A 115,343-nucleotide genomic window follows, 5' to 3' on the forward strand; every position below is an offset into this window, starting at 1 on the left:
GCAAAACTGCATGCCTTTGCATCTCAAGCAGATGCGTTACCATTCTTAATTAATTTAGTCCAAACACATCAACCCCAGTCCATGAGTTTCCTGTTTAAAGGGTCTCGTTATACCCATATGGAAACGTTGATGGCTGACTTGATGGAGAAAATTTAAATGTTGTTATGGTTATTTGAGCAATTGGCGGACTATAACAGTTCGTTTCAGGTTGTTCGTTATTTAACGTTGCGCTCTTTGTTGAGCTTGCTGACTGCTCTGACGATCGGACTGGTTTTAGGTCCAGTCATGATTCGTAAATTACAGGCATTAAAATATGGTCAGGCTGTGAGCTCTTTTGCGCCAGAAAACCATGCCAAAAAAATGGGCACCCCAACGATGGGCGGGATTCTCATTTTGCTCTCTATCGGGATCAGCACGCTATTGTGGGCTGATTTATCCAATCCATATGTCTGGATTGTACTTGGTGTGATGGTGGTGTTTGGTGCGGTAGGCTGGGCCGATGACTGGATTAAAGTTCGTTATAAAGATAATGCCGGCTTACCCGCACGTAAGAAGTTTTTTTGGACTTCGGTGGCATCTCTGGGAGCGGGTATTACCTTATATGTGATTGCAAAACAGCAAGATAGTGCCGTACATACGGCGAATATGCTGGATTTGCTGATTCCTTTCTTTAAGAATTTGTCGATTCCTCTATCTGTTGTGCCGCTGGGTTTAGCATTTATTGTTTTTACTTATCTTGTGATTAATGGTGCATCAAATGCGGTTAACCTGACGGATGGTCTAGATGGTTTGGCGATTATGCCAATCGTTATGGTTGCAGCAGGCTTGGGCGTTTTTGCTTATTTATCTGGTGATATTCGTTTTGCGAATTATTTACATATTCCATATGTTAAATACACCTCTGAGCTTGTAGTGATTTGCTCTGCAATGATCGGAGCGGGTCTTGCTTTCCTTTGGTACAATGCGCATCCTGCCCAAGTCTTTATGGGTGATGTCGGAGCTTTAGCGCTTGGCGCGATGCTTGGTACGATTGCAGTGATGGTTCGTCAAGAAATTGTCTTTGCAATTATGGGCGGTGTATTTGTGATGGAAGCTGTTTCTGTATTCTTGCAAATCGGTTCATTACGTATGCGAAATAAACGTGTATTCTTAATGGCGCCGTTACATCATCATTATGAAAAGCAAGGTTGGAAAGAAACACAAGTCGTAATCCGCTTTTGGATTATTACCATTTTCCTCGTTGTGTTAGGGTTGATGACGTTAAAATTACGTTAAGCCAAGATTCGAGAAAAGAGCTGGTGATAACCAGCTTTTTTTATGTCTGGAGAAAATAGATGAGTTTGTTGATGTGTCCTGTTTGTCGCCAATCGTTGAATTTGGCGGAGAATACATGGCGATGTGAACAAGGGCATAGCTATGATGTGGCCAAACAAGGTTATGTAAATCTTCATGTGGTTCAACACAAACATAGTAAAACACCGGGTGATACTGCTGAATCTGTATTAGCGCGCCGTGAATTTTTACAAGCAGGTTATTACCAGCCATTACAGCAAGCGGTTGTTGAGATACTTCAGCAGCTTAAACCAAAAGCAATTTTAGATATTGGCTGCGGTGAGGGTTATTATACCGATGCGATGCAAACGGTTACTAACGATTGTATTGGTGTTGATATTGCTAAAACAGCGGTACAACGTGCAGCAAAACTAAATTCCAAAGTAACATGGATTGTTGGAACAGGTGCAACATTGCCCGTTCAAAATCATTGTGTTGATGTTTGTACGAGTTTATTTAGTCCAATTCCTCAAGCAGAAATTGCTCGAGTTTTAAATCATGGTGGACATTTAATTGTTGTAACGCCTGCACCTAAGCATTTATATGATTTAAGAGCTGCTTTATTTGAACAGGTAAATTTACATGAACCTCATAAGTTTGTTGAGCAACTTGAAGCTGAGTTTGAGTTAATACAAGAGCAAGTGATTGAAGCGCCGTTAAGTTTGGATCAAATGGCCTTAAAGAACTTAATCGCAATGACGCCTTATGCTTATAAAGCCAATCCCGAACGACGGATGTTGTTGGAGCAGAATCCAGTATTTACGGTAAGTGCCGCTTTTCAGATTTATCTATTTCAAAAAAGAAAAAAGCCATCAATTTGATGGCTTTTTAGCTTATTGGATTTGGTTGATGAGGTTTTCTATATTATCTCTTTCTTTCTTCGGTGTCGGACTTTGAGTCTCCGTACCTAGAGCAGGTGGTTGTTTTTTTGAGGGAACAATAATTTGTTCATCAGCTGAAGGTGCTGTGCCAGGTAAGTCTGAGAAATCATTATCTATCGAACGTGTTGGGATAACTGGTGCTGGGCGATAGAGAGGACGCGCTAACGGTGGAGATGCACGATAAACTTTTTGATCTTCGCTTTGTTGAACTTGTAGTTCATCACGAGAGATTGGTGCACTTGCATCTTTATCAAAACGAACCCATGTAGACGGTGTGCCTGCAAGTGACTTCGCCATAAAGTTCGACCAAATAGGTAGTGCAGCAACACCACCATATTCACGACGACCTAATGTGCGAGGTTGATCAAATCCAACCCAAGCAATCGCGACGAGTTTGCCATTAAAGCCTGCGAACCAAGCATCTTTCGCATCATTGGTTGTTCCTGTTTTACCACCTAAATCATCTCGTCCAATTTTGAGTGCAGCACGACCTGTACCACGCTGAATTACGTCATGTAGGATATTTGCCATATCATAAGCTGAACTGGATTTTAAAATTCGTTGAGCTTGTTTGTAATTGCTATTGGTCTTGAGTGATTGATCAGGATTTGCATCTGTCGCTTGAGCTTCTGATGATGCTAGAGCGCTCTCTAAGCTTTCATTGGTGATCTCTTGTGTTTCATTATCTTGGTCGGTGTCTTGTGCTTGGTTATAAGCATTTGAGTCGCTGATGCATGGAATACATGCATATTCAGGCGTAGCTTCATAAATGATATTGCCATTATTGTCCTCAATTCTTTTGATGAAATGAGGCTGAATACGATAGCCGCCATTTGCAAAGGTTGCATAACCTGTTGCCATTTGCACTGGAAGAACTTGAGGTGTACCGAGCGCAATCGTGTAGTTGCGTGGAATTTGATCATCCTGTAAGCCAAAATCCATAAATAATTGGCGAGCTCTTTCGATTCCTACATTCTGTAATAAGCGCACAGAGACTGTATTTCGAGATAAATACAATGCACGACGTAGCGGAATCATACCGAGATAGCGACCATCAGAGTTTCGAGGAGACCATTTGCCAATCGTAATGGGACTGTCATTCACCATGCTAAATGGTGTCATACCGCGCTCTAATGCTAATGCGTAGACAAATGGTTTAATGGTTGAACCAGGTTGTCTCCAGCCTTGTAAAGCACGATTAAATTTTGTTTGATAGAAATTATATCCACCAACGATTGCTTCAATTGAACCATCATTTGGATTTAATGCAATCAATTGTCCTTGGACTTTTGGAACTTGAACTAAAGACCAAACGGTTTTATCTTCATTTGGTCGTAAGCGAATAATATCTTTAACTTTAACAATTTGAGAAGCGTTGGATGGCGTGCCGCCAACGCTATTGGCATTACGATAAGGACGCACCCATGACATGCCTGACCAATTCACAGTGACTGTTGAACCATCTTGCATCAAAGCATCAAAAGAGTTGCTCTTTACCTTTACAACTTGTGCGGGGTAGGTGTTGGCATATGCCATGAATTGATTAAGTGGTTTATCGTGAGCTTCAGGGCCACGCCAGCCATGACGACGATCATAAGCTTCAAGGCCATCTTGAATTGATTGTTCTGCATAGCGCTGACGTTTGCTATCAATCGTAGTATAAACCTTATAGCCAGAGTCGATTGCTTGAGCGCCAAAATGTTCAACAAGCTCAGCACGAACCATTTCACCTACATAGGGAAATACATTGCTGACTGAACGATCTACCATATTTAAACTAATTGGTTCAGCAACAGCTTTTTGATATTGGGTTTGATTGATATAACCAAGCTGCAACATACGACCTAAAATCCAATTACGACGTTCAAGTGCTCGTTCAGGATTTACAACAGGATTATACTTTGATGGTGCTTTAGGCAATCCAGCGATCATTGCCATTTGTGCTGTTGTTAGTTCATTTATATTTTTGTTGTAGTAGATTCGAGCAGCTGCTGCGATACCGTAAGCATTTTTTCCTAAGAAAATTTTATTGACATAAGCTGTTAGAATTTCTTGTTTTGTTAGGTTTTGTTCAATTTTTCGTGCAAGGAAAACCTCTGTTAGTTTGCGTCTTAATGTACGGTCTGGGCTTAAATAATAGTTCTTCGCAACTTGCATGGTGATCGTTGAGCCACCAGTTTGGACATCGGATCCAGTAATTGATTCAGTAACTGCGCGACCAAGACCTTTGAAGCTAATGCCATTATGTTCAAAAAAAGAAGAGTCTTCCGCTGCTAGAAATGCATGGATAAATGTTGGGGGAATTTGCTCATACTTTACTGGTATTGATAGTTTGCCACCATATTCCGCGATTAACTTATTATCAGCTGTATAGACTTGCAATGGTTTTAGTAATGGCGCTTTTTTTAGAGAACTCATATCTGGCAAAGATGGTGCAAGATAGAGATACATGCCATAAAATCCCATAGGAAGTGAGACTAAGATAATAATAAGCATCAAAAAAAATGGGCGAACAATGCCAGAACTGGATAGCTTTTTCATAATAAGTAAGTTTTAATAAGAGCGAATGGCAAACTAATTGTGGTCAGTATATCCTTTAGACATGCGGATTGTTAGATGAGTTATTGTATCCGTATAAATTAAAGACCAAAACAAATTAGTATGTTGTATTTTTGGGGATAAAAAAATAAATAGGAAAGTACTGTGCTCAGGTTATATCGTAAACCAAATAAGGGGTTAGTAGGGGTCGATATTAGTTCGACAACTGTTAAGTTATTGGAGCTCTCTGTAAAGAACGGTAGATATTGGGTTGAAAGTTATGCGTTGATGCCGCTGCCAGAAAACAGTGTCGTCGAAAAAAGCATTCTTAATCCTGAAGCAGTTGGTGATGCCCTTGAGCGTGTTGTCAATTTAGCGAACCCTCACACTACCAATGTGGCAATCGCAATTCCAACATCAATGGTGATTAATAAGATCATTGAGATGGATGCTGATATGTCAGATGAAGAGCGTGAAGTGCAAATTCGTATGGATGCTGAACAGTACATTCCGTTTCCATTAGATGAGGTGAGCCTTGATTTTGAGGTTCTGCCTGATAAATTGCCAAATCCCAATCGCGTTAACGTCCTATTAGTTGCTACCCGAACAGAAAATGTTGACACGCGTGTCGAAGTTCTTGAACTTGCGAACTTAACAGCAAAAATTGCTGAAGTTGAAAGTTATGCAATGGAACGAGCTTTTAGTGTGTTTTCTGATACGCTTCCAATGGGTGCGAATACTGTCGGCATTCTAGATATTGGTCATACCATGACAACTTTATCTGTGATGCAAAAAGGTAAAATCATTTATACGCGTGAGCAAGTATTTGGTGGTCGCCAGCTTACCCAGGATGTGCAAAACCGCTACGGTTTGTCATTTGAAGAAGCGGGTCGGGCAAAAAAAGAAAGATCGCTCCCAGATGATTATGACACTGAGGTTTTGGAACCTTTCCTTGATGCCGTTGTGCAGCAAGCTGCACGCTCACTGCAATTTTTCTTCTCATCATCACAATTCAATGAAATTGATCATATTTTATTGGCTGGTGGTAATGCCAATATTCCTGGCTTAGCGAAGCTTTTGCAGCAAAAATTAGGTTATCGCGTTACGATTGCTAACCCATTCTTACAAATGGGCTTTTCTCCCCAAATTGACATTAAAAAAATAGAAAATGATGCTTCCTCTTTGATGGTGGCATGTGGTCTAGCATTGAGGAGTTTTGATTAATGGCAAAGATTAACTTACTCCCTTGGCGTGATGAGCTAAGAGAACAAAGAAAGAAACAGTTTGTCGCTTTGTGTGTTGGTGTTGCTGCTTTAGGTGTGGCATCAATATTTTCAGGTTGGGTTTACTTTGATCAAAAACTGGATGATCAAGAGCAAGCGAATCAATTAATTGTAAGTACCAATCAAAATCTAGATACTCAGTTAAAATCATTAGAAGGTTTGCAAGAACGCCGTAATGCAATTATTGAGCGTATGAAGCTCATTCAAGGATTGCAAGGTCAACGTCCTGTAACTGTAAGATTGGTAGACGAACTGGTTCGGGTTACACCACCTACGATGTATTTAACCAAGTTCACAAGAACGGGTGATAAATTCACGATTGAAGGAAAAGCGGAAAGTCCAAATACAGTTGCTGAATTGCTGCGTAATTTGGAAGCATCCCCTTGGTATCGAAATGCATTTATGAATTCGTTCTTAGCGGCCGAAGAGAAAAAAGATAAAGCTGCTAGTTCTTTAGTTCCTCGAGTCGAGGAAAACTATGGAAGCTTTGTTGTAACAGTTGATTTAGGGGAGATTGGGGCGGTGACTGAAGTTGACCCATCAGCGGAAACAGCTGCTTCTGCAACGGCTGGAGGTGCACAATGAGTCAAGAAGAACTAAATGACCTCAATCAAGATGTTGTAGTCAAGAAAAAGAAAATGACAGTAGAGCAGTTCTTCCAACAATTTAACACGTTGGATATGAACAACTACGGCAGTTGGCCTCTGTCAGTTAAAATTACATGCTGGATTTTCGTTTTCTTGGCGGTGGTGGCGCTTGGTTATTTCGTCGTCATTAAATCTCAGCTTGAATCGATTGCAAATGCGCAAGCTAAAGAGCAAAGCTTATTAAACGAGTTTAGAGAGAAGGACTCGAAATTAAGAAACTTGCAGCAATACCAAGCACAATTACAAGAAATGGAAGCGAATTTTAATCAACAGCTTGAACAGCTTCCAAAAGAAACAGAAATCCCAAGTTTGGTTGAAGATATTAACTTAACAGGCGTGAATTCTGGTCTGAAATTTAAAAATATCCGTTTAGAGAGTGAAGTTAAGCAAGAATTCTTTATTGAGCAACCAATAAGCATTGAGGCAACGGGTGATTATCATGCATTTGGCGCGTTCGTTACGGGGATTGCTGCGTTACCTCGAATCGTAACGCTACATGATTTTGTTGTAGAAGCTAAGCCTGATACACAAAAGAAATCAGATATTCCTGTGATTAATTACTCAGTTAAAGCAAAAACATATCGTTATATTGGGGCAGATGATCAAGCTGGTACGGACACGGTTTCTCCAGCAACTCAACCAGCTGCTAATGCTCAAGGAGGGAAGTAATAATGAATAAAACAACATTATTACTCGGCGTATTATCGCTGCTTGGTTTGTCTGGTTGTGATTCTCGTATTGACGCTGTAAATCAACAGATGGCTGCTATTCGTAATGAAGCTCCACTACCGATTGAACCAGCACCTATTTTTACACCAGTACCTTTATTTAATTATTCAGCACACCAATTAAAAAGTCCATTTATGCCAAGTTCTTTGGCTGCGGAATTAAGAATCATGGCGGGTAAACGTGTTTATCCAAACTTTAATCGTCAACCACAACCTTTAGAGAGCTATGCACTAGAGTCTCTGAATATGAAAGGTAGTATGCGTGGGAAAAGTAATGAGACGATTGCTTTGATTCAAACACCAGATGGGCAGGTAGAGCGTGTGCAAGTTGGAAGTTACTTGGGTGTAAATCAAGGACGAATTGTTAAAATCAGCCCGACACAGATTGATTTGGTGGAAATTGTACCTGATGGGCGAGAAGGGTATGTTGAAAGACCTAGAACTCTCGTTTTAATTGGGCTAGCACCGTAAGATTAAGGGAATAAAAATGAAAAAACAGTTTAAAGATTCTTTATTTGGGGAAGCGAAGACCATGAATCGTGCATTCCGACAATTTTCTATGGCTGCTATTACTATAGCGGTAATGCAGGCTGCTTCAGCTCAAGTAGCGATGATGAACATTGTACCGATGAGTTTGGCTGATCAAGGTACTGAAATTCGAATCATGTTTAATGGTTTGCCACCTCAACCACAGGCATATCAACTTGAGCAGCCAGGTCGATTAATTCTAGATTTCGATAAAGCTCAACAAACATTGAAAAGAACATCAATTCCAGTGTCTACGAATGAAGCAAATTCGATTGATGTAGCTTCTGATGATCAGCGTTCTCGTGTAATTGTAAATCTAAAAGATGCTGGTGCATTTACGACGCGTGTTGAAGGTAATACTTTTGTACTGAAAATTAATTCTGTACAACCTCAGACTAGTGCTGTAATGAAATCTTCGGTGAATCAGGTACAGCAAGGTGTGTCAAATATTGGTTTTCAGCGCGGTAAAGATGGTGAAGGTTTAGTTGTTATTGATCTGTTGGGAAGTAATACGCCAGTTGATGTTCAACAACAAGGAAGTAAGATTGTTGTTCGAACAATGGGAAGTAAAATCCCGACTCATTTAGCGCGTCGTTTAAATACCAATGATTTTGCAACACCAGTTGCCAGTATTGACGCATATAATGATAAAGGTAATGGAATTATTAATATCCAGTCTGCGGGTAGCTATGAGTATATGGCATATCAAGCAGAAAATAAGCTGACGATTAGTCTTAAGCGTCCTCAAGAGAACACACCGCAAAAAGCTAAAACTCAGACCTACACGGGTAATAAAATCTCTTTAGATTTCCAAGATATTGAGGTCCGTCGAGTATTACAGCTGTTAGCAGACTTTACTGGAATCAATATGGTTGCTGCGGATACGGTGCAAGGAAACATTACTTTGCGTTTAAAGGATGTTCCTTGGGATCAGGCGCTAGATATTGTACTAAAAACTAAAAATTTAGATAAGCGTCGCAATGGTAATGTAATTTGGATTGCGCCTATTCCTGAATTGATCAAGTCTGAGGAAGATGAGGCGAAAGCGATTGCTCAAAGCATTAAATTGGCGCCTATTCAGTCTGAATATATCAAATTAAGTTATGCAAAAGCTGCTGATATTTTAAAGTTAATTGAAGAGTCTCGCGATAGTAAAGGTGCCGTTTCTAACCGGACTGCTGGTTCAGACTCACTTGCTTTGGAAAGTTTATTGAGTTCTAGAGGAAGTGCAGTAGCTGATACAAGAACGAATACTTTAATTGTCAATGATACGGCAGTTAATATTGATAAAATACGTAAAATGATTGATTTGCTGGATGTTTCTGTTAAGCAAGTTATGATTGAAGCCCGTATCGTCCGAGCAAGCACCGATTTCACAAAAGAGATGGGTGTGAAGTGGGGCATTTTATCACAAGGCATTACGAATAATAATGATTTGTTGGTTGGTGGTAGTGATACAACTTTGTGGGACTTGCGTGAACCTACAAAAGATAGTGATACTGGTGGTTGGAAATATGAAATCGAGCGTCCAGATAATCTAAATGTTGATTTAGGGGCGGTTACCCCTGGAGCAAGCCGTATTGCTTTTGGTTTAATTAGTCTTTCTGACTTTATGTTGGATTTAGAGCTTTCAGCAGTACAGGCTGATGGTTATGGTGAGGTAATTTCTACACCTAAAGTGATGACTGCTGATAAACAAGCGGCAAAAATTGAATCAGGTACAAAAATCCCATATACCTCTTCTTCTGGCGGCGGAGCAAATGCAGTTCCTAAAACTGAATTTATTGACGCAACTTTAAGTTTGGATGTAACTCCTAGCATTACACCTGACGGTAAAGTAATGATGAAGTTGAATATCACTAAGGATGCGCCTAGTACGCCAACACCTACTGGTCAATTAACCATTAGCAAAAACTCCATTGATACCAATGTGTTGGTGGATAATGGAGAAACCGTTGTTTTAGGTGGGATTTTTGAGCAGGAAAATATTAGCTCCCAAACAAAAGTACCTTTCTTAGGGGATATTCCTTACATTGGTCGATTATTCCGTCGTGATCTTAAAACGGATAATAAACGTGAGCTGCTAATTTTTGTGACACCGAGAATTGTTAATGACACTTTGACAAGAAATCATTAATATATTTTCAATAATTGCAATGAATATAGGTGGCGCGTTGCCAAGCAAAGCGTTTGAAACCCTACCAAATATATATTTGGTAGGGCCAATGGGGGCAGGAAAAACAACAGTCGGGCGACATCTAGCAGAATTGTTAGGTCGAGACTTTATTGATAGTGATCATGAAATCGAGCGTAAAACTGGAGCGACGATTCCTTGGATTTTTGAAAAAGAGGGAGAAGTTGGCTTTCGTTTACGTGAGACCAATGTTTTAAATGATTTAACTAATCGATCCTCCCTTGTCTTAGCCACTGGCGGTGGTGCAGTAACACAATTAGCAAATCGAGAATTCTTAAAACAGCGCGGTATTGTGGTTTATCTTTATACTCCTGTAGAGCTTCAATTACAGCGAACCTATCGCGATAAAAATCGCCCTCTATTACAAGTTGAAAACCCAGAACAAAAGCTACGAGATTTGTTAGCAACAAGAGATCCCTTATATCGGGAAATAGCACATCATGTTATTGAGACAAATCAAGGAGCGGCTAGGGATTTAGCACAGCGCATTCTTCAGTTAATATTATCGAAACAAGTTAAGTAATTCATTTTTGGTTTTAATGTTATGCAAACGTTACATGTTGAGTTAGGTGATCGTCGTTACCCAATTTTTATTGGGAGTCTTTTAAATCCAAAAGAGTTACTTAAGCCCTATCTGCATGGTCGGCAAGTCATGGTGGTTTCAAACACCACTGTAGCACCACTATATTTACAACATTATGTTCAAGCTTTAACTGAATTAGATAAACAAGTCGCTCAATGTATATTACCTGATGGCGAGAAATTTAAAGACATACAACATTTGAACTTGATCTTTGATGCACTTTTAGAATCAGGATTTAATCGCGATTGTACGGTTTTAGCTTTAGGTGGTGGTGTAATTGGAGATATGGCTGGGTTTGCATCGGCATGTTTTCAGCGTGGAGTTAATTTCGTACAAATTCCTACAACATTATTGTCGCAAGTTGATTCGAGTGTAGGTGGAAAGACAGGTATTAATCATCCTTTAGGCAAGAATATGTTGGGTGCTTTTCAGCAACCGCAAGTTGTATTGGCTGATATGGCTCAATTAGATACCTTGCCAGATCGAGAGTTATCAGCAGGTTTGGCAGAAGTGATTAAATACGCTTTACTTGGTGATGTCGATTTTTTGGTCTGGTTGGAACAAAACATAGATGCTTTAGTTGCGCGGGATGCTAATTTGCTCGCAGAAGCAGTATATCGTTCATGTGCACATAAAGCGCGTATTGTGGCAAATGATGAGAAAGAGCAGGGCGAGCGAGCATTGTTGAATCTTGGTCATACCTTTGGTCATGCAATTGAATCTTATTTAGGATATGGTGTTTGGTTACACGGTGAGGCGGTTGCAACAGGCATGGTCATGGCTGCTGATTTATCTCATCGTTTAGGGTGGATTTCTGAGGATGATGTGCAGCGTACAAAAAAAATCATTCAACGTGCAAATTTACCGATATCATGTCCAAAAATTCCTTTAGATGAATTTTTAGCTTATATGTCACATGATAAAAAAGTGTTAAATGGTCAACTGCGCTTGGTGTTATTGAAAAAATTAGGTCAGGCTGTAATTACCAAAGACTTTGATATTGAGCTTATGAAGCAATCTATTCTTGCAAATCAATCTGTGTAGTTAATTCTAGGAAAACATGACTGTGTCCCGATCAACTTGGCAAAACATACAACAATATAGTTGGCTTGTTCTCGCATTGGCTTGTTTAATTGCGGCATTGATTTTTTGGGGAATCACAGGTGATAAGCAAGAGGTTGTTGCTGTTGAACATCAAGCAAAAGATGAAGTCCAAGTTCAGATTCAACCGGAAAAAGTCGCAGCCACATCTCATTTAGGGGCATTGTCCGATGAGGTGAGACCATTGGATTTAACGACTCGCGTGGTTGTATCTAATGAACATGCACCTGAATTTAGAGGGACTAAGTACATTAAAGAAAATCAACGTCAATGGGTGATGGAGATTTTCCGTAGTTCAGATGAAACGATTGTTAAAAACTTTTTATTAAATCGACCAGATAGAAAAAACTTCGTTTATTTTCGTTTGAATAGTGATGATCAAGTTGAACAATACGTTTTGGCTTATGGGTTATTTGCAAATGCTGAAGAAGCTAAACAGCAATTTGCGCAACTAAATTTGACTTTACCTCAATCTATTCAGCCTCAACCTCAGCCTATATCAAGCTATGCGGCATATGTAAATGATTTAGGTTCTGATGAACTTAAGTCATCAACGAGTCAGTTGTATGCAATTAATTTAAGGCCAGCTGCACTGCCACGTGTTGATGAAACATTATTAATGAATGGTAGTTCATCACAAAGTGGGATGGGCTCTGATGTTAAAAAGTCTGTGGAGACATCGACGACGGTGAAGACTGTCGTGACTCAACGTGATGCGGATGGGAATGTGGTTAATGTTAAGCAAATTCAATCGGCACCTAAGCAAGCAATAAATACAGAAAAATTAAAGGAAAATTCAGATTCTTCTCGGAAAGAAGTAACTGATCCATTTAATTAAAATGCACCATAATGGTGCTTTTGTGGGCTATTATGTAGCGCTTGGATGTATTTTGGTGCAATTTTAATCGTAAATTATAATTCTCCTATAATTATAACTACACGTTATTTTAACTTTTTTAATGATTTAGTAAATTTATAACTATATGGCATATTTTTTGCTTTCTTGTGGTGCTAATTTATCTGCTCATTGCTCTTTTTAGTGCTAAATGATTCATTATTTTGGTGAAATGGAAAGTTTTTGTGCTTTACAAAGGCTAGTTAAGGTGTAATAACTAAAAACACTTTATATGGTGAAATGCGCTGTTTCTGAAACAAGAAAGGCGTATATTTGCAAATTCGCCAGTAAAAATGTTTTCGCGAAGCATTGAACTTTATATGAGTTGATCGGCAATATCGCAGAAAATAAATTGATTGTTTGTTGCTCGAAAGAGCCATGTTGAAAGAAGGGTACGCTATGCACATGCCATCGCCAAATACTGTAGCTCCCGCTCAAGGTTTATATCAGCCTGATGAGTTTAAGGATAACTGTGGTTTCGGTTTGATTGCCCATATGAAGGGTGAATCAAGTCATCATCTGGTCGAAACAGCGATTCACAGTCTAAGTTGCATGACGCACCGTGGTGGTATTGCCGCAGATGGTAAAACTGGAGATGGATGCGGATTGTTATTGGCTATGCCTAAGCAATTTTTCCGTGATGAAGCTCAAAAACTTGGTGCTAATTTAACTGAAATCTTCGCTGCTGGTACCGTATTTTTAAATACTGATCCTGCTTTAGCGCATAATGCAAAAAATATTCTGAATAAAGAAATTGAAGCTGAAGGTTTGACGGTTGCAGCATGGCGTGTTGTACCAACTAATAATGATGCATTGGGTGAAATTGCACTACAATCTCTACCAGTGTTTGAACAAATTCTTGTGAACTGTCCGATGGGCTTAACTGAAGTTGAGTTTAATCGTAAGTTATTCTTAGCGCGTCGTCGTGCTGAACAATTGTTACACAATGATTCATTGTTTTATGTAACGACATTAGCAACGACTGTGATTAGTTATAAAGGTTTGATGATGCCAGCAGCAATTGCTGACTTCTATACGGACTTAGCTGATGAGCGTTTAAAATCTCACATCGTTGTATTCCATCAGCGTTTTTCTACAAATACTTTACCGCGTTGGCCATTGGCTCAGCCGTTCCGTTATCTTGCACATAATGGTGAAATTAATACCATTACTGCGAACCGCAACTGGGCATTGGCACGTACACCAAAATTTGCAAACCCATTACTACCAGGATTAACTGAGTTAAATCCAATCGTAAACCGTACTGGTTCGGACTCTTCAAGCTTAGATAATATGCTCGAGATTCTTGTGGGTGGTGGTATGGATTTATTCCGTGCCTTGCGTATGCTTGTTCCGCCAGCATGGCAAAACGTTGAAACTCTAGATGCCGACTTACGTGCGTTCTACGAATTTAACTCTAAACATATGGAAGCTTGGGATGGCCCAGCGGGTCTTGTAATTCAAGATGGTCGTCATGCGATTTGTATGCTTGATCGTAATGGCTTGCGTCCAGCGCGTTGGGTAATTACTAAAAATGATTACATCACACTTGCTTCTGAAATTGGGGTGTGGGGTTATGAACCTGAAGACGTTGTGTCTAAAGGCCGTGTTGGTCCAGGTCAAATCTTAGTTGTAGACACTTTGACTGGTAAGGTATTAGATACCAAAGATGTCAGTAACCATCTTAAAAACATGCGTCCATACCGTGAGTGGTTACGTGACCATGCGATCCGTTTAAAAGCAAATCCGCAACTTGAAGAGCAGCTTGTTGATCAAGGTCTCACAGGTGATGCACTTAAATCAGCTCAAAAAATGTTTATGGTGACATTTGAAGAGCGTGATCAGATTCTTCGTCCTATTGCAGAAAGTGGTCAAGAAGCGGTTGGCTCGATGGGTGATGATACGCCAATGGCTGTATTGTCTCGTCAAGTACGTCACATCTCAGATTATTTCCGCCAACAGTTTGCGCAGGTGACAAACCCACCAATTGATCCATTACGTGAATCAATCGTGATGTCACTTGAAACTTGTATCGGACGTGAGCAAAACGTATTTGAGCAAGGCCCAGAACATGCGGATCGTATCATTATTGCCAGCCCTGTATTGTCGAATTCGAAAATGCAGCAGCTTCGTGATGTTGAAAAAGATCGCCAAGGCTATGGCGTAGCTGATATTGAATTGAATTACGCCGAAACAGAAGGTTTACAGGCTGCAATTACACGTATCTGTGAAGAAGCTGCTCAAGCGGTTCGTGATGGAAAAACGTTGATCGTACTCACGGATAAAAACTTCCGTGAAGGCTTCTTACCTGCAAATGCTGTTTTGGCAACAGGTGCTGTACATCACCATTTGATTAAAACGGGTTTACGTACCGATGCAAACATTTTAGTGGAAACGGGCTTTGCACGTGATCCACATCAATTTGCAGTGTTACTTGGTTTCGGTGCAACAGCGATTTATCCATACTTGGCTTATGATGTGATCAATGATTTGGTTGCTAAAGGCGAGTTATTGGGTGATCCAATTCATGCTCAAGCAAACTTCCGCAAAGGGATTGAGAAAGGTCTATTAAAAGTTCTTTCCAAAATGGGTATCTCTACCGTTGCATCATATCGTGGCGGTCAGTTGTTTGAAGCAGTTGGTTTATCTTCTGAGGTCGTTGATCAATGTTTCCTTGGTGTACCGAGTCGTATCCAAGGTGCAACGTTTGCTGATTTGGAAAATGATCAGAAGAAATTGGCAACAACTGCTTGGCAAAATCGTAAGCCGATTGATCAAGGTGGTTTGCTCAAATTCGTATTTGGCAAAGAGTACCATGCGTTCAATCCTGATGTAATCAATGCTTTGCATAAGTCAGTACGCTCTGGTCAATATCAAGACTTTAAAGAGTATGCTGAGCTTGTAAATAATCGTCCAATCGCGACAATCCGTGACTTATTTAAGTTAAAAACAACGGATTCAATTGCCATTGATCAAGTTGAAAGTATTGAAGAGATTCTGCCACGCTTTGACTCTGCGGGTATGTCTCTAGGTGCATTATCGCCAGAAGCACATGAAGCGATTGCAATTGCGATGAACACGATTGGTGGTCGTTCGAACTCAGGTGAGGGTGGCGAAGATCCAGCGCGTTATGGCACGATTCGTAACTCGAAAATCAAGCAAATTGCATCAGGTCGTTTCGGTGTTACGCCAGCATATTTAACTTCTGCTGAAGTATTACAGATTAAAGTAGCACAAGGTGCGAAACCGGGTGAGGGTGGTCAGTTACCAGGTGGTAAAGTGAATGGCTTAATTGCGCGTTTACGTTATTCAGTACCAGGTGTCACACTCATTTCGCCACCACCGCATCACGATATTTATTCGATTGAAGATTTATCGCAGTTGATTTTTGACTTGAAACAAGTCAACCCACAAGCGATGGTTTCAGTAAAATTGGTATCTGAGCCGGGTGTAGGTACGATCGCGGCAGGTGTTGCGAAGGCATATGCTGACTTTATTACGATTTCTGGTTATGACGGTGGTACGGCTGCATCGCCACTTTCTTCAATTCACCACGCGGGTTCTCCATGGGAACTTGGTTTGAGTGAAGCGCATCAAGCATTACGTGTAAATGACTTACGTGGCAAAGTGCGTGTTCAAACAGATGGTGGTTTGAAAACAGGTTTAGATGTGATTAAAGCAGCAATCTTGGGTGCGGAAAGTTTTGGCTTCGGTTCTACACCAATGATCGCGTTAGGTTGTAAATATCTCCGTATTTGCCATTTAAATAACTGTGCAACGGGTGTTGCAACTCAACAAGATCATTTACGTCAAGAACATTATATTGGTGAGCCACAAATGCTCATTAATTTCTTCAAGTTTATTGCTGAAGAAACACGTGAATGGTTAGCAGCACTTGGTGTTGCTTCATTGAAAGATTTGATTGGCCGCGTTGATTTACTTGAAGTTTTACCAGGTGAAACTGAAAAACATGCTCATCTAGATCTTAGTGCTTTATTGACTTCACATCCATCAGCTGAAGGTAAAGCTCAGTATTGCCAAGTTCAAGGTAATGCGCCATTTGATAAAGGTGTATTGGCTGAGAAAATGGTTGCTGAAATGCTACCAGCAATTGAATCAGGTGCAGGCGGTTCATTCAACTTCACAGTAGGTAACTGTGACCGTTCGATTGGTGCTCGTATCTCAGGTGAAATCGCGCGTCGCTATGGTAACTTGGGTATGGAAAGTAGCCCAGTTGTTATGAATCTTGAGGGTACTGCTGGTCAATCGCTTGGTGTTTGGAATGCAGGCGGTTTGCATATCAAACTGGAAGGTGATGCCAACGACTATGTCGGTAAAGGTATGGCGGGTGGTCGCGTATCGATTTTCCCACCAAAAGGTTCACCATTCCAAACACAAAATACCGCAATTATTGGTAACACTTGTTTATATGGTGCAACAGGCGGTAAGGTTTTTGCTGCAGGTACTGCGGGCGAGCGTTTTGCGGTTCGTAACTCAGGCGCATTTGCGGTTATTGAAGGCGCTGGTGATCACTGCTGTGAATACATGACAGGTGGTGTGGTAACCGTATTGGGTAAAGTCGGTCATAATTTCGGTGCGGGTATGACAGGTGGCTTTGCTTATGTACTTGACCTTGATAATGACTTTGTTGATTACTACAACCATGAACTAATTGATCTTAACCGTATCTCAACTGAGTCTATGGAAGATCACAAAGAATACTTACTACGTATTTTAGATGAGCACATCCAAGAGACAGGAAGTGCTTGGGCATACAAAATCCGTAATGAGTTCGACTTCTATAGTCGTAAGTTCTGGCTTGTAAAACCAAAAGCTGCTAATTTGCAAACGCTTTTGAAAACAACTCAAGCTGACCCACAATAATTCCACGACTGCAAAGACATAGGCAGGTGCAAAGATAAGAGACATCCTTGCGCCTACCCACGGAGAGAGACATGGCAGAACGCCTTAATAATGACTTTCAATTTCTGGATGTAGCACGCCAAGATCCAGAGAAAAAAGATATTACTGTCCGCAAGGCAGAGTTTGTGGAAATTTATAAACCTTTTACTGCGGATGTGGCTGCAAACCAGACCCATCGTTGTTTAGGTTGTGGTAACCCTTATTGTGAATGGAAATGTCCAGTACATAACTACATTCCAAACTGGTTAAAGTTGATTGCTGAAGGTCAAATTTTCCAAGCAGCAGAACTTTGTCATCAAACCAATACTTTGCCAGAAGTATGTGGTCGTGTATGTCCGCAAGACCGCTTGTGTGAAGGTGCATGTACACTCAATGATGGCTTTGGTGCTGTAACCATTGGTAATGCTGAGAAATATATCAACGATACGGCCTTTGCTTTAGGTTGGCGTCCAGATATGTCTGGCGTTAAGTGGACCAACAAAAAAGTTGCCATTATTGGTGCTGGCCCAGCAGGTTTAGGCTGTGCAGATATTCTAGCGCGTGGTGGTGTAAAACCAGTTGTATTTGATAAACGTCCTGAAATTGGCGGTCTACTCACATTCGGTATTCCAGAATTTAAGATGGAAAAAGATGTGATGAAACGCCGCCGTGAAATCTTCACAGGCATGGGCATTGAATTCCGTTTAAACACTGAAATTGGTGTTGATGTTACAATTGAGCAATTACTTGCTGAATATGATGCTGTATTTATGGGTATGGGAACTTACACCTACATGAAAGGTGGTTTCCCAGGTGAAGATCTGAATGGTGTTTATGACGCCTTAGATTTCCTCATTGCCAATGTCAATCGTTGCCAAGGTTGGGAAAAAGATCCTAGCGAATACATCAGTGTAGACGGCAAGAAAGTGATTGTTTTAGGTGGTGGCGACACTGCAATGGACTGTAACCGTACTTCATTGCGTCAAGGTGCGCACGAAGTAACTTGTGCTTATCGTCGTGACGAAAGCAACATGCCGGGTTCTGCACGTGAAGTGAAGAATGCGTATGAAGAGGGTGTAAAATTCCTATTCAACCGTCAGCCAATTGAAATCGTGGGTGAGAATGGCAAAGTCACAGGTGTTAAAGTTGTGACAACGCAAATGGGTGAGCCAGATAGTCGTGGTCGTCGTAGCCCTGAGCCAATTCCGGGTTCTGAAGAAGTAATAGCAGCTGATGCCGTGTTGCTAGCTTTTGGTTTCCGTCCAAGCCCTGCTGATTGGTTTTCCAATGCTAAAGTAGGTTTAGATGGTTCAGGTCGAGTGATTGCTGCTGAACAACAAGAATTTAAATTCCAAACCTCGAATCCAAAAATCTTCGCTGGTGGAGATATGGTACGTGGTTCTGATCTTGTAGTGACTGCAATTTGGGAAGGTCGTCAAGCTGCCGAAGGTATTTTAGATTACCTTGGGGTTTAATCTTCCAATGCTGTAAATCACATTGAAATAAAGCCTGCATCATGCAGGCTTTATGATTTTCATCTTGTCAGTTTGGTAGTTTTAGCAAACTTTATAAGCTTTTTTGCCCTGTTTTTGCTTATTTGCTAGCGCAATACTCGAAGACCAGTTGGGAAATTGTAAAGGCAATCAAGATGGCGCTTGCACATACGAATGCAGAAAAAAACTATTTAAATCGCCCTAAAGCACTTGGTATTACCGTACGACGTTTGCAATTTAATCCTGAAAAAATTAAACGGCATTATTTTGCTAATTCCCCATTAATGTCGCATTTACTGACCGCACTCTCCTCAACCTTTCCGATAGGCGAGCAATATTTTGTAAATAGTGTCCGAAACGTCCGAGAAAAAGTGCAAGACCCGCAATTACAAGCCCAGATTGCAGCTTTTATCGGTCAGGAGGCGATGCATTCTAAAGCACATACAGAGTTTAACGATGCTTGGCGTAGCGATGATTATAATCTTGACCGCTTTCAAGCTTGGCTAGCAAAGCGAGATGATGTCCTTCGCAAAATTCATCCTAAATTACAACTTGCATTGACCTGTGCTTTTGAGCATTTTACTGCGATGTTAGGTGGTTATATTTTGAAGCATCCAGAAATTTTAAGCACATTAGACGATGATGCGATGAAACTTTGGGTTTGGCATGCAATTGAGGAAATCGAGCATCGATCGGTCGCTTTTGATGTGTATCAAGAGGTTTATGGTGATGATCGAATTCGTCGTTTATTGATGCGAAGTGTGACTACAGGCTTTGCAAGCCTCACGTTCTATGCAACAACGCGTTTAATTTGGCAAGACAAATGGAAAAGCTTACCCAAAGTCGGTGGTAACGTATTTGGAATGTATTTACTTGGAAAAATGCTAATTCAACTCATTCCAGAATATCTTTCTTATTACCATGCAGACTTCCATCCAGCTAAACATGATTACAGCAAATTGGTTGAGTATTGGAAAGCAAGGATGGTCGATGAATATGGCATGATTAGCTTTCAAGAAGAAACAGCATCAAAAATTTATAGTTAATAATTATTAAAACATTAAATATTTGCTTAGCGTGGCATTACTTTGAGATTTCGAGTAATGCCATTTTTATTTAAACATACATAAATCAACTTTAATAAATGTTACACAGCAAGCAAAAAATCACATTACAATGAATTATCGCAAAAATATAAAGAAAAACCTGAGGATAAATTTTGATGAAAGTAATTAAACAAACCGCAATTGCGACAGTATTGGCGAGTACACTCTTATTTACAGGGTGTGGCTATAACACTTTGCAAGTAAAAGATGAAGCAGTCAATGCATCTTGGTCAGAAGTGCAAAACCAATACCAGCGTCGAGCAGACCTCGTTCCGAATTTAGTCAATGTCGTAAAAGGTTATGCAAAACATGAGGAGCAGGTACTTACGGAGGTGACACAAGCACGCTCAAACGTGGCTGGTTTGAAAGTTGATAAAGAAGTATTAGAAGATCCCGCACTATTCGAAAAATACCAGCAAGCGCAAAGTCAGCTTACAGGAGCATTATCGCGCTTAATTGCCGTCTCTGAAAACTATCCAGATTTAAAAGCCAATGAACAATTCCGCGATCTTCAAGCACAGCTTGAAGGCACAGAAAATAGAATTGCTGTTGCACGTAATCGTTATATTACGACAGTACAAGACTACAATTCTTATGTACGTCAATTCCCACAAGCAATGACTGCAAAAGTGATTGGCATGAAAACTAAGGAAAACTTTAAGGCTGAACAATCTGCTCAGCAAGCTCCAACTGTTTCATTTAACTAATTACTCATTGTTGAGTTAAATGCGGAGGAGAAAGCTGATGTTGAATGTGTTAAAGCAAAAATGGAAATCTATTTTAATTATCATTTTTATGATGCTTTGCTTTCAACATACAGCTTTGGCTGAGGTTGCCACAGCAACTGATCAAAGTGATTTGGTGGTTGCGGGCAAAATTATTCAGGAACAACAGAAAAATAAAGCAGCATCATCAAGTACATCCAATACTGAAACACCTGTATTACCGAAAGTCGCTGATGATATGGCAGACGGTGAATCCATACGTGGATTACCAACATTAAACCAACCTGTCATTGATCAAGCTAAAGTATTAAGTGATGCTGAAATTCAGCAGTTAGATCAGAAAATACTTGACCTATATCAACAAGGCAAAGCGCAGATCGGTGTGATTATTGTCCCAACCACAGGACAAGAAGCCATTTTTGATTTTGCTTTGCGTACAGGCGAAAAATGGCAGTTAGGTTCAGCGAAGCGAGATAATGGCTTATTGATGGCTGTTGCGATCAATGATCGGAAAATTCAAATACTCACTGGCTATGGCTTAGAGGGTGTACTGCCTGATGTGGTTTTAAGTCGTATTATCAGAAATCAAATTACGCCGTATTTCAAACAAGGACAATATGCACAGGGTATTTCAGCTGGCTTAGATGAGATTACTCGCATCGTGAATTTAGACCCTGAGATTGCTCAGCAGGCAGCTCAAGAACTCAAAGAACGTCACGATCAAGCATTACAAGCACAGCAAGCGAAAGATAATACTTTAACGATGGCATTGTTTATCTTAATTGCTGGCGTTGTTGGATCGTTTATTGTGGGTAAGCGGCTGAGTGCTTCTACCGCTGCAGTCGCTGCAACCGTTGCTGGGCTGGTCAATGGTGCAGGCTTAGTCATGAGTTTGCTGCTTGGCGTTGGTATTTTCTTTCTGTTAATTACTTCTATTGCACAATTGATTTTTCAAGCATTTCTATCTGGTGGTGGGCGTGGCGGCAGTGGAGGTGGTTTTGGTGGAGGCAGCGGCGGTGGTTATAGTGGCGGCGGTGGCAGTTTTGGTGGCGGAGGAGCATCAGGCTCATGGTAACAAAGACAGATACAACTCAAATCATTACTCAACCTAAGTTGGATGATCATGTACAACACAGCTTAAAACGCTGGTTTAAGCATTTTCTCTATGTCTCTTCAGCACATCGATATTTCAATAAACAAGACCAAATAGAAATTGCAAATGCTGTACAGCAAGCTGAAAAAGGTCATGTGGGGGAAATTCAGGTGGTGATAGAAGGGCATATTCCTTGCTCGCAAGCGTACTATCAAAATACGCGTCTACGAGCGCAACAGCTATTTGCTGAGCTGGGCGTATGGGACACTGAACTGAATAGTGGTGTTTTACTCTACTTAAATCTGTGCGAGCGTAAGGTTGAAATTGTGATTGATAGAGGCCTCAAAAATGCAACTCAACAAGAGACGTGGTGCGAAATCTGTCAAAGTATTGTGGGCCAGTTGGCTCAAAAACAATACTTGTTTGCAGTTAAAAGTGGTGTAGAAGAAATCGGGCGAGTTCTAGATCAATATTACGTCATTAATGATTCTGCTGATCAAAATGAGTTGCCAAATGCACCTATTATTCTGAATTGAGTGTCAGAGAGCATAGATATAGATTAAATACTTGCTTTAATTGAAAAGAAAACTTAATGTGTAGAAAAGTCTGTATTGTATTTATTTATCTTCCGATGGATGGTAAAAAAAATTAAAAAATATTTTCTGTGATTTATGTCGCTCAAATTTAATACTATTAGAGCATCATCAAGTTCATAGTTATAGGGTTTGAATAATAAACTGTTAAATATGACGTTAATTGTCATATTTTTTCTCAAAATGTCTAAAATGCTCTCATTTTATCCAAGATGAATTTTTTTTAAGTCCCTGTTTTTTTGAGTTAAAATTGGCTAAGCTAAGGACTGGCATAAAACATGCTGAATACAAGTAGCTAATAAAAGCTTATAAAAATTTATACATTGGAGAAATGTTATGAAATCAATGCAAAAGGGTTTTACTCTTATTGAATTAATGATCGTAGTTGCAATCATTGGTATCTTGGCTGCAATCGCGATTCCTGCTTATCAAAGCTATACTATTCGTACTAAAGTTACAGAAGGTTTAACATTAGCTTCTGCCGCTAAAACTGCGGTTGCTGAAACATTTGCGACTCGTAATACAGGTGCTGTGGCTGCATATGCTGGTACAGGTGCATCTGCTGCAGGATCTTATGGTTATGAATATACTGCTGGCCAAAATGTAGCATCAATTGCTATTGCTGCTATTGCTGATGTTACAGCACCAGCAGCAGGAGAGGGCGCAATTACAATTACTTATGCTGGACAATTAGCAACTACTCTTACACAGCCAATCGTATTAACTCCAGGAAGTGGTGCAGTAAGTGATACAACTGGTTTGCCAGCAGCGGCATTAAGCCAAGCTGCTCCAGTTGTTTGGGGTTGTACAATTGGTGTGCCTGCATCATTTAAATATGTGCCTGCAAACTGCCGTTTCTAATGGTTATTTAGTGAAATAAAAAAATCACCCTAATTAGGGTGATTTTTTTATAAAGGTAATAAGTGTAAATAAATAGGAATAATTTGACAAAAAAAGTACAGCCCCTCTTTTTTATCTTTAATAAGTTTTTGATAATTATTAATTTAATTATTTGGCACTAAAATTGTAATAAGTAAAATGAGTAAATTATTTTTTGGGGAGTATCATGAGTGAGATAAAGGGCTTTACTTTAATTGAGTTAATGTTAGTCGTTGCAATTATTGGAATCTTAGCCGCAATTGCTATCCCAGCCTATCAAAATTATACAATACGTACAAAGGTATCCGAAGGACTTGTTCTTGCGAGTGAGGCTAAATTGGCTGTGGTTGAGACTCTTGGTTATTTTATTAGCGGAAATGTTGCAGCATATGGTGGAACAGGTTTAAGTTCTCCTGGATCTTATTCTTTTCAATTTGTATCTACTGAAAATGTAAGCAGTATCAGTATTGCTGGGATTGCTAATTTAGCAACTCCTGTAATGGATGAAGGGCATATTGAGATTCAATATAATGGATTAATCAATAATGCTTTAAATTCTAATATTGTTCTTACTCCTGGTTCTGGAAGTACTGCTGGATCGGCTAGACCAAGTGGTGCAATAATTCCAGGGCAGGCTGTTGTTTGGGGGTGCGGTGTTAGATCTACTGCAGCGTATAAATATATTCCTGGCAATTGTCGTTATATGCTGTGAAAAGAGTAAAATAGTTATTTCAAGGATAAAATATCAAAATTTACTATGCCAGTACGTATTAAAGCATTTTTAATTCATGGACTGATTTCTGTTTGCATTGCCTTATTGGTAATTGGTCTTGTTTTTTTTATTTGGTATCCAGCTCCGTTAGCTAAGGCTGTCGGGGTGACGCATGTTTTTTTAATAATGTTAGCAATAGATGTGATTTTAGGGCCAGTGCTAACTCTTCTTGTTTATAAGCAGGGTAAAAAAACACTAGTTTTTGACTTAACGGTGATTGCTATAATACAAGTCAGTGCTTTAGGGTATGGATTATGGACAATTTCTCAGGGGAGGCCAGCTTGGGTTGTATTTAATGTCGATAGGTTTGATAGTGTAAGGATAAATGAAATAGATAACAGAAATATTAATAAAGCAAAATTAGAATACAGAAGTCCATCCCTGTTGTTTCCACAATGGGTTGCGTCAGTGGCACCTAAAAACATAGAGGCGAATAATACAGTCACATTTGAGGCAATATTTTCTGGTATTGATATAGCTCAGAGACCTAATCTATATGTATCTTTAAAAAGTCAGAATAAGATTCTGAAAAAAAAGACAATTCCACTTGATCAATTGTATAGCTATAATAATCATAATTCAGTTGATATTATTTTAAAAAAATATCCTCAAGCTACAGGGTATCTACCTCTCAAAGCAAATGCTGTTGACATGACGGTACTGATAAACAAAGAAAAAGGTAAAGTCGTAAAGATTGTTGATTTGCGGCCTTGGAACTAACTGAGCGTACCAACAAAAAAACAGTTTAAAAGAGCTTCGATGTATAATGCAGCGAAGCTCTTCTTTGTATCGAAATATGCAAAATTTATGTCTATTACTGGCAGCGCTGCTGTTTAGTTTTGCTTGGCTCTCGCCATTTCACACTTATCCTTGGGTTACGTTCTCGAGTGAGTTAGCGAGTTTTGGCGCTAGTTTGGTACTGCTTGCTATTTTTTTTAATAAAAATATAAAAATTGCTCGCCCTCAAATTCTGATGCTGGTTCTTACTTTTATCCCTTTAGTTCAATGTGGCTTCGGGTTAATTACTGATTTTAGTGTTGGATTCTTAAGCTTTTCATATCTGTTTATGTTTTGGCTGATGATCGTTATTGGATATAACTTATCTTTACAGTCAGAACAGCGTGAAAGAATCATGCTAGGCGCAAGTTATTTATTGTTTAGCATATCTTTTATAAGTTCCATTATGGCGATCTTGCAATGGTTAAACATTGAAAGCCATTTCGATGTAGTAATGGGGTTGAGAGGGAGTCGCCCTTATGCAAATTTTGGACAGCCTAATAATTTAGCTACTTTTTTAATTATCGGATTAATGGGAGCCTTATACATATATGAAAAGAGAAAACTGACACTATGGCTGCTCATCCCAATAAGTAGCATCATTCTTTTTGCAACTGTTCTTACTCAATCTAGAACATCTTGGATCGTATGCATTTTCTTCTTCTTATATTGGATTTATAAACAATATCGAAATTCACCACGATTTAATTTTCCTAAATTATTGCTATGGACAGCTTTTTATTTCGTCTTGGCTGCATATGTGTTGCCTTTATTTACACAGATTTTGACTTCAAGTATTGATACTGGCGTTACGCAGACAGCGTCAATTGCTCAACGCGCTGGTTCTGGGCATGAACGTTTAGGGATGTGGATGCAAATTCTGCACGCGATTGCTGAGAGGCCTTTATTGGGCTATGGTTGGAACCAAACAAGTATAGCAGTAGTCGAAAGTATTCAATTTAATACCGTTCAAGTCTGGTTTAATAGTGCGCACAATGTTTTATTAGATCTGCTGGTATGGAATGGGGTGCCGCTTGGTCTTTTGATCATTACATATGTAGCATTGTGGCTGTTTTGGCTGAGTAAAAATGCAAAAGATATGACGTCTATCATTGCATTACTCATGGTAAGTGCAATCTTAATCCATGCTCTACTGGAATTTCCTCAGCGTTATGCTTATTTCTTATTACCTTTAGGTTTTCTATTAGGTTTGGTGCAAGCTCAAACACCAAATCTAAAAAGTATTGTACTCAATAAAAATGTGATCCGTTGTATTGGGTTGATGGCGCTGGTTGTTTTTCTTTTGATTTGGAGAGACTACAAGCTTTTCCAAGACAACAGTCGACTGGTCTTTAAAGGTAAGCAGCCAACAGAAGAAATTTTGGGTAGTTCAAAAATCTTGATTCTGACACAGTTTCACAAACGATTAGATTGGATTGCTTTGAATCCTAAAACTAAAATGTCGGAACATGACTTGAGTCTACTGGGTGAAATGGTAAAAAATAAAGCGACTCCATACAACCTGAAGAAGTATGCTCAACTCCTTGCATATAATCAGAAAGCTGAAGAGGCTGAGCGATATTTATTGGTCTTACAGCGGTTATATAAGCAGAAAATTAGTTTAGCGGAAATTGTTGAATTAAATAGTCGCTAGAAATAAAAAAGCCCTTTCAAAAAAGGGCTTTTTTATTAAATTTGGCTTTGGATGTAGTTTTCAATACCAACATTCTCAATAAGATCTAATTGTGTGTCTAACCAATCCCAGTATTCTTCTTCTTTCTCTAGAATTTCTTGAACTAAATCGCGAGTTACATAGTCTTGTTGTGTTTCTGATAGTTCAACAGCTTGCTTTAATGCCTCTATATTCTCTTTTACTTTGCGAATATCACAATTTAAAACTTCTTCAGTGTGTTGTCCTATATAGAGCTTACCTAAATGCTGTAGGTTTGGTAGTCCTTCTAAGAAGAGAATACGTTCAATAATTTTATCCGCGTGTTTCATTTGGCGAATAGACTCTTTGTATTCCGCAGAACCTAATTGTTCAATTCCCCAGTCATTAAACATGCGTGAGTGTAAGAAGTATTGGTTAATTGCAGTTAAATGGTGATAAAGCACCTGATTCAGTTGATTAATAACTTCACGATTGCCTTTCATTACACTTACTCCATATCCACCAAATGATGCCTTATTCACTAAGACAATTTATATTATCTTAATCAACAAATTATAATCTTGCGAGTAATTTATAGAACGGCAAATGAAAATCACAATCAGAAAGATGAAGACTGGACAGTAATTGATGGAGTGGTTTTAATGATCATAAAAAAACCGCTTCACTGTAGAACCTAAGATCTATTGAAAGCGGTGGAGTCGTAACAGTGTAGAGAAATATTCGGTTAAGCTGCGATTGATATGCGAGCAGCAATTTCAGCTAATTCATCGCTAATAATTGCGCGTGCTTCTGGAGCACAACGACCACAGCATGTTCCTAAGTCGAGTAAGTCGCGAATTTCACGATAGCTCTCAGCGCCATTTGCAACAGCGTCTTTGATATCTTGATCTGTAATTCCACGGCATAAACACACGTACATGGGAGTGATCTACAAATATAAATGCGATAATTGATATTATTGATAATTGTTATCGTTTGTCAATGAATTTCATTCCAATAGCTGATTTATTCTTATTGAGAATTTGGATAAAAAAATACCTCTTGAGTGGAAATCCGAGTTGTCGTTGGATTTTTGTTCAGGAGGTACTGGTATTTTATAAATGGGTTTTGAGTTTATATATTTGGTTTTAAATGATAAATTATGGAATGATAACGATACCATCCATTTCTACCAAAGCGCCTTTAGGCAAGCTTGCAACACCAAGAGCAGCTCGAGCAGGGTAAGGTTGCGCAAAGTATTCGCCCATAATTTGGTTAACAAGCTGGAAATGAGATAAGTCTGTAAGAAAAATATTGAGCTTAGCAATGTCCGCTAGACTGCCACCTGCGGCAGTACATACAGCTTTGAGGTTATCAAATACACGACGAATCTGTGCTTCAATCCCATCAACAAGTTCCATACTATAAGGATCTAAGCCGATTTGGCCAGAAAGGTAGAGCGTGTTGCCAACTAAAATTGCTTGTGAATAAGTTCCAATAGCAGCAGGGGCGTGTTCAGTATGAATGACTTGACGTGACATTAAGCTCTCCTATGTCCTTTTTATCTCGAAACAAAGAGACTTTAACACAAAAGTGTTATCACGGAACTGTTGAATACTGTTTAGTCGCTCTTGATTTAAGTGAATTTTAAAAATTATACATTTGATATAAAAGTGATAAATCTCTAAACAATAGGCAGTGTTATCAGGCTTTGGCGACATCTGCTTGCACAATTGGCATATTGAGACGTTCGATTCGCGGAAAACCAAAATGCATACGTAAATCACGAATGATTTGAGCGATTTGATTTCGATTGCTCACAACAATATTGACATAGGTTTTTTGATCTTGGGATTCGACCATTTCGACACCAGTCTTTGCTTTACGGCACTGGTAAATTAAATCTGATATTTGTTCATCATTCATTGCCATATGAATGCATAGATATGCACTGAAACGTACATCATCGACTTCTTCTGCTTGCCAGTGCAGTGGCATTATATTTTCAGGATGAAGATGTTGTTCATGCAATAAGTTGCGGCAACGTGAGCGATGTACTATTAATCCACGACGAGAAAGATGTCCTTGGATTGGATCACCTAAGACTGGATTACAACAATGTGCATATTTTACATCTACACCATCTGTACCTAAAATCAAACGCTCAGATGTCTCGTGATGATTTGAATGATAATCTTGTGCAAACAGATGGTTAGCAACGAGTTGAGGTAATAAATCGCCCACTGCAATTTGCTCGAATAAGGTATCTTTACTACTTAAATGACGCCATTCGAGGACATTGATCCAGTCTGCTGGAGAGAGATCATTAATGGAACGATTAAATAATTTTAATGCTCGATTCAATGCTTGTTGGCCGACTAAACGTTGCTCTTCAATATCTTGATCTCGCAGCATATTTTGTAACGCGCGTCGTGCTTTTTGCGTATTGATAAAGCTCAGCCAATCTGGGTTTGGTGTGGCGAGAACATCTGTAATAATCTCAACCACTTGTCCGCTATGTAATGGTGTTGAAAGTGGACGAATCTCACCATCAATTTTTGCACCGACAGCATGATTACCTAGAAATAGGCTTGCTGAATATGCGAAATCGACAACGGTTGCACCTTGGGGTAACTCATGAAGTTGCCCATGTGGTGTATAAACCCAAATCTTCTCTTGGTGTAAATAATCTAATAGATCGCTAAAGGTGGTTTTTGCACAATCACTATCAATTAAGGTGTTTAAATTCTGCATTGAGGCTTGAATCGCTGATCGACAAGCTTGAGGTGCATTTTCACCAAGTACCACGCCAAAACGAGCGGCTTTTCGCATTAGTTCTGTTTGGATAGTGAGAGAAAGTGTGGTTTTCTCACCTTTTAATTTGATCATTAATGATTGATTGCCACCTGGTAGGGGCCGACGAATATAATCTTTATATTGTAATACTTGAAAATTAGCTTTAAGTGCTTCAACTAAACGGTCACAGTCAGCAATGCTTTGCAGAATAATTTCGAAAGCATGGCTATGGCTGAGTTCGTTTAAATCAATTTCATTTTTCACAAAGTGGCGCAGCAATTCAATATTGTTATTTTTCTTTTTAATGCGGCCTTTAATGTCGTAAGTATCGAGTAAGTCTGAGAGTTTCTGCTCCCAAACAGCTTGGTACTCACAGCGTTTAGGTTTAGTTTCTAACAATGCTGACTGAACATCATTAAACATATCTAAATCAAGATTCTGATAGCAAAGATGTTCTAAATTATCGGCCATCTCATTCATACCAACGAGACGAGCCATTGGCACAAAAATATCAAAGGTTTCTTGGGCAATACGCGCACGTTTATCTGGGCGCAATGCATCAAGCGTCGTCATATTGTGATAGCGATCTGCTAATTTAATAATAATGACACGCGGATCTTGTAGGGTTGCTTGCAGAATTTTTCGAAAAGATGCCGCTTTGTTATATTCCTTATCACTTGAATGGCTAAGTTTAGTTACACCATCGACAAGTTCGGCAACAACAATTCCAAATTTTTCACCGATTTCATCTTTGGTAAATTCAGTATCTTCGATCACATCATGTAATAAAGCCGCCATAAGTGTGTCAGCATCGAGACGCATATGGGCCAAGATACAACTGACGGCAATAGGATGTAATACATAGGGTTCACCACTCTTACGGGTAATGCCACTATGTGCCAAATCAGCGAAATCGCAGGCAGCAAGCACTTGTTGAACGTCACTATCTTTTAGATAGGCATCAACAATAACTTTAAGTTGTTGCTTGGCTTGGCTGACCTCTTCGCCTGGCATAAAAACACCTTTTATAACATGAATTCAGTAATGAGTAGCTTAACTTCTAATGAAAAGCATATTGATAAACTTGTCAATTTGTTCGTTATGAAAAATCGTAAATTTTTTCAATGAAGTATATTGTTTTTACCAATATAAGCCCGAATTTTTCAATAAACAAAAAAGCCCAGTGTCTTCACAATGGGCTTCTAAGTAAAGGTTGTTTTACTTAAAAAGTAAAGCCTTCTAAATTTAGAGAGTTTGTAGACAATACCATATCAAGGTTTGAAGTTTGGTAGTCTTGATCGCGTTGTTTCAAAATATCTTTAGTAACATGACCCACTGCGATTTCACGTAATGCAACTACGGTTGGCTTGTCATTATCCCACTCAACAGTTGGTTCCATACCTTGACGTGCTAATTGACGTGCACGTTTACTCGCTACCAGTACTAACTCGAAGCGGTTATCTACATGGTCTAAACAATCTTCAACGGTTACACGTGCCATAAGTTGTCTCGTTTGAACATCACATTTGAAAGACTAAATAGTATAAAAGGCTTTTATCCAAGACTCAAGTTATTCGCGATTGAGGCTAATTAAGTTTTCGATCAGCTGTTGATGACGAGTGCTTTGTTGCAAGGTAACTAGACGGCTTGCAGTGATGATTGCTTCTAGATCATGTACCGCTTTGTTGAAATCATCATTGATGATCACATAATCAAAATTAGAAAAATGACGCATATCTTCCACTGCACAACTAAGGCGATGTTCAATCACATCCACTGAATCTGTGCCACGATTAGATAGACGTTGTCTTAAATCATATTGTGTTGGTGGGAGGATAAAAATTTGTTTTGATTCAGGAAAAAGTCTGCGAACTTGCTCTGCACCTTGCCAATCAATCTCTAATAAAACGTCATGACCTTGTTGAAGCTGTTCTTTTACTTTAGCTTGCGATGTACCGTAGTAATTTCCAAATACTTCTGCGTATTCGATAAAACCACCTTGTTCAACTTGAGCTAAAAATGTTTCTTTGCTGGTAAAATGATAATGAACACCATCGAGTTCACCAGGACGTTGATCGCGTGTTGTATGTGAGACAGAAACGTGTAAATTGCTGACTCGATCGAGTAGGGCTTTAACCAAAGATGTTTTGCCTGTTCCTGAGGCAGCAGAAACGACAAACAATAGACCCGACATGATATTTTTCCTGATATGATAAAATATCTTGGCTATTGTAGTGTAGCGCACCATTAAACGAAATAGTTTGGTGTAAATATTCAGATCATGAGAGAGGATGTTATGGAAATCGTGTTGGCCAATCCACGAGGTTTTTGTGCTGGTGTTGACCGTGCTATAGCGATCGTCAATCGAGCATTGGAATGTTTTAATCCACCGATTTATGTTCGGCATGAGGTGGTTCATAATAAGTTTGTAGTTGATGACTTACGTCAGCGTGGTGCAGTTTTCGTTGATGAATTAGATCAAGTACCAGATGATTCTATTGTGATTTTTAGCGCACATGGCGTTTCTAAAGCAGTACAGCAAGAAGCTGAGCGTCGTGGTTTAAAAGTATTTGATGCAACCTGTCCGTTGGTCACCAAAGTTCATATCGAAGTGACTAAATATGCACGTGAAGGGACTGAAGCGATTTTGATTGGGCATGAAGGCCATCCAGAAGTTGAAGGCACGATGGGGCAGTATGATAAGTCTCAAGGTGGTCAGATTTATTTGGTTGAAGATGAGCAAGATGTTGATGAGTTAGTGATTAGACACCCTGAAAAGGTGGCTTTTGTTACCCAAACAACGCTTTCAATCGATGATACTGCAAAGGTTATTGATGCGTTAAGAGCTAAATTTCCCCAGATTCAAGGGCCACGCAAAGATGATATTTGCTATGCCACTCAGAATCGCCAAGATGCCGTGCGTGATTTGGCTGAACAATGTGATGTAGTGCTTGTCGTTGGCTCTCCAAATTCATCTAATTCAAATCGTTTGCGGGAACTTGCTGAGCGTATGGGAAAATCTGCATATTTAGTAGACAATGCTGATCAGCTTGAAAAAGTGTGGTTTCAGCAGGATAGTAAGATTGGTGTGACTGCTGGAGCATCAGCGCCTGAAATATTAATTAAACAAGTAATTCAGCGTTTACAAGATTGGGGAGCAACTCCTCCAAAAGAGTTACAAGGTACAGAAGAAAATATTACTTTTAGTCTACCAAAAGAGTTGCGTATACAGGTGATACAAGCCTAATTTTTAAAGAAAAATGTGAACTTGAAACGGATGGAGTGCACTCCATCCGTTTTTTTATGTTACTTATCTACTTTGTATTGGTTATGTAAGAGATAAGTTTATTATTAATATAAGTAAAAGTTTTTCTTGGGTGCGGAGCGATGGGGAAAAATCGAGGATTCACCTTAATAGAATTGATGGTGACAATTGCTATATTGGCAATAATTGCGACGTTAGCTGTACCTACTTTTGGTGATTTAGTTGAAAAACAAGATTTAAATAAGAGTACTCAAAATCTAGTAGGAAAATTGAACAGTGCTCGCTCGAGAGCAGTATTAGAGAGAAGGAGTGTCATTGTTGAGCTAAATTCCTCTTTGCCAGATACATCTTCTACACTTTATTGGAATCCTACAGGCGCGGCAGTTTTGAAATCAGGTTCACCAACTTCTGTTGAGTTTCTTTTGAGCGGGGGAGTAAAGGATTTTGATGCAAAAATTAATGGTCAGCCGTTTGTAATCTGTAGCAAAGCAGGTGGGGTACATGCGAAGAGGGTTAGTATTTCACTGATGGGAACTATACAGATAGAAGAAGGGGCATGCTAATGAAGATAATAATAAAGCATCAGCGTGGTATGGGGTTAATGGAAATCCTCGTTGCATTATTGGTTTTAGCTATAGGTGTTTTAGGGTTTATTGCATTGCAATATCGTGCAGTTGAAGCTACATCTGAAAGTTCTTATCGGGTTCAAGCTATTAATGTTGCTAGAGATTTAGCAGAAAGAGTTCGGGTGAATCGTGGAGCCTTAGCAACTTACGAAAGCGAGATTCAAACTCCAGCTAATCAAAGTGGTTTTGCTAAAAATTGCTTTGAAGAAAGTTGTTCTACAACAGAGTTGGCTGATTTTGATGTGGCTCAAGTATTTCAACGCGCTAGAACATTTGGAATGGCTATTAACCTAGTTGAATGCCCTGGAAATGTTGATGGAAGAAATTGTTTTTATATCGCTTGGGGCGATACGGCCCCTTTAGATGGAGCTATAGATGGTGAAGGGAATTGTACAACAAGTACGGCTTACGATCCAGCATCAACTTGTTTGATAATGGAGATGTATTAATATGAAATCTCAAGCAGGTTTGACTTTAGTAGAGTTAATGATCTCCTTAGCATTGGGGTTGGTAATATCTGCTGCAGCAATAATGTTATTCATAACTGGGCAAAAAAGTTATTTATTACAACAAGGTGTGGCTGAAGTCCAAGATAATGCTAATTTTGGTTTAAATTACATTACTAAAGATATTCGATTGTCTAATTTAAATTCGACTAAATCTTCTATCAATGACCAAACATCTTATGGGGGAGTAGTTTTAACTTCATCAATAAATGCAACAACTGATACCACATATACACCAGCCAGACCTTTGAGTAATTTGTTTAGAACAATAATTGGAAATAGTGCGAATGTTAATTTGTTATCTAGAAGCCAAGGTATGACGCCAGGGACGGTCCCAGGTTGGACAGGGGTTTCAAATGCACAAACAAGCGCTGGTGATTCATTGGCAAGTGACCAGCTAACAATTCAATATAAGCCGCAATATTCACGTGATGATAAAGGGACAGCTGTAACTACTGATGATGAGTGGGTTGGTGGATATGATTGTGAAGGTCGGGAGTTGCGATTTAGAGTTGAGGATGCTGGTGGAGGATTACCTTTCGGACAACAAATGGTTGTGCAGCGTTATTTTTTACGTGTAGATGCAAATGCAGCTAAAGATGAACCGAATAGTCCACTTGCCTTGGCTTGTGAAGCTGGTTTTTATGCTGTGGCTGATACTCCAGAGGTAAAAAGAATTGAAGGGGGAGCTCCATCTCAGGCTTTAAATACACGTGTATTTGGAAGTACTGGTGGTGAAGTTATTTTAAAGCGTGTTGATTATTTTAGAATCTTGCTTGGAATACAAAATGCTGATGCATATCAATATGTCTCGATTAATGACTATATGGGAATGGCAAGTCCTCGTCCGCGTATTTTATCTTTACAGTTGGGTGCGTTAGTACGCTCCTCCCAATCAGCAGGTAACGGTATTATAAACGATGATCAAGAGTTTCAGGTGCTAGATCAAGCGGTTAAAATTAAAAAACCTACTCAAAATAGCCCTAAATATGTAAGACAAGTGGTTTCACAAACGATTGCACTGCGAAATACTTTTGGGGAGAGAGGGGTATGAATAATCAATTATCCCAACGTGGGGCGGCACTTATCGTAGTGATGATAATGCTTGTTGTTATAACTATAATTGGAACAATAGCAGTACGACAAAGCATTATTTCTCTGAATATTGCGACAAATGGACAAGCACAGCAATTGTTATTACAAAACTCTGATGCCGCGTTCTTTAATGTGGAGAAAGAGGATAATTTAATTCAAAGCCTAACCGCAAGTGGTATGTTTGGTTATATAAATGGGGCCGCTAATAAAGATAAAGAAATGGTGTTTTGTTTCCGTGGTTCTGAGAGCAGTTTTTTTGATATTGAACGTGCAAGCCTCATATATTGGGAAGCAGCAAAGACTCAACCGACAAAAAATGCTCTTGGATCGGATGGTTATTGTAGTGTTTCTGCTACAAGTAATAACTTTTTCACCTCAGGTCGTAGAGTTGTTATGACTCAGGTTTCTGTGAAATTTTCGAGTCAATCTGAAAATGATCCATTCTATGGAATGCAGTATGGGACTGATGAGAAAGGTGTAAAATTTGAAAAAAATAAACCTGTTAAAGTATTTGCAGTTTCTATTATGCCAACATTTTCAACGGAGTCGGCTTCCAGTATTGATGAATGCCTTAACTCCCATATGAGTGAAGTTAGTATTCCAGCGGGAACAACTGTTCCGTCCAATTCAACTTATAGACAGAGTGTCACTGATTGTTTGGCGAGTAAAAATATACCCTTTACTTCCCAAGTCACTGAATATCTGATTGCACAAGATTTTGTATAATTGGGAGTAAGGAAAATGGAACAAATTAAAAAAATAGAAAAAGAATCTTTTAGTCAAAAATTGCTTGCTACGAGTATTACTGCTATCTGTACTAGTTTAATAATGGTAAGTGTTACACAAGCAAGTGATGTAGAGATATATCAAGAAGCTAAATCTGGTCAGATAACATTAATGTTTATGCTAGATATTTCTGGAAGTATGGATGCTTTTGATGCCCCTAGTAGTGGCACTACTGGTACAGTAACTTCAACGAATGGTTCGGCAATTACAACTTATAGCCGCAGGTACAGTGATGTAACTGAGAATGTAAGACTTTATTATTATATGCGTACGGGTGGGTTCTCTAATAGAAAATGGTGGAGTTGTGGAGTCGGTGGCTCAACCTCTCAAAGTGATTGTGTAATTGCACTAAATTCGCAACCATCAACAAATGGAATGTCTAATAGTAGTAGCAGTGATCCTAGATATTTTTATAAAGATACAACTGGAGAAACTGTTAGATATTTTGACCGCATTACACGTTTAAAAGATGGAATGTTTGATCTTTTATATGGCAATACGACCAAAGGGATCACCCGAATTTCTGATGATAAAGTGATAGGGTTATCTACATTAGGGGCTTATTATAATAATAGTAATTATAATACTGGCGCGGTCTTAGTTCCTGCAAGGAGATTGGATTGTATCTATGGTAAAGTTGGCTGTTCAAATATGCCAAATAATGGGAAAAGCCAACGAACTATTTTACTTGAGACAATTGGTGGTTTTAAAGCTTCAACGAATACTCCAACTGCGCGTTCCTATGCAGAAGTTGCATCCTATTTATTTGGTACGACGACAGGAGGGACGGAGCGAGGTATCATTGGGCGTTCACCTTTATCGTACTCAAATCGTTTTTATCCATGTACCAGTATGACTGCAACGGGAGGTTGTAATAGTTATTCTAGTAGCTATATAACTCTGCCAAGTTATGACAGTTATGGATATGATAATAATTACTATTATTTCTATAAAAATAATATTGCCAATTCAAGTGCAAGTGGTTTCCCATACTCTTCAGATGAAACCAAAAATGCTGCGAAAACATTGTATATACAGCCAGATTCATTAATTCAAAACGATGATATTAAAAAATGTAGTGGACAAGGAGTCTATGTCTTAACAGATGGAGCGCCAAATAGTAATACCGAAACGCAAACATTGATGCAGGCCGCCTTGGGCTCAAAAGGCTCAGCTTTTAGTTGTACAGATTCATCGTCCGGTTGGAATTGTACGCATGAATTTGTAAAAACTTTGCTTGATCAATCTAAAAATCCTGCAGCTTTAAAAATTAAAACAGCGGTGGTTGGTTTTGGATCAGACTTTAATGATTTATCTTCCTTTGATAGAGCAAAAACTCAAGCCGAGAATATTGCTGCTTTAGGTACTATTGATAGCAATGTGAAAAATGCTGCGTATTGGGGAATTATTGGGGAAGGTGGGTGGTATTCTGGAAATAGTTCTCAGGATGTAGTCGATAGTGTTAATGCTTTTTTAGGTGACTTAAATACTGATATACCTTCTGTGACAACAGGTTCCCCAACTATTCCAAAAGACGCATTAAATCCAGCAGTTTTGCAAGATGATGCTTATTATCAACAATTTCAACCGACTCCGGATAAGAACTATCAGCTTTGGACAGGGAATCTTAAAAAATATTTAGTTGCTGCTTCTGGAAAACTAGAAGGGAAAAATGGTGCAAGCGTCACTGATAGCAAAGGGCAACTTATCACTCCTACTTATGATGCAAATGGAAAACTCCTTTCTGCTACCTACGATTTCTGGGCGGCTGCTGTAAGTAGTAATTCTTCTATAGTGGATGCCGATGAGAGTACTGCAGGAAGTAAAAGATTTTCTGCTAAAGGTGGAGCTTGGTCACAGCTAAAATTACGCACTTCAACAGATGGAATGCTACAACGTAAATTATTTACTAACCGCATAGCAAGTGGTACTGGAACATCAACAACCTTTATCGATGGTAATAGTTTACGTCGAGTGACCACAAATGATCTTGCTGATGCCTCATATCAAAATGATTCGAGCCGTGGTTATTTAATTAGCTTATTGGGCTTTTCTGTTGATGCAGCTAATCCTTCATCGATCACTGCAAGCTCTTTAACGAATGCTTCCGAGTTGCGTCAAATGGGGTCGGTAATGCACTCTTTACCTATTCTGGTTACAAATAAAGGAAAAGTAAGTTACAACGCATCTACTAAAAAAATTGTTTCTACCAATCGGGAAGATTATGTGCTGTTTGGTACTACACAAGGTTTGGTTCAAGTTGTTGATGCTAAAACTGGCGAAGAAAAGTTTGCTTTTGTTCCAAATGAAATGGTTGAGAGCCAGAAGGAAGCGTTTATTAAATACACTTCTACTAATGGAGGTATGAACAATCTTTATTATGGTGTGGATGGTCCATGGGTGTTACATACAGAATATGTAATTGATAGTTCAGGAAATTTGACAGTTGGAGCTGGTAAAGGACTTAACCAATACGGTAAGCAGCTTGCTTACGGTGGTTTGCGTATGGGAGGGCGTAGTTATTATTCTTTAGATTTACAAGACATTAATACCCCTAAACTTAATTTCAAAATTAGTCCAGATTTGGTAACCAGTGGTCCTTTAAGTTATATGGGGCAGAGTTGGTCAAAACCATCAATTGGATATGTAAACTGGAATGGCGTACGTAAGCTAGTAATGTTTGTTGGTGGTGGATACGACACTGGCTATGAAAATATTACTTACGATCAAACTAATAAGAAAGGCGCTGGTGTATATATGTTTAGCGCTGAAGGTAGTGATGCAGGAACACTACTATGGTGGGCGAGTGCAAATGCTAGTAATAGCACCTCTACCACTTTACCGATAGGTACTAATAGCCCAAATCTTAAATACAGTGTAGTAAGTGAAATTCGCACCGTAGACAGAAATGGAGATGATTTGATTGATCATTTATATTTTGGTGATCTAGGTGGACAACTATTCCGCATTGATTTGGATAATAGTGCTTCGTCTATAACGGGATTCTCAAAAGCACCAGTGAGACTACTTAACCTAAATACAAGCGGAGGAAAGAGTCCTCGTTTTTATGATATGCCAGGGTTCTCTATATATAGCAATAATGGTGAAACTTTTGCGGTGCTTTCTATTGGAAGCGGGAATCGAAGTAAGCCACTACAAAACTATACTGTAGGAACTTCTAATACTAATTATGATGCTATTTATAATATTTATGATAAAGATGTAGCAAGCAAAAGCCTTTTCACTACAGGGAGTAGTAATAGCCAAAATATAATCAGAACTGGTTTGGGTAAGATCACAGAAGCTAATCGTTATAGTGATACTAATCTTATTGCACCATATGGTTCTAGTAATGGTTGGTATTATGAGTTTGATAATTGCGTAGCTGGAATAGATGGTACTAAAACTGGTTGTAGCGATTATAAGCTTCAAAGTGAGAAGGTTTTTGGTTCTCCGCTCGCAATGAACTATCGTTTATATGTATCAACTTTTGATAGTAGTAAACCTGGTCTTTCTGGTGACTGTGGGGCTGGAGTAAAAGGGGAAAGCTTATTAACTACATTCTGCATGCCGTATGGGCAGTGTAAGTCTTTAGATGATATCGGTGGTGGATCGGGTGGTGGAACTCCACGAGGAGCACCTATTGGTGTTGGGATACATAATGTCACTGTAGGTAATTGTACAGGTGGGGATTGTGATAAGGATAGTGGTGGTGGTGATGAGAATAAAAAAGTAGTCAGTGCGTCTAATTATTGTGCAAGTACAGGTGGTCGTATGACTATTACTGTTACTGGGGGCGTGGGTGAAGGCAATGCAACACAAATGTGTTTAATCCCTCAACGTTGGTATGAAAAAGTTAGTTTGCTTAAATGATGGGGAAATATATGAAACAAACTGTATTTATCCCAAAAGGTTTTACTTTGATTGAGTTAATGGTCGTATTGGTAATTGTCGCGATTTTTGCGGCAATTGCCATCCCTAGTTATCAATCATATGTCCGGCGTGCTAATGCATCTCAAGTTCAGCAGGAAGTTCAGCGGATAGCAGATGAATTATCCCGTTGGAAGTCTCGTAATTTTAATTATTTAGGTTATAACCTCCCATCAAAATCTATTGATAATTATATTATCGAGGTTCGTGATGGGAGTGGATCTAATCCTTCGTTGACAGCTTCTACTGCTGCGGGTCAAGCTTGGGTAATTCGTGCTTTATATAATAATGGTACGGTAGTTAATGAATCCTTTTTATTAACAAGTACAGGAATTCAATGCAAAAATAGAACTAAAGCAAATATAACATTTTCGACTTGCGGCGTTGGTTCGGAGAATTGGTAATGAGAAATCAAGGCTTTAGCTTAATAGAGTTAATGGTGGTTGTGGTTATAATCAGTATTTTAGCCTTAGTAGCTTATCCTTCCTATCAAAGTGTTGTGAGAAAGAGTAATCGTGCTGAAGCTAGAAAAGAAATGCTAGAATTAGCAAATAATTTGCAAAAGTATAAAATAGCGAATTTTAGCTTCATTAAAGCAGATAATTCAGCAGTGACTTTAAGTGATATTGGAGGGAGTAATTATATTCCTGCTTCTGGAGCTCCGCTATATAATGTAGTTTTGTCAGATGTTGGTGCTGGATCTTGGACGCTTACAGCTACACCAATTACAGGTAGTGTGCAAGCTAGCGATGGTTCATTAATACTGAATCAGCGAGGAGAAAAGTGTTGGACTAATAGTACTCAAAATAGTCCAGTGTGCACAACTGTTTCTGCAAATTCATCTTGGGATTAATTTTCTACAGTTTTGATTTTATTCTAAAATAGATAGTTGTTTAGTATTGATATCCTGATCAATTAAATTCAAAACTGTGGATAAATCTAAATTATTCTTCCTTTCAGCATAAAATTAACGTAAAATACCGCCCTCTATTAAAGGGGTTTGAAGTGCTGTCGGTGGTCGACGCAGGGATAATCCGTAAAAACTATAAGGTTGTTCTCATGGTTGTTATTCGTTTAGCGCGCGGTGGTGCAAAAAAACGTCCATTCTATCAAATCGTTGTAACTGATAGCCGTAACGCACGTGACGGTCGTTTCATCGAACGTATTGGTTTCTTTAACCCAACTGCACAAGGTAAAGCTGAAAAAATCCGTTTAGACGCTGACCGTTTTGCACACTGGGTTTCTCAAGGTGCTCAACCTTCAGAACGTGTTGCTTCTTTAGCTGCTCAAGCTAAAAAAGCTGCAGCTACTGCATAATTGTAGTAGATAGCCCATGACACCAGCACAGAATGTTCCCGAAGATCGTATTCAGATTGGACAGTTACGTTCAGCTTATGGATTGAATGGGTGGCTCTGGGTTTACTCAAACACTGAACCTATGAGTAATATGTTTGACTACCTTCCTTGGTACATCGAGACCAAGGCGGGTTGGCAAACAATTGATGTAAAACGTTGGAAACCACATGGCAAAGGCTTGGTTGTTGCATTAAAAGGTGTGAGTGATCGCACTGGTGCAGAAAGTTTAGTCGGTGCAAATATCTGGATTGCTAAATCACAGCTTCCAAAAGCAGATGTAGATGAGTATTACTGGTCTGATCTTAAAGGCCTAACCGTGTTAGGTTTGATTGAAGATGAGCAAGAAGTCAATCTTGGTCAAATCTACGAGCTTTTTGAAACAGGTGCCAATGATGTCATGGTTGTTAAAGCAACTGCAGATAGCATTGATGCCGAAGAGCGAATGATTCCTTGGCATAAAGATGTGGTGCAACGCGTTGATCTTGAAGCTGGTCGTATTTACGTCAATTGGGGCGTAGACTACTAATCCTTAAAATAAGGAATAGTAGCGCAGCAGGAAAATAAAGAAGGAGTCTGCGGTGTTTTTTGCAGTCATCACATTGTTTCCTGAAATGTTTGAAGCGATTACAGCGTACGGGATTAGCGGACGCGCAACAAAAAGGGATATTGTGCAAGTCACTTGCATTAACCCACGAGATTTTGCTGAGGGCAACTACAAACGAGTGGATGAGCGTCCATTTGGTGGTGGTCCTGGTATGGTAATGATGGCTGAGCCGTTAGCAAAAGCAATTACACATGCCAAACAACTAGCAGTGCAAGCAGGATGTGCCAATGTTCCTGTGGTGTATATGTCACCGCAAGGACAGACCTTAAATGAACAGGCAGTACAGCAATTCGTTGATTATGATGGTTTGATTGTATTGTGTGGTCGCTATGAAGGGGTCGATGAGCGTTTAATCCAGCATTATGTTGATCAAGAATGGTCAATTGGGGATTATGTGCTTTCAGGTGGCGAACTGCCTGCAATGGTATTGCTCGATAGTGTTATTCGTCGTTTGCCGAATGTCATGTCAGACGAGCAGTCTGCAATACAAGATTCTTTTGTGGATGGTCTGTTGGACTGCCCACAGTATACCAAGCCTGATCATTTTGAAGGGCTAGATGTGCCTGAGGTACTCAAATCAGGGCATCATGCCAATATTGAGAAATGGCGTTTTTTGCAGCGTTATCAACGAACTTTAGATCGTCGACCAGAATTGGTAGAAAAAGTAGAGTTGACCAAGCAGCAAATTAAATGGTTAAAAAATTCCAAAGATTAAACTGGTATCAGTTTGTCTTTGAACCCAACGAGAAGCATTGCTTCGAGTTATGACTTAAACCTAGTTTAAGTTAAATAATAGGCTCTTTAAGACATTCTGTTTTAAAGGGAAAGTTAAACGAGCGATATGCGCTTTAGCCTCTATCCTCAGCGGTGTAAGAGACCTCTTCTCTCCCGCACATATTGGAGATTCCACAATGAGTGGTAAACATCCTTTAGTTCAAGCTGTTGAAAATGCACAGTTAAAAACTGATATCCCTGCTTTTGCTCCTGGTGACACAGTAATTGTCCAAGTTAAAGTAAAAGAGGGTGACCGTGAGCGTCTTCAAGCATTTGAAGGTGTTGTAATCGCGAAGAAAAACCGTGGTTTAAACTCTGCTTTCACAGTTCGTAAAATCTCTAGCGGTGTTGGTGTTGAGCGTGTTTTCCAAACTCACTCTCCAATCGTTGCTAAAATCGAAGTGAAACGTCGTGGTGACGTTCGTCGTGCTAAACTTTACTACCTACGCGAGTTGTCTGGTAAAGCTGCACGTATTCGTGAAAAGTTACCAGCTCGTAAACAAGGTTAATTTTAACTTTGTTGTAAAGCAAAAAAATGCGCCAATTGGCGCATTTTTTTATGCTAGTGAGATTTTAAAAGCTATCTTTTTATAATCTCAGTCCTGATTTTGATAAAATGCATGTTTATGCTTTGACTTTTTATTATGAAAAAAAGTTCGTATCGCCATTTGAGTGGTGTTTTCTTATTAAATAAACCTTTAGGTTTAAGTTCTAATTCTGCATTACAAAAAGTGCGTCGTCTGTTTAATGCACAGAAAGCAGGGCATACCGGTGCGCTTGATCCATTGGCAACAGGACTATTGCCAATTTGTTTAGGCGAGGCGACAAAATTTTCTCATTATCTATTGGATTCAACTAAGCGTTATCAAACTACAGTCAAGCTTGGGCAAACCACTTCAACAGGCGATGTTGAGGGTGTTGTATTACAAGAGCGTGTTGTGTCTGCCTTAAATCAAGAGAAGATAGAAGCAGTACTCGAGCAATTCCGTGGCGATATTCAGCAAGTTCCACCGATGTATTCAGCTTTAAAGCGTGATGGGCGTCCTTTATATGAGCTGGCGCGTAAAGGGATTGAAATTGAGCGTGAGGCTCGTCCAGTGACGATCTATGAATTGAAGCTAATTGAGTTTAGTGAGGATAGTCTAACCTTAGATGTCACTTGTTCAAAAGGAACTTATATTCGAGTTTTGGGCGAGGATATTGGCGAAGCTCTAGGATGTGGGGGACATTTAACAAAGCTACATCGTACTCAAACAGGTCATTTTGAGATTGATCCAAGCTATACGATTGAATACTTAGAAAGCCTGTCTCAAGAACAACGTGATGCATTATTGCTACCTGTATTTTCTCCTGTCGCACATTTTCCTAGAGTCCAACTTCCTGAAGGGCGTGAGAAATATTTCGGTAATGGTCAAGAAAGTAATATCGATCATGAAGCAGCCGCTGAAGTTTTAGTTTTTGATGGTGAACGTTGCCTTGGTTTAGCTGAGATTACAGATAAAAAGCGCTTAGTGCCAAAACGTTTATTGAATTTATAAGGTTGTTTTTATGGAGTGGGAGCTGATACTGAGTCTCGTGTTCTTTGCCTTTTGTGCAGGAACAATTGATGCTGCTGTCGGTGGTGGTGGACTTATTCAGATCCCTGCGCTGATGAGTGCGTTACCTCAAACTGCACCCGCTACCATTTTTGGAACCAATAAGATCGCATCGATTTGTGGCACAGGCTCAGCTGCATTTTCCTTCGTCCGACGAGTCAAATTAAAGTGGTCACTGCTCGCAGTGATTGCGGTTTTTGCTTTTATTAGCTCGTTTGTCGGTGCAGCTTGTGTATCGATGGTACCAACAGAAGTGTTGCGTCCAGTAGTCTTAATCATGCTGATCGTGATTGCGATTTATACTTTTATGAAGAAGCAATTTGGACAAGTCCATGTTGATCAACAGATCACACCTCGGTTACTGATCTTTGCTGCTCTTGGGAGTCTTGCAATTGGATTCTATGATGGCATCTTTGGACCTGGCACGGGCAGTTTCTTTATTTTCTTTTTTATTCGTTTTCTTCAAGTTGATTTTTTGCATGCGTCGGCGTTATCGAAGATTGGTAATTTCATGACTAATCTTGCTGCGCTTAGTTTCTTTATCCCGACGGGACATGTATTGATAGCATTGGGATTGATGATGGCAGTTGCAAATATTGCAGGTTCATTATTGGGCGTGCGTTTGGCTTTAAAATACGGTAGCGGATTCATCCGTATTTTATTCCTGATTCTAGTCAGTATCTTGATTTGCCGATTGGGCTATCAAATCATTGTTACTATCTGATTCAAAAGATAAAGGTTTACAACAAAAACACACCTAAACGATGCTGTCTAAAAAACAAACACTTTCTAAGATAAGTATTTAGCCACACACCACAGTATGAGTTTTATGGCATCTTGTATTGTGGTTGTTAGCCAACCTTAGAGGTAAAAATGAATATCTTTGAAGCACTTAGAGAAAGTCATGAACAGCAACGCAGTTTAGCCGATCAATTAATTAAAACCAGTGGATCAAGTGATGAGCGCAAAGAGCTTTTTGCTTTGCTCAAAAAAGAATTATATGCACATTCAGTTGCTGAAGATCGTTATTTATATATTCCGTTAATGTTTGATGATGTGGGATTAGATATTACCCGACATGCATTAGCTGAACACCATGAAATGGATGAACTGGTGGAACAGTTAGAAGACACTGAGATGAGTAATCCAAGTTGGTTGGCAATAGCAAAACAATTAAGTGAAAAAGTCCATCATCATTTAAAAGAAGAGGAGCACAAATTTTTCCAACAAGCAGGAAAAATTTTGGCAGATAGTGAAAAAGACAAATTAGGCAAAAAGTATCTTGCTGAATATCAGAAATACAAAAATACCGATGCCTAATTTTTCTATAAGGTGGTCAATGCGGTTTACTGTATTTGTGACTTTTCACCGCGTAAGGTTACACCAATGGACGCAAGCATAATGCAAAGTAATGCGACCCATTGCAGTAAGCTAATTTGTTCATGCAAGATGACTAATCCAGCTAAGGCTGCTAAAGCAGGTGCAAGACTGGTTAAGGTTCCGTAGCTCAATTTACTTAACCGCTTGAGTGCCATTAAATCTAGCGCATAAGGGATTGCTGTGGCCAAGATCGCAATGACTAAAGCTTTGCCCCAGTATTGAGTATCTAGTAAAGCAGGCGCATTACTCCATAGACCAATCGGTAGCATCACAATGGTCGACATGCCAATCGCAAGAGTTAATGCATGTAAACCAATATTTTGTTGGGCAACACGATGTCCAAATAAGATATAGAGTGCCCAGAAGAAACCAGCACCTAGTGCGCAGGCTGCGCCGATATATGAAAAGTTTTGTTGCTGTGCATCATGCCAAGGTACCATGAGTGCAATGCCTAAAATCGCAAATGCCACCCAAATAAAATCGGTGCGCTGCTTGATTGAAAGTAAGGCCAAACCAAGCGGGCCAATGAACTCTAAACCTACAGCAATACCTTGTGGCAGCTTACCAAGCGATGTATAGAATAAAATATTCATACAACCTAAAGATGCACTATAGAGCAGTAAATCACGCCATTTTAAGTATTTCAGCTTAGAGATGATGGTCCATGAGCGGAACATGATCGCAACGATAATGGTTGCGAAACTCAGCCTTAAAATCGTCACGGTGAGTGGATCAAGCGTCGTAATCAACTGTTTGGCAAATGATGCGCTAATTTGATAAGCCACCATGGATAAAACCATGTACAACACTGCAATCAACTGGAGATTTTTCATGGGAGACCGATCAGACGAATAAGTTAAGCTAAGGTGTAGGCGAGATGATCATACTGTGAGATCTGTATTATTTTAAGATATTGAGGCATTTTATTTAGCCTCTTTTTGTTGGCGTGCATGTTGTGTCGTAAAGGTACACCCAATTGATGCAATGATGATAGTGCCTAATGCTAGCCACTGATTCCACAAAAGCATTTCACCTAAAAATACAAAGCCAGAAAGTGCGGCTACCGCTGGTTCTAAACTCATTAACGTACCAAAGCTAAGCGGTGTTAAGTTGCGTAGTGCAATCATTTCTAAGGTGAAGGGTAATGCACTTGCTAAGATCGCAAGTCCTATAAAATAATAGAGGCTTGGTAATTCAAAGACGCGATCTATTGCACCTGAATATACCGCAAAAGGGAGTAGGCAAAGCATGCCAATTGTCATACCAAGACATACGGTGTGATTGCCTGAAATACCAGATGGTTTCTGTCCAGCGATAATATACAGCGCCCAACAAGCACCCGCGCTAACAGCAAAAAATACACCGACGAGATCGATACCTTGTTGTGCTTGTTGCATTGGGAAAAGCAAAATTAGCCCTAAAATCGCAAAACCAACCCAAATAAAATCAAAACGTTGCTTGGCATGATAGAGCGCAACACTTAATGGCCCAATAAACTCAAAAGCAACAGCAATTCCGAGTGGTAAACGTTCTAAAGATAAATAAAACAGACCATTCATCCCTGCAAGTGCAACACCATAACTGAGGATTGCTTTCCAGCGAACGTGTTTGAAGTTAATTTTCCAGATCCGAAAAATGATGGCCAGAATCATTGCACCAAAACAGAGGCGCATCGCCGAAACGGTTAGCACGGGAAAGCTTTGGAATAGAATCTTTGCAAGTGAACCACTGCCTTGTACACATAACATGGCGATCATAAGTAGTAACACAGCATGTAGAGGTGTCTTGAGCATGGGAGAAAGTCTTATTTTTTGAACAATTGGTATATTATTCACATAATAATTCAAACGCCCATAAAAAAGCCACAGCATAAACTGTGGCTTTTTCTATATTGTTCTAAATTTGCTATTAGAACAATACACGCACGCGAATCGTACCTTCAACTTGGCTTAAGGTATCTAGTGCTTCTTGAGATGCAGACGCATCTACATCCATAACGAGATAGCCGATATCACCTTTAGTCATTAAAGACTGACCGGAGATGTTGATGCCTTGTTCAGCAAATAATGTGTTGATCTTCGATAACACACCTGGCACGTTTTTGTGGATGTGAAGTAAGCGATGCTGACCATCAGAAAGTGGTAATGCGATTTCTGGGAAGTTAACCGCAGAAAGGGTCATACCTTTATCTGAGTAAGCAACAAACTTCTCAGCAACTTCTAAACCGATGTTTGCTTGCGCTTCCATGGTAGAACCACCAACGTGCGGTGTTAAGATCACGTTGTCTAAACCACGAAGTGGTGATTGGAATTCTTCACCATTCGCTTTAGGTTCTTTCGGGAATACGTCAACCGCAGCACCAGCGATGTGACCTGCTTTGATAGCATCCGCTAAATCTTCAATCACAACACATGTACCACGTGCTGCATTTAAGAAGATTGAGCCTTTTTTCATTTTCGCGAACTGTTCTTTCTTGAAGAAGTTACGCGTAGAAGGAACATCAGGAACGTGTAATGTTACAACATCAGCAGTTTCTAAAAGTTCATCTAAAGAGCCAACTTGACGTGCATTACCTAATGGTAATTTAGTCACAGCATCAAAATAGATCACTTTCATACCCAAGCTTTCTGCTAAAACAGAAAGTTGCGAACCGATCGAACCGTAACCAACGATACCTAAAGTTTTACCGCGAGTTTCAAATGAACCCACAGCAGATTTATCCCAACCGCCAGCATGAGTTACTTTCGATTTTTCAGGTACGCGACGAAGCAACAGGATTGTTTCAGCAAGAACCAATTCTGCTACCGAACGCGTATTTGAATACGGTGCGTTGAAAACTGGGATACCGCGAGACATCGCTGCTTTTAAATCGACTTGGTTTGTACCAATACAGAAACAACCAACGGCAATCAATTTATTCGCTGCTTCAAAAACTTCTTCAGTCAATTGAGTACGCGAACGAATACCAACAAAGTGAGCATCTTTGATCGCTTCTTTCAAAGCTTCGCCTTCAAGTGCTGTTTTGTGGTAATCGATGTTGGTATAACCCGCTGCATTTAATGTATCGATGGCATTTTGATGTACGCCTTCTAACAATAGGAAACGGATTTTGTCTTTCGGTAGTGATAGATGTTGGCTCATTACGGCTCCGCTACAAAGGCCAAAATTTAGTTGCAGTACTATAGCATAGAGCTTGGTGTTATAGATATTTCGTTTAAAATTACCTCACTAGAATTGTTGATAATTTTTCAGCAATACATGAATTTTATTGGTTATACACATTTTGTTATTACAGTATCCTTATCCTGCGCTTTATCCCTTGCGCGCTTCTATGTAAAATATAAATATCTAATGTTCAAATCTAAATATATCTAGCTTTGAGCTGTTCTGTAGAGCTTCTATATTTTGGATGATGTTATTTTTCTTTATTTAAGATATTGAAAAATATTAACTTGCAATCCAAAAGCCCGATATTTACTTCTTACTAGGCCTGTAAACGATGAATGCTTCAGTCGCTTTAACACCTGAGTTATTGACCCAATTAACGGCAATTGTGGGTGAAAACCGTATTAAAACCGATGCCGATAGTTTGGAAAATTGGGGACGAGATCATACCAAACATTTTGATCCGAACCCATCAGTCATCGTTTTTCCTTCAAGCACTGAACAAGTTCAATCCATTGTTAAACTTGCCAATCAATTTAATGTTGCGATTACACCATCTGGTGGTCGTACAGGTCTTTCAGCGGGTGCTGTGGCAAATAATGGTGAGATCGTCATTAGCTTTGACAAAATGAACCAAATCCTTGAGTTCTTCCCAGCGGATCGTATGGTACGCGTTCAAGCGGGTGTCGTGACTGAGCAATTACAGGATTATGCTGAACAACAAGGTATGTATTATCCAGTTGATTTTGCATCGGCAGGTTCTAGTCAAATCGGTGGAAATATTGGTACTAATGCAGGCGGTATCAAAGTAATTAAATACGGCATGACACGTAACTGGGTGTTAGGTCTAACGGTTGTCACAGGTAAAGGCGATATTCTTCGTTTAAATAAAGGCATGATTAAAAATGCCACAGGTTATGCCTTACAGCATTTATTCATCGGTGGTGAAGGAACTTTGGGTCTAATCACTGAAGCTGAAATCAAGCTTGAGCGTCAACCACAAAACTTGCAAGTGATGGTTTTAGGCACGCCAGATTTTGATGCAGTGATGCCTGTATTACATGCTTTTCAAAAAGAAATCGACTTAACGGCATTTGAATTCTTTGGTGAAGTGGCAATGCAAAAAGTGTTGGATCGTGGTCATGTACAACGTCCATTTGAAACAACTTGCCCATTTTATGTGTTACTTGAATTTGAAGCGCCATATGAGCCAATCATGGACAAAGCCATGCAGATTTTTGAGCATTGCATGGAACAGGGCTGGGTTGTTGATGGCGTAATGAGTCAAAGCTTGGATCAAGCACAAAGCTTATGGCGTTTACGTGAAGATATTTCTGAGTCAATTGCGCCGTTTATTCCTTATAAAAATGATATTTCAGTGTTGATTACGCATGTGCCTGCGTTTATTGCGGAAATTGATGCCATCGTTTCACAAAACTATCCAGACTTTGAAATCTGCTGGTTCGGTCATATTGGTGACGGTAACTTGCACTTAAATATTTTAAAACCTGAAAACTTAACTAAAGACGAATTCTTTGCGAAGTGTCAGGTGGTGAATAAATACGTGTTTGAGACTGTGAAAAAATATGATGGTTCGATCTCTGCCGAGCATGGTGTGGGGATGACCAAGAAACCATATTTAGAATATTCACGTTCACCTGAAGAAATTGAATATATGAAAGCATTGAAATTGGCATTTGATCCGAATGGGATTATGAACCCAGGAAAATTATTTGATCTTTAATGCTTGATTAAATAAAAGAAGTTCTGTTAAAAGCGTATCGAAAGATGCGCTTTTTTATTGTTTAATTATATGTTTTAGAAAATTTCTGTATAGCCTAATACTTATGAGCCAGAGAGTTTCTATGGGTGTTAAGATGGGTATTCTCTACTTTTGAAGGATTAAAAGTAGGCAAAAAATCCTTTGTGAAACTGACAGTACATCCTTGTACAGCAGTTCCACATAGCGGCATTCGTGCCGCTGGCAAGATAGTAAATTTGAGCTTTGACTTATCTGTCCCTATACGCTTTCCAACCCGTCAAAATATGATAAATCAGTGGTAAAAGACACACGGAAAATAAGCCACAAATCGCAACAACCCACACAGGTAAATCACGCGGATTACCTAAAAAGAAATAAGCAAAAACTGCGTAAGACAACATAGCAAACATTGCCATTGTGCCAAGTGTGAGTGTTACTCTAAAAATTAAAAAGCTCGCAAACTCCTTATACGGTTTCATCTCTCGATTCATCCCATAGGCAATGATCATCAACAAGACAAAACCCAATATAAACAACATAAATACAGCAGCAGCAAAGAGCAGCATGCTCCGCCAACTTTTTTCCTGAGCATTATGATCACCATCTTTATAAACGACAGTCAGATGATCACCAATAATAGGAGCATCACTAGAGCGGATTGAATTATCTATGGTGATAATTTTATTGTGTTGGTCTTTAAATTGCACTTGAGCGGTGTGCATTAAAGTTTGTGTTCTGTATTTTCTGCCATTTGAATCGGTACGCTCAGTATCAACCCATTCGGAATTATAGCTCACGATTTTGGCATCATAGGTTGGCTTAGTTGCCAAATCATAAACAGCCTGTGAAACCCAATAACTAAATGGAAAAAATAAAGCGCTGATGCTAAAAACAACAGCAAATAAATAAGTAAACTCAAGTTTACTACTTTGACGATTATCGGCTAAACGCTTTAGCCAAAGCCTAGTTAAAGCAAAAGACCAAATACATAAGATCACAAAGACAATCAAAAAAATTTGTCCTGCATGAGTCAGTTGCATGATTGATCCTATTTGTTATATTGAATGAGTTGATTTTATCGAATGGTTATCTTTTTAAAATCAAATGAATTAAAACAGTAAAAAATATTATTGTCTCTCGCAAGTCTTAATTTTTGAACAATGAAGTTATCCAAATGAATATCCATCATGAAATAGAAAAACTTTTCCAGCAACGTCAAGACATCCCATTATTTTATATTGAAAGTGGGAGTCGTCTATGGGGTATGGCTAGCCCTGACAGTGACTATGATGTGCGTGGCTTCCATTTGCCGAGTAAAGATCAATATTTTGACTATAAAAAATATCGTGATTTGATTGAAATCATGGATGGAGACTTTGACTTCGTTTCATATGATCTCGATAAAATGTTTGGATTACTGACAAAAAGTAATCCTACCGTTTTGGAGTGGGTGAGGGCGCATATTGTTTATTTTAATGCCTTTCCAGAATGGCAAACCTTTCGCGATGGATTACTAGAACGAATTGATTACAGCGCTTTGTATCACCACTATTTATCACTGGCAAAAGGTGGCATGAAAGTGATGCAAACTGCGGATAATTTCACCTATAAAAAAGTGTTTTATTCGATCCGTGGATTGATGTCGGCAGAGTTAGCCACGCAAGAAGTGATGCCTGAATTATTGATTACCGATTTATTCGCCCAAGTCTCTGAGCATGATCCATTACGTCATTGGGCAGAAGATTATTTGGAAATTAAAAAACAGCAAAAAGAAAAAGCTCAACTTCCTGAAATGGAACAAACCGCGATTCTGAATTTACTGAAAATCAAAATAGAGCAATTGGCTGCTAAAGAAATGCAAAAAGCTGATCGTCGAGAGGGTTTAGAACGTTATTTAACGGAATATAGTCGCCATTTGAAGCAGCATTATTATCAGTAAAAAATGTCTTTTGCTATTTAACAGGGGGAGATCAAAGGCATTTCTTCTGAATTTATACATTAATCTGCTTGTGCTAAATGTCATCCACAATCTGTGTGCTATTGGTAATATATTGTTTTTGCAAAATAAGTAAATATATCCCAGTAGTGAACAGGTTTTGTGGGTGACGAAGTTTTTGGTTACTTTTTTAAAAAAAGTAACGTAAGTCTATAGGTTATATAGGATGCATCACGGTAAGACACTGAAAAGGAAACTATTATTTCCTTTCTCCTGTAAGACCATCAAGTGATTAGAAGTTTTTAAAAACTAGCTTCTAAAATACGCACTTTGACATTAGCCACATGAGCTTTGGTCGCTTCAAAATGCTTTAGCATATGTGTCGTTTGCATATGCGCTTCTAAATGTTCAGTGCTTTGCCATTTCTCTAACATTACGATGCTATTCTGATTGAGTGCTTGCATTTCTATTGCTGGTAAATGGTCAATCAAAGGTTCATAGCCATGACAACCATCTTCAGCCAATACGGTTGGAATGATTTTTTGGAAAGCATCTAATACAGCTTGGCGATGCTCAGCGCCTTCGTGAGTATAAATTTCAGCAATAATTGTCAACATGATATTTTCTCACTTAATGGTTTGATGTGAAAATCTGATCTAAATGGTTTTTATATGCCTCAAGGTAACTCGGTACGTTCGGCATTTTGATCACATCATTCACGATAAAAGTCGGTAATGATTCCATCCCTAAGAATTGATTGGCTTTATGGAAAGGTAAGTAAACACCATCTACACCAACCCCATGAAAAAATTGCTCAGGATCAGTGAACGCCTCCATTGGTGCATTCCATGTCAGCGATAACATGTATTTTTTACCTTGGATCAAACCACCTGAACCATATTTTTTCGATGCATCAGAACGACTACGACCATCACTGGCATAAAGTGAACCATGACCGATGGTGAATACGTCATCTATGTACTTTTTCATGGTCCACGGTGCACCCATCCACCAACCTGGCATTTGGTAAATCACGACATCTGCCCATAAATATTTTTCAATTTCGGCTTGAATATCATAGTCGCTGTCGGTACGAGTAACTTGTACCTGATGCCCTAATGTTTTTAAATGGGATGCTGAAAATTCAGTAAGCGTGTCATTTAGCTCACCCTTAGAGTGAGCGAATTGTTTTGCACCATTAATAATTAAAATATTGCTCATGTGATGACTCAAAATAGATTTCTAAAACTGGAGCGTATTTTAGAAAATCTATTCATGAGTAAAAATGCATAAATAAGCAAAATACTATTGATTAAAAATCAATAATTGTGCATTGAATACATTTATCCTTGAGATTGTTTTCTTGCTTTGTACCAACGACGAACCCACCAGAACAGTGCGATTACGATATATAGCGGCCAGAACATCACTAACCAAATAATGGTTTCTTTAAAACCATACAGCCCCATTTTAATTGCTTCCCAAACGCGGCTAAGGAGTGGATCACTATCCAAGGTTGCAATACGATTGATATTGAGATCATGGCTTTTTCGGACTTGTGCCTGTTGGAAATACTCAAGACGAATGGTGCTGTAAGCTAAACGATCTTTGACTTCAAGATCAGTGAGTTGTTGTAGCTGATTGTTAACTGTATTTGATTCAGTGTTGCTTTGATTAGCGGTATTAAGTTTTTCTTCGAGTAACTTTAATTCGTAGCGCTTTGCTTCATAGTATTGGGTATTAAAGTTCAGCATCAATGGCAATAAGTTATTGAGAAAGCTGGTGACTTGTTCATTTGGAATGCGCACAGTCAGTTGTGCGATCGGTGTGATTTTTTCATAAATATCTACACTGCCGTCAATACGATCTCGTTCAGAACGATCGCTGATCTGATAATCGATTTGTTTGCTTTCGATATAACCATTGTATTGCAATAACTGTTGTTCGAGGGTTGAGGTTGTATTTAATACATCTTTGACTTCAAATTGCAGTTGTGAAGTTTTAACCAATTGGCGACTTTTTTCTAAAGGACTCTGTTGTGCGCTAAGTAATTGTTTGGGATTTTCTGCAATATTTTCTTGTATTGCTTTACTAAGCTCTGCGCTTTCTGTTTCAAGGGTAGCATCATTGGCAAAGCTTTCTTCCTTTTTTGAACAGCCAACCAAGATTGTGGTGACGAGTAAAATGACGGTTAAATTTTTAGATAAATCAGGCATAAGTTATGTCCTAAAACGCGATATTGATTATAAAAATATAGGTCTTTTAATCGTTTGTGATCACTATAGATAAAGTGCTAACTATCACAAATCTGTTGCAAGTCATATACATATTGTTGCTTTGCAGTTCAGCTTTGCATAGTAGCATAAACATATTGGGTCTGTGGGAGCGGCGAGAATGAATAAAATTTGGATGGCTTTGGGGGGTAGTTTATTTCTAGCTGCTTGCAGTCCACCAATTGCTCAGTCGCAGCAGCAAGCAGCCATACAAAAAAGTACAGCAATGCATGCCGTTTTATCAGATCAACCCAATTTGTTTCATGACGAGACCAATTTAAAAATAAATCAACAATTCAACAGCGCAGAAAATCCAACGGATGCTGAAATTACAGTGGAACAAGCACAGCTAGATGATTCTGTTATGGCAATCCGAACCGAGTATGAGTTAAAAAGAGATCAAGACGTTTGGAAAATCGTCAATAAAAAACAAAGCTATCAATGTGCACGAGGGGAGAATACAGAAAAATTCCAGTTTGAACTTTGTCCTTAATGGGGGTGACTTAATTTGAATATGCCTAAAAGATCAACAAAACTGTGGATAACTTCTTTGTTATTCACACATCAATACAATTCATTCGGCTTGATTAAATTGCAGTCATTTTAAAAAAGTGCTAGATTTGCGCTTGGCGATTTTGCCAAAAGGTAAAACATTTACCAGTCTCACGTAAATAGATTGTTTTTCTTATATACACCTTGTGAATACGGTGTTTTCACATTTACAACATGCTTTCTCTCAGCATGAAAATCAAAATTTAATTTAAATCTAAACCAAGATTGTGGTGATGATCCTGTTTTCGTTTGTTGAAAATGGGATGAACGCCAGTTGGTTATTTTTGTGAATACAACATGATGACGAATAATCAGAATATGACGTTAAACCGTATAACGCTCATGTTTCCTTTAGCCTTGGTGCTATTTGAGTTTTCAGTTTATATCGGTAATGACTTGATCCAGCCAGCGATGCTGGCGATTACAGAACAATTCGGTGTGAGTGCAACGTGGGCACCTTCGTCGATGTCATTTTATTTGTTAGGTGGCGCGAGTGTCGCATGGTTGTTAGGGCCATTATCAGATCGTCTCGGCCGAAAGAAAGTATTATTGGCGGGTGTGGCATTTTTCACGATCTGTTGCTTGCTCATTTTACTGACCCATAATATTGAGCAGTTTCTTGCCTTGCGTTTCTTACAAGGGATTGGATTAACTGTCATTTCAGCAGTTGGTTATGCTGCGATTCAGGAAACCTTTGCTGAGCGTGATGCAATTAAAGTGATGGCTTTAATGGCGAATATTTCGTTATTAGCACCCTTACTCGGTCCTGTCTTAGGTGCATTCTTAATTGATTATGTGTCTTGGCATTGGGGTTTTGTAGCGATTGCGTTGGTGTCTTTCTTGAGTTGGTTTGGCTTAAATAAATTTATGCCAGCTCATCAGGAAAGTCGTGCCAAACAACCGTTCAGCTATATGTTTGATGACTTTAAAAAAGTCTTTACTGACCGTCAATTTTTAGGGTTTACCTTAGCGCTGCCTTTGGTGAGTATGCCGTTGATGCTATGGATTGCCTTATCGCCGATTATCTTAGTTGATGAATTAAAACTGAGTAGTGTGCAGTATGGTCTAGCGCAATTCCCTGTGTTCTTTGGTTTAATTGCAGGAAATATCGTTTTAATCAAAATTATTGACCGTTTTGAATTAGGCAAGACCATTTTGATGGGCTTACCGATCATGTTTCTCGGCACGTTATTCTTGATCGCTGGTGTGATCTGGAACGCTTATCTTGTTCCTTGTTTATTGATTGGAATGACGTTGATCAGCTTCGGTGAAGGGATTAGTTTCTCAGTGATGTATCGTTTTGCCTTGATGTCTTCTGAAGTTTCGAAAGGAACGGTTGCTGCATCCGTATCGATGTTATTGATGATAAGTTTCTTTGTGATCATTGAACTGGTTCGTGTGTTATATACACATTTCCATATATGGGCATTCGCTTTAGTCAGCTTTGCATTGATCGCGATTTGGTTTAGCACCCCACGTCAAGTCTTGTTGCAGCACATGCAAGTTCGTCAGCAACAAGGATTGAATTAACTTTAAATGGTTAATTGCAGCATTATTTAATTTCCAGTTCGAGTAGTTTGTTTTTTAAAACTACGAGTTCTGGCAGGGTCTCTAGCAATAGGGTCATTTGTTTTAGTAATAATTGATGCTTGCTAGAGACCTGTTTTTGTTGATGTAAATGTTCAATATCTTTTAATAAGTGGTCGAGATAATGTTCTGGAATAGGTACTTGTTGCAGCAATGTTTGATTCAATAAGTTCTCTATACGATTTAATAGTTCGAGTGCTTTAGGATCTTCAATTTTTTCTCTTTGATGTCCTAATGCAGACACATAACTGAGCTGACTGTGACTATAAACTAAGTAACGAAAGGCGTGTTGAATGAGTTCTTGGTTTGGTTGAGGTTCAGTACTCAAACTGGAAATCATATTCGATAATTCAATTTGAGCATTATGTGCGGCACGCCGTGTGGTGCGATAAGCTAAGTTCTGCTCCCGTCCGTGATGATATTGCTGGATCACTAAGTGCAAATATTGCAGTGTGGCTTGGCTACTCTTTTTAATATTGTTGGAAATATTACGGAAATTCCAGTCAGGCCAAATGAAGTTAACGGCTAACCAAGCGATGGCACAGCCGATGAGTGTGTCCATAATACGCGGTACGATAATACTAAAACCCGCGCCTTTTAAATTAAAAATCAATAATACCATCAAAGTGGCCATGACCGTTGCCAGTGCATATTTCTTTTGTCTTAAATAGAAAAAATACACCCCACAAATCACGGTAATAATGAGTTGTCCTTCAACACTCGGCACAAAATATAGAATCGGTACACCCAGCAGAACTCCAAGCAATGTTCCAATCGTTCTGAGTTTTAAACGACTTTTGGTTGCAAAATAAGTAATTTGGCACACGAATAAACTGGTGAGCAAAATCCAATAACCATTTTGCGCAAATGGTAACAAGGAAATCACGTAACCAATTGCAAACACAACCGCAAGACGCACGGCATGACGAAATAACGCTGATTGTGGACTAAGCTGTTGTTTGATTTTTAAAATAAAGTCTTGTGCACCTTGAATGTCATCATCCAGTAAATTGAGATGATCTTGGTGTTGTTCTGCGGCATGATGTTCGATGTTTTGACTAAATTGTAATTGTGCAAATTGTTCATGCACACTTTTTAAATTATTTAAAATTAGTTCCAGATTTTTCACCTCGATATTATCAGGGTGCTGTTGTACCCAATCTTGCATGGAATCTTCGAGATTTTTTAAAGCCGCCATCGCCTCCGAACTCGGTTGATACACTTGATGATGTAAAATAGCTTGGCTTAAATCACGACAAGCCACCGCTTGCAGATGCATATTTTTTTGAATACGGAAAATCAAATCACTGCGGCTAAAATTCTGATGAATTTTTTCATAATGCAGATAATTTGAAGTGACTTGCTCATGCATATCTTGGGCAAAATAATATAAGTTGAGCCAATAAATACTGGTGTTATTGACGCGAGATGCTTTTAAACGAGTGAGAAGTGAGTTTTTGGCTTGATTTAAGCTATTCACGACTTGGGTATTTTTCTGTGATAACTCAAATAGTAAGCTTTCAACATTATCAATATTATCTGGATCAAATAAGCGTGCCTTAGTATGTAAAAGCACGGAAATATCTTTGAAAATTGCAGAGATCTTTTCTTGTAATGGGAGGGTGGGGCGAATAATAAAAAATACAATCGAAGTCAGGCCATACCAAATTGCGCCAAGCACAAAATAACTCGGTTGCTGATACCAATGTGGATATTCACCCAGCCCAAACATGGTGTAAATCGACAGTAAAATTGTGCCAAAAGAAATGGTAGCGTAACGTTGACCTAAAGCGCCCATTAGAATGAGTGCTGCGCTTGATACGCTTAAATAAACAATGAACCAAAATTTGTAAGGTGCGAGAAACTCTAAAATTGTGCTGACACTAAAAAATAAAATGCAGACATAGAGCAGATTCCGCAAACGAATACTCAAGCGATCATCAAAGTCAGTCAGTGCCGTAGCAATCGCACCCAAAGTCACTGGAACAATGAACTGTCCAAGTCCTAGGTGATGGAGAACCAATGTAGTGCCGCACAGTACGATCAAAATTTGTAGGCAATACAACAAAATAGAATTAGAGCGAAAATGATTAAATATCTGGGCGAAGTTTTTCACGATTATTGTTCTTTAATTTATTTAAGTTGATCATACGAATAAACTTCCCAAAAGGAAGTCGCACAGGGTAAGCAATTTGCACTCAGTTTTAGCATGATTAATTAATTGAACTTTCAAATAATAATCTTATGCAAAATTCATGCGCAGTTTTATTTTCTTTAAAAATCGTGAGCCTTTGGGGTAAATGTGACTACAAAACAGCTAAGCTGTGGATAACTTAACAGATACCCACAGCAAAGATTTACTTAATCACACCACATGCGATGCGAGCACCACCACCGCCAAGTGGAAGTGGACTATCCGAATAATTATCGCCACCCGCATGGATCATAATCGCACGTCCTTGGACATCTGCCATTTTTAAACGTGGCGCAATCACAGGTGTTGCAGCAAAACCTTTTTCATTCACAACTAATACGGGTAAATCACCTAAATGACCGTTTTGGGGAGTACCATGATGTGCGATATTTTCAGGATTTAAATGACCGCCAGCAGCCAGTGCAGCTCCCATTTTTCCATCTTTGATTGCAGCATCACAGGATGCATTTTCATGGATATGAAAGCCATGCTCACCTGGAGAAAGTTTCCATAAAGCAGGCGTGATGAGCAAACCTTTTGGCGTTTCTTGAAAAGAGATTGTACCAATTGATGCACCTACACCATCCGCACTGACAAGATGCACAGGGATCAAATGCTTTTGATCATTGGTTGTGCTTTGTTTCTGAATTTTTGCGGTGGCGTTATTATCGATAAGTGCTGATGAGCATGCAGTTAAGCTTAAGATCACTGCGGTCAAAAAAGAAAGTTTAGGTAATGTTGAAAACATCGCGAGTTGTCCTTGTCTATTGTCTTTATCATCTTGATTCAAACAAAGTATTGAACAACTCGCAAGTGAGATTCGTTATCAAATGATTAATGGTCTAAAGAAAACCCTATTTCGATTCTGGGGGTGCTTCAATGGCAGCGATAGGTTCTTGTACATTTTCATGTAACCATTCACGCCAGATCGCCAGTAAGATTGCCAAAATAACAGGGCCGATAAATAAACCAACCAAGCCAAAACTAGCAATACCGCCTAATACACCAAACATGATGAGTAGGAATGGAATTTTAGTTGCCCCTGAGATCACCAGTGGACGGATGACATTATCCGCACTACTGACGATCAAGATACCCCAAGTCACGACACCAATTGCCTCAACGGTTTGACCTTGTGAGAATAACCAAAGTCCAACGCCAAGATAAGAAATAGGTGTACCAAAAGGAATTAAAGCTAAGATAAAGGTGACGAAGGTCAGTAGCATTGGGTTGGGTACGCCAGCAACAAAATAACTTAGACCTGCAAGGAGTGCTTGTGCAACAGCGGTTAGACCCACACCATAGACCACAGCACGAGTGGTTTCAGAAATGGTATCTAAATAATGATGGACACGCGGCCCAATCACCATTTCTAAAGCACGGCTGACCTGAGACAAAATCATTTGCCCATCACGATAGAAGAAAAACAGCGTCATGATGGCAAAGGTCAATTTAACCAAATTGCGGCTGATTTCACTGAGGACAAATCGACCATAGCTGAGATGGCTTTGAATCCATTCAGCAACATTCTTGGTAATACTATTCGGATCGCTGCTTAATTCACTAATGGTACGGCTAATGTCCTTGCCAATAATCGGAAGGTTTTTAATAAAGTCAGGAACTTGAACATGCCCTGAAAAAAGCTGTTTTTGTAAATTAAAATATAAATTACGACCTTCTAATTGCAGCATGAAAATTGCAAAAATAAAAGGAATTCCAATCACGAGTATGACCAAGGTGATCATAATCGTGGCATTGAGCGTGGGGCGGTTCTCACCAAAAAAACGACGTTGTACCCATAGATATACAGGCCAAGTCATATAGGCAATGATTGCTGCCCAAAGCACAGGGACAATAAAGTATTTAAGAATACTAAATCCCAAAAACATTAAGACAAAGAACAGTCCAAACAGCAAAACGCGTTGTAATGTGGAAGCGTATTGTTGCACCATGATTTTCTCAGTGCTAGAAATTGAATCAATCCATATTAACTGAAAAAGCCATATAGTGAAATTTTCATTTCTTGATTTTAAGATTTAATATCAAAAGATTACCTTTCGTTGCAAAGCTTAAAACCACTCGCTTGGATCATCAACCAATTGGTTTAAAACAGGTTGCCATTGGCTCTGAATCGTCACAAAGTTTTTCTGTGATTTATCAAAGATACTCAAGCCTTGCATCGCTAAAGTTCCGTATGCGCTACGTTCTGAAATCCATGCAACAGGTTCTTGCTCGATTTTGGTAAAAAAGTCCTGAATGTCTTTAGAACTTGCACTATTCGGTTTCACACGATTTGCAATCAATAAGATTTGAACTTTACCTTTACGAATACGTTTGATGTCTTGTAAGTGTTTTAAGAAACGACGGGTACTATCAATATCAAAGAAAGACGGTTGCAGTGGTGTCACGATGGCATGCGATTCACTGATCAGTTGTTCAGCATGTTCACCAGACAATGCACCCGGTGCATCAATAATTAAATAATCTAAGTGTTTTGGAGCTTCGCCGATAGATTTTTCATGACGCCAATCAAGGCTTTGAATTTGAGCGACCGTATTAGGTCTTTGTTTCAACCATTGTAATGATGATTTTTGATTGTCGGCGTCGGCTAACGCAACTTTATAACCCTTTTGTGATAATGCTGTAGCGAGGGTAATCGCTGTCATGGTTTTGCCACAACCACCTTTTTGATTCGCAATTAATATTGTCTTCATGAACTTAGATTTTTTAACAAATGTTTCGTATTCCACTATACCTTAGCATCTTTTTTACGCGAGTGTGTTACACATGACAAAAGTTTAATGTTGCAGTTAAATAGCGAGGTTGCAGTAAAGGAAGTTTTTTATGTCGGTTTGGCTGGCTATGCTGATTGGGGCGTGTATTGGAGTGGTAATCACGACCATTATTTTATCCAATACCCGAAATGGACGTATCCAAGCAGAATACGAAAAATATATTGCTGAGTTAGAGTTAGAACATAAGCAAGCATTATTAGATGCGCAAAAACGTAGTGTGAATACTAGCCGAGCAGTGCTCAAAGGGAAAATGGCTGAGCAATTTGCACCGATCTTGCCTGAGTTTCAGTATTTACCCAGTGACGCCAAATTCTTAGGTGATCCCGTTGATTATGTGATCTTTGATGGCTATACCGATTTCCGTGATGGAGATGGCGAAGCGGAAGATATTGAAGTCATTTTATTAGATATTAAAAGTGGTGGGGCGCGCTTGAGCAAAGGTCAGCAAGCGATTGCTCAAGCGGTGCGTGAAGGACGAATTCGATTCGAAACCTTGCGTATTGATTTTCAAGATTAAGAAAGCTGATCCAAATCAATTTTTTGTACGCGCGCCAATAACATTTTTTGTGCAATCACAGGAATGCCTTCAGCATCAAAGTATTGCTTTTCGATAAATTTAAATTTGGCTTGAGCCAAACTTCGCTCAATATCTCGATTCAGATGGCAACCGTCACCAATCCGTTTTTGAATCGGGGTAAGTAGTGTTTGTAAGGACTGAATCTTGACCGAGTCGGGATGTTTAACGTGTTCAACCAGATGAAATGTACCTTTGGGGTTAAGCACACGGTAGATTTCAGCTAAGGCTTGATCAAGTTGAGGAATACTACACAAGGTCCATGTTGATACGATGTGATCTAAAGATGCATCGGCAAATGGAAGCTTCTCAGCACTTGATTGCACATGCTTTACATTGAACGGCGCATGTTGCACACGTTCAACTGCAAGGTGATAAATATCAGGGTTTGGCTCAAGAGCATAGAGCGTATCGACGTTGCCATAAAAAGGAATATTCAGACCTGTTCCAAATCCTATTTCTAGTACTTCGCCTTCAATCGGGAGTAATAATTCACGACGCTTGTCCATCAAACTCGCTGTTTGCATGACTTGGTTCAGAAGATGAGGAAAGACTCGACGCTGATAAAATTGATAAATCATGGAAATCCATTTTTAGATTTTTAAAAATAAGTTAGCAAAATAGAAGCACAAAAATATGACTAAAGTGATTTTGATTGTTACTAAAAAAAGCACTTTTTTTCACCATCTAAGCATACTATGAAATTAATGATGAATTTATTTGCACTCTGCAACATTTTTGAGGAAGTATAAGCCATGAAAAAACGTCTATGGATGAGTTTATGCATGGTTGCTGTAATTGGACAGGCACATGCATCTAAAAGCGATATTGAATACAACATTGCAAATGGATTGCTACCTGTTGCCAAAGATCAGTCTATCTCTGTATTACAACCGTTTTATGGCAATTTTCGAATTTTAGGTTCAAAAGTGTATCAGGATGACGAACAAGCGAAATTTTCTCCGATTGACTACGCGGTGAGTTGGGGATTATTTGCCAATCCTGATATTGCTCGTACCATTTCAGTGAATCAATATGATCGTTATCTAAATTGGAAAATGGATAAGGTGCCAGTTCCAACAGATATCGCGATGCAAATGGTCTCGAATATGCACATTATTCCTGCCAATCCCGAGATCGCACAGCAGATTAAGCAAGTTAAACGTGGTGATTTGGTACAATTAAAAGGCGAGTTGGTTGAGGTTCGAGATAAAGATTTAGTTTGGAAATCCTCTTTATCGCCGACTGACACAGGTGATGGTGCTTGTGAGTTATTCCGTGTGAATTCGATTCAATGGATTGAAAAGCAGAAAATTTAAAATATATAAATTAAAAAAGAGGGCAGATCCCTCTTTTTTATTTGGTTTTACTCAGCTTGCATTTTGGCTTCAGGAGCAAGTGAACTTCTCCAATGATGTAATTGGCTTTGAGCATGCAGGTATTCGTTCAAATGATCGACTTGCTTGGCTGTATCTACATTTTGTGTGGACGATGATTGTGTTGCTTGCTGTAAAACTTTGGCTTGGTTTTCCCAATAATCATAGAGTAGACCTTGGATGTAACGACCTTGTTCTGTCTTTAGTTCTAAATCTTTGAGCATCACCAGTGCTGAGTTGATATTGTCTTTTTGGCGTTGCTGTTCGAACTCAGGTGTTAAGGTATTGGCCTCTTTCATTTTAGCCAATTCGATTTCCATACTATCGCTCATGTCTGTAAAGCGACGATCGTAATCATCAAGGATCGCAATATCATGTGCATCATCAGCTGTAGCAGGGAATGGTTTGATCGGGGTTTGATTTAATTGCCCTATTGCATCATTCACTGAGTTTGTTTGATTATCTTTATTAACGGTAGGTTCAGGGTCTTTATTACACGCACTGAGTAGCAGTACTGAGCTAAGCATACAAGTCAGTGCAAATGTCGTTTTTAAATGAGGCATAGAACAACTCGATTGGTAATTTAATTTATTTAAGCTTTCTGAAATTGATAAGCATAAGTGGTATATGGGAAATCAATCTGATCTTGCGCAGTTAAGCCTGTAAAATCAAATATAATTTGTTCAAACTTTGCTTTTAAACGTTGTTGTTCTATTTCAGGCATTGCTGCAATAAAGCTAGTTGAAAGTAGTCGGTTGCTGACCACTTGTTCCACTGTCCCATGATGCAAAAGTTGGAAAGTATTTAACTCAATCAGTTTGAATAGTGTTTGCTGCTCGAATACTTTTTTCCATTGCTCACTGTGATACCGAGGAGTATCGCCTTCCAAGGGTGCAATTTCATCAGCTAAGGCCTTTACCCAATTAACATTGGTATCGCGCTGATTCCAGACCAGACCAAGTTGACCTGCAGGTTTTAAGACACGATGTATCTCGGTTAAGGTTTCTATATTTGCAAACCAATGAAATGACTGAGCGCAAATCACAGCATCGATTGAAGCGGATGAAAATGGAAGTTGGTGGCTAAACGCTTGTACGGACTCCACCTGTGGATGTGCTTGTTGAAGTTGTTGCAACATTGCAGCAACAGGTTCAACTGCGATGACATTTGCTTGCGTTTGATTGAGGTAAGGTAAGAATTTGCCAGTCCCAGAACCGAGATCAACAACAGTGGAAGTTTCATCTATTTTGAGTCGATCTTGCAGCCAAAAGGCGATTTCTTGTGGGTAACTGGGGCGAACTTGTTGGTACAGTTCAGCACCTAAACTAAAGCCTTTTTGAGCAGCTGGATGCAGGGATTGTGTCATTTTTTGCGCTTTTTAATCTGTCTTATCTCTATAAAATAAGATACTCCGCAATTAGGGTTTGGCAAAGCCATCATTTGATGCCTTTTTGCTACAGACCTAAAATCAATTTTTAGTGTGAGCATGGATAAGCAAATATTATTTGAAGATGAACACATTCGCGTTATTTTTTTAAAAGGTTCAAGTGACACTTTGGTGATTTCGTTCGGCGATTTGATTAGTCGAGCGAAAGGCATGTCAATTAATGCTGAAAAATCATTAATAAAATATCAGTACAATGTTATCGGCATCATGCCGAAACTCAAATCATGGTTCCCTAAAAGTAGCATGTTGCAAATGCAGCAATATGTGCAGCCGATCTTGCAACAATTTAAAGGAATTGTGGGTTATGGCGGCTCAATGGGCGGCTATGCGGCGATTAAGTATTCAAAACTTTTGAATATGCAGAAAATCGTGGCTTTTGTTCCACAATATTCGATTGATCCAGATGTTGTCCAAGATCGCCGTTATGCAGAGTTTTTTGATCCATCTATCCATCAGGACATGCAAATTCAGGCGGATGAAGTGGATTCGAATCGTGAATATTTGATTGTTTACGATCCTTATTTTGCTGAAGATAAAGAGCATTTCTTAAAGATAAAACCTTTGCTACCAAAGATGCATGTGATTCATTTGCCTTTTACAGGGCATGAAGCATTAGCTGTCTTGGCAAGTTCACAGTTGCTCAATGATTTTGTTGAGAAGCCTTTTGACATCACTTATTTCTATAAGCGTGTCCGAGAAGTGAAAAAACAAAGCAAATTCTATTATCGTCATGTACTTGATGCATTATTGCCGCGACATCCGCAGGCATTATTGAAGATATTAGAAAATCAAGATTTAGCGCTAGATGAGCGTTATTTTGATGCTGTTCTAAAACAAAAACTGGTGCAACAACTGTTTAACTTAAAGCAGGGCACAGTTCAGAATTTGCATAAACTGGGCATTCAACTTCATCAGACGCAACAAGCAACAGTACAATCTCCGAATGTCAAAACGACTGAGCAGACATTTCTTGTGTTTAACTTGGTAAGTTTAAAGCTTGAATGCTATGCGGCGGACATTATTGCAGAGAATTCACAGTATTTAGTTCCTTTAACTGTTCAAGCCAATAGTTTGTTGAAACTTGAGTTGAATGGAGAAAACTATTTATTGACCATGAATGATCGTGGGATTCATAAATTGATCCCTGAGCATGAGGTACTTCCTTTGGATCAGTCACCTTTGGTATTTAAGCAATATGAAGGTTTTTGCAGCATGAGCTATAAGCAGCTGACCTTAAGCTGTGATGAACAGGGTTTTAGTCACTTTGTAGAGAGTGGCGCAGAAGAGCAAAGTAAATTACAGCTTTGCTAAAAATAGAAAATCCCCTTGATCAAACAAGGGGATTTTTTGCAACATCATAAAGAGTTATTTCACGCCAACTTTAGCATTGGTATTCACATTTGCATTTACGCCGAGCACTTTAACACCGACATTTGCACCTGTTTGCAGATTTTTCTTGTCTGCTTGTAGGCCAGTTTTGGCATTGATTGCGGCAGTCTTATTGTTGAGTTGCGCTTTGGCATTGCTTTGGACTTCTAAGTTCACAGCCTTCGCGTTAGTTTGTTTATCTTCAATACGTTTTTTGACATTTGCTGTTTTTTCAGCGGCAAACGCTTTGCCATCAACGGCTTTTTCAACAGTGTAGTCTTTGGTATTTTTGACCGCAGTGCCTGTAGTATGGATCACTTTAGACCCTATATTGGTTGCTGTTCCAATCGTTGTCTGAGAGGCTTGCACTCCAGTATTTACAGCAGCATGACCAACATGTTGAGCGGCATGACCTACGCCTTGAGCGGTATTTTTCACTGCACCAGTTACGCCTTGGATTAAACCTCCAGATTGGACATTAACTTGAGCTGAGCCATTGGCATTCATTCCAACGTTTTGTGCAAAAATAGAAGCAGAAGCGAGAATACTTGTTGTCACGATAGCTGTTTTGATCATTTTCTTCATGCGATTTCCTTTAGAGATGTACCATGTTGTGGCACTTCATGAACGCAACTGCATCATAACGAGCAAAATTTGGAAAAGTACGGATTTCAGCAAAACTTTACAACCAGATTACAGCTTAAAAACACTCTAGGGGGAAATTGTGGAGATCATTTGCATCCTTAAGTATGTGAAAAATATATTTTTATTTTGAATAAATTAGATTGTTTTTGAATCTGCTTCACACTATTTTTTTCTTTTCATATAAAATTAGGTGATTGATTATAAAAGTACAACTATTGAATAAATAAGTAGATTTTTAGTTGCCACAAAAACGAAAAATAAACTGGCATTTTTATTGCTTGGTATAAATATATTGAATATTTATTGCACTTTTTATATGCGTTATACTTTTTTGCAAAGAAATTTTTACTTTTGGCTGCATCTCCCTAAGAAAAGCCTAATGCAGTATAAAAATTCAAATGAATATTTGATTCGAATAACTAAATAAGGAGTGATGATTTAATTATAAATGTGAAATTTAATGTGAATTTTAAAATTAAATACAGATTGGTTTTTAAGAAAAATAATTAAAAACCGAAGCAAAGTCAGTAAATAAAGCGCAGGAGAAATTAAATGAAAATGATTGCGGCATTTCTACTTTTACTGATTGGGTTGGGTGTAATGGTCTTGTATTTCAAACCAAAAGACCCGTTAACGTCAGTTGATGATGTGGCTGTCTATCAGATGAAGGGTGAAAACTCTGCACCTGTTGCAACCCGTCTAACTAAACAGGAGGAAACCAATAAAAACACGGTATCTAGTTTGTCTCGTAAACATGCAGCTGCTCAAGAGGAGGTGATATTTTACGACACAAAAAGTGATCCCTCGATTCAACCAATCGATCCAGAAAAAGATCCAGCAAATGAAATTAAAAAACTTTAAATAATCTAGTGTTCTTTACCCAAGAAAGCTAGCGATTCAAAAGTTCTTTATAAAAGAACGATGGAGACCAAAAGTGAACAATAAAACATTATTATTGGTGGGTTTATGCGCTTGTTACAGTGCAACAACTTCAGCAGCTTCATTAACCTCAACGCAATTAAAACAGCAACTTAGCTCCGCTGCAGTGAGCAAGGTTGCACAAGGTAAAATTAATCTCGATGCTCTGGTTAGTAATGATTCAAATGATTTACTGATTGAGTACGATATGAATGTTGCCAACATGCCATTAGGCTTAGAAAAGCGAAATTATATTGCTGATGGCAAAGCGCGATTTAAAAATAAATTTACAAAAGAGGCGGGCTTTCAAACCTTACGAGAATTTAATGGATTGCCATTAGGCTTATACCGAATTCAAAACCGTGAAACCTTAGCGAAAGTGTTGAATGATCCTTCGGTGAAAGGTGTCTATCCTAACCGTAAGAACTATACGACGACGATGGAAAGTTTACCTTTAATCAATCAACCTCAAACAGCAAGCAACGGCTTTACTGGAGAAGGCACAAGTGTAGCTGTGATTGATACAGGTGTGAACTATACACATTCTGACTTTGGTTGTACTGCATTGAATACACCATCATCGACTTGCCGTGTCGTCTATTCGTTTGATGCTGCGGCTGATGACAATAATCTAGATGATGATGGGCATGGCAGTAATGTCTCAGGCATTATTTCCAAAGTAGCGCCTAAAACTAAAATTATTGGGATTGATGTTTTTAGTAAAGTTAGATATCGCGGACAATGGGTAAGCTCAGCAAATGATAGTGATATTTTGGCGGGTATCAACTGGACGGTGAATAATGCGCAAGCTTATAACATCAAAGCAGTCAATATGAGTTTAGGCGTTCCTGGGGTGAAGTATACATCTGAGTGTAGTAATAGCAGTTACAAAACTGCTTTTGCAAATGCTCGTGCGGCAGGCGTTGTTCCAGTTGTTGCTACAGGTAATGATGCCTTTTCTGATGGTATCTCATCCCCTGCATGTGTTGCTGGTGCTGTGAGAGTAGGTGCTGTGTATGATACGAATATCGGAGGCGTTTCTTGGGGTAATCCAGTGAAATGTTCCGATCCAACGACCGCAGCAGATAAAGTTGCCTGCTTCAGTAATGGTGGCTCACTGGTAACGTTGCTTGCACCGGGTGCAATGATTACAGCAGGGGGTTATACCATGGGGGGTACATCGCAAGCGACACCACATGTGGCAGGCGCAATTGCATTGTTACGTGCTAATAATGTCAGTCCAGCCGAGACAATTGATCAAACTGTAAATCGTTTGAAAGCAACAGGGAAACCAATCACGGATACGCGTACTGGTTTGATTTTCCCTCGTATTGATGTGTTGGCCGCGACCAATGGGCTAACATTAAACTAAGGTTAATTTTTTATAGTTTAAATTGATCTAAAGTAAATTTGAAAAGCCATAGCTCGCTGCATACCCCCAAATATGCAGCGAGTTTTTTTATCAGTAATTAGTGGCACTTCGCTAAATTTTCAGCACTAAAATTGCTTTGTAGTTTTTTGAAGTTTGCTTGAGTTGCTGGATCTTGTGTATCAAATGCAGTGGCAGTCTGAGCTGCTGGTTGAGCCTGTTCAGCGTATTGAATCGTTGTTGAGTTCGCAGAAATTAAACCTTGCTGATTGAATGTCCAATGCTCAACGGCTTCTCCGCCATCAAAATAACCTTTAAATTCGATCAGACAGTTTTGCGGTTGCATGATGAGTTTTGCGACATTGTTTTCAGTTGATGGTGTAGCTTCAATATTTTTAACTTGTTCTAAGGCTTGAGAAGATGTCGTTGTTTGAGTCGGAGAGATAGAACAGGCAGTAAAACCAAGGCTTGCTGTGATTGAAAATAAAACTGTTTTTAATGGTGTTAGCTTCATGTGCGAAATTCCAGTTCTATACATATCAATTTTTTAAAGTGTGTCGATAAAGAAAGTTAAGTTCAATGAAGTTTTTGAAATTACAGTGTAAATTTATACCAGATTCTTTTAACAGACAAAGTTCATTTGCAATTTGTATCAGAAATGACCGCCGAAAAGGTCAGTCCTGATAATGACCCATTCATGGGTTTATGCGATGTTGTTTTCGGCTTTGTGTGAGGAAAATAATAGATCATGAATACGAAATCGAAGACGATTCCATTCCATCGTGTCATTGTGATTGGCGGTGGTTTTGCAGGATTAGGGGCTGCAATCAAGCTAAAAGAATCAGGTATTCATGATTTTATCTTATTAGAAAAAGCTGATGAACTCGGCGGTGTTTGGCGTGAAAATACCTATCCGGGCTGCGCTTGTGATGTGCCTTCTGCACTTTATTCCTATTCTTTTGAACCGAATCCAACATGGAGTCGTGTCTTTGCAGGGCAAGTAGAAATCAAACAATATCTGCAAAATACTGCGCAGAAATACCAAGTTTTACCGCATGTACATTTCCAACATGAAGCGCTATCAGCAAGTTGGTCTGATGCGAAACAGTGCTGGGTGATTAAAACCAATCAAGGTGAATTTCATTCACAATTTGCGATTATGGCATGTGGGCCAATGCATGAACCTGTCATTCCCAATGTTAAAGGACTGAAAAATTTTAAAGGTGAGATTTTCCATTCATCGCGTTGGCGACATGATGTGGATTTAAGTGGGAAACGTGTTGCAGTCATTGGCACAGGTGCTTCGGCAATTCAGTTTGTACCGCAAATTCAGCCTTTGGTCAAAGAACTTACTGTGTTTCAACGTACACCACATTGGATTTTACCTAAATCTGATATGCCGCTGCCAAGTGCTGTTCAAACCTTATTTAAATATATTCCTGTCACTCAGTCCGTGATGCGCGGTTCAGTCTATGGCATCTTTGAAACCTTAAATGGTGGTTTACAAAGTAATGCTGCGATGCGACAAGTACAGCGTATTGCTGAATTTCATATTAAACAGGGCATCAAAGACCCTGAGTTACGCGCCAAAGTGACGCCAAATTATGTGATCGGTTGTAAACGTATTCTGCAATCTAATGAATGGTATCCAGCCTTAGCTCAAAACAACGTCAATGTTGTCGCAGGGGCGTTGAGTGAAGTCAAAGACAAGCACTTAATTGCCAGTGATGGTTCAAATTTTGAGGCTGATGTCATTATTCTCGGTACGGGTTTTGAAGTGGCTGAACCGCCAATTGCGCAGCGTGTCTATAACCGTTATGGACAAAGCATGTCTGATGTGTGGCAGGGCAGCCCAGAAGGTTATATGGGAACGATGGTGGCAGATTGTCCGAATGGTTTCTTGATGTTTGGGCCGAATATCGCGGTGAGTTCTTCGGCTTTTATTATTATTGAAGCGCAGCTTATTTATATTATGGACGCGTTAAAACAAGCGATTCAGAAAAATATCAAAACCATAGAACCCGATCCTGTGCGTATGGCTGAGTTTAATCAACGCGTACAAGAGGCTTTACAAACCACGGTTTGGAACAAAGGGGGTTGTCAGAGTTATTTTATTGATCGGAACGGACGTAATAGTACGGTATGGCCGTGGACAACATTTAAGATGCGTCAGCAACTCAGCCGTTTTAATTTAAATGAATATCTGATCGATCATCAGGTTAAGTTTGAAACTGAAACAGCTTAAATCTCTCTTATTATTAAAAAACCTCTAACTTTTGATTAGAGGTTTTTTTATTTAGTTCGATGATGGCTGACTAAGTTCAGCACGCTCAATAGGAACATTTCCATCATTTGTACCCACCACCGCATCTTTGGTGTCTTGCCATTTTTTAGCAGTGTATTGTTTGGCTTTTTGTGTTTGTTCCTGAACGATTTCAGATTGTTCAGCGGTATATTCTTTGGTATTTTTCCATCTCTCACTCATTTTTTGTGAGGTGTTTTCAGATGCACCTTGAATTGAATCACCTAAGTTTTGTAGCCCTTTACCTGTTTTATACAGCAATACTCGACCGAGGCTAGGATTGTCACCATAAGGGAGTGTTTTTTCAGCCGTTGCAGTATTTGCATTCGCCGTAGTTGTATTTGTTTCGGCTGCCCAGAGAGAAGACGATGCGATCAGTGCAGTCGCTAAACACAGAGCAGGTACTTTTTTCATCATCTTTTATCCTTTTGGCAATAACGTTGCAATTCAAGTTTTATAGCTTATCGCCAAGTTCAAGAAAAGAATGTCGGTGATGTGAAAGTGATACAAATTTTATTATCATAAAAACAAAATCTATATATTCATCTAGATATATTTTCTAGTAGGAAACTTATGTTTATTACCAAATACCTCTGCAATTTCCTCAATTAGAATTAGAACATCAGTTTCTAAATCAAAAAACTCTCTTCTAAAACATTTTGGTAAATTTATACCGTAAGGGTTTAATATAATTATGATTTTATCTTGATAGTTTTTGTTGGAAAAGAAGTTCTGCTTTTTGTGAGTGAACTCAGCATTTGATAGTTCAATCAAATGATTTAGGTCTGTTAAGAGCTGAGAAAAATTTTCACTAATTTGTATGGAGCTGTCGTCTTTTTCTTCAAAAATTGTATGATAAAGAATGAATTTATCTATTGAAGATTGGTGTATTATTTTATTCTTATCAATGCTTTGATTTATAAAGTCAAAGAAGAACTGTTTATGGGTTTGTTTGTGATTGAAAAAATTAATTTTAGCTGTTATCGAGTTTAATTCAGAATTTTGAGTATTTGATTCTATGATAGATGCATTAACCTCTGTGACTGATATGTAGTTTTTAAGAGCTATGATCATTGCTGAAATGGTGGTGAATAAAATTATTATTGCTGCACAGAACTTAAAGATATCAAATGAAAGGCTGTAGTTCTTATATATTGCTTTTAATCCTTCGTTGGTAAATGGCATAAATATTTCGTTATTTGATTTAATTTCTAAGTTATATGTGGTTATGCAATTCGATAAGCTAAATATACAACATAGTAAGAATATTAAAATTATACCCTTTATAATAAAGTTGGTGTATTTCTCATTGGGGATTTTATTTAAGTGCATCAATTCTACCTGCTAATTTTTTTGCTTCATGGGTATAAATTTTCTTGATTAAAGAGATTCTATTTTTAGCTATGTTTTTTCTTTTTAAAAAATGAAATAAATTTCTATGTTCAATTGGTGTGTTCTCTAGTTTTTCAATAAGAATGTTCAGGTTTTTAATATCTTTCAAGCATGGTAAAGGGCTAAGTTTTATTATTTTTTTTAGAAAATTTCGATGATAATACTGGTTCGTTCTGCTTAGTTTATTGATTGTACCCATGCATCTATAATAATCCTTCCGATAAAAATAGTTATTTCTATACGTCGGGATTTTTGCTTGTTCTTGGATGTTATGAATCAATGTGCGAATTCTTCGGATTTCTCTTTTGTCATATCGTGGATGTTTTTGGTCCACTCTTAAACTATGTACAACCATGGGTTTTGTTGAAAAATGCTCGATATACATTTTTTCTTCATTTATATGTAAATCATAGTTACTTAGCATATTTCTAATAGTTATTATTTCAGACTTAAAATCATAGTTAGGTTTTTTTGTTGACAGTGTTATATCATCAATAAGACGTGTATAGGTTAAACCTTTCGAGTTTAATCTATGTACAATTAATGGTTCTGAGTCGAAAAATAATAGCGAAGCTAGATAACTGGAAGTTAAACCTCCTTGTGGGAGTGAGTTTTTGTATGTAACTATTTCTGTTAACTTGTTACATACATCCTCTTTTTTTATGTTAAAGAAATTAGTAAAAATGTTTTTTATATGAACATTGGATATGTTGTCAAAAAAATCGCTAATATCTAAATGTAAAATAGATTTGGCTTGGCAATGTGCTGAAGCGCATGCAACATAGTCTTTTCTGATAATTAATTGGGTTTCTGTATCAATTGAATTGGGAATACAACCGTAAATGTAAGAAGGCCATTTAATATTAGGTCTGATAAAACGATGGTTTAATAAGTTTTGCACTTTTCTTATGCTAGGAGATGGTTTGTTAATTATTCTTATTTTTCCATTTTTTTTTGGAATTTTCTTTGATTTATACTTATATTGCTGAGATGCAGTTTGTATAAACTCATCAGCATTTACCTCTAAAATTTTAGCTAAGGAATTTACAGAATTGAGTCTATTTTTAGGTAAATAAATAAATTTTAAATTTTCAGGAATCGACATATTTTGATATAAATTAAGGCTACTCTATCATAGAGGAAAAAGAACAATGAAAACTACTTCGTAGAGATATTCAAGAATCAGCCATTGTTCTTTTAGCCTTAACTTATCATCCGACTTCGGTCGACACCGAACAAAGGATGCTCGATGGCCTCTATAATCGGAAAGAGCTAGTATAACTAGCGCTATGTAACATAGCGGACAAGAATATTCTAAATCTACGATTGCATTTTTAGGGCGAAACGCCTTAGCAATATTAATATGAATAATTAACGAAAAACTGTCAACTAAAAAGAGAAAAAATGGATAAATATTTAATATATTTATCCATTTATATAAGCATTTTAACCCTGCAAAACACTCACATCTGCAATTGCTGTGAACAAATCACGCAATTGAGCCAATAAACGTAAACGGTTGGCTTTTAATTCAGTATCATCAGCCATAACCATCACGCCTTCAAAGAAGGCATCAATTGGCGCACGAAGTGCAGCCAGCTTAGATAACGCTTCAGTATAGTTACGCGCAGCAAGTAAAGGCTGAACCACTGGTGTTAAAGCTGATAACTCTGCATAAAGTGCTTTTTCAGCAGCTTCAACCAGATTCGCTTCAACCACAGCACCTTCAGGCGTTGCTTCTTTGGCAAGAATATTAGCAACACGCTTATTAGCCGCAGCCAATGCAGCCGCTTCTGGCAAAGTACGGAAATGATTCACCGCAGTCACACGCTTATCAAAATCAAGAGGAGATTTTGGAGCAAGTGCTTGAACGGCTTGAATCACATCAACTGAAACGCCTTGGTCTTCATACTTAGCACGGTAACGACCTTCAAGGAACGCAACGGCATCTGCACGCGTCTTGTCATGATCCTTAACCACGTCGCCATAACCTTGAAGCGCAAAGTTAACCAGCTCTTCAATCGTCACATCGAGTTCATTTTCAATGATCAAACGTAAGATACCAATCGCAGAACGACGTAATGCAAATGGGTCTTTCGAACCTGTTGGTGCTTGACCAATACCAAAAATACCAACAAGCGTATCTAAACGATCTGCAAGCGCAATCGTTGTACCTGTTTTGGTTTGTGGTAATACATCACCTGCAAACTTAGGTAAGTATTGCTCACCTAAAGCTTCAGCAACTTCATGATTCTCACCTTCAAGGCGAGCATAATAAGTACCTGCAATCCCTTGAAGTTCAGGGAATTCACCCACTAGTTCAGAGGTCAAATCGCATTTAGCGAGTAACGCTGCTTTTTCCGCATCTGCTGCATTTGCACCTGTAATTGGAGATAGTGCAATTGCTAATTTAGCAATACGTTCTGATTTATTCCAAAGCGTACCCAATTGTGCTTGGAATACCATATTCGCGAGTTTTTCTTTACGAGACGCAAGCGGTTGCTTTTGGTCTTGTAAGAAGAAGAATTCTGCATCAGACAAACGAGGGCGAACAACTTTCTCATTTCCTTCAATAATTTGAGTCGGATCTTTAGACTCAATATTTGAAACGGTAATGAAGTAAGGCTGTAATTTACCTTCAGCATTGATTAAGCAGAAATACTTCTGGTTATCCTGCATGGTGGTAATCAAGGCTTCCTGAGGAACTGCTAAATAGCGCTCTTCAAAAGTCGCACGTAAGGCAACAGGCCATTCAACCAAGCTAGTCACTTCATCAAGTAAGTCTGCTGGTACAATCGCAGTGGCATTGACTTCATCTGCCAAAGTTTTGACTTGTGCTTGAATGGTCGCTTGGCGCTTTTCAAAATCAGCAACAACATGCGTATTTTCTAATGTTGTTAAGTAGTCGTTTGCATGTGCCAAAACAACAGCTTCAGGCGCATGGAAACGATGACCATAAGTCACATTACCTGTTTTGTGATCTTGAATGCTTGCTTCAATCACTTGATCATCTTTAAGCAATACCACCCATTTTACTGGACGAACGAATTCAGTACGGCTTGCCGCTGAACGCATACGCTTAGCAATTGGTAAATTATCCAATGCTGCTTGTAAAATTTGCGGTAGTAAAACGTCAAGGCTTTGACCTTTGACATCTTTCAGGAAGCATACTTTTTCAACTTTACCTGCTTGGAAAGTTGAAAGCTGGTCAACCGTAATGCCTTGACCGCGCATAAAGCCTTCAAGTGCTTTAGTCGGTTTGCCTTCAGCATCATAGGCAGCTTGTACAGCAGGGCCGTCAAAACGTTTTTGTGTATCTGCTTGAGCCGCATCGATATCAACAATTTTTAATGCTAAACGACGTGGTGCAGCATAGGCTTCGATTGCAGTGAAGTTTAAGCCTGCATCTTTTAAGCCTTTTTCTGTTTCAGCTTTTAAAGCATCACGCAAAGTTTTTAAGCTTTTTGGTGGAAGTTCTTCACAGCCAAGTTCGAATAAAACAGTATGCTTTGTCATTATTTATTCTCCTTCGCTTTTTCAGCTTGGGCTGCTTCTGCTTCAACTTGTGCTTTTAACTGCGCTAATACTTCATCACGTAGATGCGGTTCTGCCATTGGGAAACCAAGTTTGGCACGGGCAGCCACATAACTCTGAGCAATTGAACGCGCCAAAGTACGAACACGTAAAATGTAACGTTGACGTTCAGTCACCGAAATTGCACCACGCGCATCCAACAAGTTAAAGCAATGTGATGCTTTGATCACTTGTTCGTAAGCAGGAAGTGGTAGTTCAGCTTCGATTAAACGAGATGCTTCAGCTTCATAGAAATCGAATAGCTCAAACATTTTATCAACTGGTGCATATTCGAAATTATAAGTCGATTGCTCAACTTCGTTTTGATGGAATACATCACCGTAAGTGACTGTACCGAACTGACCTTTAGTCCAAACAAGATCGTAAACTGAGTCTACACCTTGAAGGTACATTGCAAGACGTTCTAAACCGTATGTGATTTCACCAGTCACAGGGTAGCATTCAACACCACCGACTTGCTGGAAGTAAGTAAACTGAGTCACTTCCATACCATTTAACCAAACTTCCCAACCTAAGCCCCAAGCGCCCAGTGTTGGAGATTCCCAGTTGTCTTCTACGAAACGAATATCGTGCGTTAGGGTATCGATGCCGATCGCTTTTAACGAATCAAGATAAAGCTGTTGGATATTGTCTGGGTTTGGCTTAAGCACCACTTGGAACTGATAGTAGTGTTGTAAACGGTTTGGGTTCTCACCATAACGCCCATCTTTTGGACGGCGTGAAGGTTGAACATAAGCCGCGTTCCAAGTTTCTGGGCCTAATGCGCGTAAGAAAGTTGCAGTGTGGAATGTCCCTGCGCCCATTTCCATATCATATGGTTGTAATACGACGCAGCCTTGCTCCGCCCAATAGTTTTGTAGGGCAAGAATTAAGCCCTGAAATGTATCAATATGCGATATAGCACGACTCATGGTGCATCCACTGGAATCAAACAAAAATTGTGGTTAAGTATAAGGATTTTCGGGTGCAGTGCAAAGGCTTCAAACACTTCGGCAGCAAGTTCTGACTAGAAATAAAAAAATGTTATTTTATTCCACATTCATTTCTACTTTTGGCTGATAGTAAACTTTTGATATAGCCTATTTCTTGATTCGTTTTCATCTGTTTGATGTATTGATCTAACTGTAGGTCAGCAGGCGAACTTTGATTGGTATCAATCGATGGGGTTTTCGGTGTATTGTCATCCACTAAAAATACTTTACCCTCGGTAAAACCCCAACTTTTATTGATTTCGCTTCCATCCTCAAGGACAGCAGATGTCTTTAAAAAACAAGTATTATCATATTTAATTAAAGAAAAATATTTTATAAAATAGGGGTTTGTAATTGATTTCAGGTTTTTTACTTCAATGAATTCAGGCTCATTCTTTGGGCTACATGCTGGTAGTGATAATGTTAAAAATAAGAGAGAAAGAAAATATAAAGAATTGTTCATTATAGGACGAGATAGAATTTTCTTGATCATATTATAGATTGATTACATTGTTTTGAGATGAGTAATTTAGCTTAAGTCGAAAAATCCTCACGTCACCTCATGACGCATAACATCTTTATCAATCTTAATTTTCAAATCATGAAATGTTAGCTTTGAAATGATGTTGTCACAGAGGTGTTTGATATGTCTGATCGCATTCGTGAAAAATTACAAATTCTTGCGGACGCAGCTAAATATGATGTGTCCTGTTCCTCTAGTGGTAGTGACCGTAAAAATAAAGACAAAGGTTTAGGCGATGGCAGTCGGGCAGGGATTTGCCATAGCTATACCGAAGATGGACGCTGTGTTTCATTGCTGAAAATCTTGTTCAGTAATGTCTGTATTTTTGATTGTGCTTATTGTGTGTCACGCCGTTCTAATGATGTCAAACGTGCTGCATTTACCGTACAAGAAGTGGTTGACCTGACCATTAATTTTTATCGTCGTAATTATATTGAAGGGTTATTCCTTAGCTCAGGCATTTTTAAATCCGCAGACTATACGATGGAGCGGATGCTGCAAGTGGTGAAAAAACTACGTCTAGAAGAAAATTTTAATGGCTATATTCATCTCAAAACTATTCCAGGAGCATCACCTGAGCTGATTCATGAAGCAGGGCTTTATGCTGATCGTATGAGCATCAATTTAGAAATGCCCACTGAGGTTGGATTAAAAGCGTTTGCTCCTGAAAAATCACATCAAGAAGTACAAAAAGATTTAGGATTGGTTCGAGATCGACTGATTCAACTTAAAGACGAACGCCAAATTATTAAGCATGTGCCGAAATATGTACCCGCAGGGCAGACCACACAGATGGTGGTTGGCGCGCATCAAGAGACTGATCAAGATGTGCTATTTATGGCAGATCGACATTACAAAGAGTTCAAGTTAAAGCGTGTCTATTTCTCAGGCTACATTCCAATCAATACCGAGAATAACTATTTACCCGCTGTCGGTTCAGCACCACCTTTGCTACGAGAGAATCGACTTTATCAAAGTGATTGGTTGATGCGATTTTATGGTTTTCAGGTCAATGAAATCGTCAATGAAAAATACCCACATCTTGATTTAGATGTCGACCCAAAACTCAGTTGGGCATTGCGTCATCCTGAACAGTTTCCTGTCGATTTGAATCGTGCTGATTATCATATGATTTTGCGAATTCCGGGCATTGGCGTGAAATCAGCTAAAAAAATCGTGCAAGCGCGTCGTTTTGGTAAGGTGCATATTGATCTACTAAAACAACTCGGTGTGGCGTATTCCAGAGCAAAATTTTTTATTCGTTGTGAAGATAGCCCGCGCTTTCAAAAAGAGTTGTCATCTCATTATATTCGTCAACAAATCTTGACGCAGGGTTCATCCAAATACGTTAAACAACTGTCACCTCAGCTAAGCTTAGGATTTTGATCATGTCTGCTGATGGTATGGTTTATTATTATTTTGATGGTTCGATGGTTGGTTTGCTCAATTGTGTATTTCGTGCCTTTCAATTTAAAGAGTTTCAAGTTCAGCTTTGTTTTAATGAAGGTGCACAACATGGTTTATTTTCCACTGTTGTTGAGATTCCCAATAATGAACATCATGCGCAGCGTGTTTGGTCAGCAATACAGCAGCGCTTGAGTCAATCCTCATTAAGACAATTTTATTTTGCCTATTTATCTGAGTCTTTAGATGCGTTTCAGCATTTATTTAATTATTGTATTTACGTTTTTCGTCATCAACATTCTGTTGAAAAAAATTATGCGCATCCGAGTGTATTGGCAATAGCACAATGGGCAAAAAAAGTCGGTCGTGAAAAGCATCGTATGGAAGCTTTTGTCCGTTTTAAGAAAACCACAGATGGATTATTTTTAAGTTTGGTGCGACCTGATTTTAATGTACTTCCTTTGATACAGCTGCATTTTAAGCGTCGTTATCAAGATCAATGCTGGTTGATTTATGATGAGCAACGAAAATATGGTTTGTACTATGACTTACATGAAATTCATGAGGTGTCATTAGAGGCAAATGAAATTGATCGGAATCTTGCAAGTGGTGCAAGTCAAAGTTTTCAATTGCAGTTGGATGAGCAAGAACAATTATATGATCAACTCTGGAAAGATTATTTTAATAGTATCAACATTAAAGAACGTCAAAACGTTAAATTGCATGTGCAATATTTACCGAAACGCTATTGGCGTTATCTGAATGAAAAGTTGATTTAACAGAATAAAAAAAGCGCCGAAGCGCTTTTAATTTGCGCTAAACAAAGAACCAATAAATAAAGATAGACACCAGTGCAACACAAAGAATATTTAGCACGAAACCGACGCGCATCATCTCGCTTTGTTGAATATGTCCTGTACCAAATACGATGGCATTTGGTGGGGTTGCAACAGGTAGCATGAATGCACATGAAGCACCAATACCAATGACAATTACCAGAATTTCTTTAGGTAAGCCCATTTGATCTGCAATCGCAGCAAAAACAGGGACGAGCAACGCAGCAGATGCCGTGTTACTGGTAAATTCAGTTAAGAAAATAATAAAGGCTGCAACGATCACAATGACCAAGAACGGAGAGGCATCACCGAAAGCATTTGCAAGTGTTTGACCTAATACCAGTGATGAACCTGAATCTTTCAAGACAGCACTTAGGGTTAAACCACCACCAAAGAGCATTAACACGCCCCAATCAGTGTTGTCAGCAATATCTTTCCATGTCCCGATGCCAAGAATCACCACTAGACAGGCAGCAAAAACAGCAATCCAAGTGTCAGGTTGGCTAATCCCAAAATGCTCACTGACGCTCTTACCAAAGATCCACGCCAATGCCGTTACCATGAACAATAACATAGTCAAAATACGGTCGCGATTCCAAGGGATATTTTCTGTTTTAAATTCCACACGATGGTTCAATTTCGGACGCAAGATCAGATATAAACTGACTAACATCGCAGGGAAAATAAGAAGCATCATGGGTAAGCCAACTTTCATCCAGTCGGCAAAATCATAGCCCAAAGCTTTGGCTGCAATGGCATTCGGTGGAGAACCAACCATTGTACCTAAACCACCAATACTGGCTGAGTAGGCGATCCCCAATAAGATGAAAACGAAAGTTTTACGCTCTTTTTGCACATCAAAATGAGAAAGCAAACCTAGTGCAAGCGGTAACATCATTGCCGCTGTTGCAGTATTGGAAATCCACATTGAAAGCACAGCAGTCACTAAACAGATCGCCAAGACGGCAACCCCTAAATGACCGCGAGACATGGCAATAATCCACATTGCAATTTTTCGGTCAAGCTTCTGGACATGTAGTGCCGTTGCTAGTGCGAAACCGCCAAAAAATAAGAAGATGGTCGGATCTGCAAAGGTACTCAGCGCTTTGCTGGTGGTAATAGCTTTGATTTCACCATCACTGCCAACACTTGGCATACCGACAAGAACGGCAAGCACAGGAACTAGCAGCGCAGTAATTGTGATATGAATGGCCTCAGTCAGCCAAAGAATACCAATGAATAAGAGTAAGCTTAGCCCCTTATTGGCATTTTGCTCATAAGGGAGAATTTCATATAAACCGAAAGACAGCAATGCCGCAATTGCAATGATTACCCAACCGCGCAATAGGCCTTTAGGCATAGCATTGGTGGGTGTTTCAAGGTGAGGAACATTCATAAAATATCCTTATTTGAGTTGTTATTGCCACTTAAATCTAGTGGCCAGATAACCTAAAATATCTGTCAATCTTGCGTAAATCCAAGTTTAACGATCACAATAAACACTGTTCTAAATAAGCTCCATGCCTTGCCATAATGCATTACAGCCAAGTAGCATTAAAATGGTAAAAATGATCAAATTGAACTTTTGCTGGGAAATATTAGAACGGATTTTTGCGCCGAGATAAACAAATAATAAAGATAAAATGGTTACACCAATCAACAGATAAATTTGTGAGGGCTGAAAGGTGTAAAGTGTTGGATACAGCAGCGAAAGTTGAATTAATTTGCTGGCAAGGAAACACATGTTGCTAATCATGACCACATCGGTTTTGTCATGCTGAGTACTGAGTAGATACATCATCAGAAAGGGTGCCATGGCATTGGTTGCGCCGCCAATCACGCCTGCGAGAAAACCAAAAATCAGCATATTTTTGAATGAGCGGCTGACTTGAAACGGCTGTGATCTAAACTGATCGAGCACATACAGTAAAATGACAGAGCCCATGATGAGTTTGAGATAGCCTTCATTGACATATAAAAGTAATCCCACGCCAATAAAGCTGCCGATTAAGCTGCTTCCAATTAACCCCCAGTATTGCTTTAAATAATGGAGAATATTTTGGAAAAAACTATGATTTTTGCCCGCTTGCAATAGACTGAGATTCAGAATAATACAAGGAATAATGACCATTGCCACGGCAGTTTGCAGGGGATAGAACATGGATAAGGCAGCCGTACTGACCATGGGAAAGCCAAAGCCGCTTAAGCCATGTAAGAGTGCTGCAAATGCACATAAGAGTAAGGTCAATACTTCTGTTTTATGCAAAATCGTTCCTTGACAGGAGTGAAAATAAAACCAAGCGTGAATTGTATTGTTCTCTGACAATATTGGAATTCAACTATCGGATAAAATCACAAGAAATTACTTGAACAGTAGATTATCAGAATATCTGTTAACTTTAAGATGTAACTAAGATACACCTTATGGTTGTTTCGGCGTATACTTGCGCCACCAATCAAAACAATACTCTCTAGCAAGGTGAATTGTGAGCTATACCCAATTAGACTGGCTTAATTTTCTAAAACCAAATTATAAAGTTCTCCCTGTCAAAGAAAGAATCTTATCTGGTGTAGGTGCGCTCTGTGGTCTCGCAATTTCCTCATTGATCAGTTGGTATGTTTTGGGTGGGATCAATGCTTGGTATATCGCACCAATGGGAGCTTCATCGGTCTTATTATTTGCTGTCCCAAATAGTCCTTTAGCACAACCGTGGAATGTGATTATTGGCAATATCTTGGCTGGTGTGATTGGTGTTACTTGCACGCAATTACTTGCAGATTCAACCACTGCGTTTAGTCTCGCGGTTGGCTTTGCTATTTTTATGATGATGACCACTGATTCTTTGCATCCACCGAGTGGGGCTGTGGCGATTACTGCGGTACTCGGCGGTGATGCTGTACATCGTTTAGGGTTTAACTTTATTCTTTATCCTGTGTTGTTAAATTCGATTTTATTGCTGGTATTTGCAGTATTTTTTAATCGATTGATTGGCAGACATTACCCGCTGACAGCTCATTTAAATGAACGTTCGAAAGATCCAACGCCGACACAGAAGGTTTCGATTCAACCTAAAGATATTGAATATGCGTTAGATCATCACACTGAATTATTGGATATTAGTCAGTACGATTTAGAAAAAATTATTTTGCAAGCCCAAGTTCATGCTAATGAACGTTCGATGAGTACTTTTGTTTGTCAGGATATTATGAGTCGAGATGTGATTCGATTACATGAAGAGGATGATATTTATCAAGCATTAGATAAATTTAAGTCGGTTAACTTAATGAGTTTACCAGTGGTCAATGTGCAAGAGAAATTGGTGGGGACGTTGGCTTTGTATGAGGTTGTGGAATGGTTCAAAGGTGCGACTGATCCACGAAATTCATGGCAACACTATGTAAAACAAATTATGAGTCGTCGTGTTGTAACGGTTGAACCATCGCAACCCATCCAAGATCTAGTGCCTTATTTCGTAGAGAAATCTTTTAATTATATTCCTGTAGTTGAGCAGGAGCGTCTCATTGGAATCGTGAGTCGTGCTGATATGATCGCTGCTTTGCAACAACAAATAAATCGTCAAAATAGCTAATTCCAAACAAAAAAAAGCTACGGTTGTATTAGGGGTAAATTCAACCGTAGCGACCAAAGAGGAAAAGGTGATTAACGTCTTAAGTTTTGATCCTCATAAACTGTTTTAACAGGCTGGTTGTAGCCATGTACGTGTTCTACTCGATTTGTCTGTTGTTTAGGAATGACAAGCCATAAAACGAGGTATACCAAAATACCGGGAAAGGCTGCACTCATGAGTGAAACAATGACAAAGATCAAACGTAATAAATTTGCATTCCAACCAAAACGTTCCGCAATACCGCCCATAACACCAGCGACTATGCTTTGTTGGCTTGAGCGATATAAACCAGAATTGGCCATCGAGTAGGTCTCCTTAAATTCATGAAACAGCAGTAAAAAAATTAAAATCAGGATCAACACTGCTGTTAATTAAGAAATATGGTCAAAAATAAATTTTTAAAGTTCTCACAAGCAAGAGAATAGTTACGGTGTGTAAACTGCTGATGGAAAAACCGACAGTTTCGCCTAAAATGCACTGACTTAAGGCATACTGCTTTGTCAATTTGCTATTTCAATCCTATCGTTAGCACAACTTACCTTGTTTTCACGCAATATTTACGTGAATAAAACCTGTTTAATATTTATACCGGGTGGTGAAGTCATGAAAAAAGATAACGATATTGATGTTAGAGAATTATGAATATGCAGTTCAGGTTATTCTTACAATATATTAGTGTAGGAGCTGTATTGAGTTTAGGGTTGAGTGCTTGTGATAGCCATCACCCAGAGTCAATGAAACAGCAACCCCAGACGCAACAAGAGCATGAAGAACTTTCCGATGATATGGTTTTAGAGGATGAACATACTGTATCGAGTGAAGGCGTTTCACTTACTGAGATTGCGGGACAAGCAACTATTCCACATGTTGCATCTAAACGTATGGAAAAACCTTCTCAGCAGGATTTGATTTATGCTGGGCGTTATCATGCGCGTATTCCATGCTCAGATCCTTTTGCTGGATGTGTGAGTAATGAGAAAGAAGCAGAATATATTATTAATCTTTTAGATGATGGTTCGGTGTATTGGATCAATACCAGTTTTGGTCGATTAGGTTCAGATCCCTCTCGTAATATGACCAAGATTGAACAGATGTGTAAACAGGTTCAGTGGCATGCGCACAAAGAATTGAATGAAATCATGATTCGTTGTGAAAATGCGAACGTCAATCTTTACTATAAGATCAATAAAGAGCAAAACCTTGTTTTAGATTTAGACAAGATCTGGAATGGTGATCACGGACAGAATCGTCATTTCTTTAAAGAATATCCATTCCCAAAGAAAGCTTATATCTTTGAAAAAATTGAATAATCAAACGTTAAGCATAAAAAAGAGCGCCTAGAGCGCTCTTTTTTTACAGTTCCGATTAGTAATCGAAGCTGAAGTGTTCTGGTGCAAGAGATGTCAATGTACGAGAAGTCGATACCATTGATTCTGCATGACCTTGAGCGCGTGGCAATAAACGATCAAAGTAGAAATCAGCAACTTTGATTTTCGCTTTATAGAATTCTGGTGTTTCAATGCCGTTACCTGCTTCTAGTTTCTCAGAAGCAATCACTGCTTGTTGAGCCCAGAAATAAGCCATCATGACATAACCAGAGAACATCAAGAAATCAGCAGAAGCAGAAGATACGATGTCACGGTCTTTACGAGCTGCAAGCATGATGCGAACAGTCAATGTGTTCCATTGAGCGCAAAGCTTAGTCAAGTCCCAAGCGAAACGACGTAGATACTTGTTACGCGCATGGGCAGCACAGAATTTTAAGATTTCAGCGGTATAGTCACGAACAACTTTACCTTTTGAGCTTAAAAGAACTTTACGACCTAATAAGTCAAGTGCTTGGATACCCGTTGTCCCTTCATACAATGTAGAGATACGTGCATCACGTGCGATTTGTTCCATACCCCATTCTTTGATGAAACCATGACCGCCGTATACTTGCATACCATGATTCGCAGCTTCCAAACCTAATTCAGTCAAGAAACCTTTTAAAATCGGCGTATAGAAACCTAGCTTGTCATCAGCAGCTTCATAAGCAGCTTGATCACCATTTACTAAAGCATCTGTCATTTTGTCTGCAAGTTTTGCCGCATGATAGATCATTGAACGACCGCCTTCTGCAACCGCTTTTTGAGTTAACAACATACGACGAACATCAGCATGGTGAATAATCGCATCAGCTACACGCTCAGGCTCTTTCTTACCAGAAAGGGCACGCATAGACATACGATCTTTCGCATAAGGTAATGCACCTTGGAAAGAAAGTTCAGCGTGAGCAATACCTTGAACAGCAGTACCTATACGAGCAGTGTTCATGAAAGTAAACATTGCATGTAAGCCTTTGTTTACTTCACCGATGAGGTAACCAGTTGCATTGTCAAAGTTCAACACAGCAGTTGCAGAAGCACGGATACCCATTTTGTGTTCGATTGAACCACAAGAAACAGTATTACGCTCACCTACACCGCCATCAGCAGTTGGAATGAACTTAGGTACGATGAATAACGAAATACCACGAGTACCCGCAGGTGCATCTGGAAGACGAGCAAGTACGATATGGATAATGTTCTCTGTTAAATCGTGTTCACCAGCAGAGATGAAGATTTTAGTACCAGAGATTTTATAAGTACCATCAGCAGCAGGTTCTGCTTTAGTTTTTACTTGACCTAAGTCAGTACCACATTGAGGTTCAGTTAAGCACATTGTGCCTGACCAAGTTCCTTCAACGAGTTTAGGCATATAAGTATTTTTTTGCTCATCCGTACCGAACTGCATGATAGTGTTCATACAACCAGTACTTAAACCTGGGTACATAGTGAATGACCAGTTTGCAGTACCCATCATTTCTGATTTGATCAGGTTTAAAGACATTGGTAAGCCTTGACCACCAAATTCTTCTGGGTAAGAAAGACCTTGCCAACCACCCATTACGAATTGGTCATAAGCTTCTTTGAAGCCTTTAGGTGTTGTTACTTCGCCGTTGTTAAACGTACAGCCTTCTTCATCACCTGATTGATTGAGTGGAGAAAGTACGTTTTCGCAGTAATCTGCCGCACCTTCAAGGATCATATCAACGGTATCTTTATCAGCATTTTGTCCACTTGCCAAAGTTTGGTAGTGTGCAGGATAATCAAACACTTCATTCATTAAGAAGCGAACATCACGGAGAGGGGCTTTATAAGCTGGCATAATCTTAATCCTGTATTTGAATCATTTTGGATTATCTGTTTCGATACTTTGATTATTCACAATAGTGATAAAAATGCATTGATAAACACGGTTAAAAACAGTGTCAGAAAAGCTAATTTTGTAAGAATTTGATTCGTAGAAAAGTCATTCTTTACTAAGTGTTCTTCATTCGCTTTGAAGATGGTTATGATAACTCTAGTTGTTGAAAGTATAATGATATAAAGGTGTTCGATAAAGCTATGCGTTTAAAATATTTAACTTTATGTTTGTTGGGTCTTAGTCTTTCTGCGTGCTCTCAGCATGTCATTAAAACCAATTCTAGCTCTGTAAATTTAGAGCAAAAGGCCATCAATAGTATCAATGCGATGTATGAATATCCGAGTTATGATTATCGCGGAAAATTTAATATTCATGTCAACCTTGATCAAAACAACACAAATTCAAAAGACGGTAAAGTGCAGTTAGATGCTGCTTTAAAGCAAAAAGTTGATCAATATTTAAGAGATCAAAAAGTCAACTTAAATGCTAAACAGAAACAAGCGCTGTATGTTGCATTGGCACAACAGCCAAAAACCTATAGTACCAAGGCAGAAAAGTTTACTAGCGCAATGACCAATATTTTGAATGATATGCAATTTGAGTATGATGGCTCAGTGCACTATCGTCAAAAAATGGGATCATTTAATTTAACGGCTCGTTATGAAAAGCCAACTTTATTAGTGCAAGCAAAAGTACCGATGGTGTTGGATTTAAAAGATTATAAGTTTTACATCAATTATTTTGCTTTGATGCCATACTTGGTCAATAAAGAAAATCAAAATAATCTAGCGTATCTCGATTTTTCTAAATATCAGGGATTATTCAATCAAGTTGATTTCAAAAAATTTGCTGAATATGTCAAAGCTTCAAGTGCGGTTTACTATCGCTTAGCAGATCAAAATAATATTCAGGCCTTATCCGTTTCTTCTGCTGATAAAGCGGCTGGAGTGGTTGAAAAAATTCGTTTAAAAACCTCGATTGAAGAGCTAGTTTTACAAGCAAATTTATATAGCAAAGTGAATGAAAAATACTTAATGCAAAGTGTTTTGAATTTTAATGAAAAGAGTTTAGAAAAACTGGTTGCTGATGAAGTGAAAGCTTCAGAGCAGTCAAAATCTAATCATAAGCTTGAGCATAAAGATGCTGCAGACGACGCAAGTGTCGTGAGCCAACAACTCTATCATTTAGTGAATAAGCATTTTGGCGTAGATGATGAAGAGGATTATGCTGCGGAAAGTGATGAAGATATTGCTGATGCTACTCAAGAAGCTACAGATGCAGATGAATATGTAACTGAAGGTGAAGCAGTAGTCGCGAGTGCGGCAGATGATGCAGAGCAAGAAGGTCTCAGTGCAGCGCAATGTAGAGAACTGTATAACGCTACGCAAATGACATATGGCGATGTTCAATATTGTGAAAGTATCTATGGCATTGATGTATTTAATAGCGCTGATAAAACACCTAGCTTTATTACCACAATCGCTAAATTACAAAGCGTAGAAAAAATATTTGCTGTTTACGATCAAAATCAATTTATTGATGACCATGCGTTTAAAGCATTCTGGATTAAACATCAAGATGAGATTCAAAAAGCATTGCCTCCAATCGACAAACGCAACCCATTTGTGATGGATGTTGGTTTGGATGCACAAGGTCGCGCTGTAAAATTAGACTATGATTTGAATTATGCACTGCCTGAGTTGAAATCAAGTTTTAATATCAAAGCGGATATGTATGTCAGCAATTATGGTAAAGCAACACCAATCGATCAGGCACAGTTAAAGCGTGCTAAAACTTGGGCTGAAACAAGCAAAGGTTCAATGCTTGAAAAAGCAGTGAATAGTTTCTCAGAGAAGTTAGGTCAAACTGGAATTCAAGAGCATTCTGCTGAGCCTTATACTTTGTCTTTAGATGATCAGCTTGAGACGATTGCAGCTCAAAAATATGATGCAACCCATTCTTATGAGCAAACCTATAAAGCTGTATTTATTGCAAAACTGACAGAAAGCACACCACAAATTGTTGAACGCTACTCAAGCAAAGAATTGCAAGAAATTGCGAGTGTATATGCATACTGGTATTCAGACGAAGATGTGTATAACCCTGAAGGTAAAGCTTTGAAAGCTATCGAAGCATTGCAAAGCAAACATCATTTACAAAATGAAGATCAGTTTGATGATCGTCTTGGACGTGCTGTTGATCGTATTGTGAGTGATGCAATGCGTGGCGATAAAGATCGTCAAGAATGGAAAAAATTAAAAGCTCAATACAAACAACCTCAGCAATTATTTGCTCAGCAATATCAAATTCAATTTGAACATGAAAATGGTATTTCAAATGATGAGAAAGCATTGCTTGCGCAAACAGCAAATGTTTTAGGGCAAGTGTATGTGGATGCGCGTAAGAATCAATTGTCTGAAAAATCTATCAAATCATTGAAGATCGAACATAATGAATTTATTGATTATGAAATCTTTAAAGATGTTTATATGAAGTTAGTGAATGCTAAGTAACTAGTAAAAGAAGAACCTGCAATAAGCAGGTTCTTCTTTTTATGGTTTATAGAAAATCTTTGAGTTCAGGTTTAACGCCATTCCAGATAGAAAAGGCTTCTATTGCCTGGCCAACAAGCATACCAAAACCATCTGTCGAAGGAATTTGACGGGCTTGTGCTTGATCCAAGAAACTTGATGGTTTGCCATATGCCATTTCGTAAGCATGATGGAAAACTAAGGTTTTAGGTAGTTGTAATGCATCACCTGTTAAGCTTGCTGAAGTTGCATTAATCACAAAATCGTACTCACCACTTAGTTGATCTAAACTTGTTGCAGTGAGTTCAATGTGCGCTACAGCCTCTTTTAAGTCTTCAACGAGTTGTTCAGCACGAGCAAGTGTACGGTTTGCAATAACAATCTTTTTGGCGCCTGCTTGAACTAGAGGATAGATGACGCCTCGCGTTGCCCCACCAGCGCCTAAAATGAGGATACGGCTGTTTCCAAGTTCCCAACCTAACGCTTGAATCGCTGCAACCAAACCCTGACCATCAGTATTGTCGCCATAGAGTTTGCCATCTTGCATCCATAAGGTATTGACTGCTTTGGCAATCTTAGCGCGTTCAGTGAGTTGGTCACATAAAGCAAAGGCTTGTTCTTTAAATGGCACAGTAACGTTCATACCTACGCCATTTTGAGCAAAGAAATCTTTTGCCGTGCTTTCAAAACCATCGAGTGGTGCAAGGATTTTTTTATATTCTAAATCGACTCCCGTTTTTACTGCAAAGGCGTGGTGAAGTTCGGGTGAGCGGGATTGTTCAATCGGATTTCCAATAACAGCAAATTGTTTGGTCATGAGTCATCAGGATGGTGAGATTGGTTAAAGTTTATAAAGTTGCAGAGAAGGTCGCAATATTGATTTACAACTCTAGTCGAGTGATGGTCTGATTTATTTCTCAGAGTATGTTCATATCATTTCTTAGGTGATATGGATTGTGATTACTGTTTTATGGCTATATTTTTAATTCGGCATGCGGCAAGTGAAGCGAATATCAATGGGCGCATGCGATCGCATGCTGCAATATTTTTATTTTAATGTTTTTAGGTGAGATTTCATCCCTGAGCTATATGTCAGGGATGAATCATTTCTTTTACTTCTTTAAACCCAACCAATCTCTTGGTTTTAAATAATAGTCAGTAAGACGCTTTTCTGGTGAGTTTGCTTCCCATTCAGGACGATAAGACCAACCCGCTAAATTGGGCAAACTGACGAGAATTGATTCAATGCGGCCACCCGTTTGTAAACCAAACAACGTGCCACGGTCATAAACCAAGTTATATTCAACATAACGGCCACGACGATACAGCTGGAACTCACGTTGTGCTTCGGTGTAGGGTTGTTCACGATGCTTTTCAAAAATCGGTAAAATTGCTTCTAAATAGCCATTACCAACTGCTTGGATATATTTAAAGCAAGTTTCAAAATCCCATTGATTTAAATCATCAAAAAATAAACCACCAACGCCACGTTGTTCATCACGGTGCTTTAAATAGAAATAATCATCACACCATTGCTTATGTTCAGCATAAACATTTTCACCAAAAGGTTGGCACAGGTCATAAGCTGTTTGATGCCAGTTTAGGACATCTTGATCATCTGGATAGAAAGGGGTTAGATCAAAACCACCGCCAAACCACCAGACTGGATCTTGCCCTTCGGGTTCAGCGACAAATAAGCGTACATTTGCGTGTGAAGTTGGAATATTAGGATTTTTAGGGTGAATAACTAAAGAGACACCTAACGCTTGTGCCTTAGCACCTGCAATCTGTGGATGGCGCTCTGTGGCAGAAGCAGGTAATTTACTAATATTAATGTGGGAGAACATCACCCCACCTTTTTCAATCACGTCACCATTTTGCAGAACACGAGAGCGGCCACCACCACCTTCAGTTCGCTGCCAATCATCAATGATAAATTCTGCGGTACCACCGCCTGCACGTTCCTGTTGCTCTAGTCCTGCACAAATGCGAGCTTGTAGATCGAGTAAAAACTCACGAACACGTTGAATATCAGCTGAAGTTGGGTGCTGCATGATGATCCTCTTAAAGTGATCTAGGGGTTAGTTACATCAAAGCATAAATCCATAAAAAAAATAAGGGATTTTTAATTATAATAATCAAAAATCCCTTAACTGCTTTATTTTTGAACGGCTTGTAAAAAGTGAATTAGAAGTCATCTTTTTTATACAGATGATCCATACGCTCACGTTTGGTTTTTAAATAATGCTCATTAAATGGGTTGCGACCTACAGTTAAAGGAACACGTTCAACGACATTGATGCCCAAATCAGTCAAAGCTTTTAATTTTAATGGATTATTCGTTAATAATTTCACTTCTTTGATCTGAAGATGATTCAGCATAATGCTGCACATGTCATAGCGACGTGCATCAGCTGGAAGGTTCAATAATAAGTTTGCATCAACGGTGTCATGACCTTGATCTTGCAATGCATAGGCACGGATTTTGTTGGTTAAACCAATCCCACGACCTTCTTGGCGGAGATATAAAATTACACCTTGACCTGCTTCGTTAATCAAACGTTGAGTCGCTTGTAACTGTGGGCCACAATCACATTTAAGTGAGCCGAAAGCATCGCCAGTCAAGCATTCTGAGTGAATGCGCACAAGTACTGGTTGATTGGGAGCAGCTTCTAAACCTTTAGAAAGCGCCACATGTTCTTCGCCCGTTTCTGGGTCTTGAAACACGGAAATATTGAAGTCACCAAAAGCGGTTGGTAGCTTTGATGTTGCAATAAATTCAATTGGCACAGAGAGCTCGCTATGATAATAAAAACAGTGAAAGTATAGCCTAATGTGTGAAGATTGCGTGAATTGGAATTTCTGATTTTTCACATAAGTTTTTCTTTTTCATACAAAGCACACAATAATGGTTGATAAACAGTGACATAATTCAGGATAATCTGCGAGCCAATCTTAGATATTGGCATGAGAATGTTCAGCACTACATCATTCGCTCATGTGGCTGATTGAAGGTAGATCGTATTTAATTGTATGATTGCCCCCATTTAACCCAGCTTCGGATTTGCCAGGCTTAAAAAGGCTTTGCCACATTATGTTGTATACCGAAATTCCAACTCAACGCCCTGTTACGCCATTGTTAGATGGAATTGATCATCCACAACAATTACGTCAGCTCGAGCAAAGCCAACTCGCACAAGTGGCGGATGAGTTGCGTCAATATATTTTGTATGCAGCAGGACAAAGTGGTGGTCACTTTGGCGCGAATTTAGGTGTAATCGAGTTAACGGTTGCATTGCATTATTGTTTTAATACGCCGCAAGATCGTTTGGTTTGGGATGTAGGCCATCAGTCTTATCCACATAAAGTCCTGACTGGACGTCGTGAACGTATCACTACTATTCGCAGTAAGGATGGTCTTGCAGCATTTCCTGCACGTGATGAGTCTGAGTTTGACACATTTGGTGTAGGGCATTCCTCGACTGCAATTTCTGCTGGTTTAGGTATGTCACTTGCACGCCGCTATCAAAAAGATCCATGTGATGTGGTTGCGATCGTCGGTGATGGGGCAATGACTGCTGGTATGGCTTTTGAAGCCATGAACGATGCAGTTGCTCATGATGCTGATCTTATTGTTGTACTCAATGACAATGATATGTCGATCTCTTGCAGTACGGGCGGTTTTGCTAAACACTTGGCTGCGATTTGGGAAACAGGTCAATTGGTAAATGTAGATGAACAAGGTGAAGCCTATGTTCAACCACATCCAAAATGGACTTATAACTCTCGTTTACATCAGTCCGCGACTGATGCCGCAGATAACTTATTTAAAGCAATTGGTTTTGATTATTTTGGGCCATTTGATGGTCACAACGTTGAGCAGTTGGCACAAGTTTTTAGTGCACTCAAAAAACGTAAAGGCCCACGTTTAGTTCATATTTATACAAAAAAGGGTAAAGGCTTTGCTCCAGCGGAAGCAGATCCAATTACCTATCATGCAATTACCAAGATCGCACCAGTAGCAAATGCACCTGTAAAAAAAGCACCACCAAAGTATTCAGATGTGTTTGGGCAATGGTTGTGTGATGAAGCTGCTCAAGATCAGCGATTACTCGCGATTACACCTGCGATGTGTGAAGGCTCTGGCATGGTGAAGTTTGCACAGCAATATCCAGAGCGTTTCTTTGATGTAGCAATTGCTGAACAACATGCAGTGACCTTAGCAGCAGGTATGGCATGTGAAGGTTTAAAACCTGTGGTTGCAATTTATTCAACTTTCTTACAACGTGGTTATGATCAGTTAATTCATGATGTTGCATTACAGAATTTAGATGTGACTTTCGGGATTGATCGTGCTGGTTTAGTTGGTGAAGATGGTCCGACGCATGCAGGTGCATATGACTATGCTTATATGCGCACTGTACCAAACATGGTGATCATGGCGCCGAAAGATGAAAATGAATGTCGCCAAATGCTACATACTGCGTACCTTCATGAAGGGCCAACTGCTGTACGATATCCGCGAGGTGCAGGCACAGGTGTTGACATTCAACAGCAGATGACTGCTTTGGAAATTGGTAAAGCTGAGATTGTTGCTGAATTTAATAAAGAAGTAGATCAACAGATTTCTATTCTAGCTTTTGGTAGCCGAGTATCACCATCAGTTGAAGCAGCACAGCAGTTTGCAAATAAACATGCTGTAGGTGTGCGTGTGGTGAATATGCGTTTTGTGAAGCCATTGGATGAGCAAATCATCCGTGACCTTGCGGATAGCACACAACTTTTCGTTACAGTAGAAGAACATGCTGTGATGGCTGGTGCTGGAAGCGCTGTTAACGAATTCTTGGCGCAAGCACAAATTGTAAAAGCTATTTTGAACTTAGGTTTGCCTGATACTTTCCTTCATCAAGCAACGCATCAGCAAATGTTGCAAGACTGTGGTTTGGACAGTTCAGGGATACTTGCTTCAATCGAGAAAGCTTGGTTTTAGCTCTTAAGTTCATGTAAATGTGAGCAATAATTTTTCGCAACATTTTTCCCCTAAAAGCGCTTATATTTGATAGAATATAAGGGCTTTTATGCATTATTCTTTGTCAAAATCTTCAAATTTGTAGTGGGTGTTCAATGGAACCTATGGTGGTTATGGCTGCGCGTGCGGCTCAAACAGTTGGTCAAGAGCTTTTAAAGGCACATCAAAATCGTCATAAACTCGATTTACAAGTTGAAGAAAAAGGCATCGATGGTCCAGTAACCCGTGTAGACCGTTACATCGAACAACTTACAATTGATACGCTTCGTAAAAGTTATAAAAACCATAGCTTCCTTGGTGAAGAGTTTGGTATGCAAGAAGGTAAAGGTCACGACGCAGATTGGTGTTGGGTGATCGATCCTTTGGATGGTACTCAAAACTTTATCAATGGATTCCCTCATTTCTGTATTTCTATCGCTGTACAACACAAAGGTGTAACGCAACACGGTGTGATCTATGATCCAGTCCGTGATGAATTGTTCTCTGCAAGCCGTGGTCGTGGCGCGGTCATGAATCAACGCCGTATTCGTGTCAATGTAAAAGATAATCTAGAAAATACTTTCCTTTCTGTTGGTCATCCTTACCGTGCAAAACGTAATGGCGAAATCGTTTCTTATGCAGAACAGCACTTTGCTTCATTGTTGGCGGTAACTAAAGCAGGTTCTCAAATTCGTCGTGGTGGTTCAGCTGCATTAGATTTAGCTTATGTTGCTGCTGGTCGTTTTGATGGTTTCTTTGAACTTGGTTTAAAACCGTGGGATATTGCTGCGGGTGAGTTGATCGTGAAAGAAGCGGGCGGTGTTGTTGTTGATGCTCGTGGTGGCAATGAATCATTTGATAATGGTCAAGTGCTTGCTTGTTCATTGAAAATGTTAAAACCATTAATGCAAGCCGTTGTCCCAGCTTGGGGTGAAGCTGCAAAATAATTTGTAGATTTAAACAAAAAAGCCCTCATTGTTTGAGGGCTTTTTTGTTTTCGGGTTAATGGGGAGTTATGAAGATTATTTATGAGAGTGAGCTATTTTATATAGAAACGCACCATGAAATGCAGGCGGTTAAAGTTGAAGAGCGAAATATTGATTTTTGATTAACTGTTAATGGTAAGACATTTTTTGGAAGTGCTTTTACACTCGCCAATATTCAATATTTAATGACTAAAGATAATCGAATGGGTGAGTCTGCTTTAGGTTCTTACTTTTGGTGTGTGGATATACTTATCCTTGATCAGATGACTCATTAGTGCTTGGTAAAAGCAATTACAAATATATTAAATGATGAGTCTTTAGATATAGGGGTGATATTAACTCAAGTTATTAATTACTATTAAATTTTTTCTTTCTTTGTAGCTTGGATACAAATATAAAATGTATTGAAATAGAAAAAACCAATTAAAAAAGGTGACTTTTAAAATTATTCTGCTATAATCCGCCCACGCACTTAAATTCCAGTTCATTACCTGAACATTCAGTTCTATTCATATTAGCGCACGCTGTCCATAGAGAGGACCACATCTTGCGCCCAAATCGCTTAGCGATTCTTCAGGTTGAGGCAGTAATCAAGCGTGCGTTTAGTCCACATCGTCGTTATTCGGATCGCCGCTGAATTTCATCTATTTTCAGCTTGAGTCGCTTTGCCGCTTGTTGCCGATGTCTATTTTTGTATTTATTAAAATGGAGCACCCACAAGGGTGAAACTCTCTATGAGCAAAACTTTTGCCGAATTTTCTTTGCACGAAACCTTACAACAAGCACTTGAGGGTTTAGGTTTTACAAGCCCAACGCCTGTGCAAGAACAAGCGATTCCAGCTGCATTAGAAGGTAAAGATTTATTAGTTTCAAGCCAGACTGGTTCTGGTAAAACAGCAGCATTTTTACTCCCAACATTAAATGCTTTAGCAGGTCAGGAAACTTTTGTGCCATTTAAAGAGCGCATGAAAGCAGTGACTCAACCAAGCATTTTAGTTTTATGTCCTACTCGTGAATTGGCTCAACAAGTAAGCCAAGATGCTATTGCATTTGTACGTCACATGAAAGGTGTTCGTATTGCTGCAATCATGGGTGGTATGCCTTTTGGTAAGCAAATCCAACAGCTTAAAGGCGCGCAAGTCGTTGTAGCGACTCCTGGTCGTTTACTTGACTTGGTGAACCGTCGTCAATTGAAGCTTGATAAAGTTGAATCTTTAATTGTTGACGAAGCTGACCGTATGTTAGATCTAGGCTTCTCTGAAGACTTAGAAGCAATTAGTGATTTGGCTGCAAACCGTAACCAAACATTGATGTTCTCTGCAACATTTGCTGATCGTATTATTCGTCTTGCTGAACGTATGATGAATGATCCAGAGCGTATTGCGATTGAAACTGGTCACACAACAAATACTGACATCACCCAAACTCTTCATTGGACTGATGGCTTTGAGCATAAGAAAAAGCTTTTAACTCACTGGTTATCTGACGAAAACTTAGACCAAGCAGTTGTATTTGCAAGCACTCAAGAAGATACAGACATGCTTGCAGAAGAGTTAGCTGAAGCTGGTCATTCTGTAGTTGCACTACATGGTGCTATGCCACAAACCGTTCGTAACCGTCGTTTACGTAGCATCCGTGAAGGTCGTGCAAAAATCTTAGTTGCAACTGACGTTGCTGCTCGTGGTTTAGACGTACCAACGATTTCGCACGTAATCAACTTCGGTTTGCCGATGAAAAATGAAGACTATGTACACCGTATTGGTCGTACAGGTCGTGCTGGTCGTACAGGTCAAGCGATTACATTAGCAACTTACCGTGAGCGTGGCAAAATCCGTGCTTTAGAAGATTATTTAGATGCACGTTTAAATGTATCTGAAATTGAAGGTTTAGAGCCATCTCCACCTCCTGCACGTTCAGGTCGCGATGGCGGCGGTCGTGGTCGCGGTGGTCGTGATGGCGGCGGTCGTGGTCGTGGTGGTTTTGGTGGCGGTCGTCGTTTCGAAGGTGAAGGCAACTTCAAGCGTCGTGAAGGCGGTGATGATCGTCCACGTCGTAGCTTCGATGACAAACCTCGTGGTGAGCGTCCTGCATTTGGTGGCGAAGATCGTCCACGTCGCGAATTCAATTCTGACCGTCCACGCCGTGAAGGTGGGTTCGAAGATCGTCCACGTCGCGAGTTTAATTCAGACCGTCCACGCCGTGAAGGTGGTTTCGAAGATCGTCCGCGTCGCGAATTTAATTCTGACCGTCCACGCCGTGAAGGTGGTTTCGAAGATCGTCCACGCCGCGAGTTCAACTCTGATCGCCCACGTCGTGAATTTAATTCAGATCGTCCGCGTCGTGAAGGTGGTTTCAATGATAAACCACGTTTTGATGCGAATGACGACAACCGTGGCAATCGCGTAGATTATAAACCACGCCGTGAGGGTGGTTTCGGTGATCGCCCTAAGCGTGACTTTGGTGATCGTCCACAACGTGAAGGTGGTTTCGGCGACCGTAAGCGTAGCTTCGGTGGTGATGATCGTCCTAAACGTAGTTTTGGCGATGATCGCCCAAAGCGTAAGTTTGGTGAAGATCGTCCAGCTCGTGGTTCACGTGAAGAGCATTTCGGTGGCGACCGTCGTCGCAAAAACGATTTTTAATCGATAAAAACCGATGAAATGAAGAAGCCAGTTGAAAAACTGGCTTTTTTATTTTGAATGAGTCATGTAGAATGCCAAAATGTCTACTAGTTCAAACTTTACATGAAAAATGAATAGGGTTAAGCAAAATAAAAGTTTCTTGAATCAAGCGTGGTCGTTCATGTGCAGTGAAGGTTTACCATGCTTATTTGTTGTACTTATGCTATGTAATGGGCTATTTTTTGCATATGCCATTTTTGATGAAAATCACACCGATTCATTCAATGCAAATTCACATCAATCTACTTCAGAATTTCGTTCAAAGAATAACTACATAAATTAAATAATCTTCATACATCGTTTATCAAAATAAAAACAAGCGCTTAATCTTTCAGTGTATAGTATGCGTGCATAAAAAGTGCAGGAATGAATGCCATTATGAATAACAAATCTCCTCTCGATTCAGAAGCCCTCATTGAAGTTAAAAACTTGAGCTTTAATCGTGGGGAACGCGTCATTTATGACGATATCAGTCTAAAAATTCGACGTGGTCAAATTACTGCAATTATGGGTCCATCAGGTACAGGTAAAACGACATTGCTTCGTTTGATCGGCGGACAACTCACACCTGATCATGGTGAAGTTTTACTTGATGGTAAAAACATTGCAGCTATGTCTCGTCATGAGTTATTTGCTGCGCGTGCCCGTATGGGAATGTTATTCCAAAGTGGTGCACTTTTTACAGATATGTCTGTGTATGAAAATGTCGCTTTCCCAATTCGTGCACATACTAAATTACCAGAGCATATCATTGCTGAACTAGTTGCCTTAAAGCTTGAGTCAGTTGGTTTGCGTGGTGCTGAACAGCTAATGCCAACTGAATTGTCAGGTGGTATGAATCGTCGTGTTGCCTTAGCGCGAGCGATTGCATTAGATCCTGAGTTGATCATGTATGACGAGCCATTTGCAGGTCAAGATCCAATCGTAATGGGTGTTTTGACGCGCTTAATTCGTTCTCTACGTGAAGCTTTAGATCTCACTACAATTATTGTCTCGCATGACGTTGCGGAGACTTTATCAATTGCTGATTATATTTATGTGGTTGCAGAAGGCAAAATTCAGGGTGAAGGTTCTCCAGAAGAATTAAAAAATCATGCTTCACCATTTGTACGTCAGTTTTTAACAGGTTCGGCAGAAGGGCCTGTGGAATATCAATTTACGCATCAAGCATATTTAGATAGCGAGGTTCGTCCATGAATACGATAGCCTGGCTAGGTAGACTCGTTATTGAGCGAATAAAGGGGATTGGTGCTGCGTCACTGATGCTCCTACAAGTTTTATTTGCAATGCCATCACAAGGTGGCTTTCAGCGCTTTGTTTATCAGATGTATCGCGTCGGGGTAATGTCGCTACTGATCATTGCCGTTTCTGGTTTATTTATTGGTGCAGTGCTTGGCTTACAGATGTATAGCATTCTCGTCACTTTTGGTAGTGAAGCGATGTTAGGCACAGCCATTTCATTAACCTTGCTCCGTGAGCTTGCTTCGGTGGTTGCTGCATTATTGTTTGCGGGTCGTGCAGGTTCAGCTTTGACTGCTGAAATTGGTTCGATGAAGCAAAGTGAACAACTTGCCAGCATGGAAATGATCGGTGTTGATCCACTTCGACAGATTGTTGCTCCACGTTTATGGGCAGGTATTGTCAGTTTACCGATGTTGACGGTGATTTTTGCAACCATTGGTATTATCGGTGGTAAGTTAGTTGGCGTTGACTTTTTAGGTGCAGATGAAGGTTCTTTCTGGGGTGGTATGCAGAGTACAGTTCAGTTTGGGCATGACATTTTGAATGGCACAATTATTAAAAGCATTGTGTTTGCACTGATTTGTACATGGGTGGCGGTGTATCAGGGCTATGCTTGTGATCCAACACCAGAGGGTATCGCGACTTCGATGACGAGAACGGTCGTATATTCTTCACTTTGTGTATTAGGTTTTGATTTCGTGTTGACTGCGGTCATGTTCGGAGGGATTTAATGAAATCACGTACTAGTGAGCTGGCCGTAGGTATTTTTGTCATTATCTTCGGTATCGCTCTATTTTTTCTTGCAATGAAAGTTAGCGGTTTGGTTGGTACAAATTTACGTGATAGCTACAGCATGACAGCGCAGTTTGATAACGTAAATGGTTTAAAACCTCGTGCCAAAGTCACCATGAGTGGTGTAACGATTGGTCGTGTAGAATCTATTTCTCTTGATCCCGTCACGCGTTTAGCAACAGTAAAATTTGATTTGGATGGTAAGCTGACGAGCTTTGATCCAAAACAGCTTAAAGAAGTGCAGAACAATGCACTTGAAGAATTACGCTACAGTTCTGATTATGAGCAAGCTGATGCTGCGAAACAAAAAGAAATGGAACAGCAACTTATCAGTAACATGACCTCCATCACGAGTCTGGATGAAGATGCTTATATAATGGTAGCAACCAATGGCTTATTGGGCGAAAAATATTTGAAAGTTGTACCCGGTGGTGGTGTGAACTATTTGAAACGTGGTGATGTTGTTTCAAATACCCAAGGTACAATGGATTTAGAAGATTTGATCAGTAAATTTATTACTGGTGGTGCTGGTAAAGCCACATCAAGCTCGACAACTGAGAGTTCAACATCACCAGCTGCAAATGCTGATGCAGAACCATCTTTTGTTGAGTAATTCAGGTTAGGAGATTGAAGTGAATACATTATTGAAACAGACTCTAACGGCAAGTGTATTATCAACCATGCTTGCAAGTGCTGCATTTGCTGCACCAACAGAGACCCCACCTGATTTTGTAAAACGTGTGGCTGATGGCTTGATTACGCGTCTAAAAGCAGATCATGCTAAATTGCAGAATAATCCTGCTTTAGTAAAAACGATTATTCGTCAAAACCTTGATCCGTATGTTGATTCACAAGCATTTACGCGTATCGTATTGGGTACTTATGCAAATAATCAGTACACAAATGCTGCTCAACGTGCTCAGTTTGAGAAAAACTTCCGTGAAGTGATTATCGAAAACTATGGTAGTGCTTTCGCTAAATATACCAATGAAAGCTATACCATGCGTCCGTTTAGATCATCAAATAGCAAGAACCCAGTGGTTACTTTAGACTTCTTGCATAATGGTGAAAAGATTCCTGTATCTTTCCAGTTGACGGATAAAGGTGATCAGTGGAAAGTGCGTAATATCAATGTGTCAGGTATTGATTTAGGTTTACAGTTCCGTAATCAGTTTGCGGCGACAGTGCAACGTAATGGTGGTGACATCAACAAAGCGATTGCAACGTTTAAACCAGATGCAGACTCTGCTGTTAGTAAAAAATAAGGTAACGATGGATGATTCAGTATATTGATCAGCAACTCGTCGTTTCTAAAACGATTAACTTTGTAAATGCAGAAGAGATTTATCAAGCAGGCTTAAAGCATATCCAACAACATAAGAGTTTTCCTTTGGTTGTTGATCTAGGTCAGCTTGAGCAAGGAAATACGCTATCTTTGGCCGTTTTGGTGCAATGGTTGCGTCAAACACCTGAGAGTAAAGGTCTGCATTTCAAAAATGTTTCTGAGAAAATGTTAAAGATCATTCAAGCTTGCCATCTACAAGATGATTTGAAATTGATTTAAATGATTCTTGTGGATAAAAAAAGAGAGCTATTTATAGCTCTTTTTATTATTCCTATAGTTTGGGGAATGCAGAAAAAAGCGCGTCACAGGTTGGATATTTTTGATGTAGCTTTTTTAGATAATAGGTTTGATCATGTTCTAAAAAACCATCGAGTAGTTTCATCGGTATGCTTTGATTATTGCATCGTTGGTTTTTTCTATTCCATGAGCTAAAAGGTGAAATTGCATGATCAATTGTTATGATGTTTTTATCGCAGTGTAATAGTGCCAATGAACTGATTTGATAATTTTGAGGTGTCGTCTTATCTGGTGGATACGCTAGACCAATGACTAAATCATTACTTTTTATTGTTTTGCTTGAAAAATCACTATGCCATTGTTTAGGCTTGGACGAGAAAATCTTTGTTAGCAAACTTTGAAAGATAAAGTGAGGGTGTTGAAAGGTGAACTGCTTATGGTTGCTTGAAGATAGTTGCTGAACAGAGTGAAGCCGTGCAATAAACACATCATTTGGGGAGTGTGGTGCGCAGGCAAAAGCTAGGTTTATCGAAAGGGTTATATTCAAAACTAGAAATAACCCTTTCATTTTAGATCCATTTCTTCCATCTAAAGTAGATCATTGGTAAGACTAAAAATGCCATTAAAATTGCGGTAACGATCCAAAAGCTCAAACTGCCATGTGCAAAAGGGAGTTCTTCCGTATTCATACCATAAATGCTGGCAATCAACATGGGCGGCGCAAGCATACTTGGTAAGATCGAGAATCGGCGAATCGTATCATTCTGTTCAGTGTTAATGAATCCAGACGTAGTATCCAATAAGAATCGTACTTTCTGGAATAAGAAGGCATCATGTTCGACCAGTGAGCGGACATCTTCGCTGAGCTCTCGAATATCAGCATCGTAAATATGACTACCTAAAGCACGCGGGCGTGATAAGAATGTTAATACACGACGTAAATCGATTAAACAAAGTTGGGCTTTTCCAAGCATATCTTCTTGCTGGGCAAGCCGAGTAATCATGTCATCCAGATCTAAAATCTTTTCTCGATGATGATTATTTAGGACTTCTGTTGAATATCTTTCTAAGTCCTTGTGGATATCTTCTAAGATATCCGCAAGTTCATCTAACTTTGCTTCGAGCAATCCGAGTAAGATCCAAGTGGGATCTTTATAGTCCATATCGTAGTCATTGCGGCGCGCTCGTGCACGAAAAGCACGGAACGCAACAAGCTTTTCACCACGCATGGTAAACAAACGGTCTTTATGCAAAATAAAGGCAACGGTTTGCACCATAGCAAGCATATGAGACGTGTCTTCAGTGTCGCCATCGACCTGATAATTTTTATTCTTTGTTAAAAAATATGTACTGATATGCAAAATTCCATCATCATCACGATAGAATCGAGCGGATGAGGAAATGTCTTCAAGTGATTTTAATGTGGGTAAATTTCGATCATAGGCATCGAGAACCCATTGTTGTTCTTCTTGAGATGGAGCGATCAAATCAATCCATACGAGTTCAGGGTGTAGATCAAAGCCCCCATTGATCGTTGCATCTTCTAGACTACCGCGCTCAGTGGCATAAAAGGCTTCAAGCATGTCTTTTTTCCTCGCGCAGTTGATGTAAAGCTTTCATCATTTTGAGGAAAGCCAGCGTGTATTTTAGACAAGGATCGAATGAAAAACACTTGCCTAAACGATATTTTCTAAAAAATCTTGTTTCTTAGCCTACTTTAACAGCATGACAGTTATATAAAACGGTTTTAATTGTATGAATTCTATATGTGTTTTCTGCGGCTCCTCCCTTGGTAATGATCCTATTTACAAACAAATTGCACAAGCGACAGGCCAAGCAATAGCAGAACAGGGTCTCACTTTGATTTATGGTGGTGGTCGCTCTGGATTGATGGGCGTTGTTGCTGACAGCGCGATACAGGCTGGAGGGCAGGTGATCGGTGTGATTCCAAATGCTTTAGTCGACCGTGAGTTAGCCCACACAGGGCTGACAGCGTTGCATGTGGTGAATGACATGCACGAGCGAAAAACTAAAATGGCTGAATTGGCCGATGCTTTTATCGCTTTACCCGGTGGAGCAGGTACCTTGGAAGAAATTTTTGAACAATGGACATGGAGTCAGTTAGGGATTCATCAAAAGCCTTGTGCATTTTTAAATATAGATGGTTTTTATGATGGGGTGATTCAAACAATACAAGATTCGGTTAATCGAGGGTTTAGTCAGGCTCGTTTTGTCGAAAAGCTGATTGTTGCTGATAATATTGGTGACATTTTAAAAGCATTTACAGCATATGAACCTGCTATACCTAAATGGATGTCAACTGCTGAAATTCAGGCGTGAGAGAGAAAAGTGAAAACAATTACTGTAGCTGCAGCTGTTATTTTGAATGAAAACAATCAATTATTATTGGTGCGTAAACAAAACACACAAGCTTTTATGCAAGTTGGTGGGAAATTAGAGCTGAATGAAGCACCTGAGCTTGCGATTCAGCGTGAAATACTGGAAGAGATCGGCTGTCATTCGGAAATCAAAAAGTTTATTGGGCAGTTTCATACCCAAGCGGCAAATGAGCCTGATCATCTTTTGGTGAGTTATGTTTATTTAGTTGAGCTAAAACAATCTCCTCAGATTGCAGCTGAGATTGCTGAAATGAAGTGGATTCAATTAGATGATCAAATTACTGTATTAGCTCCTTTGACGAAAGAGGTGGTGATTCCATGGTGTCTTAAAAATCAACCACTTATGCAGATGGCTTAACACCGCCAGCAGCGAGACAAATGGCATTAATTTTTTGGCAGCCCAATTGTTTCAGTATTTCTGAAAGTGCATGGATTGAGCTGCCCGTCGTCACCACGTCATCCACGATCATGACATTCCGATAACGGATTTTATTTGGTGGGCATGCAATAAATTGTTGTTCAATATGATCAAGTCGCTCTAAGCGAGTTAGACCTTTCTGTGAATGCTGTGCTAAGCGTTGTACAGGTTGCCAGATTGGAACATTCAGGTGCAGGCTCAGTGTTTTGGCGAGCAGAAGTGACTGATTATAGCCTCGTTCAATCAAGCGATCTGTTGAAATTGGCATAGGCACAATCGCCTGTATTTTAGGCAATTTGAGTTGTAATAAAAGCCCTGCTAATAGCCGTTCATATTCAAGTTTTTGCTCATATTTAAACTGTTGAATAATACGATCAATCGGATATTGATAATGGCAAGCAACGTAAATATGCTGTTCATGACGTTGAATTTGTTGTTTTAACCAAGGTAATTGTTGCCAACAATTTGAACAAACGCCAAACTGTTGCTTGATGCCCACATCACATAAATCACATGGCGTAAAATAATCCAACAACAGTCGGGTTTGTTTACGTAATAAATTAAACATAGGCATAACGTGGTGCTTCAGGTAACCAGCGTTTCAGCAAGCCTTCTGCATGTTGCGGGTAATCTTTGAGAATGTGTTCAGCCACATAATGTGCTTGACTCAGTAGATGATCATCACGTTCTAAGCGCGCAACACGAAAGCCCATATCGCCTGTTTGTTTAGTACCGAGTAATTCACCGGGGCCACGTATTTCTAAATCTTTTTCTGCAATCACAAAACCATCGTTACTTTCTCTTAAAATGGAAAGTCGTTCCTGCCCATTTTGTGAGAGTGGTGTTTTATAAAGCAGTGCGCAGAAACTGGCCGTTGCACCACGTCCCACACGACCACGAAGTTGATGTAGCTGAGATAGGCCAAGCCGCTCGGCATTTTCAATCACCATAATAGAAGCATTGGGAACATCAACACCGACCTCAATCACCGTCGTTGCAATCAGGAGTTGTGATTGATTGTCTTTGAAGGCTTGCATAACGGCTTGCTTCTCATCAGCCTTCATTTTTCCATGAACCAATCCAATCTTAAGGTCAGGAAAGCGTTCTTTGATTTCCTGATAAGTTGCTTCAGCGGCTTGTGCATCTAAGGTTTCGGATTGTTCGACTAGTGTGCAGACCCAATAGGCTTGCTTGCCTTCGAGACAATTCTTAGCGATACGTTGCAACACTTCTTCACGACGATCCAAAGGAATAGTCACGGTTTGAATCGGTGTTCGTCCCGGTGGGAGTTCATCAATGATAGAAGTATCAAGGTCACCATAGGCACTCATCGCAAGCGTACGAGGAATGGGGGTTGCGGTCATGACTAGTTGGTGTGGTGTGAACTGATCAACGCCTTTGTTGCGTAAAGCGAGACGTTGGTCAACACCGAAACGATGCTGTTCATCAATAATAACCAGTCCTAATTTTGAAAATTCCACATTGTCTTGAAATAATGCATGCGTACCAACAACCAGTTGGGCGTGACCCTCTTTGATGTGTTGCTCAGCTTGCGCACGCGCTTTGCCCTTTTGTTTACCTGAAAGCCAAGCCACTTCAATACCCAGCGGTTCAAACCAACGTTTAAAATTCAAGTAATGTTGTTCCGCTAAAATTTCAGTTGGTGCCATTAACGCAACTTGCCAATCTGCTTCAAGCGCATGACATGCGGCAACGGCAGCAACCAAGGTTTTACCTGCACCGACATCACCTTGAACCAAACGTAACATTGGTTGATCTTGTTTTAGATCTTGTAGAATTTCTTTCGAGACACGCTTTTGAGCATTGGTCATTTGAAAGGGCAATGCTTCTAATAGTCTTTTAGCGAGTATTTTACTGCTACTAAATCGAGGTGCGGCAATCTGACGAATATAAGCACGACGTGTCAATAAGCTAATTTGATGCGCTACGAGTTCTTCAAAAATCAAGCGTTGTTGTGCAGGATGTGAACCTTGATTGAGTTGTAACATATTGGCATCAATCGGTGGTTCATGAATGTAGTGTAGGGCCTGTTTTAACTCATAACCGTTGCTGTACTTACTTGGTAATAATTCAGGAAGATCATCACTATGATGTTGCAATGCTTGGCGAACATATTCGCGTAGCTTAGGTTGAGTGAGTCCTTCTGTACTTGGATAAATTGCCGTGAGCTGAGTTTTTGGAAGTGGCGTATGCTGTTGAATGACTTGGATTTCAGGGTGATAAAGTTCTAAACCACGCGCACCGACACGGACTTCACCGAAAATCCGTAAACGTTGTCCCATTTTGATGCGATCAGTTAAGCCTTTATAAATATGATAAAAACGTAAAGTCACTTTGCCAAAATCATCTTGGAGCAATGCGGCAAGAGATTTCTTTTTCCCAGGTGGAAAATCAACGGATCGCACTTCACCTTCAAGTAAATAACTTCGTCCAACAACCAGCTGATTCATTGGAATAATAGTGCTACGATCTTCATAGTCACGGGGAAGATGAAATAGCAAATCATCCGTGCTAAAAATATGAAGCTTTTCTAATAAGGTCGCTGCGGCAGCGCCAACGCCTTGTAATTGCTGGACTGAAGTCATCTTTGATCAAGGATATGTATGCATATTTTATTTATTGGTTATGGTAAAACATCTCAGCGTGTCGCTAAACACTTATTTGAGCAAGATCACCACATTAGCACAATTAGTCGCAGTCCAAAAACAGACTGTTACGCGACGCATTATATTCAAGATGTTCATCAACTTGATTTAACATCATTCTCACCGATTGACATGGTTTATGTGATCTTAGCGCCGTCGGAAAGTGGCGTGGAAGCCTATCAACAGACCTATGTAGAGAGTGTTCAGCCGATTGCAGCAGCATTAAAGCATCATCGTGTTCAGCGTATTGTGATTGTTTCTTCAACTCGTGTTTATGGTGAAAGCGAAGGCCAGCGCATCGATGATGAGTCGGTGATTCAACCTATCGATGAGCAAGGACATCTACTTCGAAAAATGGAGTTGTTGTGGCAGGATTATTATCCACAGCAGAGCATTATTGTTCGTCCTACAGGAATTTATGGGACTTCAATTGCTCGATTAAAAAGACTCGCAGAACACACACAAACTTATCCAGCGATCCATTTTAGTAATCGTATCCATGTGGATGATTTAGCTAGATTCTTGGCATTTTTAGCAGATATTCAAACCTTTGAATCGAGTTATATTGTGACCAATAACATCCCGATTCCAATGCATGAGATTTTATTGTGGTTTCAACAAAAGTTAGGATTACCACCGCTAAAGCTTGCTTCTGATCAGCAGACTGGCAAGCAAATTTTTGCAACGCGATTGGCTAAAACTGATTTTAAACTTAATCATCCCATTTGCTTTAATGACTATGCTGAGTTGCTACACGTACATAGTAATGAAAAATAATTAGGCTAGACTGCAAGTATGCTTTGAATTGTTGGTATGGATTTTGAATTTTAAATATCAACAAATTCCGTAAAGGAACTGCCTGAATTATGCACGAGGTTTGCAGTCGGGCATTAAAGGTTGGATATGAGAAAAATAATTTGTTTAGTGTTATTAGGGCTGATGTCAACTGCGAGCTGGTCAGGTGAACAGACATGGTGTGTGTTCGACCCACTCGGCTCAAAAGGTGATATTAGTCGTCGTTTGCAAGATGTACGTTTGTCTGCATTACAGAATCGAGTCGATTTAAAATTTCAGTTTTTCAAGAATGAAAAAAATGCAATTCTAGCTTTTGACCAAAAAAAATGTTCAGGGATAGCGGCTTCTAATTTTAATACGTATCGTTATAACCATTTCCTAGGCAGTACGGGTGGAATCGGTACAATTTCAAATAATCGAGTTGCTCGAATGTTTCTGCAACTCTTAAATAATGTGCATGTTGAAAAACGTATGATTGGTCAAGATTATGAGGCCATTGGAATGATTCCGATTGGCACAGCAAATATGATCATGAATACGCAACAGATCAATAAAGTATCTCAGTTAAAGAATAAGCGTATTGGGATTCTTGAAGATAATCCACCACAGCAGGCACTCGTACAAAGTGTTGCTGCGAAAGCGGTATATGTTGATTTTTCAGATGCGATTGATTTATTTAAGCAAAAGAAAATTGATATTTTGGCAGCCCCAGCTTATGGCGTATTGCCATATAACATTAAACAAGAGTTTGGCGAGTCGACACAGGTGGTGAATTTCCCTGTTGCCTATTTTGCGATTAACATTATTATTCGTCCTAAAGACTATCCTGTAGGTTTTGGACATCAAATCAGAGGCTGGTTCGTGAAAAATAATAACGTTTTAGCAGCGCAGGCAATTCAATGGGAAAATCATCTCCCTGCATATTATTGGGCAGATATTTCTAATTTTGAAAAGCAGGGATATGAAGCAATGGTTGCGAAGATTCGTAACCGTTATGTTGATCTTGGCTATTATGATGCGTATTTCGTTGAATTAATTAAACGATTGAGATGTATTGATGAACCTCAATATTTAGAGTGTCGAAAATAAATAAAAAGGCAACCGAAGTTGCCTTTTTTACTATTTAAGCTTTCTTGCGCTTTAAGCGACGTTTTGCTTGTTGCGAAGCCATAGCCTCTAACGCTTCTGCAAGTTCTTCATCACTAAAAGTTGTGATGTGTTGCAACATTTGTAATGTCGCTTCATCTAGCACCAACTGCGCTCCAGCTGCCATTTCACTGAAATTATCATCATATTCAATAAAACCTTGATCGTTGTTACGGATATAGTTTTGTTGAGTTAAGACTTTAATGAAACTTTGGAATAAAGCTTTATCGAAGAATTCAGGTGAATTGAATTCATATAACACAGACAAGCGTTGACCGAGTAAGTGGCTGAGTTCTTCGACTTGTTTAGTTGAAATATTGCCTGAACCACGTTGCGTAATCAGCGCTAAAGTCATGTAATAGCGTTCTAAACTTTGTTTAACAGGCATTGCAAGCGTTAAGAGTTTTTGATGCTCTTCACTGTTTGGTGTTGGGCTGAAAAGATTGCCTTCCTGATCTTGGAAAATCAGACCTGTTTGAGCAAGTGCATCGATATAGCTATCAATATGCTGCTGTAACTCAGATGGTTGCCATTTCATAAACAATTCAGCTTTCAAGAATGGATACAAGGTACGGATCACATTACTCAAATCTGTTTTATGGATTTTACCATTGTGCTCAACCAATGAAGCAACTAATGAAGGTAAAACAAAGGCATGCAAAATATTGTTACGGAAGTAAGTGAGTAGAACCGCTTGGTTATCCTCAATCGCAATAATGTCACCCAGTACGTGTTGAACACGTTTGATTAGCTTTAATTTCAAGCCATAAGCAATAATTTCTTTACCCGATAATGGCGTTACTTGCGTGCGCTCATCATAAGGGTGCTGTGTTGCTAAATCACGATAAATATCGAGTTGCTTCGCACAGATTTCTTCATCTAAGGTGTGTTTTGGTGTTGCTAATAAAATTAAAGCCAATAGCGAAACAGGGTTGATCACCACTGCACGGTTGATATTTTCTAAAATGACATTTGCAGAACTTGAAACCACATTAGAGAGTTCAGTTGAGCTTGCCGTTTCGATTTGGATATTATCCGCATTGTTTTGCTTCAAAATATCATCAAGGAATACTGGCTCACCAAAATTCACATGCACTTTACCGAAGATACGTTCAATTTTTCGTAAGGTTTTTACGATACCAAAAATTGATTCAGCTTCTTTTGGTTTGCCTTGCATTTCACCAACATAGGTTGAGCCTTCCATTAAGCGCTCATAACCGATATAGGTTGGAACAAAAACAATTGGTTTTGCAGGGCCTCGTAAATGACCTTGGATGGTCATTGCCAACATACCCGTTTTTGGCGGAAGTAAACGACCAGTACGTGAACGACCACCTTCAATAAAGTATTCAATTGGTGTGTTGCGTGACAAAATACTATACAAATATTCTTTAAATACAGAAGTATAAAGCGCATTGCCACGGAATGAACGACGAATAAAGAATGCGCCGCCACCGCGGAGTAGTTGACCTACAAAAGGTAAGTTCAAGTTATCACCCGCAGCAATATACGGGATCATCAAACCACGTTTATAAATGACATACGACAATAATAAATAGTCGATATGGCTTCGATGACAAGGTGTATAAACGATCTCGTAGTCTTTTGCTAATTCACGGACTGTACTGAAGTTATGTACTTCAACGCCGTCATAGAGCTGAGTCCATAAACGAGTTAATGCCATATCCGCAAAACGTACTGCGGAAGCAGAATAGTCAGAAACGATTTCATTGACATAACCAATAGCACGACGTTCGGCTTCAAGCATACTGATTTTGTGCTGAATGCTTTCACGACGAATGGCATCTTGTACCTCAGGTGATTTGATCACTGATTGCATGACATTGCGACGGTCAGACAAGTCAGGGCCAAGTACCACTTCACGTTGCTGATCCAAATACGTATCTAACGAGCTGGCAATATACGTTGCTGGTGAGATATTTGGATGGTTAGTCTTGGCATAATCTACCAATTCACGTAGAGATTGCGGCTCGTGAAACTCTAAATAAGATTGACGACCATGCAGACCAATGTTGACGAGTTGTTTAACTGTACCTGGTGTTGCCCAAGTATCTGAAAATAATAATTTGAACCAAGAATCTTCTTTATCTGGTGAACGTCCCCAAAGCACAGTCACAGGAACCAATTCCACTTCTACATCTGGATTTTGCTCTAGCGCTTCGATGAGTTGTAAAAGGCGTGGGGGATAGGTTTGGGTATTGAAGAAATTGTTTTCGTTATGGTGTAAAAAGAGAACTGAATTTTTTTCTTGATAAGTCCCAAAAGCCAAAGGGTCTAGGGCTGGTTTTAAATGTAAACGTCTCGTTTCTCCATCAACCACAAGCGCATTACTACGAGAGTAATTTTGTAAAACATAGCACACAAGTTTATTTGAATCAGTTGTACTTTGCTCTACTGTGGTGGATTCTGTAGGAACTTCACCAAGAACATGTGGGGTTACCACAAGGTCAAGTAACTTACTCGAAAGTTGGCGATACATTTGACCAAATCCAGTCTTGGACATTACAAACTCCTAAATAATAATCCTGACATCGAGTCATGATGAACACGACATTCTGCGATATTCTTACATAAAACGGTATGTTATTTTCTGACAAAATATAGCGTATTTGGTAGATTTTATCGTTAAAAATCGTATTTTTAGCAGGTATAACTAAATACGAATGTGACGGACGAATCATTTTATCCTGAGCATCTTTATTGGAATTTATGGCACAATCGAAATATTAACCCCACAAGAATGGGTTAATTTCTCCTGATTGATGTTGGAAGGTTATTATATGAATGCTTTGACTCAAGAACTCGTTGAATTGTTGACCCTAGAAAGGATTGAAGATCATATTTTTAGAGGCAATAGCCGTAATTTAGTCGGGAAACGAGTGTTTGGTGGACAAGTGCTTGGTCAGGCATTGCGCGCTGCATCATATACAACTGACCGTCCAGCACATTCTTTACATGCATATTTTTTGTATGGTGGGGATGTAAATGCGCCGATTATTTATGAAGTTGAGCCGCTTCGAGATGGTAAAAGTTTTGCAAGCCGTCAAGTCAAAGCCATTCAACATGGGCGTGTAATCTTTTCTGCGATGGTATCTTTTGCCTATCCTGAAGAGGGTTTGAATTATCAACATAAAGAACCAGAATACCCAGCACCTGAGACATTAAAGTCAGAAAATGAACTCAAAGAAAGTCTAATTAATTTTGTGCCTGAAAATGTGCGCGCGAGTTTTATGCGTGAACGTCATGTCGAAATTCGACCAACGCAATTGATTAATCCATTTCAGCCACAACCAGAAGCGCCGTTTTACGCGCATTATATTCGGACTCATGGCACGATTCCGTCAGAGCTAGATGAAATTTCATTGCATCAGGCAATTGTGGCATTTTATTCAGACTTTACATTGATGACCACAGCATTACGGCCGCATGGTTTGTCGTGGATTTCACCAAACTTACAATGTGCAAGTATTGACCATACGATTTACTTCCACAGACCATTACGTGCTGATGATTGGATGCTATACGATATGGAAGCGACTGTGAGTGCGAGTTCTCGTGGTTTGAACTTTGGCAAGATGTGGCAGAATGGTCAGCTTGTTTGTAGTACTGTACAAGAAGGCTTGATTCGGCTCAGAGAAATTGAAACGCAATAGCCATCTTTCATAATAAAAAAACCATCAGTTTGATGGTTTTTTTATTATTGGAGCTGTGACAAAAAATTGCTCGAATCTTCAATAAGCACATGCCATAGTATTGATAGTTCATCAATTCCTTATTTTTAGAATGAATTTAAATACACAAATTTTAATTGCCGCAATCTTTGGTGTGCTATTTGGACTTTTGCTCACAGCACAGCCAGATACCGTCTTTGCTGCAAATAGTTTATATGGACTTGGAATTTTAAGTAGCATTTTTATTGGTTTGTTAAAAATGTTATTGATCCCACTGATTTTCAGTTCGATTGTCGTGGGTGTTTCCAATTTACAAGCAGGTGGGCAGTTTGGTCGCGTTTGGAAAGTGACCGCACTGAGTTGCTTAACGACAACGACACTAGCTCTCATTCTTGGAATTAGCTGTGCGCATATTTTTGAGGTCGGAAAGGGAATTGATATTACGGTATTTCAGGCTGCGATGCAGAGCCATGAAATACCAGCTACGCTGACACCATCCAGCTTTTTAACGAACTTTATTCAAAATACTTTAATTAATCCTTTCAAGGCATTCAGTGATGGCAATGTGCTGGCTGTTGTGGTATTCGCGCTATTCCTTGGCGTTGCTTTGGTAAAAGGAGGTGAGCGGTTCAATTCAGTTCGGCAAATCAGTCAGCAATTTTTTGAAATAATGATGATGTTGGTGGGTTGGGTGATGAAGCTTGCACCAATTGGGATTTTTGCCTTACTTGCGAAATTAATTGCAACCGAAGACCTCTCTGTTTTGAGTCGACTGTTCGAGTTTGCAGTTGTGGTGACAGGTACAACGATTTTTCATGGTCTCGTGGTACTGCCGTTGTTGCTTTGGATATTTGGAAAGATGAATCCAATAACCTTTTTTAGAGGAGCTAGAGCTGCATTGGTGACTGCATTTGCAACCAGTTCAAGTTCGGCAACGATGCCACTTAGTTTGAAGTGTGCTCAGGAAAATTTAGGCGTTCGTCCACAAACAGCGGGTTTTGTAATTCCTTTGGGTACGCAGTTAAATATGGATGGAACAGCGCTTTATGAGGCTGCGGCAGCATTGTTTATTGCAAATCTGATGGGGTTAGATTTAAGTTTAACGCAGCAAATTATTGTATGTTTGACTGCGATTATTGCATCTTTGGGTGCGCCAGGAATTCCAAGTGCTGGCATGGTGACGATGATTATGGTGCTGCAATCTGTTGGATTACCAGCAGAGGCAATCGCAATCTTACTTCCGATTGATCGTTTGTTGGATACGGTGCGTACCGTTGTGAATGTACAAGGCGATATGATGATTAGTGTGGTTGTTGATCGCTATGCGAAGCAAGTAGAAACAGAACCAAGCTGATTTTCCCACTATAAATCAGGCGTAAAAAAAAAGCAGGAGATAACTCCTGCTTTTTTTATTAACTTGAATTACGCAGCTTGTTGTAAAGCGCGTTTTGCAGCTGGTGAGTTAGTGAGGTAATTCACAGCATCTTGAGTATTCCCTTCTTTTACAGGGTCATACCAAGGCATTAAGTAATCAATTTGCTGAGCAACCAACCAAATTGGATTTGGAAGAATTTGGTTGTCCTTGCTGCCGATCTTATACCATTCTAGCCAAACCCAAGGTTTGAATAGACTTGGTTTCTTATCAGTAAAGCGTGGATCTTGGCTCATGATATGCGCTGCACCATCAACCCAAAGTCCTAGAACGCCAACAATTACGGCAACGCTAAGGTAGTAACGTGCAATATAGCCACCGCCTAAATGACGGTAGAGATCAAATGCAACTGTACGATGTTCGATTTCTTCTGAACCATGCCATTTGATCAAATCGATCATCTCAGGATCGGCACCGAGCTCTTCCCAGCGTTTATTATAGAGTGCATATTTACCAAGAACACAGGTCATATGTTCAACGGTAGCGATCACACCTAAGCGGAATAAATCCCATTGATGGTCAAGTATCTTAGGTACTTCTTTGCCGAAAGGTTTGTCAGCCAAAGCTTTGGTAAATAAGAAATCCATGATGTCTAAGTTACGTTGAATATCAATATTGCGCTGGCTTAGATATTCTTTATTTGCAGATGTATGCGCAACAGCGTGCATTGCTTCCTGACGAATAAAAGCTTGAACATCTTCTTTTAATTTCTCATCAGT

At 39.3% G+C, this 115,343-nt stretch carries 107 protein-coding genes and 1 pseudogene (2 of these 108 cut by a window edge); 66 read left to right on the forward strand and 42 right to left on the reverse strand.

All coding sequences use genetic code 11. From position 1 onward, the window contains the following. The 3 genes in view from murF to ACF8D3_RS01365 are tightly spaced (at most 59 nt apart) and all read left to right on the forward strand, a layout consistent with a single transcriptional unit that may run on beyond the window. On the forward strand, positions 1-156 hold the final stretch of the coding sequence (murF, locus tag ACF8D3_RS01355) for a UDP-N-acetylmuramoyl-tripeptide--D-alanyl-D-alanine ligase (protein ID WP_392469691.1). The gene continues 1,242 nt to the left of window position 1, outside the view; only the last 156 of its 1,398 coding nucleotides appear in the window; its start codon lies off the left edge, out of view; its stop codon occupies positions 154-156. Further along, entirely contained in the window at positions 157-1,275 is a 1,119-nt protein-coding gene (mraY, locus tag ACF8D3_RS01360) for a phospho-N-acetylmuramoyl-pentapeptide-transferase (RefSeq protein WP_392469692.1), read from the forward strand. 59 nt (positions 1,276-1,334) lie between these two features. Next, positions 1,335-2,153, forward strand: coding sequence for a putative RNA methyltransferase (locus tag ACF8D3_RS01365; protein ID WP_392469693.1), 819 nt, complete (start codon positions 1,335-1,337; stop codon positions 2,151-2,153). A gap of 12 nt (positions 2,154-2,165) precedes the next feature. Here the strand turns inward: ACF8D3_RS01365 and ponA are convergent, their stop codons facing one another. Next, positions 2,166-4,754, reverse strand: a complete 2,589-nt coding sequence (gene ponA, locus ACF8D3_RS01370) for a penicillin-binding protein PBP1a (protein ID WP_392469695.1) — start codon at positions 4,752-4,754, stop codon at positions 2,166-2,168. Positions 4,755-4,916: 162 nt separating this feature from the next. Between ponA and ACF8D3_RS01375 the strand changes: the two genes are divergently transcribed. The 18 genes from ACF8D3_RS01375 (at position 4,917) to ACF8D3_RS01460 (ending at position 26,704) form a co-directional block, all read left to right on the forward strand. After that, positions 4,917-5,975: a pilus assembly protein PilM gene (locus tag ACF8D3_RS01375; RefSeq protein WP_004877835.1), complete on the forward strand. Its 1,059-nt coding sequence runs from the start codon at positions 4,917-4,919 to the stop codon at positions 5,973-5,975. Beyond that, on the forward strand, positions 5,975-6,619 hold the full coding sequence (locus tag ACF8D3_RS01380) for a PilN domain-containing protein (RefSeq protein WP_023013847.1): 645 nt from the start codon (positions 5,975-5,977) through the stop codon (positions 6,617-6,619). The genes ACF8D3_RS01375 and ACF8D3_RS01380 overlap by 1 nt, the downstream gene beginning before the upstream one ends. After that, positions 6,616-7,350, forward strand: a complete 735-nt coding sequence (locus ACF8D3_RS01385; protein ID WP_061517676.1) for a type 4a pilus biogenesis protein PilO — start codon at positions 6,616-6,618, stop codon at positions 7,348-7,350. Before ACF8D3_RS01380 ends, ACF8D3_RS01385 begins: the two co-directional genes overlap by 4 nt. A gap of 2 nt (positions 7,351-7,352) precedes the next feature. Continuing rightward, positions 7,353-7,880, forward strand: a complete 528-nt coding sequence (locus tag ACF8D3_RS01390; protein WP_004877829.1) for a pilus assembly protein PilP — start codon at positions 7,353-7,355, stop codon at positions 7,878-7,880. Between the two features lie 16 nt (positions 7,881-7,896). After that, a complete protein-coding gene (pilQ, locus tag ACF8D3_RS01395; RefSeq protein WP_392469697.1) occupies positions 7,897-10,074 on the forward strand; it encodes a type IV pilus secretin PilQ in 2,178 nt (725 codons plus the stop codon). Positions 10,075-10,093: 19 nt separating this feature from the next. After that, positions 10,094-10,654 carry a shikimate kinase AroK gene (gene aroK / locus ACF8D3_RS01400; RefSeq protein ID WP_007480733.1) on the forward strand — a complete coding sequence of 187 codons (561 nt, stop codon included), beginning with the start codon at positions 10,094-10,096 and terminating at the stop codon, positions 10,652-10,654. 21 nt (positions 10,655-10,675) lie between these two features. Next, positions 10,676-11,758, forward strand: a complete 1,083-nt coding sequence (gene aroB / locus ACF8D3_RS01405) for a 3-dehydroquinate synthase (RefSeq protein ID WP_392469698.1) — start codon at positions 10,676-10,678, stop codon at positions 11,756-11,758. Positions 11,759-11,774: 16 nt separating this feature from the next. After that, a complete protein-coding gene (locus ACF8D3_RS01410) occupies positions 11,775-12,653 on the forward strand; it encodes a hypothetical protein (protein WP_392469699.1) in 879 nt (292 codons plus the stop codon). 462 nt (positions 12,654-13,115) lie between these two features. Next, on the forward strand, positions 13,116-17,594 hold the full coding sequence (gltB, locus tag ACF8D3_RS01415) for a glutamate synthase large subunit (RefSeq protein ID WP_392469850.1): 4,479 nt from the start codon (positions 13,116-13,118) through the stop codon (positions 17,592-17,594). Positions 17,595-17,665: 71 nt separating this feature from the next. After that, a complete protein-coding gene (locus ACF8D3_RS01420; protein WP_392469700.1) occupies positions 17,666-19,087 on the forward strand; it encodes an FAD-dependent oxidoreductase in 1,422 nt (473 codons plus the stop codon). 173 nt (positions 19,088-19,260) lie between these two features. Beyond that, positions 19,261-20,151: a metal-dependent hydrolase gene (locus ACF8D3_RS01425; RefSeq protein ID WP_392469703.1), complete on the forward strand. Its 891-nt coding sequence runs from the start codon at positions 19,261-19,263 to the stop codon at positions 20,149-20,151. Between the two features lie 176 nt (positions 20,152-20,327). Beyond that, positions 20,328-20,918: a LemA family protein gene (locus ACF8D3_RS01430; protein ID WP_004877820.1), complete on the forward strand. Its 591-nt coding sequence runs from the start codon at positions 20,328-20,330 to the stop codon at positions 20,916-20,918. An 88-nt stretch (positions 20,919-21,006) separates the two neighbouring features. Next, positions 21,007-22,011: a TPM domain-containing protein gene (locus tag ACF8D3_RS01435; protein ID WP_392469852.1), complete on the forward strand. Its 1,005-nt coding sequence runs from the start codon at positions 21,007-21,009 to the stop codon at positions 22,009-22,011. Continuing rightward, a complete protein-coding gene (locus tag ACF8D3_RS01440) occupies positions 22,005-22,565 on the forward strand; it encodes a TPM domain-containing protein (protein WP_392469704.1) in 561 nt (186 codons plus the stop codon). Before ACF8D3_RS01435 ends, ACF8D3_RS01440 begins: the two co-directional genes overlap by 7 nt. 402 nt (positions 22,566-22,967) lie before the next feature. Then, the gene (locus ACF8D3_RS01445) at positions 22,968-23,483 is read left to right on the forward strand and encodes a pilin (protein ID WP_392469854.1); all 516 of its coding nucleotides are present in this window, start codon (positions 22,968-22,970) and stop codon (positions 23,481-23,483) included. Positions 23,484-23,688: 205 nt separating this feature from the next. After that, on the forward strand, positions 23,689-24,213 hold the full coding sequence (locus ACF8D3_RS01450; protein ID WP_392469706.1) for a pilin: 525 nt from the start codon (positions 23,689-23,691) through the stop codon (positions 24,211-24,213). A 45-nt stretch (positions 24,214-24,258) separates the two neighbouring features. Continuing rightward, positions 24,259-24,993 carry a TfpX/TfpZ family type IV pilin accessory protein gene (gene tfpZ, locus ACF8D3_RS01455; protein WP_392469708.1) on the forward strand — a complete coding sequence of 245 codons (735 nt, stop codon included), beginning with the start codon at positions 24,259-24,261 and terminating at the stop codon, positions 24,991-24,993. Positions 24,994-25,069: 76 nt separating this feature from the next. Further along, positions 25,070-26,704, forward strand: a complete 1,635-nt coding sequence (locus ACF8D3_RS01460) for a Wzy polymerase domain-containing protein (protein WP_392469710.1) — start codon at positions 25,070-25,072, stop codon at positions 26,702-26,704. 35 nt (positions 26,705-26,739) lie between these two features. Here the strand turns inward: ACF8D3_RS01460 and bfr are convergent, their stop codons facing one another. The 6 genes from bfr to gmk all read right to left on the reverse strand — a co-directional run bounded on the left by bfr (position 26,740) and on the right by gmk (position 31,691). Next, the gene (gene bfr / locus ACF8D3_RS01465) at positions 26,740-27,204 is read right to left on the reverse strand and encodes a bacterioferritin (protein WP_004877797.1); all 465 of its coding nucleotides are present in this window, start codon (positions 27,202-27,204) and stop codon (positions 26,740-26,742) included. A 242-nt stretch (positions 27,205-27,446) separates the two neighbouring features. Further along, positions 27,447-27,641: a bacterioferritin-associated ferredoxin gene (locus ACF8D3_RS01470; protein WP_004776027.1), complete on the reverse strand. Its 195-nt coding sequence runs from the start codon at positions 27,639-27,641 to the stop codon at positions 27,447-27,449. Positions 27,642-27,861: 220 nt separating this feature from the next. Beyond that, positions 27,862-28,242, reverse strand: a complete 381-nt coding sequence (locus ACF8D3_RS01475) for a RidA family protein (protein ID WP_004641286.1) — start codon at positions 28,240-28,242, stop codon at positions 27,862-27,864. A 163-nt stretch (positions 28,243-28,405) separates the two neighbouring features. Continuing rightward, a complete protein-coding gene (locus ACF8D3_RS01480) occupies positions 28,406-30,511 on the reverse strand; it encodes a bifunctional (p)ppGpp synthetase/guanosine-3',5'-bis(diphosphate) 3'-pyrophosphohydrolase (RefSeq protein WP_004877796.1) in 2,106 nt (701 codons plus the stop codon). 208 nt (positions 30,512-30,719) lie between these two features. Then, positions 30,720-30,998 carry a DNA-directed RNA polymerase subunit omega gene (gene rpoZ, locus ACF8D3_RS01485; RefSeq protein WP_004877793.1) on the reverse strand — a complete coding sequence of 93 codons (279 nt, stop codon included), beginning with the start codon at positions 30,996-30,998 and terminating at the stop codon, positions 30,720-30,722. A 69-nt stretch (positions 30,999-31,067) separates the two neighbouring features. Beyond that, positions 31,068-31,691, reverse strand: coding sequence for a guanylate kinase (gene gmk / locus ACF8D3_RS01490; RefSeq protein ID WP_061517662.1), 624 nt, complete (start codon positions 31,689-31,691; stop codon positions 31,068-31,070). Positions 31,692-31,793: 102 nt separating this feature from the next. Here gmk and ispH point away from each other — a divergent pair, with 102 nt between their 5' ends. The 15 genes from ispH (at position 31,794) to ACF8D3_RS01565 (ending at position 45,354) form a co-directional block, all read left to right on the forward strand. Next, positions 31,794-32,744, forward strand: a complete 951-nt coding sequence (gene ispH, locus ACF8D3_RS01495) for a 4-hydroxy-3-methylbut-2-enyl diphosphate reductase (protein WP_392469715.1) — start codon at positions 31,794-31,796, stop codon at positions 32,742-32,744. A gap of 140 nt (positions 32,745-32,884) precedes the next feature. Further along, complete coding sequence (locus tag ACF8D3_RS01500) at positions 32,885-33,325, forward strand: Tfp pilus assembly protein FimT/FimU (protein ID WP_392469716.1); 441 nt, start codon at positions 32,885-32,887, stop codon at positions 33,323-33,325. Beyond that, positions 33,325-33,837 (forward strand): type IV pilus modification protein PilV, encoded by a 513-nt coding sequence (gene pilV, locus ACF8D3_RS01505; protein ID WP_392469717.1) that lies wholly within the window; start codon positions 33,325-33,327, stop codon positions 33,835-33,837. The genes ACF8D3_RS01500 and pilV overlap by 1 nt, the downstream gene beginning before the upstream one ends. Before the next feature lies 1 nt (position 33,838). Then, positions 33,839-34,948, forward strand: a complete 1,110-nt coding sequence (locus ACF8D3_RS01510; protein WP_392469718.1) for a PilW family protein — start codon at positions 33,839-33,841, stop codon at positions 34,946-34,948. Beyond that, positions 34,945-35,715 carry a PilX N-terminal domain-containing pilus assembly protein gene (locus tag ACF8D3_RS01515; protein WP_392469719.1) on the forward strand — a complete coding sequence of 257 codons (771 nt, stop codon included), beginning with the start codon at positions 34,945-34,947 and terminating at the stop codon, positions 35,713-35,715. The genes ACF8D3_RS01510 and ACF8D3_RS01515 overlap by 4 nt, the downstream gene beginning before the upstream one ends. Before the next feature lie 15 nt (positions 35,716-35,730). Beyond that, a complete protein-coding gene (locus tag ACF8D3_RS01520; protein WP_392469721.1) occupies positions 35,731-39,648 on the forward strand; it encodes a pilus assembly protein PilY in 3,918 nt (1,305 codons plus the stop codon). Positions 39,649-39,659: 11 nt separating this feature from the next. Beyond that, positions 39,660-40,109, forward strand: coding sequence for a type IV pilin protein (locus ACF8D3_RS01525; RefSeq protein ID WP_392469723.1), 450 nt, complete (start codon positions 39,660-39,662; stop codon positions 40,107-40,109). After that, the gene (locus ACF8D3_RS01530) at positions 40,109-40,558 is read left to right on the forward strand and encodes a type IV pilin protein (RefSeq protein WP_392469726.1); all 450 of its coding nucleotides are present in this window, start codon (positions 40,109-40,111) and stop codon (positions 40,556-40,558) included. Before ACF8D3_RS01525 ends, ACF8D3_RS01530 begins: the two co-directional genes overlap by 1 nt. Positions 40,559-40,764: 206 nt before the next feature. Then, a complete protein-coding gene (rpsP, locus tag ACF8D3_RS01535; protein ID WP_004877778.1) occupies positions 40,765-41,022 on the forward strand; it encodes a 30S ribosomal protein S16 in 258 nt (85 codons plus the stop codon). 16 nt (positions 41,023-41,038) lie between these two features. After that, the gene (gene rimM / locus ACF8D3_RS01540) at positions 41,039-41,587 is read left to right on the forward strand and encodes a ribosome maturation factor RimM (RefSeq protein WP_392469728.1); all 549 of its coding nucleotides are present in this window, start codon (positions 41,039-41,041) and stop codon (positions 41,585-41,587) included. 52 nt (positions 41,588-41,639) lie between these two features. Continuing rightward, complete coding sequence (gene trmD / locus ACF8D3_RS01545) at positions 41,640-42,380, forward strand: tRNA (guanosine(37)-N1)-methyltransferase TrmD (RefSeq protein ID WP_392469731.1); 741 nt, start codon at positions 41,640-41,642, stop codon at positions 42,378-42,380. A gap of 196 nt (positions 42,381-42,576) precedes the next feature. After that, on the forward strand, positions 42,577-42,948 hold the full coding sequence (gene rplS, locus ACF8D3_RS01550) for a 50S ribosomal protein L19 (protein WP_004660214.1): 372 nt from the start codon (positions 42,577-42,579) through the stop codon (positions 42,946-42,948). A gap of 135 nt (positions 42,949-43,083) precedes the next feature. After that, on the forward strand, positions 43,084-43,977 hold the full coding sequence (truB, locus tag ACF8D3_RS01555; RefSeq protein ID WP_007480674.1) for a tRNA pseudouridine(55) synthase TruB: 894 nt from the start codon (positions 43,084-43,086) through the stop codon (positions 43,975-43,977). Positions 43,978-43,987: 10 nt separating this feature from the next. Next, positions 43,988-44,758, forward strand: a complete 771-nt coding sequence (locus ACF8D3_RS01560; protein ID WP_007480672.1) for a TSUP family transporter — start codon at positions 43,988-43,990, stop codon at positions 44,756-44,758. 149 nt (positions 44,759-44,907) lie between these two features. Further along, the gene (locus ACF8D3_RS01565) at positions 44,908-45,354 is read left to right on the forward strand and encodes a hemerythrin domain-containing protein (protein ID WP_019385491.1); all 447 of its coding nucleotides are present in this window, start codon (positions 44,908-44,910) and stop codon (positions 45,352-45,354) included. Between the two features lie 26 nt (positions 45,355-45,380). Here the strand turns inward: ACF8D3_RS01565 and ACF8D3_RS01570 are convergent, their stop codons facing one another. The 3 genes from ACF8D3_RS01570 to serA all read right to left on the reverse strand — a co-directional run bounded on the left by ACF8D3_RS01570 (position 45,381) and on the right by serA (position 48,555). Next, the gene (locus tag ACF8D3_RS01570; RefSeq protein ID WP_392469734.1) at positions 45,381-46,247 is read right to left on the reverse strand and encodes a DMT family transporter; all 867 of its coding nucleotides are present in this window, start codon (positions 46,245-46,247) and stop codon (positions 45,381-45,383) included. Between the two features lie 90 nt (positions 46,248-46,337). Then, entirely contained in the window at positions 46,338-47,207 is an 870-nt protein-coding gene (locus ACF8D3_RS01575) for a DMT family transporter (protein ID WP_392469736.1), read from the reverse strand. Between the two features lie 115 nt (positions 47,208-47,322). Then, positions 47,323-48,555, reverse strand: a complete 1,233-nt coding sequence (gene serA, locus ACF8D3_RS01580) for a phosphoglycerate dehydrogenase (RefSeq protein WP_004877767.1) — start codon at positions 48,553-48,555, stop codon at positions 47,323-47,325. A gap of 358 nt (positions 48,556-48,913) precedes the next feature. Between serA and ACF8D3_RS01585 the strand changes: the two genes are divergently transcribed. Then, positions 48,914-50,323 (forward strand): FAD-binding oxidoreductase, encoded by a 1,410-nt coding sequence (locus tag ACF8D3_RS01585; RefSeq protein ID WP_061518793.1) that lies wholly within the window; start codon positions 48,914-48,916, stop codon positions 50,321-50,323. A 266-nt stretch (positions 50,324-50,589) separates the two neighbouring features. Here the strand turns inward: ACF8D3_RS01585 and ACF8D3_RS01590 are convergent, their stop codons facing one another. Further along, entirely contained in the window at positions 50,590-51,381 is a 792-nt protein-coding gene (locus ACF8D3_RS01590; protein ID WP_392469738.1) for a xanthine permease, read from the reverse strand. 134 nt (positions 51,382-51,515) lie between these two features. On the opposite strand from ACF8D3_RS01590, the gene ACF8D3_RS01595 reads away from it, so the two are divergent. Further along, a complete protein-coding gene (locus tag ACF8D3_RS01595) occupies positions 51,516-52,280 on the forward strand; it encodes a DNA polymerase beta superfamily protein (protein WP_392469740.1) in 765 nt (254 codons plus the stop codon). A gap of 299 nt (positions 52,281-52,579) precedes the next feature. Here ACF8D3_RS01595 and ACF8D3_RS01600 read toward each other — a convergent pair whose 3' ends face one another. From ACF8D3_RS01600 to ACF8D3_RS01610, 3 genes are all read right to left on the reverse strand, one after another. Further along, complete coding sequence (locus ACF8D3_RS01600; protein WP_392469743.1) at positions 52,580-52,894, reverse strand: putative quinol monooxygenase; 315 nt, start codon at positions 52,892-52,894, stop codon at positions 52,580-52,582. A gap of 13 nt (positions 52,895-52,907) precedes the next feature. Next, positions 52,908-53,498, reverse strand: coding sequence for an NAD(P)H-dependent oxidoreductase (locus ACF8D3_RS01605; RefSeq protein ID WP_061397307.1), 591 nt, complete (start codon positions 53,496-53,498; stop codon positions 52,908-52,910). A gap of 122 nt (positions 53,499-53,620) precedes the next feature. Then, complete coding sequence (locus tag ACF8D3_RS01610) at positions 53,621-54,493, reverse strand: DUF4349 domain-containing protein (protein ID WP_392469746.1); 873 nt, start codon at positions 54,491-54,493, stop codon at positions 53,621-53,623. Positions 54,494-54,671: 178 nt separating this feature from the next. On the opposite strand from ACF8D3_RS01610, the gene ACF8D3_RS01615 reads away from it, so the two are divergent. Both ACF8D3_RS01615 and ACF8D3_RS01620 read left to right on the forward strand, forming a co-directional pair. Next, positions 54,672-55,043: a hypothetical protein gene (locus ACF8D3_RS01615; RefSeq protein ID WP_392469749.1), complete on the forward strand. Its 372-nt coding sequence runs from the start codon at positions 54,672-54,674 to the stop codon at positions 55,041-55,043. Positions 55,044-55,402: 359 nt separating this feature from the next. Continuing rightward, positions 55,403-56,632: an MFS transporter gene (locus ACF8D3_RS01620; protein WP_392469856.1), complete on the forward strand. Its 1,230-nt coding sequence runs from the start codon at positions 55,403-55,405 to the stop codon at positions 56,630-56,632. A 22-nt stretch (positions 56,633-56,654) separates the two neighbouring features. Here the strand turns inward: ACF8D3_RS01620 and yccS are convergent, their stop codons facing one another. The 4 genes from yccS to ACF8D3_RS01640 all read right to left on the reverse strand — a co-directional run bounded on the left by yccS (position 56,655) and on the right by ACF8D3_RS01640 (position 61,597). Then, positions 56,655-58,805 (reverse strand): YccS family putative transporter, encoded by a 2,151-nt coding sequence (gene yccS, locus ACF8D3_RS01625; RefSeq protein ID WP_392469751.1) that lies wholly within the window; start codon positions 58,803-58,805, stop codon positions 56,655-56,657. Between the two features lie 241 nt (positions 58,806-59,046). Continuing rightward, a complete protein-coding gene (sodC, locus tag ACF8D3_RS01630; protein WP_392469754.1) occupies positions 59,047-59,631 on the reverse strand; it encodes a superoxide dismutase [Cu-Zn] SodC in 585 nt (194 codons plus the stop codon). A gap of 106 nt (positions 59,632-59,737) precedes the next feature. Continuing rightward, a complete protein-coding gene (locus ACF8D3_RS01635; protein WP_004877739.1) occupies positions 59,738-60,835 on the reverse strand; it encodes an AI-2E family transporter in 1,098 nt (365 codons plus the stop codon). A gap of 117 nt (positions 60,836-60,952) precedes the next feature. Then, positions 60,953-61,597 (reverse strand): ParA family protein, encoded by a 645-nt coding sequence (locus ACF8D3_RS01640; RefSeq protein ID WP_192413885.1) that lies wholly within the window; start codon positions 61,595-61,597, stop codon positions 60,953-60,955. Positions 61,598-61,727: 130 nt separating this feature from the next. On the opposite strand from ACF8D3_RS01640, the gene ACF8D3_RS01645 reads away from it, so the two are divergent. Then, on the forward strand, positions 61,728-62,195 hold the full coding sequence (locus ACF8D3_RS01645; protein ID WP_004877736.1) for a Holliday junction resolvase-like protein: 468 nt from the start codon (positions 61,728-61,730) through the stop codon (positions 62,193-62,195). On the opposite strand, the gene ACF8D3_RS01650 is transcribed toward ACF8D3_RS01645, so the two are convergent. Beyond that, entirely contained in the window at positions 62,192-62,833 is a 642-nt protein-coding gene (locus tag ACF8D3_RS01650; RefSeq protein WP_392469758.1) for a class I SAM-dependent methyltransferase, read from the reverse strand. The genes ACF8D3_RS01645 and ACF8D3_RS01650 overlap by 4 nt on opposite strands. A gap of 192 nt (positions 62,834-63,025) precedes the next feature. Between ACF8D3_RS01650 and ACF8D3_RS01655 the strand changes: the two genes are divergently transcribed. Then, positions 63,026-63,571, forward strand: coding sequence for a hypothetical protein (locus tag ACF8D3_RS01655; protein ID WP_392469858.1), 546 nt, complete (start codon positions 63,026-63,028; stop codon positions 63,569-63,571). Positions 63,572-63,618: 47 nt separating this feature from the next. On the opposite strand, the gene ACF8D3_RS01660 is transcribed toward ACF8D3_RS01655, so the two are convergent. Both ACF8D3_RS01660 and ACF8D3_RS01665 read right to left on the reverse strand, forming a co-directional pair. Beyond that, complete coding sequence (locus ACF8D3_RS01660; RefSeq protein ID WP_007480637.1) at positions 63,619-64,191, reverse strand: hypothetical protein; 573 nt, start codon at positions 64,189-64,191, stop codon at positions 63,619-63,621. A 29-nt stretch (positions 64,192-64,220) separates the two neighbouring features. Next, the gene (locus ACF8D3_RS01665) at positions 64,221-64,994 is read right to left on the reverse strand and encodes a class I SAM-dependent methyltransferase (protein WP_392469761.1); all 774 of its coding nucleotides are present in this window, start codon (positions 64,992-64,994) and stop codon (positions 64,221-64,223) included. A 120-nt stretch (positions 64,995-65,114) separates the two neighbouring features. On the opposite strand from ACF8D3_RS01665, the gene ACF8D3_RS01670 reads away from it, so the two are divergent. Then, entirely contained in the window at positions 65,115-66,386 is a 1,272-nt protein-coding gene (locus ACF8D3_RS01670; RefSeq protein WP_392469763.1) for a hypothetical protein, read from the forward strand. Between the two features lie 54 nt (positions 66,387-66,440). Here the strand turns inward: ACF8D3_RS01670 and ACF8D3_RS01675 are convergent, their stop codons facing one another. After that, complete coding sequence (locus tag ACF8D3_RS01675; protein WP_392469766.1) at positions 66,441-67,028, reverse strand: hypothetical protein; 588 nt, start codon at positions 67,026-67,028, stop codon at positions 66,441-66,443. Positions 67,029-67,640: 612 nt separating this feature from the next. Here ACF8D3_RS01675 and ACF8D3_RS01680 point away from each other — a divergent pair. Together ACF8D3_RS01680 and ACF8D3_RS01685 are read left to right on the forward strand one after the other, a co-directional pair. Then, positions 67,641-67,949, forward strand: a complete 309-nt coding sequence (locus tag ACF8D3_RS01680; protein WP_257735835.1) for a hypothetical protein — start codon at positions 67,641-67,643, stop codon at positions 67,947-67,949. A 73-nt stretch (positions 67,950-68,022) separates the two neighbouring features. Then, a complete protein-coding gene (locus tag ACF8D3_RS01685; RefSeq protein ID WP_023013798.1) occupies positions 68,023-69,378 on the forward strand; it encodes a S8 family serine peptidase in 1,356 nt (451 codons plus the stop codon). A 97-nt stretch (positions 69,379-69,475) separates the two neighbouring features. On the opposite strand, the gene ACF8D3_RS01690 is transcribed toward ACF8D3_RS01685, so the two are convergent. After that, on the reverse strand, positions 69,476-69,889 hold the full coding sequence (locus tag ACF8D3_RS01690) for a hypothetical protein (protein ID WP_392469768.1): 414 nt from the start codon (positions 69,887-69,889) through the stop codon (positions 69,476-69,478). 234 nt (positions 69,890-70,123) lie between these two features. Between ACF8D3_RS01690 and ACF8D3_RS01695 the strand changes: the two genes are divergently transcribed. Then, positions 70,124-71,620 carry a flavin-containing monooxygenase gene (locus ACF8D3_RS01695; RefSeq protein WP_392469769.1) on the forward strand — a complete coding sequence of 499 codons (1,497 nt, stop codon included), beginning with the start codon at positions 70,124-70,126 and terminating at the stop codon, positions 71,618-71,620. A gap of 51 nt (positions 71,621-71,671) precedes the next feature. Here the strand turns inward: ACF8D3_RS01695 and ACF8D3_RS01700 are convergent, their stop codons facing one another. The 6 genes from ACF8D3_RS01700 to ACF8D3_RS01725 form a co-directional block, all read right to left on the reverse strand. Next, a complete protein-coding gene (locus tag ACF8D3_RS01700) occupies positions 71,672-72,091 on the reverse strand; it encodes a hypothetical protein (RefSeq protein ID WP_392469860.1) in 420 nt (139 codons plus the stop codon). 132 nt (positions 72,092-72,223) lie between these two features. Beyond that, entirely contained in the window at positions 72,224-73,009 is a 786-nt protein-coding gene (locus ACF8D3_RS01705; RefSeq protein WP_392469771.1) for a retron Ec48 family effector membrane protein, read from the reverse strand. Then, positions 72,996-74,174 carry a reverse transcriptase family protein gene (locus ACF8D3_RS01710; protein ID WP_392469772.1) on the reverse strand — a complete coding sequence of 393 codons (1,179 nt, stop codon included), beginning with the start codon at positions 74,172-74,174 and terminating at the stop codon, positions 72,996-72,998. Before ACF8D3_RS01710 ends, ACF8D3_RS01705 begins: the two co-directional genes overlap by 14 nt. A gap of 341 nt (positions 74,175-74,515) precedes the next feature. Next, entirely contained in the window at positions 74,516-76,585 is a 2,070-nt protein-coding gene (gene glyS / locus ACF8D3_RS01715) for a glycine--tRNA ligase subunit beta (RefSeq protein WP_392469774.1), read from the reverse strand. Next, complete coding sequence (gene glyQ, locus ACF8D3_RS01720; protein ID WP_004660270.1) at positions 76,585-77,574, reverse strand: glycine--tRNA ligase subunit alpha; 990 nt, start codon at positions 77,572-77,574, stop codon at positions 76,585-76,587. The genes glyS and glyQ overlap by 1 nt, the downstream gene beginning before the upstream one ends. A 112-nt stretch (positions 77,575-77,686) precedes the next feature. After that, a complete protein-coding gene (locus ACF8D3_RS01725) occupies positions 77,687-78,097 on the reverse strand; it encodes a phosphoesterase (RefSeq protein WP_392469775.1) in 411 nt (136 codons plus the stop codon). Between the two features lie 183 nt (positions 78,098-78,280). Between ACF8D3_RS01725 and ACF8D3_RS01730 the strand changes: the two genes are divergently transcribed. Both ACF8D3_RS01730 and ACF8D3_RS01735 read left to right on the forward strand, forming a co-directional pair. Beyond that, entirely contained in the window at positions 78,281-79,543 is a 1,263-nt protein-coding gene (locus ACF8D3_RS01730; protein WP_392469777.1) for a putative DNA modification/repair radical SAM protein, read from the forward strand. A 2-nt stretch (positions 79,544-79,545) separates the two neighbouring features. Continuing rightward, positions 79,546-80,340 carry a TIGR03915 family putative DNA repair protein gene (locus ACF8D3_RS01735; RefSeq protein WP_392469778.1) on the forward strand — a complete coding sequence of 265 codons (795 nt, stop codon included), beginning with the start codon at positions 79,546-79,548 and terminating at the stop codon, positions 80,338-80,340. A gap of 37 nt (positions 80,341-80,377) precedes the next feature. Here the strand turns inward: ACF8D3_RS01735 and ACF8D3_RS01740 are convergent, their stop codons facing one another. Beyond that, a complete protein-coding gene (locus ACF8D3_RS01740; RefSeq protein ID WP_004877713.1) occupies positions 80,378-81,793 on the reverse strand; it encodes a DASS family sodium-coupled anion symporter in 1,416 nt (471 codons plus the stop codon). Between the two features lie 111 nt (positions 81,794-81,904). Next, complete coding sequence (locus ACF8D3_RS01745) at positions 81,905-82,663, reverse strand: sulfite exporter TauE/SafE family protein (protein ID WP_392469780.1); 759 nt, start codon at positions 82,661-82,663, stop codon at positions 81,905-81,907. A 220-nt stretch (positions 82,664-82,883) separates the two neighbouring features. Between ACF8D3_RS01745 and ACF8D3_RS01750 the strand changes: the two genes are divergently transcribed. Beyond that, positions 82,884-83,987 carry an HPP family protein gene (locus ACF8D3_RS01750; RefSeq protein WP_392469782.1) on the forward strand — a complete coding sequence of 368 codons (1,104 nt, stop codon included), beginning with the start codon at positions 82,884-82,886 and terminating at the stop codon, positions 83,985-83,987. Positions 83,988-84,058: 71 nt separating this feature from the next. On the opposite strand, the gene ACF8D3_RS01755 is transcribed toward ACF8D3_RS01750, so the two are convergent. Next, positions 84,059-84,328, reverse strand: a complete 270-nt coding sequence (locus tag ACF8D3_RS01755) for a PspC domain-containing protein (RefSeq protein ID WP_007480607.1) — start codon at positions 84,326-84,328, stop codon at positions 84,059-84,061. A 342-nt stretch (positions 84,329-84,670) separates the two neighbouring features. Between ACF8D3_RS01755 and ACF8D3_RS01760 the strand changes: the two genes are divergently transcribed. Then, the gene (locus tag ACF8D3_RS01760) at positions 84,671-85,336 is read left to right on the forward strand and encodes a hypothetical protein (RefSeq protein WP_061518263.1); all 666 of its coding nucleotides are present in this window, start codon (positions 84,671-84,673) and stop codon (positions 85,334-85,336) included. Between the two features lie 55 nt (positions 85,337-85,391). On the opposite strand, the gene ACF8D3_RS01765 is transcribed toward ACF8D3_RS01760, so the two are convergent. Next, positions 85,392-87,215, reverse strand: a complete 1,824-nt coding sequence (locus ACF8D3_RS01765) for an acyl-CoA dehydrogenase C-terminal domain-containing protein (protein WP_004877701.1) — start codon at positions 87,213-87,215, stop codon at positions 85,392-85,394. Positions 87,216-87,454: 239 nt separating this feature from the next. Between ACF8D3_RS01765 and ACF8D3_RS01770 the strand changes: the two genes are divergently transcribed. Beyond that, a complete protein-coding gene (locus ACF8D3_RS01770) occupies positions 87,455-89,767 on the forward strand; it encodes a hypothetical protein (protein WP_392469785.1) in 2,313 nt (770 codons plus the stop codon). Positions 89,768-89,813: 46 nt separating this feature from the next. On the opposite strand, the gene aroE is transcribed toward ACF8D3_RS01770, so the two are convergent. Continuing rightward, positions 89,814-90,602, reverse strand: a complete 789-nt coding sequence (gene aroE, locus ACF8D3_RS01775) for a shikimate dehydrogenase (protein WP_392469787.1) — start codon at positions 90,600-90,602, stop codon at positions 89,814-89,816. 153 nt (positions 90,603-90,755) lie between these two features. On the opposite strand from aroE, the pseudogene ACF8D3_RS01780 reads away from it, so the two are divergent. Next, positions 90,756-90,836: pseudogene (locus tag ACF8D3_RS01780) on the forward strand (histidine phosphatase family protein); the annotation flags it as partial. A gap of 61 nt (positions 90,837-90,897) precedes the next feature. Here ACF8D3_RS01780 and hemF read toward each other — a convergent pair. Continuing rightward, positions 90,898-91,839: an oxygen-dependent coproporphyrinogen oxidase gene (gene hemF / locus ACF8D3_RS01785; RefSeq protein ID WP_392469790.1), complete on the reverse strand. Its 942-nt coding sequence runs from the start codon at positions 91,837-91,839 to the stop codon at positions 90,898-90,900. 133 nt (positions 91,840-91,972) lie between these two features. Next, positions 91,973-92,575 (reverse strand): GTP cyclohydrolase II, encoded by a 603-nt coding sequence (ribA, locus tag ACF8D3_RS01790; RefSeq protein ID WP_061397332.1) that lies wholly within the window; start codon positions 92,573-92,575, stop codon positions 91,973-91,975. Between the two features lie 304 nt (positions 92,576-92,879). Here ribA and dxs point away from each other — a divergent pair, with 304 nt between their 5' ends. From dxs to ACF8D3_RS01830, 8 genes are all read left to right on the forward strand, one after another. Continuing rightward, positions 92,880-94,775 (forward strand): 1-deoxy-D-xylulose-5-phosphate synthase, encoded by a 1,896-nt coding sequence (dxs, locus tag ACF8D3_RS01795; protein WP_392469792.1) that lies wholly within the window; start codon positions 92,880-92,882, stop codon positions 94,773-94,775. Positions 94,776-94,909: 134 nt separating this feature from the next. Further along, positions 94,910-95,740 carry an inositol monophosphatase family protein gene (locus ACF8D3_RS01800; RefSeq protein WP_007480590.1) on the forward strand — a complete coding sequence of 277 codons (831 nt, stop codon included), beginning with the start codon at positions 94,910-94,912 and terminating at the stop codon, positions 95,738-95,740. 773 nt (positions 95,741-96,513) lie between these two features. Beyond that, entirely contained in the window at positions 96,514-98,421 is a 1,908-nt protein-coding gene (locus tag ACF8D3_RS01805) for a DEAD/DEAH box helicase (RefSeq protein WP_019385443.1), read from the forward strand. 417 nt (positions 98,422-98,838) lie between these two features. Then, positions 98,839-99,657 carry an ABC transporter ATP-binding protein gene (locus ACF8D3_RS01810; RefSeq protein ID WP_019385442.1) on the forward strand — a complete coding sequence of 273 codons (819 nt, stop codon included), beginning with the start codon at positions 98,839-98,841 and terminating at the stop codon, positions 99,655-99,657. Then, positions 99,654-100,433: a lipid asymmetry maintenance ABC transporter permease subunit MlaE gene (gene mlaE / locus ACF8D3_RS01815; protein ID WP_004877682.1), complete on the forward strand. Its 780-nt coding sequence runs from the start codon at positions 99,654-99,656 to the stop codon at positions 100,431-100,433. The genes ACF8D3_RS01810 and mlaE overlap by 4 nt, the downstream gene beginning before the upstream one ends. Further along, positions 100,433-101,107 (forward strand): outer membrane lipid asymmetry maintenance protein MlaD, encoded by a 675-nt coding sequence (locus ACF8D3_RS01820; RefSeq protein WP_004877679.1) that lies wholly within the window; start codon positions 100,433-100,435, stop codon positions 101,105-101,107. The genes mlaE and ACF8D3_RS01820 overlap by 1 nt, the downstream gene beginning before the upstream one ends. Before the next feature lie 19 nt (positions 101,108-101,126). Next, positions 101,127-101,759 (forward strand): phospholipid-binding protein MlaC, encoded by a 633-nt coding sequence (locus ACF8D3_RS01825; protein ID WP_007480583.1) that lies wholly within the window; start codon positions 101,127-101,129, stop codon positions 101,757-101,759. Between the two features lie 11 nt (positions 101,760-101,770). Next, the gene (locus ACF8D3_RS01830) at positions 101,771-102,058 is read left to right on the forward strand and encodes a lipid asymmetry maintenance protein MlaB (RefSeq protein WP_007480581.1); all 288 of its coding nucleotides are present in this window, start codon (positions 101,771-101,773) and stop codon (positions 102,056-102,058) included. Positions 102,059-102,110: 52 nt separating this feature from the next. Here the strand turns inward: ACF8D3_RS01830 and ACF8D3_RS01835 are convergent, their stop codons facing one another. Beyond that, complete coding sequence (locus ACF8D3_RS01835; protein WP_392469797.1) at positions 102,111-102,644, reverse strand: hypothetical protein; 534 nt, start codon at positions 102,642-102,644, stop codon at positions 102,111-102,113. A gap of 1 nt (position 102,645) precedes the next feature. Next, positions 102,646-103,659 (reverse strand): CorA family divalent cation transporter, encoded by a 1,014-nt coding sequence (locus ACF8D3_RS01840; RefSeq protein WP_004877674.1) that lies wholly within the window; start codon positions 103,657-103,659, stop codon positions 102,646-102,648. A gap of 172 nt (positions 103,660-103,831) precedes the next feature. Between ACF8D3_RS01840 and ACF8D3_RS01845 the strand changes: the two genes are divergently transcribed. Together ACF8D3_RS01845 and ACF8D3_RS01850 are read left to right on the forward strand one after the other, a co-directional pair. Beyond that, positions 103,832-104,416: a TIGR00730 family Rossman fold protein gene (locus tag ACF8D3_RS01845; RefSeq protein ID WP_023013775.1), complete on the forward strand. Its 585-nt coding sequence runs from the start codon at positions 103,832-103,834 to the stop codon at positions 104,414-104,416. A gap of 9 nt (positions 104,417-104,425) precedes the next feature. Next, entirely contained in the window at positions 104,426-104,833 is a 408-nt protein-coding gene (locus ACF8D3_RS01850) for an NUDIX domain-containing protein (protein WP_192413930.1), read from the forward strand. On the opposite strand, the gene ACF8D3_RS01855 is transcribed toward ACF8D3_RS01850, so the two are convergent. Continuing rightward, entirely contained in the window at positions 104,817-105,467 is a 651-nt protein-coding gene (locus ACF8D3_RS01855) for a ComF family protein (RefSeq protein ID WP_392469800.1), read from the reverse strand. The two genes, ACF8D3_RS01850 and ACF8D3_RS01855, sit on opposite strands and share 17 nt — an antisense overlap. Further along, positions 105,454-107,499, reverse strand: coding sequence for an ATP-dependent DNA helicase RecG (gene recG / locus ACF8D3_RS01860; RefSeq protein ID WP_061517621.1), 2,046 nt, complete (start codon positions 107,497-107,499; stop codon positions 105,454-105,456). Before recG ends, ACF8D3_RS01855 begins: the two co-directional genes overlap by 14 nt. Before the next feature lie 18 nt (positions 107,500-107,517). Here recG and ACF8D3_RS01865 point away from each other — a divergent pair, with 18 nt between their 5' ends. Then, the gene (locus ACF8D3_RS01865; RefSeq protein ID WP_392469803.1) at positions 107,518-108,336 is read left to right on the forward strand and encodes an NAD-dependent epimerase/dehydratase family protein; all 819 of its coding nucleotides are present in this window, start codon (positions 107,518-107,520) and stop codon (positions 108,334-108,336) included. A gap of 126 nt (positions 108,337-108,462) precedes the next feature. Continuing rightward, positions 108,463-109,443, forward strand: a complete 981-nt coding sequence (locus ACF8D3_RS01870) for a putative solute-binding protein (RefSeq protein ID WP_392469806.1) — start codon at positions 108,463-108,465, stop codon at positions 109,441-109,443. Between the two features lie 34 nt (positions 109,444-109,477). Here ACF8D3_RS01870 and plsB read toward each other — a convergent pair whose 3' ends face one another. Then, on the reverse strand, positions 109,478-112,024 hold the full coding sequence (gene plsB / locus ACF8D3_RS01875; protein ID WP_392469808.1) for a glycerol-3-phosphate 1-O-acyltransferase PlsB: 2,547 nt from the start codon (positions 112,022-112,024) through the stop codon (positions 109,478-109,480). A gap of 277 nt (positions 112,025-112,301) precedes the next feature. Between plsB and ACF8D3_RS01880 the strand changes: the two genes are divergently transcribed. Together ACF8D3_RS01880 and ACF8D3_RS01885 are read left to right on the forward strand one after the other, a co-directional pair. Beyond that, on the forward strand, positions 112,302-113,174 hold the full coding sequence (locus ACF8D3_RS01880) for an acyl-CoA thioesterase II (RefSeq protein ID WP_004877654.1): 873 nt from the start codon (positions 112,302-112,304) through the stop codon (positions 113,172-113,174). 130 nt (positions 113,175-113,304) lie between these two features. After that, entirely contained in the window at positions 113,305-114,546 is a 1,242-nt protein-coding gene (locus tag ACF8D3_RS01885) for a dicarboxylate/amino acid:cation symporter (RefSeq protein WP_392469810.1), read from the forward strand. A 68-nt stretch (positions 114,547-114,614) separates the two neighbouring features. Here the strand turns inward: ACF8D3_RS01885 and ACF8D3_RS01890 are convergent, their stop codons facing one another. After that, positions 114,615-115,343, reverse strand: partial view of a metal-dependent hydrolase gene (locus ACF8D3_RS01890; protein WP_392469812.1) — the 3' portion only. It continues 216 nt past the right edge of the window; only the last 729 of its 945 coding nucleotides appear in the window; the start codon falls outside the window, past its right edge — the gene reads right to left on this strand; it ends in the stop codon at positions 114,615-114,617.

The sequence above is a fragment of the Acinetobacter sp. YQ_14 genome (assembly GCF_043102985.1).
In the GTDB taxonomy this organism is placed as follows: domain Bacteria; phylum Pseudomonadota; class Gammaproteobacteria; order Pseudomonadales; family Moraxellaceae; genus Acinetobacter; species Acinetobacter venetianus.

Coding starts and splice junctions, on each gene's coding strand:
- ACF8D3_RS01445 (WP_392469854.1), top strand. CDS start 22,968: ATGCAAAAGGGTTTTACTCTTATTGAATTAATGATCGTAGTTGCAATC.
- pilV (WP_392469717.1), top strand. CDS start 33,325: ATGAAGATAATAATAAAGCATCAGCGTGGTATGGGGTTAATGGAAATC.
- ACF8D3_RS01575 (WP_392469736.1), bottom strand. CDS start 47,207: ATGCTCAAGACACCTCTACATGCTGTGTTACTACTTATGATCGCCATG.
- ACF8D3_RS01760 (WP_061518263.1), top strand. CDS start 84,671: ATGCAGTTCAGGTTATTCTTACAATATATTAGTGTAGGAGCTGTATTG.
- ACF8D3_RS01365 (WP_392469693.1), top strand. CDS start 1,335: ATGAGTTTGTTGATGTGTCCTGTTTGTCGCCAATCGTTGAATTTGGCG.
- ACF8D3_RS01680 (WP_257735835.1), top strand. CDS start 67,641: ATGAAAATGATTGCGGCATTTCTACTTTTACTGATTGGGTTGGGTGTA.
- ACF8D3_RS01430 (WP_004877820.1), top strand. CDS start 20,328: ATGAAAGTAATTAAACAAACCGCAATTGCGACAGTATTGGCGAGTACA.
- ACF8D3_RS01695 (WP_392469769.1), top strand. CDS start 70,124: ATGAATACGAAATCGAAGACGATTCCATTCCATCGTGTCATTGTGATT.
- bfr (WP_004877797.1), bottom strand. CDS start 27,204: ATGAAAGGCAATCGTGAAGTTATTAATCAACTGAATCAGGTGCTTTAT.
- ACF8D3_RS01635 (WP_004877739.1), bottom strand. CDS start 60,835: ATGGTGCAACAATACGCTTCCACATTACAACGCGTTTTGCTGTTTGGA.
- ACF8D3_RS01525 (WP_392469723.1), top strand. CDS start 39,660: ATGAAACAAACTGTATTTATCCCAAAAGGTTTTACTTTGATTGAGTTA.
- ACF8D3_RS01390 (WP_004877829.1), top strand. CDS start 7,353: ATGAATAAAACAACATTATTACTCGGCGTATTATCGCTGCTTGGTTTG.
- ACF8D3_RS01520 (WP_392469721.1), top strand. CDS start 35,731: ATGGAACAAATTAAAAAAATAGAAAAAGAATCTTTTAGTCAAAAATTG.
- gmk (WP_061517662.1), bottom strand. CDS start 31,691: ATGTCGGGTCTATTGTTTGTCGTTTCTGCTGCCTCAGGAACAGGCAAA.
- ACF8D3_RS01710 (WP_392469772.1), bottom strand. CDS start 74,174: ATGTCGATTCCTGAAAATTTAAAATTTATTTATTTACCTAAAAATAGA.
- ACF8D3_RS01675 (WP_392469766.1), bottom strand. CDS start 67,028: ATGAAGAAAATGATCAAAACAGCTATCGTGACAACAAGTATTCTCGCT.
- ACF8D3_RS01420 (WP_392469700.1), top strand. CDS start 17,666: ATGGCAGAACGCCTTAATAATGACTTTCAATTTCTGGATGTAGCACGC.
- ACF8D3_RS01425 (WP_392469703.1), top strand. CDS start 19,261: ATGGCGCTTGCACATACGAATGCAGAAAAAAACTATTTAAATCGCCCT.
- ACF8D3_RS01510 (WP_392469718.1), top strand. CDS start 33,839: ATGAAATCTCAAGCAGGTTTGACTTTAGTAGAGTTAATGATCTCCTTA.
- ACF8D3_RS01530 (WP_392469726.1), top strand. CDS start 40,109: ATGAGAAATCAAGGCTTTAGCTTAATAGAGTTAATGGTGGTTGTGGTT.
- ACF8D3_RS01755 (WP_007480607.1), bottom strand. CDS start 84,328: ATGGCCAATTCTGGTTTATATCGCTCAAGCCAACAAAGCATAGTCGCT.
- ACF8D3_RS01570 (WP_392469734.1), bottom strand. CDS start 46,247: ATGAAAAATCTCCAGTTGATTGCAGTGTTGTACATGGTTTTATCCATG.
- ACF8D3_RS01830 (WP_007480581.1), top strand. CDS start 101,771: ATGATTCAGTATATTGATCAGCAACTCGTCGTTTCTAAAACGATTAAC.
- ACF8D3_RS01585 (WP_061518793.1), top strand. CDS start 48,914: ATGAATGCTTCAGTCGCTTTAACACCTGAGTTATTGACCCAATTAACG.
- ACF8D3_RS01610 (WP_392469746.1), bottom strand. CDS start 54,493: ATGCCTGATTTATCTAAAAATTTAACCGTCATTTTACTCGTCACCACA.
- ACF8D3_RS01735 (WP_392469778.1), top strand. CDS start 79,546: ATGTCTGCTGATGGTATGGTTTATTATTATTTTGATGGTTCGATGGTT.
- truB (WP_007480674.1), top strand. CDS start 43,084: ATGAAAAAAAGTTCGTATCGCCATTTGAGTGGTGTTTTCTTATTAAAT.
- ACF8D3_RS01870 (WP_392469806.1), top strand. CDS start 108,463: ATGAGAAAAATAATTTGTTTAGTGTTATTAGGGCTGATGTCAACTGCG.
- serA (WP_004877767.1), bottom strand. CDS start 48,555: ATGAGCCAACATCTATCACTACCGAAAGACAAAATCCGTTTCCTATTG.
- ACF8D3_RS01705 (WP_392469771.1), bottom strand. CDS start 73,009: ATGCACTTAAATAAAATCCCCAATGAGAAATACACCAACTTTATTATA.
- tfpZ (WP_392469708.1), top strand. CDS start 24,259: ATGCCAGTACGTATTAAAGCATTTTTAATTCATGGACTGATTTCTGTT.
- ACF8D3_RS01820 (WP_004877679.1), top strand. CDS start 100,433: ATGAAATCACGTACTAGTGAGCTGGCCGTAGGTATTTTTGTCATTATC.
- glyS (WP_392469774.1), bottom strand. CDS start 76,585: ATGACAAAGCATACTGTTTTATTCGAACTTGGCTGTGAAGAACTTCCA.
- glyQ (WP_004660270.1), bottom strand. CDS start 77,574: ATGAGTCGTGCTATATCGCATATTGATACATTTCAGGGCTTAATTCTT.
- ACF8D3_RS01880 (WP_004877654.1), top strand. CDS start 112,302: ATGAATGCTTTGACTCAAGAACTCGTTGAATTGTTGACCCTAGAAAGG.
- mraY (WP_392469692.1), top strand. CDS start 157: ATGTTGTTATGGTTATTTGAGCAATTGGCGGACTATAACAGTTCGTTT.
- ACF8D3_RS01810 (WP_019385442.1), top strand. CDS start 98,839: ATGAATAACAAATCTCCTCTCGATTCAGAAGCCCTCATTGAAGTTAAA.
- ACF8D3_RS01660 (WP_007480637.1), bottom strand. CDS start 64,191: ATGCCTCATTTAAAAACGACATTTGCACTGACTTGTATGCTTAGCTCA.
- ACF8D3_RS01855 (WP_392469800.1), bottom strand. CDS start 105,467: ATGCCTATGTTTAATTTATTACGTAAACAAACCCGACTGTTGTTGGAT.
- aroK (WP_007480733.1), top strand. CDS start 10,094: ATGAATATAGGTGGCGCGTTGCCAAGCAAAGCGTTTGAAACCCTACCA.
- ACF8D3_RS01410 (WP_392469699.1), top strand. CDS start 11,775: ATGACTGTGTCCCGATCAACTTGGCAAAACATACAACAATATAGTTGG.
- ACF8D3_RS01865 (WP_392469803.1), top strand. CDS start 107,518: ATGCATATTTTATTTATTGGTTATGGTAAAACATCTCAGCGTGTCGCT.
- ACF8D3_RS01840 (WP_004877674.1), bottom strand. CDS start 103,659: ATGCTTGAAGCCTTTTATGCCACTGAGCGCGGTAGTCTAGAAGATGCA.
- ACF8D3_RS01805 (WP_019385443.1), top strand. CDS start 96,514: ATGAGCAAAACTTTTGCCGAATTTTCTTTGCACGAAACCTTACAACAA.
- ACF8D3_RS01770 (WP_392469785.1), top strand. CDS start 87,455: ATGCGTTTAAAATATTTAACTTTATGTTTGTTGGGTCTTAGTCTTTCT.
- aroB (WP_392469698.1), top strand. CDS start 10,676: ATGCAAACGTTACATGTTGAGTTAGGTGATCGTCGTTACCCAATTTTT.
- ACF8D3_RS01655 (WP_392469858.1), top strand. CDS start 63,026: ATGAGTTTATGCATGGTTGCTGTAATTGGACAGGCACATGCATCTAAA.
- aroE (WP_392469787.1), bottom strand. CDS start 90,602: ATGACCAAACAATTTGCTGTTATTGGAAATCCGATTGAACAATCCCGC.
- rimM (WP_392469728.1), top strand. CDS start 41,039: ATGACACCAGCACAGAATGTTCCCGAAGATCGTATTCAGATTGGACAG.
- ACF8D3_RS01595 (WP_392469740.1), top strand. CDS start 51,516: ATGAATATCCATCATGAAATAGAAAAACTTTTCCAGCAACGTCAAGAC.
- plsB (WP_392469808.1), bottom strand. CDS start 112,024: ATGTCCAAGACTGGATTTGGTCAAATGTATCGCCAACTTTCGAGTAAG.
- dxs (WP_392469792.1), top strand. CDS start 92,880: ATGTTGTATACCGAAATTCCAACTCAACGCCCTGTTACGCCATTGTTA.
- ACF8D3_RS01835 (WP_392469797.1), bottom strand. CDS start 102,644: ATGAAAGGGTTATTTCTAGTTTTGAATATAACCCTTTCGATAAACCTA.
- rplS (WP_004660214.1), top strand. CDS start 42,577: ATGAGTGGTAAACATCCTTTAGTTCAAGCTGTTGAAAATGCACAGTTA.
- rpsP (WP_004877778.1), top strand. CDS start 40,765: ATGGTTGTTATTCGTTTAGCGCGCGGTGGTGCAAAAAAACGTCCATTC.
- ACF8D3_RS01480 (WP_004877796.1), bottom strand. CDS start 30,511: ATGCCAGGCGAAGAGGTCAGCCAAGCCAAGCAACAACTTAAAGTTATT.
- ACF8D3_RS01885 (WP_392469810.1), top strand. CDS start 113,305: ATGAATTTAAATACACAAATTTTAATTGCCGCAATCTTTGGTGTGCTA.
- ACF8D3_RS01730 (WP_392469777.1), top strand. CDS start 78,281: ATGTCTGATCGCATTCGTGAAAAATTACAAATTCTTGCGGACGCAGCT.
- mlaE (WP_004877682.1), top strand. CDS start 99,654: ATGAATACGATAGCCTGGCTAGGTAGACTCGTTATTGAGCGAATAAAG.
- ACF8D3_RS01725 (WP_392469775.1), bottom strand. CDS start 78,097: ATGAACAATTCTTTATATTTTCTTTCTCTCTTATTTTTAACATTATCA.
- ACF8D3_RS01690 (WP_392469768.1), bottom strand. CDS start 69,889: ATGAAGCTAACACCATTAAAAACAGTTTTATTTTCAATCACAGCAAGC.
- ACF8D3_RS01650 (WP_392469758.1), bottom strand. CDS start 62,833: ATGATTTATCAATTTTATCAGCGTCGAGTCTTTCCTCATCTTCTGAAC.
- ACF8D3_RS01615 (WP_392469749.1), top strand. CDS start 54,672: ATGAATAAAATTTGGATGGCTTTGGGGGGTAGTTTATTTCTAGCTGCT.
- ACF8D3_RS01470 (WP_004776027.1), bottom strand. CDS start 27,641: ATGTACGTGTGTTTATGCCGTGGAATTACAGATCAAGATATCAAAGAC.
- ACF8D3_RS01450 (WP_392469706.1), top strand. CDS start 23,689: ATGAGTGAGATAAAGGGCTTTACTTTAATTGAGTTAATGTTAGTCGTT.
- pilQ (WP_392469697.1), top strand. CDS start 7,897: ATGAAAAAACAGTTTAAAGATTCTTTATTTGGGGAAGCGAAGACCATG.
- ACF8D3_RS01645 (WP_004877736.1), top strand. CDS start 61,728: ATGTCGGTTTGGCTGGCTATGCTGATTGGGGCGTGTATTGGAGTGGTA.
- ispH (WP_392469715.1), top strand. CDS start 31,794: ATGGAAATCGTGTTGGCCAATCCACGAGGTTTTTGTGCTGGTGTTGAC.
- sodC (WP_392469754.1), bottom strand. CDS start 59,631: ATGTTTTCAACATTACCTAAACTTTCTTTTTTGACCGCAGTGATCTTA.
- ACF8D3_RS01740 (WP_004877713.1), bottom strand. CDS start 81,793: ATGAATGTTCCTCACCTTGAAACACCCACCAATGCTATGCCTAAAGGC.
- gltB (WP_392469850.1), top strand. CDS start 13,116: ATGCCATCGCCAAATACTGTAGCTCCCGCTCAAGGTTTATATCAGCCT.
- rpoZ (WP_004877793.1), bottom strand. CDS start 30,998: ATGGCACGTGTAACCGTTGAAGATTGTTTAGACCATGTAGATAACCGC.
- ACF8D3_RS01620 (WP_392469856.1), top strand. CDS start 55,403: ATGACGAATAATCAGAATATGACGTTAAACCGTATAACGCTCATGTTT.
- ACF8D3_RS01665 (WP_392469761.1), bottom strand. CDS start 64,994: ATGACACAATCCCTGCATCCAGCTGCTCAAAAAGGCTTTAGTTTAGGT.
- ACF8D3_RS01640 (WP_192413885.1), bottom strand. CDS start 61,597: ATGAAGACAATATTAATTGCGAATCAAAAAGGTGGTTGTGGCAAAACC.
- ACF8D3_RS01600 (WP_392469743.1), bottom strand. CDS start 52,894: ATGTTGACAATTATTGCTGAAATTTATACTCACGAAGGCGCTGAGCAT.
- ponA (WP_392469695.1), bottom strand. CDS start 4,754: ATGAAAAAGCTATCCAGTTCTGGCATTGTTCGCCCATTTTTTTTGATG.
- ACF8D3_RS01590 (WP_392469738.1), bottom strand. CDS start 51,381: ATGCAACTGACTCATGCAGGACAAATTTTTTTGATTGTCTTTGTGATC.
- ACF8D3_RS01440 (WP_392469704.1), top strand. CDS start 22,005: ATGGTAACAAAGACAGATACAACTCAAATCATTACTCAACCTAAGTTG.
- ACF8D3_RS01385 (WP_061517676.1), top strand. CDS start 6,616: ATGAGTCAAGAAGAACTAAATGACCTCAATCAAGATGTTGTAGTCAAG.
- hemF (WP_392469790.1), bottom strand. CDS start 91,839: ATGCAGCACCCAACTTCAGCTGATATTCAACGTGTTCGTGAGTTTTTA.
- ACF8D3_RS01605 (WP_061397307.1), bottom strand. CDS start 53,498: ATGAGCAATATTTTAATTATTAATGGTGCAAAACAATTCGCTCACTCT.
- ACF8D3_RS01475 (WP_004641286.1), bottom strand. CDS start 28,242: ATGTCACGTCAAGTCATTCATACTGAACACGCCCCTGCTGCTATTGGA.
- ACF8D3_RS01700 (WP_392469860.1), bottom strand. CDS start 72,091: ATGAAAAAAGTACCTGCTCTGTGTTTAGCGACTGCACTGATCGCATCG.
- recG (WP_061517621.1), bottom strand. CDS start 107,499: ATGACTTCAGTCCAGCAATTACAAGGCGTTGGCGCTGCCGCAGCGACC.
- ACF8D3_RS01460 (WP_392469710.1), top strand. CDS start 25,070: ATGCAAAATTTATGTCTATTACTGGCAGCGCTGCTGTTTAGTTTTGCT.
- ACF8D3_RS01565 (WP_019385491.1), top strand. CDS start 44,908: ATGAATATCTTTGAAGCACTTAGAGAAAGTCATGAACAGCAACGCAGT.
- ACF8D3_RS01435 (WP_392469852.1), top strand. CDS start 21,007: ATGATGCTTTGCTTTCAACATACAGCTTTGGCTGAGGTTGCCACAGCA.
- ACF8D3_RS01670 (WP_392469763.1), top strand. CDS start 65,115: ATGGATAAGCAAATATTATTTGAAGATGAACACATTCGCGTTATTTTT.
- ACF8D3_RS01500 (WP_392469716.1), top strand. CDS start 32,885: ATGGGGAAAAATCGAGGATTCACCTTAATAGAATTGATGGTGACAATT.
- ACF8D3_RS01380 (WP_023013847.1), top strand. CDS start 5,975: ATGGCAAAGATTAACTTACTCCCTTGGCGTGATGAGCTAAGAGAACAA.
- ACF8D3_RS01515 (WP_392469719.1), top strand. CDS start 34,945: ATGAATAATCAATTATCCCAACGTGGGGCGGCACTTATCGTAGTGATG.
- ACF8D3_RS01765 (WP_004877701.1), bottom strand. CDS start 87,215: ATGCCAGCTTATAAAGCCCCTCTCCGTGATGTTCGCTTCTTAATGAAT.
- ACF8D3_RS01845 (WP_023013775.1), top strand. CDS start 103,832: ATGAATTCTATATGTGTTTTCTGCGGCTCCTCCCTTGGTAATGATCCT.
- ACF8D3_RS01800 (WP_007480590.1), top strand. CDS start 94,910: ATGGAACCTATGGTGGTTATGGCTGCGCGTGCGGCTCAAACAGTTGGT.
- ACF8D3_RS01560 (WP_007480672.1), top strand. CDS start 43,988: ATGGAGTGGGAGCTGATACTGAGTCTCGTGTTCTTTGCCTTTTGTGCA.